General features: G+C 66.8%; 115 protein-coding genes and 2 tRNA genes (2 of these 117 only partly in view). 60 read left to right on the top strand and 57 right to left on the bottom strand.

The genetic code is table 11. From position 1 onward, the window contains the following. The 3 genes in view from ACZ1A1_RS18775 to ACZ1A1_RS18765 are tightly spaced (at most 1 nt apart) and all read left to right on the top strand, a layout consistent with a single transcriptional unit that may run on beyond the window. Positions 1 to 199, top strand: partial view of an amino acid--[acyl-carrier-protein] ligase gene (locus tag ACZ1A1_RS18775; protein WP_313195641.1) — the final stretch only. The gene continues 716 nt to the left of window position 1, outside the view; the window shows 199 of its 915 coding nt (coding positions 717–915); its start codon lies beyond the left edge, outside the window; it ends in the stop codon at positions 197 to 199. A 1-nt stretch (position 200) separates the two neighbouring features. Further along, a complete protein-coding gene (locus tag ACZ1A1_RS18770; protein ID WP_463621102.1) occupies positions 201 to 1169 on the top strand; it encodes a DUF1839 family protein in 969 nt (322 codons plus the stop codon). Then, on the top strand, positions 1169 to 3628 hold the full coding sequence (locus tag ACZ1A1_RS18765) for a glycoside hydrolase family 2 protein (protein ID WP_463621101.1): 2460 nt from the start codon (positions 1169 to 1171) through the stop codon (positions 3626 to 3628). The genes ACZ1A1_RS18770 and ACZ1A1_RS18765 overlap by 1 nt, the downstream gene beginning before the upstream one ends. A gap of 53 nt (positions 3629 to 3681) precedes the next feature. Here ACZ1A1_RS18765 and ACZ1A1_RS18760 read toward each other — a convergent pair whose 3' ends face one another. Beyond that, a complete protein-coding gene (locus ACZ1A1_RS18760; protein ID WP_415214051.1) occupies positions 3682 to 3870 on the bottom strand; it encodes a hypothetical protein in 189 nt (62 codons plus the stop codon). 161 nt (positions 3871 to 4031) lie between these two features. On the opposite strand from ACZ1A1_RS18760, the gene ACZ1A1_RS18755 reads away from it, so the two are divergent. Then, on the top strand, positions 4032 to 4613 hold the full coding sequence (locus ACZ1A1_RS18755; RefSeq protein WP_463621100.1) for an IMPACT family protein: 582 nt from the start codon (positions 4032 to 4034) through the stop codon (positions 4611 to 4613). 264 nt (positions 4614 to 4877) lie between these two features. Further along, complete coding sequence (locus ACZ1A1_RS18750) at positions 4878 to 5537, top strand: peroxiredoxin (RefSeq protein ID WP_313195646.1); 660 nt, start codon at positions 4878 to 4880, stop codon at positions 5535 to 5537. Positions 5538 to 5592: 55 nt separating this feature from the next. On the opposite strand, the gene ACZ1A1_RS18745 is transcribed toward ACZ1A1_RS18750, so the two are convergent. After that, a complete protein-coding gene (locus tag ACZ1A1_RS18745; protein WP_463621099.1) occupies positions 5593 to 5829 on the bottom strand; it encodes a hypothetical protein in 237 nt (78 codons plus the stop codon). A gap of 98 nt (positions 5830 to 5927) precedes the next feature. Between ACZ1A1_RS18745 and ACZ1A1_RS18740 the strand changes: the two genes are divergently transcribed. Next, positions 5928 to 6539, top strand: coding sequence for a TetR/AcrR family transcriptional regulator (locus tag ACZ1A1_RS18740; RefSeq protein WP_415214047.1), 612 nt, complete (start codon positions 5928 to 5930; stop codon positions 6537 to 6539). 4 nt (positions 6540 to 6543) lie between these two features. Here the strand turns inward: ACZ1A1_RS18740 and ACZ1A1_RS18735 are convergent, their stop codons facing one another. Continuing rightward, positions 6544 to 7215, bottom strand: coding sequence for an HAD-IA family hydrolase (locus ACZ1A1_RS18735; protein WP_454630284.1), 672 nt, complete (start codon positions 7213 to 7215; stop codon positions 6544 to 6546). 197 nt (positions 7216 to 7412) lie between these two features. On the opposite strand from ACZ1A1_RS18735, the gene recF reads away from it, so the two are divergent. After that, complete coding sequence (gene recF, locus ACZ1A1_RS18730; protein ID WP_463621098.1) at positions 7413 to 8537, top strand: DNA replication/repair protein RecF; 1125 nt, start codon at positions 7413 to 7415, stop codon at positions 8535 to 8537. Beyond that, entirely contained in the window at positions 8534 to 9292 is a 759-nt protein-coding gene (gene moeB / locus ACZ1A1_RS18725; protein ID WP_463621097.1) for a molybdopterin-synthase adenylyltransferase MoeB, read from the top strand. Before recF ends, moeB begins: the two co-directional genes overlap by 4 nt. Positions 9293 to 9417: 125 nt before the next feature. Here the strand turns inward: moeB and ACZ1A1_RS18720 are convergent, their stop codons facing one another. Continuing rightward, entirely contained in the window at positions 9418 to 10422 is a 1005-nt protein-coding gene (locus ACZ1A1_RS18720) for a 2-hydroxyacid dehydrogenase (RefSeq protein ID WP_119257229.1), read from the bottom strand. A gap of 181 nt (positions 10423 to 10603) precedes the next feature. Here ACZ1A1_RS18720 and ACZ1A1_RS18715 point away from each other — a divergent pair, with 181 nt between their 5' ends. Next, positions 10604 to 11140: an SH3 domain-containing protein gene (locus ACZ1A1_RS18715; protein WP_313195652.1), complete on the top strand. Its 537-nt coding sequence runs from the start codon at positions 10604 to 10606 to the stop codon at positions 11138 to 11140. On the opposite strand, the gene ACZ1A1_RS18710 is transcribed toward ACZ1A1_RS18715, so the two are convergent. Continuing rightward, positions 11133 to 12125: an adenosine kinase gene (locus ACZ1A1_RS18710; protein WP_463621096.1), complete on the bottom strand. Its 993-nt coding sequence runs from the start codon at positions 12123 to 12125 to the stop codon at positions 11133 to 11135. The genes ACZ1A1_RS18715 and ACZ1A1_RS18710 overlap by 8 nt on opposite strands. Positions 12126 to 12305: 180 nt before the next feature. Then, entirely contained in the window at positions 12306 to 12875 is a 570-nt protein-coding gene (gene efp, locus ACZ1A1_RS18705) for an elongation factor P (RefSeq protein WP_313195654.1), read from the bottom strand. 152 nt (positions 12876 to 13027) lie between these two features. Between efp and epmA the strand changes: the two genes are divergently transcribed. Together epmA and ACZ1A1_RS18695 are read left to right on the top strand one after the other, a co-directional pair. Next, the gene (gene epmA / locus ACZ1A1_RS18700) at positions 13028 to 14092 is read left to right on the top strand and encodes an EF-P lysine aminoacylase EpmA (RefSeq protein WP_463621095.1); all 1065 of its coding nucleotides are present in this window, start codon (positions 13028 to 13030) and stop codon (positions 14090 to 14092) included. Further along, positions 14089 to 15150: a lysine-2,3-aminomutase-like protein gene (locus tag ACZ1A1_RS18695; RefSeq protein WP_463621094.1), complete on the top strand. Its 1062-nt coding sequence runs from the start codon at positions 14089 to 14091 to the stop codon at positions 15148 to 15150. Before epmA ends, ACZ1A1_RS18695 begins: the two co-directional genes overlap by 4 nt. Positions 15151 to 15391: 241 nt before the next feature. Here the strand turns inward: ACZ1A1_RS18695 and ACZ1A1_RS18690 are convergent, their stop codons facing one another. Beyond that, complete coding sequence (locus ACZ1A1_RS18690) at positions 15392 to 16954, bottom strand: methyl-accepting chemotaxis protein (RefSeq protein ID WP_463621093.1); 1563 nt, start codon at positions 16952 to 16954, stop codon at positions 15392 to 15394. 149 nt (positions 16955 to 17103) lie between these two features. On the opposite strand from ACZ1A1_RS18690, the gene ACZ1A1_RS18685 reads away from it, so the two are divergent. After that, a complete protein-coding gene (locus ACZ1A1_RS18685) occupies positions 17104 to 17829 on the top strand; it encodes a sulfate transporter family protein (RefSeq protein ID WP_463621092.1) in 726 nt (241 codons plus the stop codon). Positions 17830 to 17832: 3 nt separating this feature from the next. Here the strand turns inward: ACZ1A1_RS18685 and nth are convergent, their stop codons facing one another. Beyond that, positions 17833 to 18597, bottom strand: a complete 765-nt coding sequence (gene nth / locus ACZ1A1_RS18680) for an endonuclease III (RefSeq protein WP_119257239.1) — start codon at positions 18595 to 18597, stop codon at positions 17833 to 17835. Positions 18598 to 18665: 68 nt separating this feature from the next. Here nth and ACZ1A1_RS18675 point away from each other — a divergent pair, with 68 nt between their 5' ends. From ACZ1A1_RS18675 to tnpA, 3 genes are all read left to right on the top strand, one after another. Then, complete coding sequence (locus tag ACZ1A1_RS18675) at positions 18666 to 19166, top strand: DUF2244 domain-containing protein (protein ID WP_318910468.1); 501 nt, start codon at positions 18666 to 18668, stop codon at positions 19164 to 19166. A 71-nt stretch (positions 19167 to 19237) separates the two neighbouring features. Then, the gene (locus ACZ1A1_RS18670) at positions 19238 to 20110 is read left to right on the top strand and encodes a methylated-DNA--[protein]-cysteine S-methyltransferase (protein WP_463621091.1); all 873 of its coding nucleotides are present in this window, start codon (positions 19238 to 19240) and stop codon (positions 20108 to 20110) included. A gap of 148 nt (positions 20111 to 20258) precedes the next feature. After that, positions 20259 to 20693 carry an IS200/IS605 family transposase gene (tnpA, locus tag ACZ1A1_RS18665; RefSeq protein WP_463621089.1) on the top strand — a complete coding sequence of 145 codons (435 nt, stop codon included), beginning with the start codon at positions 20259 to 20261 and terminating at the stop codon, positions 20691 to 20693. A 90-nt stretch (positions 20694 to 20783) separates the two neighbouring features. Here the strand turns inward: tnpA and ACZ1A1_RS18660 are convergent, their stop codons facing one another. The 6 genes from ACZ1A1_RS18660 to mepA form a co-directional block, all read right to left on the bottom strand. Next, positions 20784 to 21419, bottom strand: a complete 636-nt coding sequence (locus ACZ1A1_RS18660; protein ID WP_463621088.1) for a 2,3-bisphosphoglycerate-dependent phosphoglycerate mutase — start codon at positions 21417 to 21419, stop codon at positions 20784 to 20786. Between the two features lie 24 nt (positions 21420 to 21443). After that, on the bottom strand, positions 21444 to 22262 hold the full coding sequence (gene dapB / locus ACZ1A1_RS18655) for a 4-hydroxy-tetrahydrodipicolinate reductase (protein WP_463621087.1): 819 nt from the start codon (positions 22260 to 22262) through the stop codon (positions 21444 to 21446). 18 nt (positions 22263 to 22280) lie between these two features. After that, positions 22281 to 24074: an ABC transporter ATP-binding protein gene (locus ACZ1A1_RS18650; protein WP_463621086.1), complete on the bottom strand. Its 1794-nt coding sequence runs from the start codon at positions 24072 to 24074 to the stop codon at positions 22281 to 22283. 117 nt (positions 24075 to 24191) lie between these two features. Continuing rightward, on the bottom strand, positions 24192 to 25217 hold the full coding sequence (locus tag ACZ1A1_RS18645) for a glucokinase (RefSeq protein WP_463621085.1): 1026 nt from the start codon (positions 25215 to 25217) through the stop codon (positions 24192 to 24194). A gap of 61 nt (positions 25218 to 25278) precedes the next feature. Beyond that, positions 25279 to 25659 carry a methylglyoxal synthase gene (locus tag ACZ1A1_RS18640; protein WP_463621084.1) on the bottom strand — a complete coding sequence of 127 codons (381 nt, stop codon included), beginning with the start codon at positions 25657 to 25659 and terminating at the stop codon, positions 25279 to 25281. Positions 25660 to 25872: 213 nt separating this feature from the next. Then, the gene (mepA, locus tag ACZ1A1_RS18635) at positions 25873 to 26955 is read right to left on the bottom strand and encodes a penicillin-insensitive murein endopeptidase (protein ID WP_463621083.1); all 1083 of its coding nucleotides are present in this window, start codon (positions 26953 to 26955) and stop codon (positions 25873 to 25875) included. Positions 26956 to 27187: 232 nt separating this feature from the next. On the opposite strand from mepA, the gene ACZ1A1_RS18630 reads away from it, so the two are divergent. From ACZ1A1_RS18630 to ACZ1A1_RS18610, 5 genes are all read left to right on the top strand, one after another. Continuing rightward, complete coding sequence (locus ACZ1A1_RS18630; RefSeq protein WP_463621132.1) at positions 27188 to 28987, top strand: extracellular solute-binding protein; 1800 nt, start codon at positions 27188 to 27190, stop codon at positions 28985 to 28987. A 151-nt stretch (positions 28988 to 29138) separates the two neighbouring features. Beyond that, positions 29139 to 30218, top strand: coding sequence for a microcin C ABC transporter permease YejB (locus ACZ1A1_RS18625; RefSeq protein WP_463621082.1), 1080 nt, complete (start codon positions 29139 to 29141; stop codon positions 30216 to 30218). Beyond that, positions 30218 to 31357 carry an ABC transporter permease gene (locus ACZ1A1_RS18620; RefSeq protein ID WP_463621080.1) on the top strand — a complete coding sequence of 380 codons (1140 nt, stop codon included), beginning with the start codon at positions 30218 to 30220 and terminating at the stop codon, positions 31355 to 31357. The genes ACZ1A1_RS18625 and ACZ1A1_RS18620 overlap by 1 nt, the downstream gene beginning before the upstream one ends. Continuing rightward, positions 31354 to 32988 carry an ABC transporter ATP-binding protein gene (locus ACZ1A1_RS18615; protein WP_463621079.1) on the top strand — a complete coding sequence of 545 codons (1635 nt, stop codon included), beginning with the start codon at positions 31354 to 31356 and terminating at the stop codon, positions 32986 to 32988. The genes ACZ1A1_RS18620 and ACZ1A1_RS18615 overlap by 4 nt, the downstream gene beginning before the upstream one ends. Before the next feature lie 14 nt (positions 32989 to 33002). Beyond that, positions 33003 to 33962 carry a 2-hydroxyacid dehydrogenase gene (locus ACZ1A1_RS18610; protein WP_463621078.1) on the top strand — a complete coding sequence of 320 codons (960 nt, stop codon included), beginning with the start codon at positions 33003 to 33005 and terminating at the stop codon, positions 33960 to 33962. Between the two features lie 228 nt (positions 33963 to 34190). On the opposite strand, the gene ACZ1A1_RS18605 is transcribed toward ACZ1A1_RS18610, so the two are convergent. Next, positions 34191 to 34367 (bottom strand): hypothetical protein, encoded by a 177-nt coding sequence (locus ACZ1A1_RS18605; RefSeq protein ID WP_463621077.1) that lies wholly within the window; start codon positions 34365 to 34367, stop codon positions 34191 to 34193. A 189-nt stretch (positions 34368 to 34556) separates the two neighbouring features. Here ACZ1A1_RS18605 and ybaK point away from each other — a divergent pair, with 189 nt between their 5' ends. Further along, a complete protein-coding gene (gene ybaK, locus ACZ1A1_RS18600) occupies positions 34557 to 35030 on the top strand; it encodes a Cys-tRNA(Pro) deacylase (protein WP_463621075.1) in 474 nt (157 codons plus the stop codon). Between the two features lie 61 nt (positions 35031 to 35091). Continuing rightward, positions 35092 to 36330, top strand: a complete 1239-nt coding sequence (locus ACZ1A1_RS18595) for an aminopeptidase (RefSeq protein ID WP_463621074.1) — start codon at positions 35092 to 35094, stop codon at positions 36328 to 36330. Between the two features lie 105 nt (positions 36331 to 36435). Here ACZ1A1_RS18595 and ACZ1A1_RS18590 read toward each other — a convergent pair whose 3' ends face one another. Then, positions 36436 to 37335 carry an EamA family transporter gene (locus tag ACZ1A1_RS18590; RefSeq protein ID WP_463621073.1) on the bottom strand — a complete coding sequence of 300 codons (900 nt, stop codon included), beginning with the start codon at positions 37333 to 37335 and terminating at the stop codon, positions 36436 to 36438. Positions 37336 to 37418: 83 nt separating this feature from the next. Here ACZ1A1_RS18590 and ACZ1A1_RS18585 point away from each other — a divergent pair, with 83 nt between their 5' ends. Continuing rightward, on the top strand, positions 37419 to 37901 hold the full coding sequence (locus tag ACZ1A1_RS18585; RefSeq protein ID WP_463621071.1) for a MarR family winged helix-turn-helix transcriptional regulator: 483 nt from the start codon (positions 37419 to 37421) through the stop codon (positions 37899 to 37901). Positions 37902 to 37941: 40 nt separating this feature from the next. Here ACZ1A1_RS18585 and ACZ1A1_RS18580 read toward each other — a convergent pair whose 3' ends face one another. The 3 genes from ACZ1A1_RS18580 to ACZ1A1_RS18570 all read right to left on the bottom strand — a co-directional run bounded on the left by ACZ1A1_RS18580 (position 37942) and on the right by ACZ1A1_RS18570 (position 42003). Beyond that, entirely contained in the window at positions 37942 to 38532 is a 591-nt protein-coding gene (locus ACZ1A1_RS18580; protein ID WP_463621070.1) for an NAD(P)H-dependent oxidoreductase, read from the bottom strand. Positions 38533 to 38539: 7 nt separating this feature from the next. Beyond that, positions 38540 to 40120 (bottom strand): exodeoxyribonuclease VII large subunit, encoded by a 1581-nt coding sequence (xseA, locus tag ACZ1A1_RS18575; RefSeq protein ID WP_463621069.1) that lies wholly within the window; start codon positions 40118 to 40120, stop codon positions 38540 to 38542. Positions 40121 to 40182: 62 nt separating this feature from the next. Further along, positions 40183 to 42003 carry a hypothetical protein gene (locus ACZ1A1_RS18570; RefSeq protein ID WP_463621068.1) on the bottom strand — a complete coding sequence of 607 codons (1821 nt, stop codon included), beginning with the start codon at positions 42001 to 42003 and terminating at the stop codon, positions 40183 to 40185. 126 nt (positions 42004 to 42129) lie between these two features. Here ACZ1A1_RS18570 and ACZ1A1_RS18565 point away from each other — a divergent pair, with 126 nt between their 5' ends. Both ACZ1A1_RS18565 and ACZ1A1_RS18560 read left to right on the top strand, forming a co-directional pair. Continuing rightward, entirely contained in the window at positions 42130 to 43128 is a 999-nt protein-coding gene (locus tag ACZ1A1_RS18565) for a glycosyltransferase (RefSeq protein ID WP_463621066.1), read from the top strand. Continuing rightward, positions 43125 to 43514, top strand: coding sequence for a GtrA family protein (locus ACZ1A1_RS18560; protein WP_415214205.1), 390 nt, complete (start codon positions 43125 to 43127; stop codon positions 43512 to 43514). Before ACZ1A1_RS18565 ends, ACZ1A1_RS18560 begins: the two co-directional genes overlap by 4 nt. Here the strand turns inward: ACZ1A1_RS18560 and ACZ1A1_RS18555 are convergent. Continuing rightward, a complete protein-coding gene (locus tag ACZ1A1_RS18555) occupies positions 43472 to 44272 on the bottom strand; it encodes a helix-turn-helix domain-containing protein (protein ID WP_463621065.1) in 801 nt (266 codons plus the stop codon). The genes ACZ1A1_RS18560 and ACZ1A1_RS18555 overlap by 43 nt on opposite strands. Before the next feature lie 125 nt (positions 44273 to 44397). Between ACZ1A1_RS18555 and ACZ1A1_RS18550 the strand changes: the two genes are divergently transcribed. From ACZ1A1_RS18550 to ACZ1A1_RS18535, 4 genes are all read left to right on the top strand, one after another. Then, positions 44398 to 44808: a hypothetical protein gene (locus tag ACZ1A1_RS18550; protein ID WP_463621064.1), complete on the top strand. Its 411-nt coding sequence runs from the start codon at positions 44398 to 44400 to the stop codon at positions 44806 to 44808. A 129-nt stretch (positions 44809 to 44937) separates the two neighbouring features. Then, complete coding sequence (locus ACZ1A1_RS18545) at positions 44938 to 45963, top strand: histone deacetylase family protein (protein WP_463621063.1); 1026 nt, start codon at positions 44938 to 44940, stop codon at positions 45961 to 45963. 122 nt (positions 45964 to 46085) lie between these two features. Continuing rightward, entirely contained in the window at positions 46086 to 46961 is an 876-nt protein-coding gene (locus tag ACZ1A1_RS18540; RefSeq protein ID WP_463621062.1) for an EamA family transporter, read from the top strand. A gap of 88 nt (positions 46962 to 47049) precedes the next feature. After that, the gene (locus ACZ1A1_RS18535; RefSeq protein WP_119257264.1) at positions 47050 to 47715 is read left to right on the top strand and encodes a YiaD family glycine zipper/OmpA-like lipoprotein; all 666 of its coding nucleotides are present in this window, start codon (positions 47050 to 47052) and stop codon (positions 47713 to 47715) included. Positions 47716 to 47753: 38 nt separating this feature from the next. On the opposite strand, the gene ACZ1A1_RS18530 is transcribed toward ACZ1A1_RS18535, so the two are convergent. Beyond that, positions 47754 to 48578 carry a C40 family peptidase gene (locus ACZ1A1_RS18530; RefSeq protein ID WP_313195682.1) on the bottom strand — a complete coding sequence of 275 codons (825 nt, stop codon included), beginning with the start codon at positions 48576 to 48578 and terminating at the stop codon, positions 47754 to 47756. 119 nt (positions 48579 to 48697) lie between these two features. On the opposite strand from ACZ1A1_RS18530, the gene mbfA reads away from it, so the two are divergent. Then, positions 48698 to 49681 carry an iron exporter MbfA gene (gene mbfA / locus ACZ1A1_RS18525; RefSeq protein WP_463621061.1) on the top strand — a complete coding sequence of 328 codons (984 nt, stop codon included), beginning with the start codon at positions 48698 to 48700 and terminating at the stop codon, positions 49679 to 49681. A gap of 338 nt (positions 49682 to 50019) precedes the next feature. Here mbfA and pheT read toward each other — a convergent pair whose 3' ends face one another. The 6 genes from pheT to infC form a co-directional block, all read right to left on the bottom strand. Further along, on the bottom strand, positions 50020 to 52446 hold the full coding sequence (pheT, locus tag ACZ1A1_RS18520) for a phenylalanine--tRNA ligase subunit beta (protein WP_463621060.1): 2427 nt from the start codon (positions 52444 to 52446) through the stop codon (positions 50020 to 50022). Between the two features lie 24 nt (positions 52447 to 52470). Next, positions 52471 to 53556: a phenylalanine--tRNA ligase subunit alpha gene (pheS, locus tag ACZ1A1_RS18515; protein ID WP_463621058.1), complete on the bottom strand. Its 1086-nt coding sequence runs from the start codon at positions 53554 to 53556 to the stop codon at positions 52471 to 52473. Beyond that, positions 53549 to 54412 carry a serine/threonine protein phosphatase gene (locus ACZ1A1_RS18510; RefSeq protein ID WP_463621057.1) on the bottom strand — a complete coding sequence of 288 codons (864 nt, stop codon included), beginning with the start codon at positions 54410 to 54412 and terminating at the stop codon, positions 53549 to 53551. The genes pheS and ACZ1A1_RS18510 overlap by 8 nt, the downstream gene beginning before the upstream one ends. Positions 54413 to 54497: 85 nt before the next feature. Further along, the gene (rplT, locus tag ACZ1A1_RS18505) at positions 54498 to 54902 is read right to left on the bottom strand and encodes a 50S ribosomal protein L20 (RefSeq protein WP_117367527.1); all 405 of its coding nucleotides are present in this window, start codon (positions 54900 to 54902) and stop codon (positions 54498 to 54500) included. 38 nt (positions 54903 to 54940) lie between these two features. Continuing rightward, positions 54941 to 55144 carry a 50S ribosomal protein L35 gene (gene rpmI, locus ACZ1A1_RS18500; protein WP_415214214.1) on the bottom strand — a complete coding sequence of 68 codons (204 nt, stop codon included), beginning with the start codon at positions 55142 to 55144 and terminating at the stop codon, positions 54941 to 54943. Between the two features lie 227 nt (positions 55145 to 55371). Next, complete coding sequence (infC, locus tag ACZ1A1_RS18495) at positions 55372 to 55848, bottom strand: translation initiation factor IF-3 (protein WP_409530069.1); 477 nt, start codon at positions 55846 to 55848, stop codon at positions 55372 to 55374. Here infC and ACZ1A1_RS18490 point away from each other — a divergent pair. The 3 genes from ACZ1A1_RS18490 (at position 55801) to ACZ1A1_RS18480 (ending at position 57675) form a co-directional block, all read left to right on the top strand. After that, the gene (locus ACZ1A1_RS18490; protein ID WP_409530070.1) at positions 55801 to 56001 is read left to right on the top strand and encodes a hypothetical protein; all 201 of its coding nucleotides are present in this window, start codon (positions 55801 to 55803) and stop codon (positions 55999 to 56001) included. The two genes, infC and ACZ1A1_RS18490, sit on opposite strands and share 48 nt — an antisense overlap. A 134-nt stretch (positions 56002 to 56135) precedes the next feature. Next, entirely contained in the window at positions 56136 to 56948 is an 813-nt protein-coding gene (locus ACZ1A1_RS18485) for an alpha/beta hydrolase (protein ID WP_463621131.1), read from the top strand. 112 nt (positions 56949 to 57060) lie between these two features. Continuing rightward, entirely contained in the window at positions 57061 to 57675 is a 615-nt protein-coding gene (locus tag ACZ1A1_RS18480; protein WP_313195687.1) for a transglutaminase-like cysteine peptidase, read from the top strand. A gap of 246 nt (positions 57676 to 57921) precedes the next feature. On the opposite strand, the gene lepA is transcribed toward ACZ1A1_RS18480, so the two are convergent. Further along, positions 57922 to 59754 carry a translation elongation factor 4 gene (lepA, locus tag ACZ1A1_RS18475; protein ID WP_463621055.1) on the bottom strand — a complete coding sequence of 611 codons (1833 nt, stop codon included), beginning with the start codon at positions 59752 to 59754 and terminating at the stop codon, positions 57922 to 57924. A gap of 61 nt (positions 59755 to 59815) precedes the next feature. Further along, positions 59816 to 61063 carry an MFS transporter gene (locus tag ACZ1A1_RS18470; protein WP_463621054.1) on the bottom strand — a complete coding sequence of 416 codons (1248 nt, stop codon included), beginning with the start codon at positions 61061 to 61063 and terminating at the stop codon, positions 59816 to 59818. Positions 61064 to 61206: 143 nt separating this feature from the next. Between ACZ1A1_RS18470 and ACZ1A1_RS18465 the strand changes: the two genes are divergently transcribed. Together ACZ1A1_RS18465 and ACZ1A1_RS18460 are read left to right on the top strand one after the other, a co-directional pair. Continuing rightward, complete coding sequence (locus ACZ1A1_RS18465) at positions 61207 to 61785, top strand: helix-turn-helix domain-containing protein (RefSeq protein WP_463621130.1); 579 nt, start codon at positions 61207 to 61209, stop codon at positions 61783 to 61785. 8 nt (positions 61786 to 61793) lie between these two features. Continuing rightward, positions 61794 to 62321 (top strand): GNAT family N-acetyltransferase, encoded by a 528-nt coding sequence (locus ACZ1A1_RS18460; RefSeq protein ID WP_463621053.1) that lies wholly within the window; start codon positions 61794 to 61796, stop codon positions 62319 to 62321. On the opposite strand, the gene ACZ1A1_RS18455 is transcribed toward ACZ1A1_RS18460, so the two are convergent. Beyond that, positions 62322 to 63308, bottom strand: a complete 987-nt coding sequence (locus ACZ1A1_RS18455; RefSeq protein ID WP_463621052.1) for a Gfo/Idh/MocA family protein — start codon at positions 63306 to 63308, stop codon at positions 62322 to 62324. Positions 63309 to 63482: 174 nt separating this feature from the next. On the opposite strand from ACZ1A1_RS18455, the gene ACZ1A1_RS18450 reads away from it, so the two are divergent. Both ACZ1A1_RS18450 and ACZ1A1_RS18445 read left to right on the top strand, forming a co-directional pair. After that, positions 63483 to 64433 (top strand): aldo/keto reductase, encoded by a 951-nt coding sequence (locus tag ACZ1A1_RS18450; RefSeq protein ID WP_463621051.1) that lies wholly within the window; start codon positions 63483 to 63485, stop codon positions 64431 to 64433. 2 nt (positions 64434 to 64435) lie between these two features. Continuing rightward, positions 64436 to 64879 (top strand): GNAT family N-acetyltransferase, encoded by a 444-nt coding sequence (locus ACZ1A1_RS18445; RefSeq protein ID WP_313195693.1) that lies wholly within the window; start codon positions 64436 to 64438, stop codon positions 64877 to 64879. Here ACZ1A1_RS18445 and ACZ1A1_RS18440 read toward each other — a convergent pair. Continuing rightward, a complete protein-coding gene (locus ACZ1A1_RS18440) occupies positions 64870 to 65766 on the bottom strand; it encodes a LysR family transcriptional regulator (RefSeq protein ID WP_463621049.1) in 897 nt (298 codons plus the stop codon). The genes ACZ1A1_RS18445 and ACZ1A1_RS18440 overlap by 10 nt on opposite strands. A gap of 148 nt (positions 65767 to 65914) precedes the next feature. Here ACZ1A1_RS18440 and ACZ1A1_RS18435 point away from each other — a divergent pair, with 148 nt between their 5' ends. Further along, a complete protein-coding gene (locus tag ACZ1A1_RS18435) occupies positions 65915 to 66913 on the top strand; it encodes an aldo/keto reductase (RefSeq protein WP_313195695.1) in 999 nt (332 codons plus the stop codon). Positions 66914 to 66917: 4 nt separating this feature from the next. Here ACZ1A1_RS18435 and ACZ1A1_RS18430 read toward each other — a convergent pair whose 3' ends face one another. The 3 genes from ACZ1A1_RS18430 to ACZ1A1_RS18420 all read right to left on the bottom strand — a co-directional run bounded on the left by ACZ1A1_RS18430 (position 66918) and on the right by ACZ1A1_RS18420 (position 68828). Next, a complete protein-coding gene (locus tag ACZ1A1_RS18430) occupies positions 66918 to 67145 on the bottom strand; it encodes a hypothetical protein (protein WP_463621048.1) in 228 nt (75 codons plus the stop codon). Positions 67146 to 67247: 102 nt separating this feature from the next. Continuing rightward, positions 67248 to 67994, bottom strand: coding sequence for a F0F1 ATP synthase subunit A (locus ACZ1A1_RS18425; protein WP_463621046.1), 747 nt, complete (start codon positions 67992 to 67994; stop codon positions 67248 to 67250). Between the two features lie 111 nt (positions 67995 to 68105). Continuing rightward, entirely contained in the window at positions 68106 to 68828 is a 723-nt protein-coding gene (locus tag ACZ1A1_RS18420) for a pyridoxamine 5'-phosphate oxidase family protein (RefSeq protein WP_463621044.1), read from the bottom strand. A gap of 41 nt (positions 68829 to 68869) precedes the next feature. Here ACZ1A1_RS18420 and pdxR point away from each other — a divergent pair, with 41 nt between their 5' ends. Next, positions 68870 to 70315, top strand: a complete 1446-nt coding sequence (pdxR, locus tag ACZ1A1_RS18415) for a MocR-like pyridoxine biosynthesis transcription factor PdxR (RefSeq protein ID WP_463621043.1) — start codon at positions 68870 to 68872, stop codon at positions 70313 to 70315. Here the strand turns inward: pdxR and ACZ1A1_RS18410 are convergent. The 3 genes from ACZ1A1_RS18410 to ACZ1A1_RS18400 all read right to left on the bottom strand — a co-directional run bounded on the left by ACZ1A1_RS18410 (position 70284) and on the right by ACZ1A1_RS18400 (position 72740). Further along, a complete protein-coding gene (locus tag ACZ1A1_RS18410; protein WP_463621041.1) occupies positions 70284 to 71009 on the bottom strand; it encodes a type 1 glutamine amidotransferase in 726 nt (241 codons plus the stop codon). The genes pdxR and ACZ1A1_RS18410 overlap by 32 nt on opposite strands. A gap of 73 nt (positions 71010 to 71082) precedes the next feature. After that, positions 71083 to 71511 (bottom strand): RbsD/FucU family protein, encoded by a 429-nt coding sequence (locus ACZ1A1_RS18405; protein ID WP_463621040.1) that lies wholly within the window; start codon positions 71509 to 71511, stop codon positions 71083 to 71085. Beyond that, positions 71511 to 72740: an ROK family transcriptional regulator gene (locus ACZ1A1_RS18400; RefSeq protein WP_415214872.1), complete on the bottom strand. Its 1230-nt coding sequence runs from the start codon at positions 72738 to 72740 to the stop codon at positions 71511 to 71513. Before ACZ1A1_RS18400 ends, ACZ1A1_RS18405 begins: the two co-directional genes overlap by 1 nt. Before the next feature lie 286 nt (positions 72741 to 73026). On the opposite strand from ACZ1A1_RS18400, the gene ACZ1A1_RS18395 reads away from it, so the two are divergent. The 5 genes from ACZ1A1_RS18395 (at position 73027) to pyrC (ending at position 77928) form a co-directional block, all read left to right on the top strand. Next, positions 73027 to 74052 (top strand): sugar ABC transporter substrate-binding protein, encoded by a 1026-nt coding sequence (locus ACZ1A1_RS18395; protein WP_119257288.1) that lies wholly within the window; start codon positions 73027 to 73029, stop codon positions 74050 to 74052. Between the two features lie 260 nt (positions 74053 to 74312). Next, the gene (locus tag ACZ1A1_RS18390) at positions 74313 to 75431 is read left to right on the top strand and encodes an ABC transporter permease (protein ID WP_463621039.1); all 1119 of its coding nucleotides are present in this window, start codon (positions 74313 to 74315) and stop codon (positions 75429 to 75431) included. Then, positions 75431 to 76207, top strand: coding sequence for an ATP-binding cassette domain-containing protein (locus tag ACZ1A1_RS18385; protein WP_234186909.1), 777 nt, complete (start codon positions 75431 to 75433; stop codon positions 76205 to 76207). Before ACZ1A1_RS18390 ends, ACZ1A1_RS18385 begins: the two co-directional genes overlap by 1 nt. Beyond that, the gene (locus tag ACZ1A1_RS18380; protein ID WP_463621038.1) at positions 76204 to 76827 is read left to right on the top strand and encodes a nucleoside triphosphate hydrolase; all 624 of its coding nucleotides are present in this window, start codon (positions 76204 to 76206) and stop codon (positions 76825 to 76827) included. Before ACZ1A1_RS18385 ends, ACZ1A1_RS18380 begins: the two co-directional genes overlap by 4 nt. A gap of 60 nt (positions 76828 to 76887) precedes the next feature. After that, positions 76888 to 77928: a dihydroorotase gene (gene pyrC, locus ACZ1A1_RS18375; protein ID WP_463621037.1), complete on the top strand. Its 1041-nt coding sequence runs from the start codon at positions 76888 to 76890 to the stop codon at positions 77926 to 77928. 3 nt (positions 77929 to 77931) lie between these two features. Here pyrC and ACZ1A1_RS18370 read toward each other — a convergent pair whose 3' ends face one another. Continuing rightward, a complete protein-coding gene (locus ACZ1A1_RS18370) occupies positions 77932 to 78693 on the bottom strand; it encodes a Crp/Fnr family transcriptional regulator (protein WP_460929265.1) in 762 nt (253 codons plus the stop codon). 168 nt (positions 78694 to 78861) lie between these two features. Between ACZ1A1_RS18370 and ACZ1A1_RS18365 the strand changes: the two genes are divergently transcribed. Further along, positions 78862 to 79233 carry a response regulator gene (locus ACZ1A1_RS18365; protein ID WP_415214867.1) on the top strand — a complete coding sequence of 124 codons (372 nt, stop codon included), beginning with the start codon at positions 78862 to 78864 and terminating at the stop codon, positions 79231 to 79233. Between the two features lie 17 nt (positions 79234 to 79250). Here the strand turns inward: ACZ1A1_RS18365 and ACZ1A1_RS18360 are convergent, their stop codons facing one another. Continuing rightward, positions 79251 to 79700 carry a DoxX family protein gene (locus tag ACZ1A1_RS18360; protein ID WP_313195709.1) on the bottom strand — a complete coding sequence of 150 codons (450 nt, stop codon included), beginning with the start codon at positions 79698 to 79700 and terminating at the stop codon, positions 79251 to 79253. Positions 79701 to 79879: 179 nt separating this feature from the next. Between ACZ1A1_RS18360 and ACZ1A1_RS18355 the strand changes: the two genes are divergently transcribed. After that, positions 79880 to 80179, top strand: a complete 300-nt coding sequence (locus ACZ1A1_RS18355; RefSeq protein WP_119257296.1) for an Rdx family protein — start codon at positions 79880 to 79882, stop codon at positions 80177 to 80179. Between the two features lie 55 nt (positions 80180 to 80234). Here the strand turns inward: ACZ1A1_RS18355 and ACZ1A1_RS18350 are convergent, their stop codons facing one another. Continuing rightward, positions 80235 to 80621, bottom strand: a complete 387-nt coding sequence (locus tag ACZ1A1_RS18350; RefSeq protein WP_313195711.1) for a BA14K family protein — start codon at positions 80619 to 80621, stop codon at positions 80235 to 80237. A 147-nt stretch (positions 80622 to 80768) separates the two neighbouring features. Between ACZ1A1_RS18350 and ACZ1A1_RS18345 the strand changes: the two genes are divergently transcribed. The 4 genes from ACZ1A1_RS18345 (at position 80769) to gdhA (ending at position 85155) form a co-directional block, all read left to right on the top strand. Beyond that, positions 80769 to 82199: a phosphohexomutase domain-containing protein gene (locus ACZ1A1_RS18345; RefSeq protein WP_463621036.1), complete on the top strand. Its 1431-nt coding sequence runs from the start codon at positions 80769 to 80771 to the stop codon at positions 82197 to 82199. A 91-nt stretch (positions 82200 to 82290) separates the two neighbouring features. Further along, positions 82291 to 82377 (top strand) — tRNA-Leu (locus ACZ1A1_RS18340). A 192-nt stretch (positions 82378 to 82569) separates the two neighbouring features. Continuing rightward, a complete protein-coding gene (locus tag ACZ1A1_RS18335) occupies positions 82570 to 83712 on the top strand; it encodes an HPP family protein (RefSeq protein ID WP_463621035.1) in 1143 nt (380 codons plus the stop codon). 90 nt (positions 83713 to 83802) lie between these two features. After that, positions 83803 to 85155, top strand: coding sequence for an NADP-specific glutamate dehydrogenase (gene gdhA, locus ACZ1A1_RS18330; protein WP_463621034.1), 1353 nt, complete (start codon positions 83803 to 83805; stop codon positions 85153 to 85155). A 73-nt stretch (positions 85156 to 85228) separates the two neighbouring features. On the opposite strand, the gene ACZ1A1_RS18325 is transcribed toward gdhA, so the two are convergent. Beyond that, on the bottom strand, positions 85229 to 85747 hold the full coding sequence (locus ACZ1A1_RS18325) for a hypothetical protein (RefSeq protein WP_463621033.1): 519 nt from the start codon (positions 85745 to 85747) through the stop codon (positions 85229 to 85231). 161 nt (positions 85748 to 85908) lie between these two features. Continuing rightward, entirely contained in the window at positions 85909 to 86334 is a 426-nt protein-coding gene (gene rnk, locus ACZ1A1_RS18320; protein ID WP_313195716.1) for a nucleoside diphosphate kinase regulator, read from the bottom strand. 335 nt (positions 86335 to 86669) lie between these two features. Between rnk and ACZ1A1_RS18315 the strand changes: the two genes are divergently transcribed. The 4 genes from ACZ1A1_RS18315 to ACZ1A1_RS18300 all read left to right on the top strand — a co-directional run bounded on the left by ACZ1A1_RS18315 (position 86670) and on the right by ACZ1A1_RS18300 (position 89612). Further along, positions 86670 to 87272 carry a carbonic anhydrase gene (locus ACZ1A1_RS18315; protein ID WP_463621032.1) on the top strand — a complete coding sequence of 201 codons (603 nt, stop codon included), beginning with the start codon at positions 86670 to 86672 and terminating at the stop codon, positions 87270 to 87272. Positions 87273 to 87274: 2 nt separating this feature from the next. After that, positions 87275 to 87622: a DUF488 domain-containing protein gene (locus tag ACZ1A1_RS18310; RefSeq protein WP_463621031.1), complete on the top strand. Its 348-nt coding sequence runs from the start codon at positions 87275 to 87277 to the stop codon at positions 87620 to 87622. A gap of 107 nt (positions 87623 to 87729) precedes the next feature. Then, positions 87730 to 88896: a cystathionine gamma-synthase gene (gene metB, locus ACZ1A1_RS18305; RefSeq protein ID WP_463621030.1), complete on the top strand. Its 1167-nt coding sequence runs from the start codon at positions 87730 to 87732 to the stop codon at positions 88894 to 88896. A gap of 11 nt (positions 88897 to 88907) precedes the next feature. Continuing rightward, entirely contained in the window at positions 88908 to 89612 is a 705-nt protein-coding gene (locus ACZ1A1_RS18300) for a 5-formyltetrahydrofolate cyclo-ligase (RefSeq protein WP_463621029.1), read from the top strand. Here the strand turns inward: ACZ1A1_RS18300 and ACZ1A1_RS18295 are convergent. From ACZ1A1_RS18295 to ACZ1A1_RS18285, 3 genes are all read right to left on the bottom strand, one after another. Beyond that, the gene (locus ACZ1A1_RS18295) at positions 89576 to 90853 is read right to left on the bottom strand and encodes a CynX/NimT family MFS transporter (protein WP_463621028.1); all 1278 of its coding nucleotides are present in this window, start codon (positions 90851 to 90853) and stop codon (positions 89576 to 89578) included. The genes ACZ1A1_RS18300 and ACZ1A1_RS18295 overlap by 37 nt on opposite strands. Then, positions 90850 to 91527, bottom strand: coding sequence for a FadR/GntR family transcriptional regulator (locus ACZ1A1_RS18290; RefSeq protein ID WP_463621027.1), 678 nt, complete (start codon positions 91525 to 91527; stop codon positions 90850 to 90852). Before ACZ1A1_RS18290 ends, ACZ1A1_RS18295 begins: the two co-directional genes overlap by 4 nt. 393 nt (positions 91528 to 91920) lie before the next feature. Further along, positions 91921 to 92952 (bottom strand): trans-3-hydroxy-L-proline dehydratase, encoded by a 1032-nt coding sequence (locus ACZ1A1_RS18285; protein ID WP_463621026.1) that lies wholly within the window; start codon positions 92950 to 92952, stop codon positions 91921 to 91923. Positions 92953 to 93138: 186 nt separating this feature from the next. On the opposite strand from ACZ1A1_RS18285, the gene ACZ1A1_RS18280 reads away from it, so the two are divergent. Both ACZ1A1_RS18280 and ACZ1A1_RS18275 read left to right on the top strand, forming a co-directional pair. Next, entirely contained in the window at positions 93139 to 93804 is a 666-nt protein-coding gene (locus tag ACZ1A1_RS18280) for a GntR family transcriptional regulator (RefSeq protein ID WP_463621025.1), read from the top strand. A gap of 121 nt (positions 93805 to 93925) precedes the next feature. Further along, positions 93926 to 94459 (top strand): TIGR02281 family clan AA aspartic protease, encoded by a 534-nt coding sequence (locus tag ACZ1A1_RS18275; protein WP_313195725.1) that lies wholly within the window; start codon positions 93926 to 93928, stop codon positions 94457 to 94459. Here ACZ1A1_RS18275 and deoA read toward each other — a convergent pair. The 7 genes from deoA to ACZ1A1_RS18240 are packed head-to-tail and all read right to left on the bottom strand — an operon-like array spanning position 94449 to position 101363. Next, positions 94449 to 95762 carry a thymidine phosphorylase gene (gene deoA / locus ACZ1A1_RS18270; protein ID WP_463621024.1) on the bottom strand — a complete coding sequence of 438 codons (1314 nt, stop codon included), beginning with the start codon at positions 95760 to 95762 and terminating at the stop codon, positions 94449 to 94451. The genes ACZ1A1_RS18275 and deoA overlap by 11 nt on opposite strands. Position 95763: 1 nt before the next feature. After that, positions 95764 to 96525: a deoxyribose-phosphate aldolase gene (deoC, locus tag ACZ1A1_RS18265; RefSeq protein ID WP_463621023.1), complete on the bottom strand. Its 762-nt coding sequence runs from the start codon at positions 96523 to 96525 to the stop codon at positions 95764 to 95766. Continuing rightward, on the bottom strand, positions 96518 to 97330 hold the full coding sequence (locus ACZ1A1_RS18260) for a purine-nucleoside phosphorylase (protein WP_463621022.1): 813 nt from the start codon (positions 97328 to 97330) through the stop codon (positions 96518 to 96520). The genes deoC and ACZ1A1_RS18260 overlap by 8 nt, the downstream gene beginning before the upstream one ends. Then, positions 97327 to 97719, bottom strand: a complete 393-nt coding sequence (locus tag ACZ1A1_RS18255; RefSeq protein ID WP_463621021.1) for a cytidine deaminase — start codon at positions 97717 to 97719, stop codon at positions 97327 to 97329. Before ACZ1A1_RS18255 ends, ACZ1A1_RS18260 begins: the two co-directional genes overlap by 4 nt. Before the next feature lies 1 nt (position 97720). Continuing rightward, the gene (locus ACZ1A1_RS18250) at positions 97721 to 98692 is read right to left on the bottom strand and encodes an ABC transporter permease (RefSeq protein WP_463621020.1); all 972 of its coding nucleotides are present in this window, start codon (positions 98690 to 98692) and stop codon (positions 97721 to 97723) included. Positions 98693 to 98697: 5 nt separating this feature from the next. Beyond that, the gene (locus tag ACZ1A1_RS18245) at positions 98698 to 99831 is read right to left on the bottom strand and encodes an ABC transporter permease (protein WP_463621019.1); all 1134 of its coding nucleotides are present in this window, start codon (positions 99829 to 99831) and stop codon (positions 98698 to 98700) included. Beyond that, the gene (locus tag ACZ1A1_RS18240) at positions 99828 to 101363 is read right to left on the bottom strand and encodes an ABC transporter ATP-binding protein (RefSeq protein ID WP_463621018.1); all 1536 of its coding nucleotides are present in this window, start codon (positions 101361 to 101363) and stop codon (positions 99828 to 99830) included. The genes ACZ1A1_RS18245 and ACZ1A1_RS18240 overlap by 4 nt, the downstream gene beginning before the upstream one ends. Positions 101364 to 101521: 158 nt before the next feature. On the opposite strand from ACZ1A1_RS18240, the gene ACZ1A1_RS18235 reads away from it, so the two are divergent. Then, positions 101522 to 101746 carry a SlyX family protein gene (locus ACZ1A1_RS18235; protein WP_463621017.1) on the top strand — a complete coding sequence of 75 codons (225 nt, stop codon included), beginning with the start codon at positions 101522 to 101524 and terminating at the stop codon, positions 101744 to 101746. Positions 101747 to 101803: 57 nt separating this feature from the next. On the opposite strand, the gene ACZ1A1_RS18230 is transcribed toward ACZ1A1_RS18235, so the two are convergent. From ACZ1A1_RS18230 to ACZ1A1_RS18220, 3 genes are all read right to left on the bottom strand, one after another. Further along, positions 101804 to 102796, bottom strand: a complete 993-nt coding sequence (locus ACZ1A1_RS18230) for a BMP family lipoprotein (RefSeq protein WP_313195732.1) — start codon at positions 102794 to 102796, stop codon at positions 101804 to 101806. Between the two features lie 231 nt (positions 102797 to 103027). After that, positions 103028 to 103678 carry a peptide-methionine (S)-S-oxide reductase MsrA gene (msrA, locus tag ACZ1A1_RS18225; protein WP_463621016.1) on the bottom strand — a complete coding sequence of 217 codons (651 nt, stop codon included), beginning with the start codon at positions 103676 to 103678 and terminating at the stop codon, positions 103028 to 103030. A 25-nt stretch (positions 103679 to 103703) separates the two neighbouring features. After that, positions 103704 to 104018 (bottom strand): hypothetical protein, encoded by a 315-nt coding sequence (locus ACZ1A1_RS18220; protein ID WP_313195748.1) that lies wholly within the window; start codon positions 104016 to 104018, stop codon positions 103704 to 103706. 233 nt (positions 104019 to 104251) lie between these two features. Between ACZ1A1_RS18220 and ACZ1A1_RS18215 the strand changes: the two genes are divergently transcribed. The 3 genes from ACZ1A1_RS18215 to ACZ1A1_RS18205 all read left to right on the top strand — a co-directional run bounded on the left by ACZ1A1_RS18215 (position 104252) and on the right by ACZ1A1_RS18205 (position 106098). After that, positions 104252 to 104341 (top strand) — tRNA-Ser (locus tag ACZ1A1_RS18215). 125 nt (positions 104342 to 104466) lie between these two features. Further along, positions 104467 to 104778 (top strand): hypothetical protein, encoded by a 312-nt coding sequence (locus ACZ1A1_RS18210; protein ID WP_463621015.1) that lies wholly within the window; start codon positions 104467 to 104469, stop codon positions 104776 to 104778. 150 nt (positions 104779 to 104928) lie between these two features. Further along, positions 104929 to 106098: a nucleotide sugar dehydrogenase gene (locus tag ACZ1A1_RS18205; protein WP_463621014.1), complete on the top strand. Its 1170-nt coding sequence runs from the start codon at positions 104929 to 104931 to the stop codon at positions 106096 to 106098. On the opposite strand, the gene lhpI is transcribed toward ACZ1A1_RS18205, so the two are convergent. Together lhpI and ACZ1A1_RS18195 are read right to left on the bottom strand one after the other, a co-directional pair. After that, entirely contained in the window at positions 106099 to 107781 is a 1683-nt protein-coding gene (gene lhpI, locus ACZ1A1_RS18200; RefSeq protein ID WP_463621012.1) for a cis-3-hydroxy-L-proline dehydratase, read from the bottom strand. 16 nt (positions 107782 to 107797) lie between these two features. Continuing rightward, positions 107798 to 108448 carry the 3' portion of an NAD(P)/FAD-dependent oxidoreductase gene (locus tag ACZ1A1_RS18195; RefSeq protein ID WP_463621011.1) on the bottom strand. It continues 600 nt past the right edge of the window, so 651 of the gene's 1251 nt are visible here — the last part of the coding sequence; its start codon lies beyond the right edge, outside the window; its stop codon occupies positions 107798 to 107800.

Raw genomic sequence — 108448 nt, 5'->3', positions numbered from 1 at the left:
GGCCTGCATGAGCTTCAACTACCACCAGGACGCCTTCGGCACGAAATGGGGCCTTGAGCTGGAAGACGGCAGTACGGCGCATACCGCCTGCGTCGGCTTCGGCCTGGAGCGCATCGCGCTCGCGCTCTTCGCCCGCCACGGCCTCGACATCGCCGTCTGGCCGGCCGATGTGCGCAAGGTGCTGGGATACCAAGACTGACATGGCCGCCGTCTTCGCCGGGCTCGACCCCGAAACCTACCGGCCGCACGCGCTGCACGATGCGGAGCGCATGTGGCCGGAGACGAATTGCTATGTCGATCTGTGGATCGAGGTGCTGAACGCGCTCGGCACTTCCCCCGAGGCGATGCTCGGCTTCACGCTGGCGCAGGATTTCGAGGGCGACCAGTTCACCTTCTTCAAGGTGCCGCTGGAAGACCTCGAAGCCCTCTACGGCATCCGCAGCACCGAGCTTGCCATCTTCGACCGGGTGGAGGACCACGTCGCGACGCAGATCGCCCGCGGCCGGCTCTGCCTCGTCGAGATGGACAGTTTCCACATGCCGGACACGCGCGGCGTCGCCTACCGGCAGGAGCACGGCAAGACGACGGTCGCGATCAACCGGCTCGACCTCGTGGCAAGGCGCCTCGACTATTTCCACAATGCCGGCTTCTTCCGGCTGGAGGGCGAGGATTTCGACGGCCTGTTCCATCTCGATGACGGCCCGGACGACCTGCCCTTCCTGCCCTATACGGAATTCGCGAAATTCCCGGAAAGCCTGCCCGGCGAGGCCCATCTTCGCCGCGAGGCGCAGCGCCTGCTCGCCGTCCACTTCGCCCGGCGCCCGGCGGAAAACCCGCTTTCTGCCTTCGCCAAGGTGTTTCCGGCGCAGGTCGAGGCCGTGGCGGACCGTCCCTTCGGCTTCTTCCACAAATATGCCTTCAACACGCTGCGCCAGGTCGGCGCCAATTTCGAGCTTGCCGGCAGCCATCTCGACTGGCTCGCGCCCGATGGTGGCCTGAAGGACGCCGCCGATGCCGCGCGCAAGGTCTCGGAGACGGCGAAGACGGTGCAGTTCCAGCTTGCCCGCGCCGTGACGCGCCGCCGGTTCGAACCGCTCGCGACCGCGCTCGACCCGGCCGCCGAAGCCTGGGATGGCCTGATGGCGGCGCTCGCCGCGCGGATCGGCTGATGGAGGACGGCGTGCCCGCGACCGGCAGGATGCTCTCGGACGGCTGGCGCATGATCCTCACGCCGGCCGGCGCGATCGCCGATCCGGCAGGGCTCGACGGCCTCTCCGGCTTCATCGACGCCCCCGTGCCCGGCACCGTCGCCGGGGCGCTGGAGCGTGCCGGCCGGTTCGACCGGACGGCGCCCGAGCCGCTCGACCATCTCGACGCCTGGTATGTCCTCGATCTTGCCGGCGAGGCGCCGGGCGAGGCACATCTGCATTTCGACGGGCTCGCCACCGTAACGGAGGTCTGGTGGAACGGCGCGCCGGCGCTCTCCTCCGACAGCATGTTCGTGCGCCACGAACTTCCCGTCACGCTGACGGGCCGCGACCGTCTCGTCCTCTGTTTCCGCGCCCTGAAACCGCATCTCGAAAAGCGCGGCCCCCGTGCCCGCTGGCGCCCGCAGATGATCACGCCGCAGGGCCTCCGGCTCGTGCGCACCACGTTGCTCGGCCGCATGCCAGGCTGGTGCCCGGAGGTCCATGCCGCCGGCCCCTGGCGGCCGGTCCGCCTCTGGCGGCCCGCGCCCGCGCTGCCGGCCGATGTGCGCATCGCCGCCCGTCTGGAGGAGGACGGTACCGGCCGGCTCGATATCCGCTTCCGCCTCGATGGCGCCACATCGCCGCGCATCGAATGCGCCGGCATGGCCGTTGTCGCCACGCGGGACGGGGAGGGCCGGTTTGCCGCAAACCTTTCCATCCCCGAGGTCGCGGCATGGTGGCCGCGCACGCATGGCGCGCCGGTCCTGCACGATGTCCATCTCGTCGTGGACGGTGCACGCCACAGGCTCGGCCGCACCGGCTTCCGCCGCATCCATATCGACCGCGGCGCCGACGGCCGGGATTTCGCGCTGCATGTCAACGGCACGAGAATCTTCTGCCGCGGCGCGGTCTGGACCAATGCCGATATCGTCGACCTGCCGGGCAGCCGCGAACACTATGCGCCGCTCCTGAAACTGGCGGCGGATGCGAACATGAACATGCTGCGCATCGGCGGCACCATGACCTATGAGACGCCGGATTTCTTCGCGCTCTGCGACGAGCTGGGGCTGATGGTCTGGCAGGACTTCCAGTTCGCCAATTTCGATTATCCGGCTAATGATCTCGCATTCATCGGGAATGTCCGCAAGGAAATCGCGCAGTTCCTAGAGGCCAATGCCGCCTCGCCGTCGCTCGCCGTCCTGTGCGGCGGCAGCGAGATCGACCAGCAGGCGGCGATGCTCGGCCTGCCGGAAAGCGCCTGGGCCGGGCCGCTCACCCGCGAGATCCTGCCCCAACTCGCCGCCGCGCACCGGCCGGACGTGCCCTATGTCGAGAATTCGCCGGCCGGCGGCGCCATGCCCTTTTCGCCCAATGCCGGCGTGACGCACTATTACGGCGTCGGCGCCTATTGCCGGCCGCTGGAGGATGCGCGCCGCGCCGAGGTGCGCTTTACCGCCGAAAGCCTCGCCTTCGCCAATGTGCCGGAGCGCGAGACGCTCGACGCGCACCTGCCGGTGCCGGCCGTGCACGATCCGCGCTGGAAGGCGCGCGTGCCGCGCGACCGCGGCGCCTCCTGGGATTTCGAGGACGTGCGCGACCATTATCTCGGCCTGCTCTACGGCGAGGACCCGGCGTGCCTGCGCCGCGAGGATCCCGGCCGCTATCTCGACCTTTCCCGTGCCGTCACCGGCGAGGTAATGGAGGCGACCTTCGCCGAATGGCGCCGGCCGCAATCCACCTGCAACGGTGCGCTGGCCTGGACCTTCCAGGACCTGCTGCCCGGCGCGGGCTGGGGTGTCGTCGATGCGACGGGCCTGCCGAAATCCGCCTGGCATGCCCTGCGCCGCGCCTTCCGGCCGGTTCAGCTCGTACTTTCCGACGAGGGCACCAACGGGCTCGATGTCCATGTCATCAACGACGGCGCGGAAGAACAGACCTTGACGCTGGAGCTTTCCTGCCTGCGCCACGGCCGCCAGCCGGTCGTCGGCGGGCGGCGGGAGGTCCGGCTCGCCTCGCATTCGGCCGAGACGCTGCCGGCGACCGATCTCTTCGGCGCGTTCTTCGACACGACCTATGCCTTCCGCTTTGGCCCGCCATCGCACGATGTCACGGTCGGCCGGCTGGTCGACGGCAACGGAACGGTGATCGCGGAAGCGTTCCACTTCCCGCGCGGTCGGGCGAAGGCGCTCTTTTCGGCAATGTTGTCGGCCGAGCTTCGGCAGGACGATGGAGAATGGCTGCTGGAACTTTCCACGGACCGCTTCGTCCAGTCCGTCGCCGTCGAGGCCGAAGGCTTCCTGCCCTCGGACAACTGGTTCCACCTCGCGCCGGTCGGCGTGAAGGTGTTGCGCCTTGCGCCCCGCGCCGGCATGGACCCGGCGACGCGCCCGGCCGGTGAAATCCGCGGCATCGGCGCCGATTCCGTCGTCTCCTTCTAGGAGATCGCGGGCGGACAACAGGAAATCACCGATGATTTCCTGTGAGGGTCATCTCAGAAGAAGACGTGCAGCGGCCACTGCACCGGACGGCGGGAGGAGGAAAGCCGGCTGCCTTCCAGCGGAAGCCTGTCTTCCGTCGCCGCACCGCGCGCATCGTCGCGATCCTCGTCTTCGGTCTTCGGCTGGAAGCCGACCGGATAGAGGTTGAAGTAGCCGAGCGTCACGCCACCGAGATACATCATGCCATCGCCTCCGCATTGTTACGTTCCGGTAAACATCATGGCGAAAACGTGGCATGTGTCAATAGTCTATAGAATTGGTAGTCTATTCGGCGCTTGAAACCTCGGGCGGGGAGGGGCTACGAGACGGGTTCGACCGAACCGAAACCGCCGAGGGGCTGGCCGTGTATACGCTGGACCGCACCGAACATTTCGAGCAGGAGATCCGCAAGAGCCGGTTCCTGGCGATCGCCTGCCCGGTGGAAAGCGAGGTAGAGGCGAAGGCGCGGCTCGCCGAGGTCTCCGATCCCGCGGCCAACCACAATTGCTGGGCTTACCGCATCGGCCAGGTCTATCGCTTCAGCGACGACGGCGAGCCGAGCGGCACGGCGGGAAAGCCGATCCTTCAGGCCATCGACGGCCAGGCGCTCGACCGCACGCTGGTCGTCGTCACGCGCTGGTTCGGCGGCATCCTGCTCGGCAGCGGCGGGCTCATCCGTGCCTATGGCGGCACGGCGGCGATGTGCCTGCGCGCGGCGCAGAAGACCGAATATGTCGAGCGCGTCGCGCTCACCGTCTCGCTCGGCTTTTCCGATCTCGCGCTGGTCAAGGCGCGGCTTGGCGCCTTCGCCGGGCTGGTGATGGACGAGGAGGCCTATCACGATACCGGCGCGCGCCTTTCCTTCCGCGTCCCCGCCGAAAAGGCGGGCGAGATCGGCCGGCTGATCGTCGACCTGACGAGCGGGCGGGCCGAAATCGGCGCCTGAAGCCGGAATTTTCCCTCGGGGCGAAATAAAATCGTCTTTCCTCCGCGCGGCCTGCCGGGAGAACGGTTTGGCGCATTCGCAAGGACTTGCCGAACGCTGTCTTGCAAGCCGGCGGATCGGCGCAAACTTGCCCTTCCGCCCGGTTTTCCCGAGGGGCGCGCGGCTATAGGCAAGGCCGGCTTTTCGGTCTATCTACCCGGCCTGACATATCTTCGCGGGCGCTTGCCCGCGCTCCCGCACGATCGAATAGAGAGGACGAGACCCATGAGCCTGCGCATCAACGACATCGCTCCGGACTTCACGGCTGAAACCACCGTTGGCCCGATCAGCTTCCACGAATGGATCGGCGACGGCTGGGCCGTGCTCTTCTCGCACCCGAAGAACTTCACCCCGGTCTGCACGACCGAGCTCGGCGCCATGGCCGGCATCGAGGGCGAGTTCCGCAAGCGCGGCGTCAAGATCATCGGCATCTCCGTCGATCCGGTCGACAGCCACACCAAGTGGAAGGCCGACATCCGCACGGCGACCGGCTTCGACGTCGAATATCCGCTGATCGGCGACAAGGACCTCCAGGTCGCCAAGCTCTATGACATGCTGCCCGCCGCCGCCGGCGACAGCTCGGAAGGCCGCACGCCCGCCGACAACGCCACCGTGCGCTCGGTCTTCGTCATCGGCCCGGACAAGAAGATCAAGCTGATCCTCACCTATCCGATGACGACGGGCCGCAACTTCGCGGAAATCCTGCGCGCCATCGATTCGATCCAGCTCACCAGCAAGCATCAGGTGGCAACGCCGGCCAACTGGCAGCAGGGCGACGACGTGATCATCACCGCCGCCGTTTCCAACGAGGATGCCATCACGCGCTTCGGTGCCTTCGACACGGTCCTGCCCTACCTGCGCAAGACCCGCCAGCCGGCCGCCTGAGCGCCGCGGCATCTTCGGAAAGCAAGGAAGCCGGGGTCGAAAGACCCCGGCTTTTTCATGCCCCGCGCAGGATGAAGCCGGCGAACCGCTTCTGCACGAAGGGCGAGACGACGAAGACGATGGCGAACACCATGATCGGCGCGATGACCGCCGTGCGCTGCCAGGTCGTCCAGCCCTCGGTGAGCGGCAGGACGAGGTAGAGAAGCGCGGTGATCAGCGGATAGACGGGCAGCAGCATGGCGAGCGCGAAGTGGAACTTCGAGAGCTTGCGGGGGGATGCGGTGTGGGTCATGGGAGTAACCTTTATGGAACGGAACGTTTCGTTTATATAGAAACGAAACGTTCCGTTCAAGTGCCAGCCGTGCTACAAGCGGAAAAAAGGAAAAGGCCATGGCAGAAACAGAGACGACGCCCGCCCGCCGCTCCATCGGCGCGACGCGCAATCCGGCAAGCGAGGCGGCGATCCTTGCGGCGGCGGAAGCGGTGCTGGTGGAAAACGGGATCGGCGGCTTCTCCATCGAGGCGGTGGCGCGGCGCGCGCGCGCCGGCAAGCCGACGATCTATCGCTGGTGGCCCTCGCAGGCCGCCCTCCTGCTCGACGTCTATCACAGCCGCAAGCGCGTGAGCTTCGTCTTCCCGGACAAGGGCAATGTGCGCGACGACCTGCGCACCTATCTTTCCAGCCTGCTGGTGACCTGGCGGGAGGGAACGAGCGGCGCGGTCTTCCGCTCCGTGCTGGCGAAGGCGCAGGGTGAGCCGGATGCTCTGGCCGCGCTCTGCGCCTACATGGCCGAGCGCCGCCGCGAGAGCGGCGGCATCGTCGCCAAGGCGCAGGCGCGCGGCGAGGTGCGCGCGGATGTCCGGCCGGAGCTGATCACCGAGCTGCTGTCGAGCTTCGCCTGGGGGCGGCTCCTGACCGAGCGGCTCGACGTTTCCGACGAGGAAGTGGACGCCGTGGTCGACACGGTGCTGGCCGGCATCCTCGCGAAACCGGCCGGCTGACCGCTCAGTCCGCCGTGCGCACCAGCCGCAGCCTGCCGTCGGCGTCAACCTCGGTGGCGACGCCTTCGTAGCTCGTCAGCAGCGGATGGCTGGTCTCGATCGGGTGATGGTGCGTCGCCGTCATCACGACGACCTGCGCGCCCGCGCCCTCGCCGGCGAGGATGCCGGCTGGCACGTCCTCGAAGACGAGGCAATCGGACGAGGCGAAGCCGAGCCGCTCGGCCCCGAGGCGGTAGCCGTCCGGCGCCGGCTTGCCCTTGGTGACGTCTTCTGCCGTCACGATGACCTTCGGCAGCGGAATGCCGGCGGCGGCAAGGCGGCGATGGGCGAGCGCGACGGGCGCGGAGGTCACGATGCCCCACCGGTCGGCGGGCAGGGCGGACAGGAACGCGATGGCGCCGGGAATGGGCAGGATGCCGTCGATATCCTCCAGCTCCGCCTGTTCCACCTCCTTCGCCTCCGCGACCGGGTCGACGCCCGGCAGGCCGAGCCGCGTGATCGTGTCGATGCCGCGCACGCCATGCATGGTCGGCAGGAAGGTTGCGACGTCGAGCCCGTGCTTCAGCGCCCATTGCGTCCAGACGCGCTCGGTCGCCGGAATGGAATTGATGATCGTGCCGTCCATGTCGAACAGGAAGGCGGAGAAGCTGCGATCGAAGATGGGGCGTGCGGACAAGGAGAGGACCTGCTGGCTGGGAGGGGAGGATGCGAAGCGCGGCGGGAGTTCTGGATTACCCGCTGCGGGCCGCGCAGGCAACCGTGCTTGACGCGCTTGCGTCGCCGGCCCTGCCGCCCCATCTTTCTGTTGCTCACCCACGAATGTGCCGCGAAGTGATTCCACTCGGGCGAAAAAAATGCTCTAGCTCTCACGCCATGCCGCACAAGGTCTTTCTTTCCCGCCTCAAGCTCACGGATTTCCGCAATTATGCGGCCCTGTCGCTGCCGCTCGACGGCCGGCATGTCGTGCTGACGGGGCAGAACGGCGCCGGCAAGACCAATCTCATGGAGGCCGTCTCGTTCCTGTCGCCCGGCCGGGGCCTGCGCCGCGCCGCCTATGGCGACGTGCCGCGCGCCGGCAGCGAGGGCGGCTTCTCCGTCTTCGCGACGCTGGAGGGCATGCAGGGCGAGGTGGATATCGGCACCGGCACGGAGGGCGGCGAGGACGGCCAGTCGCGAAAGCTCCGGCTCAACGGCACGCCGGCCCGCACCGTCGACGAATTGCTGGACCACCTGCGCGTCGTCTGGCTGACGCCCTCCATGGACGGGCTCTTCACCGGCCCTTCCGCCGATCGCCGCCGCTTCCTCGACCGGCTGGTCCTGTCGCTCGATCCCGAGCACGGCCGCCGCGCGGCGGATTTCGAGAAGGCGATGCGCGGCCGCAATCGCCTCCTCTCCGAGCACCGGCCCGATCCCGTCTGGCTGACGGCGCTGGAAAGGCAGATGGCCGGGCTCGGCATCGCCATGGCCCATGCCCGCCACGAGCTTGTCGGCCTGCTCTCCGGTCTCGTCGAGGCGGCGCGCGACGACGGACCATTCCCCTCCGCCACGATGCGGCTTTCCGGCTTCCTCGACGGGGAATGGCAGCGCCCGGCCTACGAGATCGAGGAGATCTATCTCGGCATGCTGCAGGAGGGCCGCTACCGCGACGCGGCCGCCGGCCGCACGCTGGACGGCCCGCACCGCGCCGATCTCCTCATCCGCCACCGCGAGAAGGACATGGAGGCCGAGCGCTGCTCGACGGGCGAGCAGAAGGCGCTGCTCGTCGGCCTCATCCTCGCCCATGCCGGGCTCGTCGCCGGCATGACCGGCCATGCGCCGGTGCTGCTGCTCGACGAGATCGCCGCCCATCTCGACGAGGGCCGCCGCGCCGCGCTGTTCGACCGGGTCGATGCGCTCGGCGGGCAGGCCTTCATGACCGGCACGGACCGGGCGATGTTCGATGCGCTCGGCGAGCGCGCCCAGTTCCTCACCGTCTCGAACGGAGGCATCCTGCCATGACCGATCCGCTGAGCCCCGAAGAGATCGACCGCTACCGCCGCCACATCGTGCTCGCCGAGATCGGCGGCGCCGGCCAGCAGAAGCTGAAGGGGGCCAATGTGCTGGTCGTCGGGGCGGGCGGCCTCGGCGCGCCGGTCATCCAGTATCTCGCCGCCGCCGGCATCGGCCATGTCGGCGTCCTCGACGACGACACGGTCTCGCTCTCCAACCTCCAGCGCCAGGTGATCCACGACACCGCCGGTATCGGCACGGCGAAGGTCGCCAGCGCCGAGGCTGCCGTCGCCCGCCTCAACCCGCATGTCGCCTTCACCGGCATCGCCGAACGGCTGACGCCGGAGAGTGCCGCGCGCCTGCTTTCCGGCTACGACCTGCTGGTTGACGGCTCGGACAATTTCGACACACGCTATGCCTCGGCCGATGCGGCGGAAGCCGCGCGCATCCCGCTCGTCACGGGCGCGGTCGGCCGCTTCGACGGTTCCGTGACGGTGCTGAAGCCCTATGAGGCGGGACCGGACGGCACGCCCCATCCCGGCTACCGCGACCTCTTCCCCGCCGCCCCGCCGCCGGGCGTCGTGCCCGCCTGCGCGGAGGCCGGCATTGTCGGCGCGCTGACGGGGGTCATCGGCACGCTGATGGCGATGGAGGTGATCAAGCTGGTGACGGGGGCGGGGGAGCCGCTGGTCGGGCGGCTCTTGCTCTATGATGGACTGGCGGCGCGGTTCGAGACGCTGAAATATCGGCGGCGGAAGGTCTGAAACCCCCTCTGCCTGCCGCCATCTCCTCACAAGGGGGGAGAAAGCTGGAGGCTTGCTCATCATTCAAAATTTGAATGCCAACGGACCGGCACATTAACTCCCTCCCCCTTGTGGGGAGGGGTCTTCTACACCCTGCTCGGCAACACCCGATCCGGCGGCCGGTGCCCGTCGAAGAAGGTGCGGATGTTGATCACCACCTTCTCGCCCATGTCCACGCGCCCCTCGATGGTGGCCGAGCTCATATGCGGCAGCAGCACCACCTTGCCTTCTGACGCCAGCTTCAACAGCTTCGGATTGACCGACGGCTCGTTCTCGAAGACGTCGAGGCCGGCGCCGGCGATCCTGCCTTCCCTGAGGCACTTGATGAGCGCCGTTTCGTCGATGATGCCGCCGCGCGCCGTGTTGACGATATAGCTCGTCGGCTGCATCAGCTCGAGCCGGCGGGCCGAAAGCAGGTGGTAGGTGGCGGGCGTGGACGGGCAGTTGACGGAGACGATGTCGACGCGCGCCAGCATCTGGTCGAGGCTGTCCCAGTAGGTCGCTTCCAGCGCGTCTTCCGTGTCCGGGCGCACGCGGTTGCGGTTGTGGTAGTGGATGGAGAGGCCGAAGGCCTTGGCGCGCTTGGCGACGGCGGTGCCGATGCGGCCCATGCCGACGATGCCGAGGCGCTTGCCCCAGATGCGCCGGCCGATCATCCAGGTCGGCGACCAGCCGGACCATTCGCCCTTGCGGTCGGTCAGGATGCGCGCACCCTCGGCAAGCCGGCGCGGCACGGCGAGGATGAGCGCCATCGTCATGTCGGCCGTATCCTCGGTCAGCACGTTCGGCGTGTTGGTGACGGTTATGCCCTTTCGCGCGGCCGCTTCCACGTCGACATTGTCGACGCCGTTGGAAAAGCACGCGATCAACTTGAGCTGCGGCCCCGCCTGCTCGATCAGCGCGGCGTCGATCCGGTCCGTCAGCGTCGGCACCAAGACGTCGGCGCTCTTCACGGCGGCGACGAGTTCGGGCTGGGTGCGCGGGCTGTCGTCGATGTTGAGCTCGGCGTCGAACAGTTCGCGCATCCGGGTCTCCACCACCTCGGGCAGGCGGCGGGTGATGTAGACCTTCGGTTTTTTCTTCTGCGTCATGGGATGTTCCGGCGTGCTGTTGACGGGTCCTTAACCAAGTTGGGCAAGGATTGCTTCATCAGGGGCATTTTCTACCAGACCCGGTCGCGAAGACAATCCGCTCATGGGGCGGTCCGCGCGATTTGCCACTCCGCTCCGGTTCGGCAGTCCGATGCCTTCCTCAGTTTGTGCGGATCTTGCCATGCGTCACCTCGTGCGTCTCAGCCTCGCCGCCCTTGCGGGCATCCTCGTTTCCGTCGCCGGCGTCGAATTCGCCCATGCGCAGGCGGCCAAGGGGCCGAGCGGCCTGCCGCTTCCCCGCTTCGTCAGCCTCAAGGCGAAAAGCGTGAACCTGCGCGTCGGCCCGAGCGTCGATTATGCCGTTTCCTGGCGCTACATGAAATCGGGCGTACCGGTGGAGATCATCCAGGAATACGACAACTGGCGCCGCATCCGCGATGCCGACGGCACGGAGGGCTGGGTCAACCAGGCGCTGCTGTCCGGCGAGCGAACCGCCGTGACCGCGCCGTGGATGCGCGGCAAGGGCGACGAGATCTTCGTCAACATGCGCCGCGAGGCGCTGGCGAACGCCACGGTGGTCGCCAAGATCCAGCCCGGCGTCGTGGTCAAGGTCGGCGAATGCAACGGCGACTGGTGCCGTGCCGAAGTGGACGGCACGGCCGGCTGGGTCTCGCAGAACGAGATCTGGGGCGCCTATCCCGGCGAAGCCTTCAAATAAGGCCGGCCTTTCGGCCTTCCTCCGCCAGCGACAGCAGCGGGCGGGGGCCGACCTGCTGGATGACGAGCCCGGCGGCAAGGCTGCCGAGCCGGCCGCAATCGGCAAGCGACCGCCCGGCCGTATAGCCATAGAGGAAGCCGGCGGCATAGAGGTCGCCCGCGCCGGTGGTGTCGACCACGCGCGGAATGCTGATCGCGTCGACTTTCGTCCGCTCGCCCTTGGTCAGGATGACGGAGCCTTCCTCGCTCATCGTGACCGCCGCAAGCCGGCAATCCCCGGCGATGCGCCGCAGCGCCTCCTCGAAGTCCTCCGTCTCGTAGAGCGCCAGGGCCTCGGCCTTGTTGGCGAAGACGATGTCGACGGTGCCGGAGCGCATCAGGTCAAGGAATTCGCCGCGGTAGCGGTGCACGCAGAAACTGTCGGAAAGCGTCATCGAGACTTCGCGGCCGTTCGCATGGGCGATGCGCGCGCATTCGCGGATCGCGTCCTTGGCGCGCGGCGGATCCCACAGATAGCCCTCGAAATAGGTGACCCTGGCATCTGCGACGACCTGTTCCTCCACGTCCTCGGGGCCGAGCTCGACGCAGGCGCCGAGATAGGTGTTCATCGAGCGTTCGCCGTCCGGCGTCACGAAGATCATCGAGCGGGCGGTCGGCGGCGTGCCGGCGAGCGGCTTCGTCTCGAAGTGGACGCCCTGGGCGCGGATGTCGTGGATGAAGATGTCGCCGAGCTGGTCGCCCGCGACCTTGCCGAAATAGGCGGCCCTGCCGCCGAAGCTGGCGACGCCCGAGGCGGTGTTGCCGGCGCTGCCGCCGGAGGCTTCGAGCGCGGGGCCCATGCGCGAATAAAGCAGTTCCGCCCGTTCCGCGTCGATGAGGTTCATCGCGCCCTTGATGATGCCGTTGTCGGTGATGAAGTTCTCGTCGCAGCGCGCGATGATGTCGACGATGGCGTTGCCGACCGTCAGCACGTCGTATTTTGTCATGCGGGAAAATCCCTTCCTGAAGGGTGGGGAGACCGGAGCAGCCCCTCATCCCGCTGCCGCGACCTTCTCCCCGCGGGCGGGGAGAAGGGACTTGTGGCGAAGCGTGCATCCTTCCCTTCTCCCCGCTTGCGGGGAGAAGGTGCCGGCAGGCGGATGAGGGGCCGCCCGATCCGGTCCTTGTCAGTCCTTGGCGCGTTCCACGTAGGAACCGTCTTCCGTCGCGATGACGACGCGGGTGCCGGCGGTGATGTGCGGCGGAACCAGCGTGCGGACACCGTTCGACAGCATCGCCGGCTTGTAGGAGGAGGAGGCCGTCTGGCCCTTGACGACCGGCTCGGTCTCGGTGATTTCGAGCGTGACGTGGCGCGGCAGGTCGATGGCGATCGCGACGCCCTCGTGCACGGAAAGAACGACCGTCATGCCTTCCTGCAGGTAGGCCTTGAGATCACCGATGTCTTCCTGCGACATGGTGAGCTGGTCGTAGGTTTCCGGGTTCATGAAGTGGTAGCCGTCGCCGTCTTCATAGAGGTAGTTGTGCTCGCGGTCCTCGACGAAGGCGCGCTCGACCTGCTCGGTCGTGCGGTAGCGTTCGGAAACCTTGGTGCCGTCGGAGATGCGGCGCATGTCGATCTGCGTGACCGGCGTGCCCTTGCCGGGGTGGAAGTTCTGCGCCGTCAGCACGACATAGAGCTTGCCTTCGACCTCGAGGACATTGCCCTTGCGGACGGAAGAGGCGATGATCTTTACCATAAGTCTTCCTTGTAACTGGATGGATCGCGTCGTAGAGGACCGCCACGAGACGCGTTCCCCGAACGCCGAAAAAGCGTTTTCGGGGCCGCAACTACCCTATATTCCGGCAAAAGACCAGTCTTGCCGCCGGCATGGCCGAAGAAACCTGTCACATGAGCGCCACAAGCCCCAAGCCCTCGCCCTGGTGGACGCCCGATGTCCACGCCGATCGCCGGCCGTTCCTGATGGCGCGAAACCGCATCCAGGCGGCGCTGCGCGGCTGGTTCGCCGCGCGCGGCTTCATCGAGGTGGACACCGCGACGCTGCAGGTCTCGCCCGGCAACGAGGCGCATCTCCATGCCTTTACGACCGCCGCCATCGGCCATGCGGGCACGAAAACGCCGCTCTATCTGCATACCTCGCCGGAATTCGCCTGCAAGAAGCTGCTGGCGGCGGGCGAGCAGCGCATCGCCTGCTTCGCCCATGTCTACCGCAACCGCGAGCGCGGCCCGCTGCACCATCCCGAATTCACCATGCTGGAATGGTACCGCGCCGGTGAGACCTATGACGTGCTGATGGCCGATTGCGGCGACATGCTCGCGCTCGCCGCCGAAACGGCCGGCGTCTCCCTTCTCTCTTATCGCGGCGCGACCTGCGATCCCGCGCTGCCGCCGGAGCGGCTGACGGTGGCCGATGCCTTCACGCGCCATGCCGGCATCGACCTCCTCGCGACGATCCGCGCCGATGGCGCGACCGACCGCGAGGCCCTCGCCGCCGCCATGCGGGCAGCAAGCCTCCGCGTTGCGGATGACGACACCTGGGCCGATCTCTTCAGCCGCGTGCTGGTGGAGAAGATCGAGCCGGCACTCGGCTTCGGCCGCGCCACCATCCTCTGCGAATACCCGACGGCGGAAGCCGCGCTGGCGCGACCCGCGCCGCACGATCCGCGCGTCGCCGAGCGCTTCGAGCTCTATGCCTGCGGCGTGGAGCTCGCCAATGCCTTCGGGGAGCTGACGGACGCCGCCGAGCAGCGCCGCCGCTTCGAGCTGGAAATGGCGGAAAAGGCCCGCGTCTATGGCGAGACCTATCCGCTCGACGAGGACTTTCTCGCCGCCCTCGCCCTCATGCCGGAAGCGAGCGGCATCGCGCTCGGCTTCGACCGCCTCGTCATGCTGGCGACCGGCGCGCCGCGCATCGACCAGGTGCTCTGGGCCCCCGTCGCGGAGACCGCGCCGTGACGGCCGCGCGCAGCCTGACCACGGTTGCCGAACTTGCCGCCGCCGGCCTCCTGCCGGAGGAGAAGCGGCGCGCCGCAACCGCCGTTGCCGAGCGCTACGCTGTCGCCGTCACGCCCGCGCTCGCCGCGCTGATCGACGCGGACAATCCGCTCGATCCCATCGCCCGCCAGTTCATCCCCGATGCCGCCGAGCTCGTCACCCTGCCGGAAGAGCGCGCCGACCCCATCGGCGACCTCGCGCACAGCCCCGTCGAGGGCATCGTGCACCGCTATCCCGACCGCGTGCTGCTCAAGGCCGTGCATGTCTGCCCGGTCTATTGCCGCTTCTGCTTCCGCCGCGAGATGGTTGGCCCGGAAGGGCTCGGCACCCTGTCGCCCGGGGCGCTCGATACGGCCATCGCCTATATCGCGGAGCGGCCGGAGATATGGGAGGTCATCCTGACGGGCGGCGATCCGCTCGTCCTCTCCCCGCGCCGCCTCCGCGCGATCATGGAACGGCTTGCGGCGATCGATCACGTGAAGATCGTCCGCTTCCACAGCCGCGTTCCCGTCGTCGATCCCGAGCGGATCGACGCCGCGCTGATCGAAGCCCTGAAGGCCTCCGGCAAGACGACCTATGTGGCGCTCCACGCCAACCATCCGCGCGAATTCACGGCCGAAGCCCGTGCCGCCATCGCCCGCATCGTCGATGCCGGCATGGTGATGATCAGCCAGACGGTGCTGCTCAAGGGCGTCAACGACGATGCCGGCGTGCTGGCGAGCCTGATGCGCACCTTCGTCGAGAACCGCGTGAAACCCTATTACCTGCACCACCCCGACCTCGCCCCCGGCACGGCCCATTTCCGCCTGACGCTCGCCGAAGGCCGGGCGCTGGTCGAGAGCCTGCGCGGCCACGTCTCCGGCCTCTGCCAGCCGGCCTACATCCTCGACATCCCCGGCGGCCACGGCAAGGTGCGGGCGGATTCGCCGGCAGTGGAGGAAGCGGACGACGGCAGCTTTCGCCTGCGCGATTTCCGCGGGGAGACGCATGTCTATCCGCCGGAGGAAGGGCTGGCCTAGCACCGGCCTTTCGTTCCGCGAGCGGGTGCCTCCCTGGGAGGGAGGGCTGTTGCATATGGGAGGAAGATGCCTCCCCATCCCCCTTCTCCCCGCTGGGGAGAAGGGAAGAGCAGCAATGCCGAATTCCGTAGGCGATAGCCCTGCCCTGAGGGGGAGTGGACTGGGTCAAATCAAGCAAGGAGAGCAAGGGCTTCGAGGGAAAGGCGCGCCTCACGCTCTCGCCTGAACTACGCTCCTCGTCTCAAAACTCTTCCCAATCCCCCTCGTTGCCCTTCTCCTGCCGCACGCCGAGCGCGCCGGCGAGCTTTTCGCTGAGCGCGAGGGCGGGAGAAGTGACGGGGCGGGATTTCTCCGTCGCGGCCTTGATGTTCCATTGGCCCGGAGACTTGCGGGCGACCTTCTGCTCCGGCGCGGGTGCGGCGGGCGGTGCCGGCGGCGTGGCGGGGACGACGTGGAGATGCGGCGCGTGCATGGTGCGGCCGGCAGCAGCCGAACCGCCGACGTTGAACTGGCCGATGAGCGCGTTCAGCGCCTGCACTTCCAAGGCGAGGCCCTGGGCGGCGGCGGTCGTCTCCTCCACCATGGCGGCGTTCTTCTGCGTGCCCTGGTCCATGGCGTTGACGGCCATGTTGATTTCCTGAAGCCCGATCGACTGCTCCCGCGCGGCCTCGACGATCGCCTGGACGTGGCCGTTGATCTCCTGCACCTCGGCGACGATGGTCTGGAGCGAGCGCCCCGTATCGCCGACGAGCGAGACGCCGGTGCGCACCTGCGCCTCCGACGTGTTGATCAGCGTCTTGATCTCCTTGGCGGCCTTGGCCGAACGCTGGGCAAGTTCCCGCACCTCCTGCGCGACGACCGCAAAGCCCTTGCCGGCCTCGCCGGCGCGTGCCGCCTCGACGCCCGCGTTCAAGGCGAGCAGATTGGTCTGGAAAGCGATCTCGTCGATCACGCCGATGATGCTGGTGATCTCGCTGGAGGATTTTTCGATTTCCTGCATGGCGGCGACGGCGCGGCGCACGATCTCGCCGGATTTTTCCGCTCCCGTGCGGGTGCGGGCGACGAGCGAGCCCGCCTCTTCCGCCCGCCGGGTGGAATCCCTGACGGTCGTGGTAATCTCCTCCAGCGCGGCGGCGGTTTCCTCCACGGAGGCGGCCTGCTGCTCGGTGCGGCGCGACAGGTCTTCCGCCGCAGTGCGGATCTGGCCGGCGCCGGCATCGATGGCGCGCGCATTCTCGCGCGCCTCGCGCATCGCCTCGCCGAGGCGGGCGGCGGTGGCGTTGAAGTCGGCGCGCAGGCGCTCGAGGTCGCCGTCGAAGGGTTTTTTGATGCGGCAGGTCATGTCGCCGCCCGCAAGCCTGCCGAGCGCATCGGCAAGGCTGGTGACGGCTTCCTGCACGCGGCCGCTGTCGCGCGTGCGCTCGGCCTCGCGCGCCTGCCGCTCGCCTTCGGCGCGGCGGCGGTCGTCCTCGTTCCGGCGGTCGAGGCGCTGGCGCTCGGCGGCAGTGTCGCGGATGGCCGCAAGGCCGGCCGCCAGCGTGCCGATCTCGTCGCTCCGGTCGGCATGCGAAATGGCAGCATCCGTATCGCCCGCGGCAAGGCGCTTAGAGGCATCGGCAAGCTCGGCGAGCGGCCTTGCGACACGGCGGCTGACGAGGACCATGCCGGCAAGGGCAAGGCCCGCGCTGGCGGCAAGCAGGGCCCAGCGGGAGGCGTCGTCGTCGACGATGCCCTGCAATCCGCCCAGGACGACCATGAGGACGAAGAGCGCAGGCACGAGCCTGCCGATCCGGACATTACGCATGACGGTTCCCTGATTTGTCGCACGGCTGCGTGCGGGTGCGCGGGAGTCTAGGAGCGGTCCTTTAACGGGGTCTTAATGGGCACGCTGCACGCGTGCCTTGCCGGGGGCTTTTCCACACCCTACATGCGGAAGCCGAACAGGAGTTTTCGATGATCTTCGACGCCGTCCGGCTTTCGCTCGCCAATCTCTTCGCGCCCGAGACGCGCAGCGTCTTCTGGAAGGTCCTCGGGCTCACCGTCCTGGCGCTCGTCGTGATCTGGTTCGGGCTGCGGGAAACCTTCATCGCCTTCGCCTGGCCCTGGCTCGAAGGCGCGATGATGCCGAACCTGCCGGATTGGGCGGGCTGGCTCGCCTTCGTCTTCGGCATCGTCGCCAGCCTTGGCCTTGCGCTCGGCCTCGCCCTGCTGCTCGCGCCGGTGACGGCGATCATCGCCGGCTTCTTCCTCGACGATGTCGCCGAGGTCATCGAGACGCGCGACTATCCCGGCGAGGCACGGGGCACGGCGCTGCCGCTCGGCCAGGCCATCGCGGGATCGGTGAAATTCCTCGGCGTGGTCATCCTCGGCAACCTCGTCGCGCTGTTCCTCCTGTTCATTCCGGGCGTGAACCTCGTCGCCTTCTTCCTCGTCAACGGCTACCTGCTCGGCCGGGAATTCTTCGAATTCGCCGCCATGCGCTACCGCACGCCCGCCGAGGCGCGGCTGTTCCGCGCCAAGCATGCTTCCACCGTGCTTCTGGCCGGCTTCGTCATCGCGGCCTTCCTGGCGGTCCCCATCGTCAACCTGATGACGCCGCTCTTCGCCGCCGGCCTGATGGTGCATCTCCACAAGGCGCTGAGCCGCAAGGATCCGGGCTTCTCACTGCGGCAGGGCTGACGCTCAGGGCGTCGGGCCGAACAGCTGCGGGGGAAGCTCGACCAGCGGGGCGGGGACGTCCGAGGTCTTTTCCGGCGACTTGCAGAGATCGGCGATGACGCAGTGCTCGCATTCGGGCCTGCGCGCCTTGCAACAGTACCGCCCGTGCAGGATCAGCCAATGGTGGGCGTGGTAGAGATATTCGTCCGGGATGATGCGCATCAGCTTATCCTCCACCTCGTCCGGCGTCTTGCCGGGGGCGAGGCGGATCCGGTTGGCGATGCGGAAGATATGCGTGTCGACCGCCATCGTCGCCTGGCCGAAGGCCATGGAGAGCACGACATTGGCCGTCTTGCGGCCGACGCCGGGCAGCATCACCAGCTCCTCGCGGGTGCGCGGCACCTCGCTGTTGAAGCGGTCGACGAGCATGCGGCTGAGCGCGATGACGTTCTTGGCCTTGTTGCGGTAGAGCCCGATGGTCTTGATGTATTCCCGCACCTTCTCCTCGCCGAGCGCCAGCATCTTCTCCGGCGTGTCGGCGACCTTGAAGAGGGCGCGCGTCGCCTTGTTGACGCCGGCATCCGTCGCCTGCGCGGAAAGCGCGACGGCGACGACGAGCGTGAACGGGTTCACATGCTCCAGCTCGCCCTTCGGCTCCGGCCGCTGGATGGAGAAGCGGCGGAAGATCTCCTTCAGCTCGTCCTGCGAATAGAGGCTCTTCACCGGCGCGGACGCCTTGCGGCGCGGCGGCGCCGAGGGCGCTTTCTTCCGGGTCTTCACGCTGTCCATGATGCCTCCGATGCGAGCCCCGCAAAACCGCTACACAGTCCCGCGCGGCTTGCTTATAATCAAGCGTCATGACCCAAGGCAACGCCGACATCACGATGAACGACCTGCCGGTCTTCTCCGCCGAGCTGCATCCCTATCGCTCGCTGGGGCGGAACGGGCATCGTATCTTCTTCCTCATCGCGGGCGCGCTCAGCGTCGCCCACATGGCCGTCTTCATGATCTCCGGCGCCTGGCCGGTGGTCATGTTCTTCGGGGCGGATTTCCTCATCCTCTTCGGCGCCTTCTGGCTGAACAACCGGGCGGCCAGGGCAAAAGAGATCGTCTCGCTCTCGCGCACCAGCATCTCGATCCGCAAGATCACGCCGTCCGGCAAGGAAACGGAATATGCCTTCAATCCGTTCTGGGCGCGCTTCCTCGTCTCGCGCAAGGCGAAGATCGGCATCACCGCCATGCATGTGCGCGGCAACGGCCGGGAGACCGACGTCGGCACCTTCCTGCCGCTCGACGACCGCGAGCGCTTCGCCTCCGCCTTTTCCGGCGCGCTGGCGCGTGTGAAGCGCGGTTACTAAGCTAAGTCCCGCAGGAAACGGGTGGCCGGCACGCCGGGGGCGTGCTTTTCTGGCGGCACAGGAGAAAAGCGATGAACATTGCCGCGACTTTGCAAACCGACATCACGCCCGAGGGCGGCGACTACACGACCGTCCGCCGTGTCATCGAGATGATCACCGAGGATTACCGGGAGCAGCCCGGGCTGGAGGACATTGCCGGCCGCCTCGGCCAGTCGCCGACGCAGTTGCAGAAGACCTTCACCCGCTGGGCCGGCCTCTCGCCGAAGGCCTTCCTGCAGGCCGTGACGCTCGATCACGCCAAGCGCCTGCTGCGGCAGGAGGAACTGCCGCTGCTCGAAACCAGCTTCGAGGTCGGCCTTTCCGGTCCCGGCCGGCTGCACGACCTCTTCGTCACGCACGAGGCCATGTCGCCCGGCGAGTGGAAGGCGCGCGGGGCAGGGCTCACCATCCGCTATGGCCTCCATCCCTCGCCCTTCGGCGGGGCGCTGGTCATGATCACTGACCGGGGCCTTGCCGGCCTTGCCTTCACCGACGAGGCCGGCGGCATGGATGCCTTCGAGGACATGTCCTCGCGCTGGCCGAACGCGCATTATGTCGAGGACCGGGAAGCGACGGCCGCCTATGCCGAGCGCATCTTCGACCCGAAGCGCTGGGATCCCAAGGCACCGCTGCGCGTGGTGCTGATCGGCTCGGATTTCCAGGTCCGCGTCTGGCAGGCGCTGCTGCGCATCCCCATGGGCTGCGCCGTCACCTATTCCTCCATCGCCGAGGGGCTGGGCCAGCCGACCGCCTCGCGCGCCGTCGGCGCCGCCGTCGGCCGCAACCCCATCTCCTTCGTGGTGCCCTGCCACCGCGCGCTCGGCAAGAGCGGCGCGCTGACCGGCTACCACTGGGGCCTGACGCGCAAGCGCGCCATGCTGGGCTGGGAATCGGGCAAGGCCTGAAATGCAAAAGGCCGGCGAATGCCGGCCTTTTTCTTATGGAGTAAATAAACCTCCACCTTTGGTGGAGGACTGGACGAGTTCTACATTGTAGTTGAGAGACCTCCGCGCTTGGACCGCTAGATTGGCCGAGACATAGACCGGAGGTTTTATGGACGAACGCTTGCAATCACACGCGACGTGGGACTGCAAATATCATGTGGCCTTCGCGAGTAAGTACAGAACGAAGCGCCTTTACGGGGACGTAAGGCGTGAGTTGGGTGATCTGCTACATAATCTTGCTCGACAAAAGGGATGCGAGATCAGGGAAGGGCACTTGATGCCCGACCATGTGCACATGCTGATATCGATCCCGCCGAAATACTCGGTGTCCTCGATTGTCGGCTTTTTGAAAGGCAAGACGGCCCTTTATGTGGCCAACAAATATGCCCGCAAGCGGCGTCACAAAGGCTATCACTTTTGGGCGCGTGGGTACTTCGTCTCTACGGCTGGCTATGATGAGCAGGTCGTCAGACGTTATATCCGTAATCAGGAAAAGGCCGACAAAGCTTCCGACTTTGCCGACCTGTTTAACCGTAGCGACTAACCTATAGCAAAACCGCTTCTAGCGGTTCAAGCGCAGCGTTTCAAACCTCCACCTCTGGTGGAGGTCATGATTTATGGGAAGGGCTAGCGCTCAATGCGCGCCCGACATGTCCCCGAGCACGTCCTTCGACTTCACCGTCGAATCGGCGTTGAGCGTGTAGACCATCGGCACGCCGGTCGCCAGGTTGAGCTTCAGGATTTCTTCCTTCGTCAGCTTGTCGAGCACCATGACCAGCGAGCGCAGCGAGTTGCCGTGGGCGGCGACCAGCACCTTTTCGCCGCGCAGCACGCGGGGCAGGATCTCCGTGAGATAATACGGCCAGACGCGCGCGCCGGTGTCGCGCAGGCTTTCGCCGCCCGGCGGCGGCACGTCGTAGGAGCGGCGCCAGATATGGACCTGTTCCTCGCCCCACTTGGCGCGGGCATCGTCCTTGTTGAGGCCGGAAAGGTCGCCGTAGTCGCGCTCGTTGAGCGCCTGGTCGCGGATCGTCTCGAGACCCTGCTGGCCGATCTCGTCGAGGATGATCTTCAGCGTCTTCTGGGCGCGGGAAAGGTCTGAGGTGAAGGCGATGTCGAACTTGATGCCCGTGTCGGCGAGCGCCTTGCCGCCGGTCCTGGCCTCCTCGACGCCGAGTTCGGTGAGGTCGGGGTCGCGCCAGCCGGTGAAGAGGTTTTTCAGGTTCCATTCGCTCTGGCCGTGGCGAACGAGGACGAGGGTTCCGCTCATATGGTCTGTCTCCTGAGGCTGACTTTAATTGAGCCCGAGCACGTCGAGCATGGAATAGAGGCCGGGCTTCCTGTCGCGCGCCCAGAGCGCCGCCTTGACGGCGCCGCGGGCGAAGATCGAGCGGTCCGTCGCGCTGTGCGACAGCGTCACCGTCTCGCCTTCGCCGGCCAGCAGCACGGAATGTTCGCCGATGACCGAGCCGCCGCGCAGCGTGGCAAAGCCGATCGTGCCGACGGGCCGCGGGCCGGTATGGCCGTCGCGCACGCGCACGGAATTCTCCGCCAGCGAAATGCCGCGGCCCTTCGCGGCGGCGTTGCCGAGCAGCAGCGCGGTGCCGGAGGGAGCGTCGACCTTGTGCTTGTGGTGCATTTCCAGCACCTCGATGTCCCAGTCGTCGGGGCCGAGCGCGCGGGCGGCCGTCTCGGTCAGAACGCCGAGCAGGTTGACGCCGAGGCTCATATTGCCGGACTTCACGACGCGGGCATGGCGGGCGGCGGCCTTGATCTTCTCGTCGTCGGCGGCCGAGCAGCCGGTGGTGCCGACGACATGCACGATGCGCGCCTGCGCGGCGAGGCCCGCGAATTCGACGGTGGCGGCGGGGGCGGTGAAGTCGAGCACGCCCTCGGCCGCCACGAAGGCCTCCAGCGGCTTGTCGGTGACGGGAACGCCGATCGGGCCAAGGCCGGCAAGCTCCCCCGCATCACGGCCGACGAAGGGCGAGCCCTCGCGCTCGACGGCGGCGAAGACCTCCGCGCCCTTAATGGCGTGGATGGTGCGGATCAGCGTCTGGCCCATGCGGCCCGCGGCGCCGACGACGACCAGCTTCATTGGGTTGCCGCTCATGTCTTTCGTCCTTGCTGTCTATTTGCCCGTGAGGCCGGCGGGCGCCTGGAGATTGTTGAGGCGAGCGTAGAGACCGTTCTCGCGCGCCGCAAGGTCCTCGTGCGTGCCTTCCTCGATGACCATGCCGTCCTGCATGGCGATGATCTTGTCGGCGCGCACCACCGTCGAGAGACGATGCGCGATGACGACCACGGTGCGCCCGCTCATCGCCTCGTCCAGCGCCTTCTGCACGGCCTGTTCCGACTCGGTGTCGAGCGCGGAGGTCGCCTCGTCGAGTAGGAGGATCGGCGCGTTGCGCACCAGCGCGCGGGCGATGGAAAGCCGCTGGCGCTGGCCGCCGGACAGCGTCACGCCGTTCTCGCCGACGGGCGTGTCGTAGCCGAGCGGCTGGGCGAGGATGAAGTCATGCGCATAGGCATGCCGCGCGGCTTCCTCGATCTCGGCATCCGTCGCGTCCGGGCGGCCGTAGCGGATGTTGTCGCGAATCGTGCCTTCGAAGAGATAGGGCTGCTGGGAGACATAGGCGATGGCATTGCGCAGCGACTGCTTGGTCACATGCGCGATGTCCTGCCCGTCGATCAGGATCTCGCCGTCCGCCGGATCGTAGAAGCGCGGAATGAGGCTGATGATGGTGGACTTGCCCGCCCCGGAGGGGCCGACGAGCGCCGTCGTCCTGCCGCCCTCGGCGGTGAAGCTGACGCCCTTGAGGATCGTCTCGCTCTCGGAATAGCCGAAACGCACGTCGCGGAAGGTGATGGCCGCATCGGTGATCGCGAGCGGCCGGGCATCGGCGCGGTCGGCCTGGCGCGGCTTCAGGTCGAGGATCTCGTAGATCATGCGGGCATTGACCGCCGCGCGCTCCAGCGAGACCTGCAGGCGGGCGAGGCGCTTGGCGGGGTCGTAGGCCATCAGCAGCGCCGTCACGAAGGAGAAGAACGCGCCCGGCATGATGCCGCCGTAGATCGAGCGGAAGGCGGCATAGGCAAGGACGCCCGCGATGGTGAAGCCGGCGAAGGACTCGGACATCGGCGCGGTGCGCTCGGTAAGCCGCGCGATGCGGTTCGACCGGTTCTCCGCCCGCTCGATGATGCTGTCGACCTTCTCCTTGAGCTGGTTTTCCATCGTGAAGGCCTTCACGATGGTGATGCCCTGCACCGTCTCCTGCATCGCGCCGAGCACATGGCTGTTCAGCTCGACCGATTCGCGCGTGGCGGCGCGCAGCCGCTTCGAGACATAGCGCAGACCGAGAAGAAGCGGCGGAGCGACGGCGAAGACGATGAGCGTCAGCAGCCAGTCCTTCGAGAGCATGACGCCGATGAGGGCAAGCAGCGTGAGGAGGTCGCGCGCGAGCGACGTCACCGTCATGTTGAGGACGTCGCGGATGCCGGAGATGTTCTGGTTGATCTTGGCGGCGAGATAGGCCGAGCGCGACTCGTTGAAATAGCTGACGCTGAGCGCCATCAGGTGGGAGAACAGCCGGCGCTGGTAGCGGGCAACGATGTTGTTGCCGATCTTCGACAGGATGACGGCCTGGAAATAGGTCGCGAAGCCGCGCAGCACGAAGGCGGCGAAGATCGAGCCGCAGATGATGAGGACGAGGTCGGCGCGCTTGTTGGCGAAGGCCTCGTTGACGACCGATTCCATGATCCAGGCGGCGTAGGCGGTGGTGCCGGCGATGATGGCGAGGCACAGGATCGCCAGAAGATAGCCGCGAATATATTCGCGGCCGTTTTCGGCGATGACGCGCTTGAGCACGCTGGCGATGGTATCGGAGCTGACGGATGGGTGCTCGGTTCGACTCTTATCGGCCAATAAACTGACTTTCCTGCACGGTCTCGACGGCGGCCGGTAAACCGGCCCGTGGCCGCTCTATAGGGCGTCGGTCCGCTTTTGGCGAGTCCGCGGCGCGGCGCGGGCCCGCCGGAGCGCTCAGCTTTTCCAGCGGCGTCCCTCCGTTGCAACACCGAAGCGGTCCGGCATGCGGGCGAAGGCGGCAAGGCCGGCAAGGGCGGCGACCGGGTGGGTGACCACATAGGTGGGGATCGAGCCGAGAAGCGCGCTATGCGGCGCCTTGTCCTCGAAGGCGGCGCGGAATTCCGGCCCGCGCAGCGCCGGCAGGATCTTCTGCGAGATGCCGCCGGCCAGGAAAACGCCGCCCTTGGCCATGAAGATCATCGCCATGTCGCCGGCGACGCGCCCGAGATAGGTGGAGAACAGCGAGACGGTCTCGATCGCCGCGCGGTCCTCCAGGGCGAGCGCCTTCGCCGTGACGTCGGCGGGGGTGGCGAGCGGTGCATCGACGCCGTCGGCGGCCGAAATCGCCTGGTAGATGTTCATGATGCCGCGCCCGCACAGGAGCTGCTCGGCGGAGATGCGGCCCTCGATGGGTTCGAGGAAAGGCCAGATCCGGTAGTCGCGCTCGCTGCGCGGGCCGACATCGACATGGCCGCCTTCGCCCGGAACCGGAATCCAGCTATGGCGGGCATGGACGAGGCCGGCGACGCCGAGCCCGGTGCCGGGGCCGAGCACGGCGCGCGAGGCCGAATGCCGCTCCACGCCGGGGCCGATCTTCTCGCGGTCCTCGTCGCCGAGCGAGGCGACGGCGAGCGCCTGCGCCTCGAAATCGTTGACCAGCAGCACGTCCTCGAAGCCGAGATTGGCGATCATGTCGCGCGGGCGCACCACCCAGGGGCAATTGGTCAGCGGCACCTCGTCGCCCTCGATGGGCCCGGCGAGCGCCAGGATCGCCGAGCGCGGCTGCACCGAGGTCGTGTCGAGGATGCAGCGCTGCAGCGCGTCGTCGATATTGGCGAAGTCGGCGGTCTGGACGATGGGGAACGGCTTCGGCTCGGCGAAGGCGTCGACCAGCAGCGCGAAGCGCGCATTGGTGCCGCCGATATCGCCGATCAGGATGGGGAAGGGGAAGTTCGCGTCGTTGTCGCCCGGCCGTGCCATCAAGCTGTCCCGTTCGTTGTGGTGGATGGTCCGCTTTCGCTATCTGCGGCGAAGGTTGCCGTCAACCGGCGGCAAAGTCGAGAAGCTGCTCGGCGGTCGCCCGGTTCAGCGCCATCGGAATGTCGTAGACGATCGCAAGCCGCATCAGCGCCTTCACGTCGACATCGTGCGGCATGGGCGTCAGCGGATCGACGAAGAAGATCAGCACGTCCACTTCGCCGGTGGCGATCAGCGCGCCGATCTGCTGGTCGCCGCCGAGCGGGCCGCTTTTCAGCCGGGTCACGTCGAGGCCGGGACAGGCGTCCAGCACCCGGCCGCCGGTCGTGCCGGTCGCGAAGATCCGTGCCTGCGCAAGAACCTTCTCGTTCTTCAGCGCGAAGGCCGCCATGTTGTCCTTCTTCTCGTCATGCGCGATGAGCGCGATGCATTTCCGGCGCGACATGGGCGTTCCCCAGCGACTTTAAATCGATTTGAACGCCTTATACAAAAGCGGCGGGGTGTTGAAAAGCCCCGAAGACCCCTCTGCCTGCCGGCATCTCCCCCACAAGGGGGGAGAAAGCAGGAGGCTTGCTCACCGTTCGATAATGAATGCCAACGGAGCGGCACGTTAAGCCCCTCCCCCTTGTGGGGAGGGGGTTGGGGAGGGGCCTTTGACCTACTGGAACGGTCGCGGAATGGGGATAGGCACGATCGCCGGCAGCGCCGTATCGGAGGCGATCACCGATTCGATGGTCGCGCCAGCATCGCCCCCGGCGCTTGCGGAGAAGGCGAGCGCGGTCGAGGCGCTGCCATTGCCGTGATAGGTCACGTCCTGCTCGGAGGACGGCGAGGCGCTCGCGAGCACCGTGCCGCAGGCTTTCGGCAGGTCCGACATCTTCACGTACCAAGGCTTGACCGGCTTGGCGTCCTTTTTCGGCTTGGGCTTTTCCCAAGGCTCCTTGGTGAACCACCAGGCGAGCGATTGATCGCAGCCGTCGCCGGCCGGAACGCGCGCCTGCGGCTTGCAGCCGGGCGCGCCCTCCGGGCACTTGATGCGGATGTGGAAGTGCTCGTCGTGGCCGTAGATCGGCCGCACCTTGCCGAGCAGCGAGCGGTCGCCCTGCCAGGTCTCGCAGAGCTTCTTCTTGATCGCCGGGTTGACGAAGACGCGCTCGACCTGGGGATAGCTCGCCGCCTTCATGACGAGGCGGGCATGGGTGGAGGTCCAGCGGCGCGAATCGACCGTCAGGAACTTGCTCTTGTCGAGCATGGAGGTGAAGGGCAGCTTCTCGCGTTCCTCGGCGGACAGGCGATGGTCCGGCATGGGCGTAAACCAGATATCGGCATCGAGGCCGACCTGATGCGAGGCATGGCCCGACAGCATCGGCCCGCCACGCGGCTGCGAGATGTCGCCGAGCAGCAGCCCCGGCCAGCCGAGCTGCCTTGCATCCTGCGAGAACTGCTCCAGCAGCGCGATCATGTTCGGATGGCCCCAACGCCGGTTGCGCGACAGGCGCATCGCCTGCCAGGCCGGGCCGTCCGTCGGGATCGCCACTGCGCCGGCAATGCAGCCCTTCGCATAGGACCCGTAGGGGCTCGTCGCCATCATCGCCGGCAGGCGCTTGGCGCCGAACAGCTCCTTGGCCGGCCGCTCCTCGGCCGCAAGCGGCGAGGCGAGCGCGGTCAGCGCAAGGCCGGAGGCGATGAGGCCAGAAAGCAGGCGAGTGGTCAGGCGGGAAAGCAGGAAATGGGCTGGCATCGTCCGGTCTCGAAAGTCGCAATGGTTGCGAAAGGTTAAACGGGCATCCTTTCACAGAAGTGAATCGTCGCGACCAATAGGCTCGGCAAAAACCGCCGCTTTGATGGCGGGCCTGTCATTTGCCCGGATTTTGCCTATTCTCTCCCGCATGCTTCGGCAAAGGATACGAAAGGGAATTGGCATGCATGCAGCCTTCGGGAGAAACGTGTTCATGGTCGTCCTGGCCCTGTCGATGGGGACTGCGACCGGCGCCGGAGCACAGGAGACCAGGGAGCCGGTCTGGCACAGCGGCCTTTCCACCATCGGCGAACTGAAGCACCCGAACGGCTTTGCCCATTTCGACTATGTCGATCCCGACGCGCCGAAGGGCGGCGAGCTGAAGCTCTCCGAAACCGGCACCTACGACACGTTCAACCCCATCCTCTCCAAGGGCGAGGCGGCGTCGGGCGTTTCCTCCCTCGTCTTCGACACGCTGCTGAAATCCGCCGAGGACGAGATCACCACCGCCTATGGCCTGCTGGCCGAGGGCGTGTCCTTCCCGGACGATATCTCCTCCGCCACCTTCCGCCTTAGGACCGAAGCCAAATGGGCGGACGGCCAGCCGGTGACGCCGGAGGACGTGATCTTCTCCTTCGAGAAGTCGAAGGAGCACAATCCGCTGCTCGCCAATTACTACAAGCATGTCGTCTCGGCGGAGAAGACCGGCGAGCGCGACGTCACCTTCCGCTTCGACGAGAAGAACAACCGCGAGCTTCCCAACATCCTCGGCCAGTTCCAGATCGTGCCGAAGCACTGGTGGGAGGGCACGGACGCCAAGGGCAACAAGCGCGACATAAGCCGCACGACGCTGGAGCCGGTCATGGGCTCCGGCCCCTACAGGATCGCCTCGTTCCAGGCAGGCGGATCCATCCGCTTCGAGCGGCGCGACGACTATTGGGGCAAGGACCTCAACGTGAATGTCGGCCAGAACAATTTCGGCGCGATCACCTATACGTTCTTCGGCGACAAGAACGTGGAATTCGAGGCCTTCCGCGCCGCCAATGTCGATTTCTACCGCGACAACTCGTCCAGCCACTGGGTGACGGCCTATGACTTCCCGGCCGCCAAGGACGGCCGTATCGTGCGCGAGGAGATCGAGAACCCGCTGCGTGCCACCGGCATCATGCAGGCCTTCGTGCCGAACATGCGCCGGGAGAAGTTCAGGGACCAGCGGGTGCGCGAGGCGCTGAACTACGCCTACGACTTCGAAAGCCTCAATCGCAACCTCTCCTTTGGCCGGCTCAACCGTATCGACAGCTATTTCTGGGGCACCGAGCTTGCCTCCTCCGGCCTGCCGGAGGGCCGCGAGAAGGAAATCCTGGAGGAGCTGAAGGACAAGGTTCCGCCCGAAGTCTTCACCACGCCCTACACCAATCCCGTCGCGGGCGACCCGAAGAAGGCACGCGAGAACCTGCGCACGGCGCTGACGCTCTTCAAGGACGCGGGCTACGAGCTGAAGAACCGCAAGCTGGTGAACGTGAAGACCGGCGAGCCCTTCGGCATCGAGATCCTGCTCTCCAATCCCTCGCAGGAGCGCACGGTCCTGCCCTATGTGAAGAGCCTCACCGACATCGGCGTCGACGCGCGCATCCGCACGGTCGACAGCTCGCAATACACCAACCGCGTCCGCAGCTTCGACTACGACATGCTCTACGGCATCTGGGCGCAGACGTTGGTGCCGGGCAACGAGCAGGTCGACTACTGGGGCTCCTCCTCGGTCGACCAGCAGGGCTCGCGCAACTATGCCGGCATCGCAGATCCCGCCATCGACGAACTGATCCGCCGGATCATCTTCGCGCCGGACCGCGCCGAGCTCGTCGCCACCGTCAAGGCGATGGACCGCGTGCTGCTCGCCCATCACTATCTCGTGCCGATGTTCTATTCCAGGTCGGTGCAGGTCGCCTACTGGAACCATCTCGCCCGGCCGAAGGATCTGCCCTATTACGGCCTCGGCTTCCCGGACGTCTGGTGGTCGAAGAACGCAGCCAAGTGAGACGGGGCAAATAAGCCGGGGCTTGCACACGCGGTCCGGCTGGGCTCCATATAGCGATGACGAATCACCGGCCGCGCGGCGGCGGAAGAACGGAAGGATCGGGCTTGGACGGCTGGACATCGACGCGGCGCAATCGGGCGGGTGATCGCTGATGGGCGCCTATATCCTGCGCCGCATCCTGCTGATGATCCCGACGATCTTCGGCATCATGGCGATCTCGTTCGCGATCGTGCAGTTCGCGCCCGGCGGTCCGGTCGAGCAGGTCATCGCGGACCTGACGAGCCAGAGCGGCGGCGATCGCCTCTCCGGCGGGGGCGGCGACATGTTGCAGCAGGTCGGGCAGGACAGCGCCTATCGCGGCGCGCGCGGCCTCGATCCGGAATTCATCGCCAAGCTGGAAAAGCAGTTCGGCTTCGACAAGCCGCCGCTCGAGCGCTTCTTCACGATGATGTGGGACTACATGCGCTTCGACTTCGGCGAGAGCTTCTTCCGCAACGTCTCCGTCGTCGACCTCATCGCGCAGAAGATGCCGGTCTCCATCTCGCTCGGCGTGTGGATCCTCATCTTCTCCTACGCCATCTCCATCCCGCTCGGCATCCACAAGGCGGTGAAGGACGGCTCAGCCTTCGACGTCTGGACCTCCGGCATCATCATCATCGGCTATGCGGTGCCGAGCTTCCTCTTCGGCATTCTGCTCATCGTCGTCTTTGCCGGCGGCTCGTTCCTCGACTGGTTCCCGCTGCGCGGCATCGTCTCGGACAATTTCGACAGCCTCGCCTGGTGGCAGAAGCCGCTCGACTACATGTGGCACATGACGCTGCCGCTGATCACGCTGCTGCTTTCCGCCTTCGCCACGACGACGCTCCTGACGAAGAACTCCTTCATCGACGAGATCAAGAAGCAATATGTCACGACGGCACGCGCCAAGGGCCTGACCGAGGGCCAGGTGCTCTACGGCCACGTCTTCCGCAATGCCATGCTGATCATCATCGCCGGCTTTCCCGGCGCCTTTATCTCGGCCTTCTTCACGGGCTCGCTGCTGATCGAATACATCTTCTCGCTCGATGGCCTCGGCCGCCTCGGCTACGATTCCATCGTCCGGCGCGACTATCCCATCGTCTTCGCCACGCTCTTCATCTTCTCGCTGATGGGCCTCGTCGTCTCCCTCGTCTCCGACCTCATCTATACCTGGGTCGATCCGCGCATCGATTTCGAGCGGAGGGACGTCTGATGACCGCCATTACCGATACGACCCCCATCGCCCCGCCGAGGAAGGGCCTGCTCTCGCCGACCAACAAGAGGCGCTGGGAGAACTTCAAGGCGAACCGGCGCGGCTACTGGTCGCTCTGGATCTTCCTCGTCATCTTCGTGCTCAGCCTTTTTGCCGAATGCATCGTCAACGACCGGCCGATCCTCGCCTCCTACAAGGGCGAGCTGCTCTTCCCCGTCGTGATCGACTATCCGGAGGAAAAGTTCGGCGGCTTCCTCGCCGAGACCGACTACCGCTCCGATTTCATCACCGAGGAGATCGAGGCGAACGGCTGGATGGTCTGGCCGCCGATCCGCTATTCCTACAGCTCGACCAATTCCAACATCCCGCATTCCGCGCCGACCAAGCCCTTCTGGCTGATGTCGAAGGAGGAGCGCTGCTCCGGCTATCCGGACGGCGCGGCGGACGTGAACTGCAACTGGCACAATCTCAACTGGCTCGGCACGGACGACCAGGCGCGCGACGTGCTCGCCCGCGTCATCTACGGCTTCCGCATCTCGGTGCTCTTCGGCCTCGCGCTGACGATCTGCTCGGCCGTGGTCGGCGTGACGGCGGGCGCGATCCAGGGCTATTTCGGCGGCTGGACCGACCTCCTGATGCAGCGCTTCATCGAGATCTGGTCCTCGATGCCGGTGCTCTACATCCTGCTCATCATCGCCGCCATCCTGCCGCCCGGCTTCTGGATCCTGCTCGGCATCATGCTGCTCTTCTCCTGGGTCGGCTTCGTCGGCGTGGTGCGCGCCGAGTTCCTGCGCGCCCGCAACTTCGAATATGTCCGGGCGGCCCGGGCGCTCGGCGTCGGCAATGCGACGATCATGGCGCGGCACCTCCTGCCGAACGCGATGGTCGCGACGCTCACCTTCCTGCCCTTCATCCTCTCCGGCTCGATCACCACGCTCACCTCGCTCGACTTCCTGGGCTTCGGCATGCCGCCGGGCTCGCCCTCGCTCGGCGAACTGATCGCGCAGGGCAAGGAGAACCTTCAGGCGCCGTGGCTCGGCCTCACCGCCTTCGTCGTCATGTCCGTCATGCTGTCGCTGCTGATCTTCGTCGGCGAAGCGACGCGCGACGCCTTCGATCCGAGGAAGACCTTCCGGTGAGCGCTCCCGAAACCATCCTTTCCGTCCGCGACCTGTCGGTGGCCTTCCACCAGGGCGGCAATACCTCACTCGCCGTCGACCGCGTCTCCTTCGAGATCCACCGCGGCGAGGTCGTCGCCCTCGTCGGCGAATCGGGCTCCGGCAAGTCGGTGACGGCGAACTCGGTCCTGAGGCTGCTGCCCTATCCCGCCGCGAGCCATCCGTCGGGTGAGATCGTCTTCAAGGGCAAGGACCTCCTGAAAGCGTCGGACGCGGCGTTGCGCGCGGTGCGCGGCAACGACATCACCATGATCTTCCAGGAGCCGATGACCTCGCTCAATCCGCTGCATTCCATCGAGCGGCAGATCGGCGAGATCCTGAAGCTGCACCAGGATATCGAAGGCCCCGCCGCGCGCGCGAAAATCCTCGAACTCCTCAACCAGGTCGGCATCCGCGAGCCGGAAAAGCGCCTCGCCGCCTATCCGCACGAGCTTTCCGGCGGCCAGCGCCAGCGCGTGATGATCGCCATGGCACTCGCCAACCGCCCCGAGCTGTTGATCGCCGACGAGCCGACCACCGCGCTCGACGTCACCGTGCAGGCGCAGATCCTCGAGCTCCTGAAGAACCTCAAGGAAGAGCACGGTATGTCCATGCTCTTCATCACCCACGACCTCGGCATCGTGCGCAAATTCGCCGACCGGGTCTGCGTGATGACCAAGGGCAGGATCGTCGAGACCGGTCCGGTCGAGGAGATCTTCTCCAACCCGCAGCACGCCTATACCCGCCACCTCCTCGCCTCCGAGCCTCGCGGCGAGCCGCGCCCGGCCGACGACAGCCAGCCCATTGTGGTGGAGGCGGAGGACGTAAAAGTCTGGTTCCCGATCAAGGCCGGCTTCATGCGCCGCGTCGTCGATCATGTGAAGGCCGTCGATGGCATCGACCTTAAGCTGCGCGCCGGCCACACGCTCGGCGTCGTCGGCGAATCCGGCTCCGGCAAGACGACGCTCGGCCTCGCGCTGACGCGGCTCATCTCGTCCAAGGGCCGCATCGCCTTCGTCGGGCAGGACATTGCCGGCCACTCCTTCGCCGAGATGCGGCCGCTGCGCCGGCGCATGCAGATCGTCTTCCAGGACCCCTATGGCTCGCTCTCGCCGCGCATGTCGGTCGCCGACATCGTCGCGGAGGGCCTGAAGATCCACGAACCCTCGCTTTCCGAGGCCGATCGCGACCGTCGCGTCGCCGCCGCGCTGGAAGAAACCGGCCTCGATCCTTCGACGCGCTGGCGCTACCCGCACGAATTTTCCGGCGGCCAGCGCCAGCGCATCGCGATCGCCCGCGCCATGGTGCTGAAACCCGAATTCGTCATGCTGGACGAGCCGACCTCCGCGCTCGACATGAGCGTGCAGGCACAGGTGGTCGAGCTCCTGCGCGATCTTCAGGCGAAGCACAATCTCGCCTATCTCTTCATCAGCCACGACCTCAAGGTCGTGCGCGCGCTCGCCAACGACATCATCGTCATGCGCAGCGGGCGCGTGGTGGAGAAGGGCAGGGCGAAGGACATCATCGAGCGGCCGGGCGAGGCCTATACCAGGGCCCTCATGGCCGCGGCCTTCAACCTCGAAGCCGTCCGCAGCGAGACGATAAGCCAGTAGCAGCAGGAAGCAGCATGTCGACGAAAAGCCCGGTCATCATCGATCTGAAATTCGACCAGGAAGAGGTCGCCGCCGCGCTCAAGGGCGCGTTTCCCGGGCGCGAGGTCATCAACCTGCTGCATCCGGCAAACCGCAACCGCGACCTTTCCGGCATCGACTACGCCGTGGTCTGGCGGCCAAGCGCCGATCTCTTCTCCCGTGCCAAGGACCTCAAGGTCGTCTTCTCCGGCGGCGCCGGCGTCGATCACGTCCTGACGCTGCCCGGCCTGCCGGACGTGCCGCTCGTCCGCTTCGTCGACGACACGCTGACGACCCGCATGAGCGAATGGATCGTCATGCAATGCCTCATGCACCTGCGCCAGCACCAGGCCTACGAGGCGCTGCGGCAAAAGCGCATCTGGCGCGAGCTTCCCCAGCCCGAGGCGAAGGACATCACCGTCGGCATCATGGGCTTCGGCGTGCTCGGGCAGGATTCGGCACAAAAGCTGAGGGCGCTCGGCTTCAACGTCATCGGCTGGTCGAAGAGCGGCCGCAAGGCCGAGGGCTTCGAGACCTATGACGAAAAGGGCCTCGACGCCTTCCTCGGCAGGACCGATTTCCTCGTCGGCCTGCTGCCGCTGACGCCGGATACGCGCGATATCTACAATACCGGCCTCTTCACCCGCCTCAGCCGCAAGGGCCCGTTCGGCGCCCCGGTCTTCATCAATGGCGGCCGCGGCGGCAGCCAGGTCGAGGCCGACATCGTCGCCTCCGTCAACGACGGCACACTGCACGGTGCCTCGCTCGACGTCTTCCAGCAGGAGCCGCTGCCGCTCGAAAGCCCCTTCTGGTCGATGGACAAGGTCTTCATGACCCCCCACGCCGCCGCCGCCTCCGACGTCGCCGCCCTCTTCCGCCACGTCGCCCACCAGATCGGCCGGCTGGAAAGCGGCAAGCCGCTGGAACATCTGGTGGATCGCAGCGCCGGCTATTGAGCGTGCCGTGCCGCTCCCCGGGTCGAGCCCCGGGGATGACGGAGGGGAGGGCATGTTTCCGCTTCCCTTGAACGCTGCGGCATGCGGGCCGGCTGGTAGGTGCGCCAACTTCCCTTCTGTCGTCATCCTCGGGCTCGACCCGAGGGTCCACGCATCCGCACCGCCGGACAACGAAAGACCCGGATGCAGGGAACATCCGGGCCTTCGGGGAGGTCAGTGAGGGGCCGTTTAGCGGCAGACCCTGATCTTCTTGACGATCACATTGCCGTAGTAGTCGTAGGTCTTCACCTTCTTGACGAAGCAATAGGGCTCGTAGCCGTAGCTGTAGTAGCCGGCCTGCGAGGGAGCGGCGAAGGAGATGGCGGCGACGAGGGCGATGGTGGCGGAAACGATGATCTTGCGCATGGGTCTCTCTCCTGATCGGTGGGGATGAGCCTCTCTCATCCGGTGATCAGAAGGTCTCACATCCCTCCGCCGCCCGCTGTTCCCGCGGGAACAGGCGCGCTGTCGCTCACCGGCGCCCCGACCGCATTGACATGCCGGCCCCTCTCCTGCACCCATGCGGACCGATCGATTTCTCATTGATGGCCCGCCATGTCCAAGACCACCCGCGCCACCCAGGCCCTCGCCAAGGCCGGCGTTTCCTTCACCGTCCACACCTACGACTACGACCCGACCGCCGACCGTGTCGGCATCCAGGCCGCCGAGGCGCTGGGGGAGGATCCGGCGCGTGTCCTCAAGACGCTGATGGCGGAGGTGGACGGCAAGCCGGTCTGCGTCATCGTGCCGTCGGACCGCGAGGTCAGCATGAAGAAGCTGGCGAGCGCCTTCAAGGGCAAGTCCGCCAACATGATGAAGCCGGCCGATGCCGAGCGGCTGACCGGCTTCGTCGTCGGCGGCATCAGCCCCTTCGGCCAGAAGAAGCAGGTGCCGACCGCCATCGAGGCGGAGGCGCTGGCGCATGAGGCGGTCTACATGAACGGCGGCCAGCGCGGCCTCCAGGTACGCCTTGACCCGCGCGACGTGGTGGCGGCGCTGAAGGCGATTGCCGCGCCCGTCATCGCCTGACCTTCTCTTTGCCGCTTGGGCGCACTACGTTTCCCGCATCGATTCCAGAAAGCAGGCTGCCATGACCAATCCCTCCGTCGATCCGCAAAAGCTCGAAAAACTCGCCGAAGTCGCCGTGCGCGTCGGCCTCCAGCTCCAGAAGGGGCAGGACCTCGTGATGACCGCGCCCATCGCCGCGCTGCCGCTCGTCCGCCTCATCACCAAGCATGCCTATATCGCCGGTGCGGGCCTCGTCAGCACCTTCTATGCCGACGAGGAGGCGACGCTCGCCCGCTACCGCCATGCGCCGGACGAGAGCTTCGACCGCGCGACGGACTGGCTCTACGAGGGCATGGCCAAGGCCTATGCCAACGGCGCGGCGCGCCTCGCCATTGCCGGCGACAACCCGATGCTGCTTTCCGGCGAGGACCCGGCCAAGGTCGCCCGCGCCAACAAGGCCAATTCCACCGCCTACAAGCCGGCGCTGGAGAAGATCGCCAATTTCGACATCAACTGGAACATCGTCTCCTATCCGAACCCCTCCTGGGCCAGGCAGGTCTTCCCGAACGACCCGGAGAACGTGGCGGTCGAAAAGCTCGCCAACGCCATCTTCGCCGCCTCCCGCGTCGATGTCGCCGATCCGGTCGCCGCCTGGGCTGAGCACAATGCCAACCTCGCCAAGCGCTCGGCCTGGCTGAACGGCGAGCGTTTCTCGGCCCTGCACTTCCAGGGACCGGGTACGGACCTGACGGTCGGCCTTGCCGACGGCCACGAATGGCACGGCGGCGCCTCCACGGCGAAGAACGGCATCACCTGCAATCCCAACATCCCGACGGAAGAGGTCTTCACCACGCCCCATGCGCTGCGCGTCGAGGGCCATGTCTCCTCCACCAAGCCGCTCTCCCACCAGGGCACGCTGATCGACGATATCCGGGTGCGCTTCGAGGGCGGCCGCATTGTCGAGGCGAAGGCCTCGAAGGGCGAGGCGGTGCTGAACAAGGTGCTGGATACGGACGAGGGCGCGCGCCGGCTCGGCGAGGTGGCGCTGGTGCCGCATTCCTCGCCGATCTCGGCGAGCGGCATCCTCTTCTACAACACGCTGTTCGACGAGAACGCCTCCTGCCACATCGCGCTCGGCCAGTGCTATTCCAAATGCTTCCTCGATGGCGCAAGCCTGTCGCCCGATGAGATCTGCGCGCAGGGCGGCAATGAGAGTCTCATCCATATCGACTGGATGATCGGCTCCGACAAGGTGGACATCGACGGCATCCGTGCCGACGGTAGCCGCGTGTCCGTCATGCGCGCCGGCGAGTGGGCATAACGTCTCGCCTTTCTCTTCCGCCCTGCTCGGGCTCGCCCCGAGCATTCACCGTTGTCATCCTCGGCTCAAGGCCGGGGATGACAACGGCGGGTGGGGCAAAGGCCGTCAGCGAGCGGATACTTCACGCGATGGCACCGCTTGGGCGCGGCGGGCAGGGTCCGCCGCCTGCGCCCGCTGGCTGAGCCAGACGCTGCCTAGCACCACGACCATGCCGGCGATCTGCCAATGGCCGAGATCCTGCCCGAGCAGCGCCCAGCCCAGCACGACGGCGACGAGCGGGCTGAGGAAGCCGAGCGGCGAGACGGTCGCCGGATCGAGCCGCGAAAGGCCGCGGAACCAGACGATATAGGTGAGCGCCCCGCCGATGACGCCGAGATAGAGGAAGCCGATGAGGTTTTCCGCCGTCGGCATCGGCAGCGCCGGTTCGAGGAGCAGCGCGGCGGGCACCAGCAGCAGGCCGCCGGCGGTGAGTTGCCAGGCGGTGAAGGTCAGCGGCGGCACGGGCGGCTGCCAGTGGCGCGACAGCACGGTGCCGAGGGCCATGGAGACCGCGCCGGCAAGCCCGGCGGCGATGCCGACCGGGTCGAGCGCGGCGGCCGGCGTCAGCACCAGCAGCGCGACGCCGCCGATGCCGGCAAGGCCGGCGAGCACCGAGAGCGGCCGCACCGCCGTTCCCATGATGGCGCGGGACAGGCCGAGCACGATCAGCGGCTGGATGGCCCCGACCGTCGCGGCCACGCCGCCCGGCAGCCGATAGGCCGAGACGAAGAGCATCGCCCAGAAGACGGAAAAGTTCAGCGCGCCGAGCAGCACGGTGCGCGGCCACCAGATGCCCCTGGGCAATTGGCGCACGAGCAGCAGCAGGAGAAGCCCGGCCGGCAGGGCGCGCAGCATGGCGACGGTCAGCGGATAGCCGGCCGGCAGAAGCTCGGTCGTGACGATGTAGGTGCTGCCCCATACGGCGGGCGCGATGGCGGTGAGGAGGATATCGGAGGCGCGGGACATGGAATGTCTCCATTCAAAGAATCTTGAAGTCAAGATATATTGGTTTATCTTGACGTCAAGATAATCTCTGCTTTAGTCGAGCCATGGATCACGTCGACAGAATTCTCGAGCAATGGAAGCGCGAACGGCCGGACCTCGACGTCGCGCCGATGGGCCTCTTCGGCCGGCTGGCGCGGCTGCGCATCCATGTCGCCCGCGAGATCGAGAAGACGCTCCTGGCGCACGGGCTCAATTCAGCGAGCTTCGACGTGCTGGCGACGCTGCGCCGCTCCGGCCCGCCCTACAGGCTTTCGCCCGGCGATCTCATCGCGACCACCATGGTCAGCTCCGGCACCATGACCAACCGGCTCGACCAGCTTGAAAAGGCGGGCCTGATCGAACGCTCGCACAATCCGGACGACCGGCGCGGCGTCATCATCGCGCTGACGCCGAAGGGCTTTGCGCTGGTGGACGAGGCGGTGACGGCCCATGTCGGGAATGAGCACCGGTTGCTCGAGGGGCTGAGTCCTGAAGAGCGCGCGGCGCTGGATGAGTTGTTGCGGAAGTTCCTGAGGGAGTTCGAGTAATGAGCTGGGGAGCGCCTGATGCCGCAGCATGCGTTCGAGCTCATATCCGCTCGATGAGCCTTTCGACCCGCGCGAGATGCGCCTTGCGCTTTTCCTCGCCGATGCGGTCCATGTCGTGCAGGCTGACCAGCCTGAAATCGAGCCCCTTGGCGCAGAAGGCGGCGATGCCGCGTTTCAACAGGCGCTTCACGGGATTGCCCATGTAGAGATGCACCACCCACCAGGGCGAACCCGTCGTGGTGAAGGCCCAGAAGAGGCGGATATTGCCGAGCTTCGGCTGGATGCGCCCGCCGTCCGGATCGTTCTCGAAGGCGACGCCCGGCGCGAAGGCGCGGTCGAAGAAGCCCTTCAGGATGGCCGGGAAATTGAACCACCATTGCGGGAAGACGAGCACCAACCCCTCCGCCTGCTTCAGCCGGGAGATATAGGGCTCGGCCTCGGACGGATCGTAGTCCGGCTCGAAATAGCGCGAACGCTCGCTTTGACTTAGCCGCGGATCGAAGCCCTCGCGGTAGAGGTCGATGAGATCGACCGTATGGCCGTTCGCTTCGAGCTTCCTGCGCACCGTCCCGGCGACGCTTGCGGCGAAGCTTTCCTCCAGCGGATGGGCGAGCACGAGAAGAATGCGCATGGCGGCCTCAGAACAGCGAGCCCTGGCGCGGCGCGGGCTTTTCCGCCTCCGCCCTGGTCGGCTTCCGGCGCGGCGCGCCGCCGCCCGATCCGGTAACGGCGTCCACCGTGCCGTCGACGAACTCGATGGCGATGGCGCGGCCGGGGCCAAGCTCCGCCGCGCCCTTCACGGGTGCCCCCTCTTCGTCGCGCACCAGCGCGTAGCCGCGCTTCAGCACATTGCGGTAGGAGAGCGATTGCAGCATGCGGTCCTGCGCCGAAAGTAGGGCGCGACGCCGGGAAAGATCGCCGGAAAGCGCGCTTTCGGCCCTGAGCGCAAGGCCGTTCAGCCGGTCGCGGGCGCGTTCGGTCTGGGTCTTGATGCGGGCGGGCGTCGCGCGCAGCGATACGTCGAAGGCGGAGAGCCGGGCGCGCAGCTGGTCGAGCCGGCGCTCCACGATGCGCTCCGCCCTTTGCAGCCGCTCGGAAACGCGCTGGCGGCGCTCGGTGATGCGGGTGAGGAGCATGTCGGGCCGCAGATGGGCGGCGGTGCGCTCGAAGGCCCGGCGCTTGTTTACCGTGTTCATCTGGAGGCCCCGCCCGAGGCCGGCGGCCGCCTCGTCGAAGCGGCGGCGCGGCAGGGCGAGAAGCTGGTCGAGCGAGGGCAGCGCTCGGGCGAGCGCGCGGACGCCCTGCCGGCGGTTGTCCATCTGGCGGGCCGAGGCCGAGCGCAGCCGCGCGGCAAGCGAGGCGACCTGCGCATCGAGGTCGGCCTTCACCGGCACGGCCATTTCGGCCGCGCCCGTCGGCGTCGGCGCGCGCCGGTCGGCCGCATGGTCGATCAGCGTCCAGTCCGTCTCGTGGCCGACGGCGGAAATCAGCGGGATATTGGAGGCCGCCGCGGCGCGCACGACGATCTCGTCGTTGAAGCTCCAGAGGTCTTCGAGGCTGCCGCCGCCGCGCGCGACGATCAGCACGTCCGGCCGACGGATCGGGCCGAACGGGTCCAGCGTGTTGAAGCCCTCGATGGCCGCCGCCACCTCCTGCCCCGAGCCTTCGCCCTGCACCTTGACGGGCCAGATGACGACATGGACCGGGAACCGGTCGGCGATGCGGTGGAGGATGTCGCGGATGACCGCGCCGGTGGGCGAGGTGACGACGCCGATGACCCTCGGCAGGAAGGGCAGGGGCTTCTTGCGCTCGGCGTCGAAGAGCCCTTCGGCGGCAAGCTTGCGGCGGCGCTCTTCCAGCAGCGCCATCAGCGCGCCGGCGCCGGCCGGCTCCAGCGTCTCGATGACGATCTGGTATTTCGAGGAGCCGGGGAAGGTGGTGATCTTGCCGGTGGCGATCACCTCCATGCCCTCTTCCGGCTTGAAGCGCAGGCGCGAGAAACTGCCCTTCCAGATCACCGCGTCGATGCGCGCCCGGTCGTCCTTCAGCGAGAAATAGGCATGGCCCGAGGAATGCGGGCCGCGATAGCCGGAAATCTCGCCGCGCACCCGCACCTGGTCGAAGGCTTGCTCGACGGTGCGCTTGATGGAGCCGGAAAGCTCCGACACCGAATATTCGGCAAGGTTGCTGGGCGAATCGTTTTCGGAAAAGAAGCTCATGGCGGCAAGTGTAGTGCGTTTTCCCGCCGATGGCACGGCAGGGCGCGCCGGCATCCCCAGCCCTATTCCGGCCGGACCCGATAGAGCTGCAAGGCGGCGTTTTGCGTGCCCGCGACCGGCTCCAGATAGGCCGGCACCCTGCCCTTGAGGAGATCGGCGTAAAGGCCGCCGGGCTCCGCTTCGGCGATGTCGCGGGTCTGCGTATCGTCGCCGCAGAAGGCGAGCAGCGTGACATGCGCGCCGCGCAGGAAGGCTTCCGCCTGGTGCGAGTTGGAAAGACCGATATGCAGTTCCGTCAGCATGCCGCCCTGGTTGCGGTGATAGGGCGCGGAAAGAACGCGGTGGCCGGTGTAGCGCAGGATCGGCGAACCGAGATTGGAGGCGCCGGCCACAACGCCGACGGGCTCGGCGGCGAGCGGGGCGATCGATGCCTCGGCGGTGCAGGAGGGGCGCTCGGCGGCGGTGCTCGATAGCCCGGCGCGCAGCGTATCCTGCGAGCGGCCGGGCAGCAGCGCGCCGGCCAGTGCCCAGCTTGCGGGCACGGAGGCGAGCGTCATGGCGATGAAGGCGAGCCCGAGCTTGAGGTTCTTCGGGGCGGCGTTGGAGGCTTTCCTGAGATCGGCGATGGCAAGGCCGAGCGGCAGGGCCGAGAGCATGTTGGAGAAGATCGCGCCGCGGATCTGGATCAGTGAGACGGCGAAGGCGACCGCCAGCAGGCCGAGGACGACGAGATGCCCCTCGGCGGCTTCCTTCCGCCGGATGCGCCAGAGGCAGACCAGCATGGCGAGAAGGCCGGGCGCATAGAAGCTGCCGACCGATCCCGGATCGAGCCTGAACTGCGCGACGGCCGATTGCGCCTCGATGACGCCGGAGAGCCAGAAGGTCTTCAACAGCGGATCGAGCGTGTCGAGCGGGTTGGCAAGGCAGCCGGGCGCGATGATCAGCACCGAGGCCGCAAGGATCGCGCCGGCACCCGCAAGCGCCGCAAGCCGCCCGCCGAACGACCGGCCGCTGGCGAGCGAGGCCACCAGGAACAGCACGCCGCCGCCGAGCGTCGCCAGCGCATAGAAGCCGTAGGAGAGGCTGTCGCAGGTCACCTGTGTGTATCGCGCGGGCGCAACCGTCGCGAAGAAGGCGAAGGTGATGGTCAGCGCCAGCGACAGGCCGAAGGCGGCCGCCGCCTCGCGGAAGGCCTGCCCGAACCACACCCAGCGCAGCGCGACGACAAGGCAGACGGCGCCGATCAGCGGTGTCGTCTCCGCGCCGATGGCGATGGCAAGGCCCGCAAGCAGGCCGGCCACCGCATGGTCGCGCGCCCGTCTGCCGGGGTCGAGCAGCATGGCCGCGATAGAGGCGATAAGCGCGAGCTGGACATTGTGATGGTCGATGGCGCCCGGCTGGAAGCGGTTGAGCGCGACGACGAAGACGGTGGTCAGCACCAGCGTCGCATGCATGGCGGCCTTGCCGCCGAGCCGGTAGCCCGCAAGCCCCATGCCGAACAGCACCGGCACGACGAGGAATGTCGGCCAGACGGCGAGCGCGATGGCCTCGGCCTGCCGCGCATCGGTGAACAGCGAGAAGAAGCTGATGAGATTGGCGATCGGCAGGTCGATGAAGCGCGACCAGTGCATCAGCGTGCCGCCCGCAAGGCCGAGGCGGTATTGCGTCGTGTCGAACCAGCTCTGGCCGGCCAGCAGGTCGCGCACCACGACGAGCCGCATCGTGTCGTCGTTGTCGGAGCCGACATAGTCCGTGGCGAAGGGGAGCGAAACGAGAAGCAGGAGGGCAATCGCCACGAGCGCATAGAGGGCGAGCACCTGCAGCGTCATGCCCTGACGCGGCGCGGATGTGCCCGCTGGTGCGAGCGGGAGAGCCGCAGGCATGGTTTTCGACACGGGAAGCCCTTTCCGACGCCATGGGAAGCCTGCCGAAACCTAGCCTTAACCTTCTCAAGAAATAGTAAAACCTGAGGTCGCATGAGCCGGCCTGCCTTGGGAGATCGCGCCGCCATGACGCATGCCTTGCTGGAAGACCTCGATATCGCCGTGCTGCTGCCCTGCTACAACGAGGCGCAGACGATAGGCGAGGTCGTGACCGGGTTCCGCGCCGCGCTGCCGACGGCCCGCATCTATGTCTACGACAACAATTCCACCGATTCGACGGCGCTGCGCGCCGCGCTGGCCGGCGCGACGGTGGTGCGCGAGCGCCGCCAGGGCAAGGGCAATGTGGTGCGCCGCATGTTCTCCGACATCGATGCGGATATCTATGTCATGGCCGACGGCGACGGCACCTATGCCGCCCCGGATGCGCCGGAGCTCATCCGCACGCTGATCACCGAGGGCGCCGACATGGTCGTCGGCACGCGCCGCGGCGTGCATGCCGATGCCGGCCGCCAGGGCCACGCCTTCGGCAACCGCATCTTCAACACGCTCTACCGCTCGCTCTTCGGCAACGATTTCTCCGATATCTTCTCGGGCTACCGCGTCTTCTCGCGCCGCTTCGCCAAGAGCTTCCCAGCCGTTTCCGGCGGCTTCGAGATCGAGACGGAAATGTCGGTGCATGCCTCGCGCCTGCGCCTGCCGGTCGCCGAGCTGGAGCTCGACTACGGCCGCCGCCCGGACGGCTCGCATTCCAAGCTCTCCACCTTCCGCGACGGCGCTAAGATCCTCTGGATGTTCGCCATGCTGATGAAGGAGACGCGCCCCTTCACCTTCTTCGGCGCGATCAGCGGCGGCTTCATGGGCCTCAGCCTCGTCTTCATGGCGCCCGTCCTCGCCGCCTATTTCCGCACCGGCCTCGTCGACCGCATGCCGACCTGGGTCTTCTCGCTGGTGCTCATGATGATCTCCTTCCTCGTCTTCTCCGCCGGCATGATCCTCGATTCGCTCGCCCGCGCCCGGGCCGAGCAGTTGCGCATCCACTACATGAACCTGCCCGCCGGCCATACCGGCCATCGCCGCCGCGCCCGCCCGGCCGAAGAGACGCCGGCGCATTCGCGCGCGGCATGAGGCGCGTCCTCGCCTTCGCCGTCGTCGGCGGGGTCGGCTTTCTGGTCGATGCCGGCGTTCTGGCGCTGCTTCTGAGGGCAACGCCGCTCGGGCCGTTCGGCGCGCGCATCCTCGCCATCGCGGCGGCCATGCTCGTCACCTTCTGGCTGAACCGCAGCTTCACCTTCGGCCGCAGCGACCGGGGGCTGGCAGTGGAAGGCACGCGCTATGGCGGGGTTGGCATCAGCGCCGCCCTCCTCAACTATGCGGTCTATTCGGCGATCCTTCTGGCCTTCCCGGCGCTCTGGCCGGTGCTTGCCGTCGCCATCGCGTCCATCGTGGCAATGGTCTGGTCCTTCCTCGGCTATTCCCGCTTCGTCTTCGGCGCCTCCGCCGCCTCGAAGTGAGCCCGCGTCTCGGCATCGGCCGGAAAGAAGCTCTCGATCAGCACGCCCTGCACCAGCGCATCCTGCGCCGAGCCGAAGGAGGTGAGCGTGGTGATCCAGTTGAAGCGCTTTACGCCGATCTTCATCTCGATGGGCAGGACCGGCAGCCGCTCGCTTTCCGGAAAGGCTTCCAGCGCCGCGCGGATTTCTTCCGCCGCCGCCAGCCGCTCGATGCGTTTTGAAAGCGGGCTGCGCGGCCCCTGCAGCCAGGCCTCGGCGCGGATGCGGTGGACGAGATCGGCGACCGACTGCGCCCAGTTGACGATTATGGAGCGCAGCGGCGTCGCGCCGAGATAGGCGTCGAGGAAATTGTCGCCCGGCGAAACCGTAATCCCTGCCATGCCGGCAAGGCCGAGAAAGGCCTGGTTCGCCGTCAGCACATTGTATTCATGGTCGAAGACGACGCCCGGATAGGGATCGTGGCGGGCGAGGATGAGGCCGATGGCCTCGGCCACTGCCGGTGGAAAGGCCGAAAGGCTGGCCGCCGGCGCGGTGGTAAAGCGCGGCCGGAAGCCGGCCGCGGAGAAGAGCAGGCCCTGGTCGCGCGCCGGAATGTCGAGCACGGCGGAAAGCCGCAGGATCATGCCCTCCGAGGGGCGCGAGCGGCCGGTCTCCAGGAAGGAGAGGTGGCGGGCCGAAATGCCCGCCTCGCTCGCCAGCTCCAATTGGCTGAGGCGCCGGTGGCTGCGCCATTCCCTGAGATGTTCGCCGAATTCCATGTCCGCCTCCATGCCTGTTTGCAATAGACAGGAGGGGCAGCGGAATTTCCATTACCTCCAAGGTAATTGGTTTGCCTCCCTCGCCGCGACAGGATGGGTCCCATCGACAACGAAAGGAGCCCATCATGTTCGCAGCCCTCAACCGCAATCTCCTGAAATCCGTCATGCTCGCCGACGGCGTCTTCTCTCTCGCCGCGGGCATCGCCCTCTTCCTCTTCGCCGGCCCGATCGGCGGCCTCGTCGGCCCGCATGCGACGTTCGCCGTCCTCACCGGCCTTGCCGCCTTCTTCGTCCTCTGGGGCGCCTTCCACCTCGCGGTCGGCCGGCAGGACCGGCCGTCACCCGCCGCCGTGCGCGTTGCCGTCACGGGGGATGCCCTCTGGGTCCTCGGCAGCATCGCCGTTCTCCTGCTTGCCCGCGGCGGCCTGACGCTGGCGGGCATGGGTGTCATCGCGGTTGCCGCCGTCGCGGTCGCCGATATCCTGCTCCTCAAGGAGATCGGCCTTGCCCGTCAGCAGCGCGCCGCCGTCGCCTGATCCCGACCGGGCCGCACCCTTCGCTCCGCCGCCCGCGGGGCGAAGGGTCCCTTCCTACCCCGCGGGAGAGATTTCCCTTCCGGAAAAAATGCACTACCGTCGCGCCGAATGAAAACCGGGGAGCCCTTCATGCGCGTCATCTTTTCCGAGGACCACAAGCTCAGGAACGCTCGCAGCGAGCTTTACGGCGGCGAACTGGTGCCGCCCTTCGAGGCGCCGTTCCGGGCCGAATGGATCCTCGCCGCGGTCAAGGATGCCGGCTTCACCGACATCGCCGCGCCCGACCAATACGGTCTGGAAACCGCGCTGAAGGTGCATGACGCCGGCTATCTTTCCTTCCTCGAAACCGCCTGGGACCAGTGGAAGGCCGCCGGCTACAGGGGCGAGGCCATCGCCACGTCCTTCCCCGTGCGCCGCACCTCGCCGCGCATTCCGACCCAGATCGACGGCCTGCTCGGCTATTATTGCAACGCCTCCGAGACGGCGATCTCGCCCGGCACCTGGGAAGCGGCGCTTTCCTCCATGCGCACGGCATTGACGGCGGCCGATATCGTCGCAGATGGCGCGAAGGCGGCTTTCGCGCTCTGCCGCCCGCCAGGCCACCATGCCGGCATCGACAGCTTCGGCGGCTACTGCTTCATCAACAACGCCGCGGTCGCCGCCCAGCGCCTCCTCGACAAGGGCGCGAGGAAGGTCGCGATCCTCGACGTCGACTTCCACCACGGCAACGGCACGCAGGATATCTTCTACGAGCGCGGCGACGTCTATTTCGCCTCGCTGCACGGCGATCCGGCCGAGGCCTTCCCGCATTTCCTCGGCTATGCGGAGGAGACCGGCAAGGGCGCGGGCGCGGGCACGACGCAGAACTATCCCATGGCGCCCGGAACGTCCTATTCCGTCTGGGAGGCGGCGCTTCTCGATGCCCTGAAGCGCATCGCCGCCTTCGGCGCTGAGGCCATCGTCCTCTCGCTCGGCGTCGATACGTTCGAAAAGGACCCGATCTCCTTCTTCAAGCTCACCTCGCCGGACTATGTGATGATGGGCCGGGCGGTCGCGGCGAGCGGCGTGCCGGTGCTCGTCGTCATGGAGGGCGGCTACGGCGTGCCGGAGATCGGCCTCAACGTCGCCAATACGCTGAAGGGCGTGGCGGGCTGAGCCCCATCAATTTTTCTGAAGCAAGCCGTCACGAATATCGATTTGCCGGATGGCAGGCCCTCCGATAGAGCAACGTCTGCAAACATGCCCCGTGCGGAAAGCGCGGGGCCGGGAGGGTCTTTATGGCGGATCAGCAGGTAGTGCCGCGCGCCGGCAATGCGGGGCTTCTTTCGGGCGTCCTGCTCTGTCTTGCCTCCATGTCGAGCATCCAGTTCGGTTCGGCTTTTTCCGCGGCGGCGATTTCCGCCTACGGGCCGTCCACCACCACCTTCTTCCGCCTCGTCATGGCGGCGCTCGTGCTGGCGCTGATCGTGCGCCCGCCGGTGCGCTCCTACAGCCGCGGGCAATGGCTGAGCGCGCTATCGCTCGGCGCCACCATGGCGGCGATGACGCTCTGCTTCTTCGCCGCCATCGACCGCATCCCGCTTGGCCTTACCGTGGCGATCGAGTTCCTCGGCCCGCTCGCCGTCGCCACCTGGTCGCTCGGCGGAGGCTGGCGGCTGCTCTGGCCGCTCGCGGCCTTTGCCGGCGTCGTGCTCCTGTCCCATGACGGCGCGGGCTGGATCGGCGATCCCGCCGGCGTGCTCCTCGCCTGCGGCGCGGGCATCGGCTGGGGCACCTATATCGTCCTCATGAAGAAGACGGGCAGGATGTTCCGGGGGCTGGAAGGCCTTTCGATGTCGCTGCTGGTCGCCGCCGTCGTCGCCGCTCCCTTCGGCCTGCCGCGGGCCGCCGAGGCGTTCAACCCCGAAGGGCTCGGCATGATGCTCGGCCTTGCCATCCTCGTGCCGCTGCTTCCCTATGCGCTGGAGATGATCGCGCTGCGCCGCATGCCGACATCGGCCTTCGGCATCCTGATGAGCCTCGAGCCGGCGCTCGGGGCGCTTGCCGGCTTCCTCGTCCTCGGCCAGCCGATGACGCCCTTCCAGATGCTCGGAACGGCCCTCGTCGTTGCGGCAAGCGCCGGGGTGACGTCGGGTGAAGAGAGCGAAAACTAGGGGAAAGGCCGGGCGGAAGGGTCTCTTTCATGTTCCTGCCGCAATCGCTAGGTTGAAGCAGAATCATCGAAACCTCCGGGGACCTTCAATGTACAAGAAATGCGCGATTGTCGCGGTTGCCGCGGCCTTTCTTTCTGCCTGCACGACGACCGATCCCTATACGGGCGAACAGAAGGTCTCCAACACGGCCGGCGGCGCGGCCATCGGTGCGGGCATGGGCGCGGTCGCCGGCCTCCTCATCGGCAACAATCCCGTCCAGCGCCGCAACGCGGCCCTGATCGGCGCCGGCGTCGGCGCGCTCGCCGGCGGTGCCATCGGCAATTATATGGACAATCAGGAAGCCGAGCTGCGCGCGCAGCTCCAGGGCACCGGCGTCTCGGTCACGCGTAACGGCGACCGCATCATCCTCAACATGCCCTCGAACATCACCTTTGCGACCGACCAGGACCGGGTGATCCCGCCCTTCTACGAGACGCTCGATTCCGTCGCCATCGTGCTGCGCAAGTTCGACAAGACGCTGATCGACGTGGACGGCCACACCGACTCGGTCGGCAATGCCGGCTACAACCAGGATCTTTCGGAGCGCCGCGCCAACTCGGTCGCCAATTACCTTGCCTCGCGCGGCATCGACCCGCGGCGCATGTCGGCGATGGGCTACGGCCTGGAACGCCCGATCGCCTCCAATGCTTCGGAAGCCGGCCGCGCGCAGAACCGCCGCGTCGAGATTTCCATCTCGCCGCTGCGTCAGGGATAAGCCCCCGCCACATTACTGCAAATCTTCGAAGGGCCGTTCTACGGCCCTTCTCTGTCAGGGCCCCATTCCAGCCGCTTGTAGTCGAAGCCGTATTTGAGCGTCGGCTTGACGATCTCGAAATAGGGCGAGAGGTCGAAGTCGCGCGGCGTGTAGAGCGAATGGTGGCGGATGTGCAGGATCTCCTGCCGCGAATAGGTCGAGGTCGCCGCCGCGTGGCCGGGCGCGCGCGTCACGTCCGGCAGGATCGGGTAGCGGATCGCCTCGAAGGCTTCCGCGATCAGCGTCGAGCAGATCGCCCGCGTCGGATCGCCCGAGCCGAAGGCGATCATGCGCCGCCGCCAGCGCACCGGAATGGGCGGCGTCGGCAGGAAATAGCGCAGCATGTCCGTGATGTTCTTCATGTCGTATTTCAGGCCGAGCCGCGAGATCATGAAGGCGATCAGCGTATCCCGGTCCTCCGGCGTCAGGCCGATGGGGCGGCAGATGCGCGTGTTGTAGGTGCGGTACTTGGTGAGCGGCACGGCGACGCACCCCTCGCCGAGATTGACCTCGACGAGCTGCGGCCGCTCGGTGGCCGGCAGGGCCGCCTGGTCCAGCGTCAGCGGCACCGCGTCGCCCACGAAGAGCGCGGCATGGGACCAGGTCGACTGCGTGAGATACTTGATCGCCGCCGAGACCTTCTGGTTGCCCTCCACCAACAGGATATCGCCGGGCCGCAGCGTGCGCGCCAGCGTCTCGGGATCGGAGGGCGTATAGGGCTCGTAGCCGGATGTCTGGCTTTGCAGCCGGTCGGCGATCAGGCGGCCGAGACGGTCGAGCAGCGTGTCGCGGCTTGTGGAAAGCGGCTTCAATGCACCGGTCACGTCTCGTCCCTTACTGTCTCTGCGAAGGCCAATCTAGCCGCATGCATCGCACCCTGTCGAGGTTGACCGGGCCACTCTTTCTCCTATATTTAGAATAATTCTAAACTGGATGATCGCAGATGTTCTCCCGCCTCCTCCGCTCCGGCAAGCGCAGCCTCGAATCGCTCGGCGAGCAGGAAATCCTCGCCCTCGCCATCTCCTCCGAGGAGGATGACGGCCGCATCTATCTCGCCTATGCGGATGCGCTGCGGGATGCCTATCCCAATTCCGCCCGCATCTTCGAGGAGATGGCGGAGGAGGAGAGCCATCACCGCCAGATGCTGATCGACCGCCATATCGAGCGCTTCGGCGATCGCATTCCGCTGGTCCGGCGCGAACATGTCCGCGATTTCCCGGAGCGGAAGCCCGACTGGCTGATCCGCAACATGCCGCTCGACAGGATCCGCGAGCAGGCCGAGGCCATGGAGGAGGCGGCGCACCGCTTCTATCTGACCGCCGCCGCGCGCACGCAGGACGCGCCGACGCGCAAGCTGCTCGGCGATCTGGCGCTGGCGGAGAAGTCGCACGAATCGCTCGCCCACCGGCTCGGCGAGGAGCATACGCCCGTCGATGTGAAGGCGGAGGAGGACCAGACGGCGCGGCGGCAATTCGTGCTGACCTATGTGCAGCCCGGCCTTGCCGGCCTGATGGACGGCTCGGTCTCGACGCTCGCGCCGATCTTCGCCGCCGCCTTCGCCACGCAGAATACCTGGCAGACCTTCCTCGTCGGCCTCTCGGCGTCGGTGGGCGCGGGTATCTCCATGGGCTTCACGGAAGCCGCCCATGACGACGGCAAGCTCTCCGGCCGCGGCTCGCCGGTGAAACGCGGCCTCGCCTCGGGCATCATGACGGCGCTCGGCGGCCTCGGCCACGCGCTGCCCTATCTCATCCCGAATTTCATGCTGGCGACGACCATCGCCGTCGTCGTCGTCTTCATCGAGCTCTGGGCCATCGCCTTCATCCAGAACCGCTACATGGAAACGCCGTTCTTCCGCGCTGTGCTGCAGGTCGTGCTCGGCGGCGGCCTCGTGCTGGCGGCTGGGGTGCTGATCGGCAACGCGTGAGGGGAGGGTGTTCTAGCGCCGCGTCGGGCGGTTCATGTCCCGCACCACCCAGCGGAAGAAGACATAGACGCCGACACCCATGAAGGCGACCGGCAGGAGATTAGCAGCAGTATCCATTTCGACCTCGATATCCTCCCAAGGAGGGAATTAAGGTCGCATTAACCAATCTGCAATGCGGGAAACGGTGACAAACCGTTCACAAAACGGGGAGAGTGGGGCCCGCTCCGGCATAGGCACGACCTCACCCCACCCGCCAACGTCATCGTCGGGCTTGACGGAGGAGAGGTCGTGGCTCGATAGCAGTGAGGCGGGGCGTCACCGCCCCGTTCTCGTTTTCATCATGCCCGCAGCGTGCCGCCGGTGGTCTTCACCACATTGCCGACGATCTTGGCCGTCACGGCCTCGAAGTCCTCGTCGGTCAGCGTCTTGTCGGTCGGCTGGAAGACGACCTCGATGGCGACGGACTTCTTGCCCTCGCCGACCGATGCTCCCTCGAACACGTCGAAGACGTTGACGGCCGCAATCAGCTTGCGGTCGGCGCCGGTGGCCGCGCGCATGATGGCGCCGGCTTCCACCGTCCTGTCGACCACGAAGGCGAAGTCGCGCTTCACCGCCTGGAAGGGCGAGAGGTCGAGCGCCGGCTTGGTGCGGGTCGCCTTCTTCTTCGGCTCCGGCATGGCATCGACGAAAATTTCGAAGCCGCAAAGCGCGCCGGAAACGTCGAGTGCGCCGAGTGCCTTCGGGTGGAACTCGCCGAAAGTGCCGAGAACGGTCTTCGGGCCCATCTTGATCGTGCCGGAACGGCCCGGATGGTACCAGGAGGGCGCGCCCGGCTCGATCTGCACATTGCCCATCGGCAGGCCGCAGGCCTCGATCACGGCGAGCGCATCGGCCTTGGCGTCATAGACGTCGACCGGCTTGCCGCCGCCCTTGGCCGCGTTCGACCAGAGACGGCCGGAGCCCGAAAGCGAGGCCGTGCCGCGGCGAACGCCGCCGGCAACGCGGCGCTGGCCTTCCGGCCTGTCGTTCTCATAGGTGCCGGAGACCTCGAAGAGCGCGACGTCGCCATAGCCCTTGTCGGCATTGCGCTGGGCGGCCGCCAGCAGGCCGGGCAGCAGCGAGGGGCGCATGTCGGACATGTCGGCCGCGATCGGGTTCGACAGCGCCAGCGCGGCCGCGCCGCCGCCGAAGAGCTCGGCATGCGCCTTAGGGATGAAGGACCAGGTGACGGCCTCCATCATGCCGCGCGCGGCGAGCGCGCGCTTGGCAAGGCGCGTGCGGATCTGCAGCGTGGTGAGGATGCGGCCGTTGACGGTGCCGTGGCTTTCCAGCGGCGACGGCTTGATGTTGTCGACGCCGTGGATGCGCATGATCTCCTCGACGAGGTCCGCCTTGCCGTCCACGTCCGGCCGCCAGGAGGGAACCGCGACGGAGACGCGCTCGCCCGAGCCCGTGACCGTGAAGCCGAGGCGGGTCAGGATATTGGCGCTTTCGGCTTCCGAGACGTCGAGGCCCGTCAGGCGCTTGACCTCGGAGAACGGGAAATCGACCACCTTGGCTGTATAGCCCTTGTAGCCGACGACGTCGGTCTTCGCGGGCACGCCCCCGCAAAGTTCCAGCACCAGTTCCGTCGCGCGTTCGAGGCCTGGCACCATGTATTCCGGGTCCACGCCGCGTTCGAAGCGGTAGCGCGCATCGGTGATGATGCCGTGCGAGCGGCCGGTCTTGGCGATGTTCATCGGGTCCCACAGCGCCGATTCGATCAGCACGTCGACCGTGTTCTCGTCGCAGCCCGAATGCTCGCCGCCCATGATGCCGCCGATGGATTCCACGCCGTTATCGTCGGCGATGACGACGTTGGACGGGTTCAGCGTGTATTCCCGCGTATCGAGCGCCAGCACCGTCTCGCCCTCGGCCGCGCGGCGCACGACGAGGTCGCCCTTCACCTTGGCTGCGTCGAAGACGTGCAACGGACGGCCCTGGTCGAAGGTCATATAGTTGGTGATGTCGACGAGCGCGTTGATCGGACGAAGGCCGATGGCGAGAAGCCGCTGCTGCATCCAGCGGGGGCTGGGGCCGTTCCTGACGCCGCGCACGAGGCGGAGCGCGAAGCCCGGGCAGAGATGATCGTCGCCGCCAAGCTCCAGCTTCACCTTGACCGGCGTTTCGCCTTCCACCTTGAAGGACGGCGCCTTCGGGGTCTTCAGCGTGCCGAGGCCGGAGGCAGCGAGATCGCGGGCGATGCCGTAGATGCTCGTGCAGTCGGGGCGGTTCGGCGTCAGGTTGATCTCTATGACCGGATCGTCGAGGCCGGCATAGGCGGCATAGCTCGTGCCCACGGGCGCATCGGCCGGCAGGTCGATGATGCCGTCGTGGTTGTCGGAGATTTCCAGTTCCTTCTCCGAGCACATCATGCCGCGGCTCTCGATGCCGCGGATGGTGCCGACGGCGAGCGTCACGTCGATGCCGGGCACATAGGTGCCGGGTGCGGCAAACGCGCCGACGAGGCCGGCGCGCGCATTCGGCGCGCCGCAGACGACCTGGACCGGGTCGCCCTTGCCGGTATCGACCATCAGCACGCGCAGCTTGTCGGCGTTCGGATGCTGTTCGGCGGAAACCACCCTGGCGATGACGAAGGGCCTGAAGGCCGCCTTGTCGTCGACGTCTTCCACTTCGAGGCCGATCGCCGTCAGCTTCGCGCAGATTTCCTCCAGCGAGGCGTCGGTGTCGAGGTGATCCTTCAGCCAGGAGAGCGTGAATTTCATGACAAATTTCTCCTTGGATGCCGGTTACGCGCTGAGGCCGCCGAACAGGGTCGGCATGTCGAGCGGGCGGAAGCCGTAGTGGCTGAGCCAGCGGACGTCGGCGTTGAAGAAGTCGCGCAGGTCCGGCATGCCGTATTTCAGCATGGCGATGCGGTCGAGGCCCATGCCCCAGGCAAAGCCCTGGTATTCGTCCGGGTCGAGACCGCCGGCGCGCAGCACGTTCGGATGGACCATGCCGCAGCCGAGGATTTCCATCCAGTCCGTGCCCTCGCCGAACTTGACGATCGGGCCGGACGAGCGGTCGCACTGGATGTCGACCTCGAAGGACGGCTCGGTGAAGGGGAAGAAGGACGGGCGGAAGCGCATGGTGACGCTGTCGACCTCGAAGAAGGCCTTGCAGAACTCTTCCAGCACCCAGCGCATGTTGGCGACATTCGCGGTCTTGTCGACCACGAGGCCTTCCACCTGATGGAACATCGGCGAATGGGTCGCGTCACTGTCCTGCCGGTAGGTTTTTCCCGGGATGATGATGCGGATCGGCGGCTTCTGCGCTTCCATGGTGCGCACCTGCACGGGTGAGGTGTGCGTGCGCAGCACCTTGCGCTCGCCGTTCTCGTCGGCGGGGAAGAAGAACGTGTCGTGCATCTCGCGGGCCGGGTGGCCCTCCGGGAAGTTCAGCGCCGTGAAGTTGTAGTAGTCCGTCTCGACGTCGGGGCCTTCGGCAATCGAGAAGCCCATGTCACCGAAGATCGCGGTGATCTCGTCGACGATCTGGCTGATCGGATGAATGCGGCCGCGCTCGGCCGGCGAGGAGCGCACCGGCAGGCTGACATCGACGGTCTCGGCCGCAAGGCGGGCCTCGATGGCGGCGTCGCGCAGCGCGCTCTTGCGCTCGGTGATGGCGTCGGTGACGCGCGTCTTCAGCGCGTTGATCGCCGCGCCGCGCGTCTGGCGCTCTTCCGGCGACATGGTGCCGAGCGTCTTCAGGAGTTCCGAGACGGAGCCTTTCTTGCCGAGCGCACCGACGCGCACGGCTTCGATCGCCGCCTCGTCGGAGGCCGCTGCAACGTCGGAAAGGAGCTGCTGTTCCAAAGTATCGAGTTCAGTCATCTTTACCTGCTTTGCTTGCGTCGGCCGGGCGGGGAGAGAGAAGAACCCCCTGCAGATAGCGGGTTGCGGCGAGGAAGCGTCGCAGATCACTACCCATGTGCACGCGCCCGATCAATCGGGTGAGCCACAAAAACTTGCCGAGGAACCGGAGCATCTCCTTCAGCTCCGTCTCGGCGCCGGGGGGTGCGGCGGCGCGCCAGGCCGCATAGGCCCTTCCGGCGGTTTCCGCGCCGAAGGCCGCGCGGTCGACAAGCTGGAGGAAGAGCAGCCAGAGGTCGCGCGCCTGGGCCGTTGCCAGCGGCATGGCGGCCTCCGGCTCCTCCTCGAAATCCATGAAGCCGATGCGGTTCCCGGCAAGGAAGAAGTCGCGCGGATGCGGCCTTCCGTGGCAGAGGCCCCTGCCGTGCAGCGCGCCGAGTTCGGCCGCGCAGGCGACGAGCAGGTCGTCATGGGCGGCGGGATCGGCCTTGCGCAGCGCGGCAAGGCGCGCGACCACCGTCGGTGCGACATCGGAAAGCACGAGCGCGCTGCCGGAGGCATAGAGCACCCGCGGCACGGGCACGCCCTTCCCGGCGAAGGTCTCGATGCGGCGGACCTCGCGGTCGATCATGCCCTTGCTGTCGAGATAGGGCGCGGGGCGCAGGAAGGGCTGGCGAAGAAGCGCGGCGAGCGCACCCTGCGCCTTGGTCCAGACCGGCGGGCGCTCCGTGCCGTAGCGCTTGATCCAGACGGCGCCGAAGGACATCTCCACGCGCTCGACGCGGCGCGCGCCGCGGGCAAGGGTCACGAGAAGCGTCTCGATATCCTTGGCGGTCGCATCCGGGATCGTGTCGAGCTGGGTCGGCCTGCCGTCCATGGTTCCTTCCGAAATCAAACAAAAACCCGCACCGGTTCCCCGGCGCGGGTTTCACAACGAAGCGAAGATTTGTTGTGAGCGCCGGTTAGTTGACGGCGGTCTCAAACTCGTTCTTCGTGCCGGCGTCCTTGAGGTATTCCAGAGCCTTCTTGGCGGCTGCGACGAGCGCGCCGAAAGCTTCGGTCTCATGGATCGCCATGTCCGAAAGCACCTTGCGGTCGACTTCGATGCCAGCCTTGTTGAGGCCGTCGATGAAACGGCCGTAGGTCAGGCCGTGCTCGCGGACGGCAGCGTTGATGCGCTGGATCCAGAGAGCGCGGAAGTTGCGCTTGTTGACCTTGCGGTCGCGGTAGGCGAACTGCTTGGAACGATCAACCGCTGCCTTGGCGGCGCGGATGGTGTTCTTGCGGCGGCCGTAGAAACCCTTGGCTGCCTTCAGCGTCTTCTTGTGCTTGGCGTGGGAAGTTACGCCGCGTTTTACACGTGCCATGTCATGATCTCCTTAACGTATCAATTGCGCGAGAAGTCTCAGAGACCGTTCGGCAGGTAGTTCTTGATGACCTTCTTGCCATCGGGCTCGGCCAGCACCATGGTGCCGCGCGCGTCGCGAATGAACTTGTTGGTACGCTTGATCATGCCGTGGCGCTTGCCGGCAGCGGCAGCGACGACCTTGCCGGATGCGGTGATCTTGAACCGCTTCTTGGCAGACGACTTCGTCTTCATCTTGGGCATTTTGCTACTCCATTCTTCTTGAATTCGAGAGGTGCTGACGAAGGCGCCTCTCCAGCGTAAAGAACGGCCACGGCATGCCCTGCCGGACCGTTCGGACGGCGGCTTGTAACCGATGTCCCCGAAAAGCGCAACCGGATTCCGCGGAAAGCGGCGATTCCGGCCGGAAATGGAAAAGCCGCCCCGAAAGGCGGCTTGATCCGTTTGGCGCAAAGCGCCTGGAGAGGCGCTCACCTCGGAGCGAGCACCATCATCATCTGGCGGCCCTCGAGCTTCGGCTCGGCTTCGACCTTGGCGATGGTCAGGGTATCTTCCTTGACCTGCAGAAGAAGCTTCATGCCGAGTTCCTGGTGGGCCATTTCGCGGCCGCGGAACTTCAGCGTTACCTTCACCTTGTCGCCTTCTTCGAAGAAGCGGTTCATGGCCTTCATCTTCACCTCATAGTCATGGGTGTCGATGTTCGGGCGCATCTTGATTTCCTTGATCTCGACGATCTTCTGCTTCTTGCGCGCTTCGGCCGCCTTCTTCTGGTTGGCGTATTTCAGCTTGCCGAGGTCAAGGATCTTGCAGACGGGCGGCTCGGAGTTCGGTGCGATCTCCACGAGGTCGAGGCCCGCTTCTTCGGCCATGCGAAGTGCCTGATCGGTGGGGACGATACCGTGGTTCTGGCCTTCGGCATCGATGAGCTGGACGCGGGGAATCCGGATTTCCCTGTTGGAACGCGGGCCGTCTTTGACGGGGGCTTCCGCTTTGAATGGTCTGCGAATGGTCGTGTTCTCCTCGAACTGTTTCGACTGGATATGATCTGCGCGTCGACCGGCCGGCTGCCCGCCTCGCGGCGTCTGTCGGCAATGTGTTGATCGCGCTTGCGAAGTCAATAGCATGCCGCGCGGAAAAAATCACCACCTGTCCTTGCGCGTGCGAATCTGGTCTAGCTCCTGGCAAGAGACTGGCGGGCGGGCGGCAACGCTCTGGGCAGGAGATAGGTATGACGATGACGGACGACAACCAGACTGCGGCGGATTTCATCGAGGTCGGAACGGGGAGCGAGGGGCGGCGGATCGCGATCGCGCTCCAGCCGCAGGCGCCCGGCAACGCGCTCGCCCATTTCGTCTGGCTCGGCGGCTACCGCTCCGACATGAGCGGCACCAAGGCGGTGGAGCTCGCCGGCCTTGCCGCCCGCCTCGGCACGGCCTGCGTGCGGTTCGACTATTCCGGCCACGGCGCCTCGGGCGGCGCCTTCACCGACGGCACCATTTCGCGCTGGCTGGAGGAGGCGCTCGCCGTCATCGACCATGCGGTAAAGACGCTCGGCTCGCGCCGCCTCGTGCTCGTCGGCTCCTCCATGGGCGGCTGGATCGCGCTACGCGCCGTCGCCGAACTTGCTGCGCGCCAGGATATCGAGGTCGCCGGCCTCGTCCTCATCGCCCCGGCGCCGGACTTCACCTCGGAGCTCATCGAGCCGAACCTGACGGAAGCCGAGCGCACGGCCCTTGCCGAGCGCGGCCAGTTCGAGGAGCCGACGCCCTACGGCCCCGACCCGAACATCTATACGCTGAAGCTCATCGAGGACGGGCGAAAGAACCGCGTGCTCGACGGCGTCATCGAGACCGGCTGCCCCGTGCACATCCTGCAGGGCATGGCCGATCCGGACGTGCCCCATGCCCATGCCGTGCGCCTGATGGAGCACCTTTCCGGCGACGACGTGGTGCTGACGATGATCCGCGACGGCGACCACCGCCTGTCGCGCCCGCAGGACATCGCCAAGATCCTGGACGCCGCGGACGTCCTCGCCCGCGGCGACTGAGCACGGGCCCGGCCGATGCGTATTTTAACCATAATGCAGCATCGCCAATTCTGATGATTGACGAGACGGCCTTCTCACCGTTAACTCTTTGTTAACGATTAGGGGACGTTTCATGGCACGAATGATTGGTGCGAAGGCTGGGGCTGCAGCGGTTCTCGCTCTCCTCGTTTCTTCTTCCTCGGCTTTCACGGCACCGGCATCGGCGCTCTCCATGAAGACGGGCGGCGTGACCTCGCAGCCCATCGGTCACTACGAATTCTGCCAGACCCACAAGTCCGAATGCCGCCCCGGCGCGCGCACCGCGCCCGCCAAGGTGACGGAATTCGGCTGGTCGGTGGTCCGCGAGATCAATGCCCGCGTCAACCGCGACATCACCCCGATGACGGACAAGGAACTCTACGGCAAGGACGAGCTGTGGGCCTATCCGGACAATGCCGGCGACTGCGAGGACTTCGTGCTCCTCAAGCGCAGGATGCTGATGCAGAAGGGCTTTGCCGCCGGCGATCTCCTGATCACCGTCGTGCGTAAGCCGGATGGCGAGGGCCATGCCGTGCTGACCCTGCGCACCGCCCAGGGCGACTACATCCTCGACAACCTCAACAACGAGGTGAAGCTCTGGACGAAGACGCCCTACCGCTACCTCAAGCGCCAGGCCTCATTCCACGCCGGCCGCTGGGTCTCGATCGAAAACGGCGACGCCGTCATGGTGTCCTCGGTCGGCCAGTAAGCGGGTCGCATCACGGATATGAAAAGGCCGCGGAGCGATCCGCGGCCTTTGTGTTTTGATGACCCTGCGCGCCCGCTGCCGTCATCCTCGGCCTTGTGCCGAGGATTTGCCAATGCGCCGAAAAATTGAACCGTTGCAGATGCTCGGGACAGGCCCGAGCATGACGGCGGAGAGGTATTCGACCCTTAAAGCAAAAAGGCCGCGGATCGCTCCACGGCCTTCGTCAACTGCAACAGGGAAGTATCTCTATTCATCGCCCATCTTGAGCGCCGCGATGAAGGCCTCCTGCGGGATCTCCACCTTGCCGAACTGGCGCATGCGCTTCTTGCCGGCCTTCTGCTTGTCGAGCAGCTTGCGCTTGCGGGTGGCGTCGCCCCCGTAGCACTTGGCCGTCACGTCCTTGCGCAGCGCCGAGATGGTCTCGCGGGCGATCACGTTGCCGCCGATGGCGGCCTGGATCGGGATCTTGAACATGTGCTTGGGGATCAGCTCCTTGAGCTTCTCGCACATGTCGCGGCCGCGCTTTTCGGCGGCCATGCGGTGCACCATCATGGAAAGCGCGTCGACCGGCTCGCCGTTCACCAGGATCGACATCTTTACGAGATGTCCTTCCTTGTGGTCGGTGATCTGGTAGTCGAAGGAGGCGTAGCCCTTGGAGATCGACTTCAGGCGGTCGTAGAAGTCGAAGACGACTTCGTTGAGCGGCAGGTCGTAGGTCAGCATGGCGCGTGTGCCGACATAGGTGAGTTCCACCTGGATGCCGCGGCGGTCCTGGCAGAGCTTCAGGATGCCGCCGAGATAATCGTCCGGCGTCAGGATCGTCGCGCGGATCCAGGGCTCGTGGATTTCCGAGATCTTCACGACGTCGGGCATGTCGGCCGGGTTGTGCAGCTCGCGCATCGAACCGTCGGTCATGTAGAGCTGATAGACGACCGACGGCGCGGTCGCGATCAGGTCGAGGTCGAATTCGCGCTCCAGGCGCTCCTGGATGATCTCGAGATGCAGGAGGCCGAGGAAGCCGCAGCGGAAGCCGAAGCCGAGGGCCGCCGAGCTTTCCATTTCGAACGAGAAGGAGGCGTCGTTGAGGCGCAGCTTGCCCATCGCCGAGCGCAGGTCCTCGAAATCGGCCGCATCGACCGGGAAGAGGCCGCAGAAGACGACCGGCTGGGCCGGCTTGAAGCCGGGCAGGGCCTTGGCGGTCGGGCGCTTGTCCTCGGTGATGGTGTCGCCGACGCGGGTATCGGCCACTTCCTTGATCGAGGCGGTGATGAAGCCGATCTCGCCCGGACCGAGCGAATCCATCGCGACCATCTTCGGTGTCAGCACGCCGACGCGCTCGACGGTGTATTTCGCATCCGTGCCCATCATGCGCACGGTCTGGCCCTTGGAGAGCCGGCCCTCGATGACGCGCACGAGAACCATCACGCCGAGATAGGTATCGTACCAGCTGTCGACCAGCAGCGCCTTCAGCGGGGCCTTCTCGCCGCCCTCGCTCTTCGGCGCGGGCAGGCGCTTGACGATGGCTTCCAGCACGTCGGGAATGCCGAGGCCCGTCTTGGCCGAGATGAGCACGGCGTCGGAGGCGTCGATGCCGATCACTTCCTCGATCTGTTCCTTGATGCGGTCCGGTTCGGCCGCCGGCAGGTCGATCTTGTTGAGGACGGTGACCAGTTCGTGGTTGTTGTCGATCGCCTGGTAGACGTTGGCGAGCGTCTGGGCTTCCACGCCCTGGGAAGCGTCGACGACCAGCAGCGAACCCTCGCAGGCCGACAGCGAGCGCGAGACCTCGTAGGCGAAGTCGACATGGCCGGGCGTGTCGATGAGGTTCAGCACATAGGTCTCGCCGTCGTTCGCCTTGTAGTGCAGACGCACCGTCTGGGCCTTGATGGTGATGCCGCGCTCGCGCTCGATCTCCATGTTGTCGAGGACCTGTTCCGACATCTCGCGGTCGGCAAGGCCGCCGGTCGACTGGATCAGCCGGTCGGCCAGCGTCGACTTGCCGTGGTCGATATGGGCCACGATCGAGAAATTGCGGATATGGTCGAGGGGCGTCGAATTATTGGTGCTCATGCGCGCCATATAGCAGCGAGCAGGATTCCCGCAAAGCGGTAAATGAAGGGTTTCGGCTCGGCAAGCGCCGCTATTCCGGGGCTTTCTCGCCTTCCACCAGCGCACCGGCATTCGGCACCTGCGCGCTCAGCAGCTCGAAATTTTCCCGCGCCTCGAGCGGCACCGTCTCGCGCAGCCTCAGCCGCTGGGCGACGAAGGCGGCATAGGCGAGCGCGACGCCCATCGCGGCATAGATGAAGGTCTGCGGGCCGAAGACCGGCGTCAGCGCCGTCACCCCGAGCGGAACAAGGGTCGCCGAGGTCGACCAGGCGACGAGCAGTGTCGAGGCGAGCGGCACGAAATCCTCCGGATCCGTGCGGTCGTTGGCATGGGCATTGGCGATGGAATAGACGCTCTCGACCGCGCCGGCCCAGAGCGCGAAGACGATCATCAGCAGGACGAAGGCGCTGAACGAGACGAAGAGCGCGGCGATGGCAGCGCCTGTTATCAGCAGGCAGGTGGCGATCAGCACGACGCGCCGGTCGATCCGGTCGGAAAGCGTGCCGAGCGGATATTGCACGAAGATCAGGCCGAACTGCATGACGAACATCAGCAGCGCCACGTCGGCCTGCCCGACATTGTTGGTGGCGGCATAGATCGGCGTGAAGCCCTGCACGACCATGGAAAGCCCGCCGGAGGCGAGCACGCCGATGAGCGCGACCGGCGAATTGCGCCAGGCCATGGAGAAATCGAGGCTGACGCGGGCGGGCGCCGGCGGTGTCGGCAGCCGGGTGAGGCCGATCGGCAGCAGCGCGACGGTGGTCACGAAGATGGTGACGAGCGGGGCGAGGTTGCCGTCGGCCGGCATGCGGCCGAAGATCCAGGCGCCGACGCCGAGCCCCAGCACATAGGTCATGTAGAAGAAGGACATGGCCTTGCCGCGCCAGCGGTTGTCCGCCGCATGGTTCAGCCAGCTCTGGGCGATGATGAAGTTGCAGTTGCCGGCGATGCCGTAGATGCCGCGCGCCAGCACCCAGACGAGCGGATGCATGCCGAGCGCGACGAGGAAGGCGGCGATGATGACGAGCGCCAGCGAGCAGGAGAAGGCGCGCGCATGGCCGACGCGGCGGATGACCGGCCCCGCGATGACGCAGCCGATCAGCCCGCCGAAGGCGATGGCGGTGACGGCCGCGCCGGGCGTCCACGACGGCGCGCCGGCATGCGACAGCACATAGGGCACATAGGCGAGCATGATGCCGTTGCCGATGGCGACGAAGGTCATGGAAACGACGATGGCGGTGATGGAGAAGAGCGACGATGCCCGCTGTGTCCCGCCCATGATCCGTCCCCCTTCGCCTTGCGCGGCGCCACCATAGCGAAACCGCCGATGTCGCATTGTCGCCGGAGCGGCATGGCGGGGAATTATTTTGCGATGGGATGATGCGTGTTGACTCCATTATAAAGGAGAAATATTCCATGATAATGGAAAACGGTATCGATCCCCTCGAAAGCGCCATCGGCGACCGGCTGCGGCTGCTCAGAACGGCGCGCAACCAGACCCTCGACGACCTTGCGGCCGCCTCGGGCGTCAGCCGCGCCATGATCTCGCGCATCGAGCGCGGCGAGGCGAGCCCGACGGCGCAGCTCCTCTCGCGGCTCTGCGCCGCGCTGGACCTCACGCTCTCCGCCTTCTTCGCCTTTTCCGGGACCGAGGGCGATCCGCTGTCGCGGCGCGAGGCGCAGACCGTCTGGCGCGATCCGGAAACCGGCTACCAGCGCCGCGCCGTCTCTCCGCCCGACACCGCCGCGCGCGTCGATGTCGTGGAGGTCGAGTTCCCTGCCGGCGCGCGCATCGCCTATCCGCCGGAAACCGGCCGGGCCGGCATGACGCAGCATGTCTGGCTGTTTTCCGGCACGCTGCGCATGACGGTCGGCGGAACCGTGCACGACCTTCGCCCCGGCGACTGCCTCTATATGAGCATCACCGAGGGCCATGTCTTCGAAAATCCCGGCGACACGCCGGCCCGTTATGCCGTGGTGCTGGACCGCGGCCGTTCCTGAGAGGACAGATGAGCGATATCAGGCTGCTCGACGAGAGCGAGACCCGCGCCCGCATGGGCGAACTGGCCGATGTGCTGGCCGATTGCGTTGCCGGCGGAGCCTCCCTCGGCTTCATGGCACCCTATGGGCCGGCCGATGCGCTGCCCTTCTGGGACGGCGTCTCGGCTTCGGTCGGGGAGGGGGCGACGCTGCTCTTCGCCGCGGAGCGGGTGGGCCGCATCGTCGGCACGGTGCAGGTCGGCATCCGCCAGATGCCGAACCAGCAGCACCGGGCGGACGTGAAGAAGCTGCTCGTCATGGAAAGCGAGCGCGGCAGGGGCCTTGCCCGCGCGCTGATGGCGGCCGCCGAAGCGGAGGCGGCCCGGCATGGCAAGACGCTGCTGGTGCTCGACACTGCCACCGGCAGCCCCGCCGAGACGGTCTACGAACGCCTCGGCTGGCAGCGCGCCGGGGTCATCCCCGACTATGCGCTCTATCCGGACGGGCGCTTTTGCGCGACGACGCTCTTCTACAAGCGGATCGGGACGGGGCGGTGATCACACCGCCTCCCAGCCGTCCTTCTCGCTGGCGCGATAGATGGCGTCGATGACCTTCTGGTTGTTCACCGAGCTTTCCAGCGTCACGACCTCCTCCTTCTCGCCGCGCGCGGCCCGGCTGAAGGCCTCGACCTCGCGCCGGTACTGGCGGGCGTCCTGGAAGCGGAAAATCTGGCTCTCGCCATGGTTCTGGTTGGTGAGCTCGATCTCCTCCACGCCGTAGCGGTCGGCATTGAAGGGCGACTTCACCTCGATGAAGCCCTTGTCGCCGTGGAAGACCATGATCTGGCGCTGGGCGAGCTGGGTGGAGATGTAGAAGGACAGTTCGAAATCGCCGAAATCGGCGCGCACGCTCGAATAGATATCGGTGCCGAAATCCGGGTCGCGGTCGGTACTCGCCTGCACGCGGACCGGCTCCTTGCCCGTGGCAAAGCGGGTGGTGATCGTCGGGTAGACGCCGATATCCGGCAGGCCGCCGCCGCCGAGTTCCGGCACGTTGCGCATGTTGCCCGGATCGCGGTTGAAATAGGTGAAGGCGCCCTGCACATGGCGCAGCCGGCCGATGGCGCCCTCGGCGATGAGCGCGCGCACCTTGCGCCAGACGGGGCTGTAGGTGACCATGTAGGCTTCCGAGATCAGCACCTTGTTGCGGTCGCGCGCCGCGATCAGCGCATCGATCTCGCCGGCATTGAGCGCGATCGGCTTTTCGCAGAGCACATGCTTGCCGGCATCCGCCGCCTTGATCGACCATTCCACATGCTGGGAGGTCGGCAGCGGGATATAGACCGCGTCGATCGTATCGGAGGCGAGCATCTCCTCGTAGGAGCCGAAGGCATGCGGCACGGAGAAGCGGTCGGCCATGGCGCGCGCCTTGGCCTTGTCGCGGCTCGCGACGGCGGTGACGACGCAGTTCTCCGCATCCTGGATGGCCGGCACGACGAGTTCGCGGCCGATCTTGGCCGTGGACAGGATTCCGAAACGCAGCATGATGATCTCTCCTCGATTGTGCGGGCCCTGATTGCGCCCGGAAGACTAGTCACGAGGTACGTTCCTCGCAAGCGCAGGACGCCGCAAAAATCGACGGCGGGCCACGTGCAAAGCGCCGGGCCGCGCCCTATGTTGGCGAAAAGCCTTTTCAGCACGAACCCCTTGGAGGACCCCATGCAGTTTCGCTCCCTCGGCAGGACCGGCCTTTCCATCGCGCCGCTCGTCTTCGGCGGCAATGTCTTCGGCTGGACGGCCGATGAGAAGACCTCCTTCGATCTCCTCGATGCCTTCACCGGCGCGGGCTTCAACGCCATCGACACGGCGGATGTCTATTCTCGCTGGGTGCCGGGCAATGAGGGCGGTGAGTCCGAGGCGATCATCGGCAAGTGGCTGAAGCGCTCGGGCATCGCCCGCGACAGGGTGGTGATCGTCACCAAGGTCGGCTCCGACATGGGCCAGGGACGGCGGGACCTGCGCAAGTCGTGGATCGTCGAGGCGGTCGAAAACTCGCTGAAGCGGCTGCAGACCGACCATATCGACCTCTATCTCTCCCACTGGCCGGATGCCGAAACCCCTTACGAGGAGACGCTGGAAGCCCATGTGAGCCTCGTGAAGGCCGGCAAGGTGCGCGCCTTCGGTGCGTCGAACCTCGATGCCGGCCAGTTGCAGGCCTCGTTCGAGGCCGCCGACAAGGCGGGCCTGCCGCGCTATGCGGCACTCCAGCCGGAATACAACCTCTATGACCGCGGCAGCTTCGAGGGGCCGCTCGCCGACCTCTGCCGCAAGGAGGATATCGGCGTCATCACCTATTACAGCCTCGCCTCCGGCTTCCTCACCGGCAAGTACCGCTCGAAGGCCGATACCGAGGGCAAGGCGCGCGGCGAGGGCGTCGCGCATTATCTCGACGACAAGGGCCAGCGCATCCTTGCGGCGCTCGACAAGGTCGCGGCCGAGACCGGCGCGAAGCCGGCGGAAATCGCGCTCGCCTGGCTGATGGCCAAGCCCGCCGTCACCGCGCCGATCGCCAGCGCCACGAGTCTTGCCCAGCTCGACAGCCTGACGAAGGCCGCCGATCTTTCGCTGTCGCCCGAACAGATGGCGGCGCTCGACAAGGCGGGGGCCTGACCATGGCGCTCATCCTCCGCGATGCGGCCGAAGGCGACGAGGCGGCCTGGAGAAGGCTCTGGGCCGGCTATCTCGCCTTCTACAGGACCGAGGTGCGGGAGGAGGTGACGGCCTTCACCTGGGCGCGCGTGCTCGATCCCGGCTCGCGCGTCTCGATGCGCGTCGCGGAGGAGGACGGCAAGGTCGTGGGCTTCGCCATCCACCACTACCATGATTCCACTTGGGACATCGCGCCGGAGGGCTATCTCGAAGACCTCTTCGTCGACGACACGGTCCGCGGCAGGGGCGTCGGCCGCGCGCTGATCGACGACCTGATCGCCATTTCCAAGCGGCATGGCTGGCGCGGCATCTACTGGCACACCAGCCACGACAACGACCGGGCGAGGAAGCTCTACGACAGCTATGTCGAGACCGACGGGCACATCCGCTACCGTCTTCAGACCTGACCACGATAGCGGAAGAAATCGACGAAGGCGCGCAGCGCCGGGCGCATCTGCCGGCGTGTCGGATAGTAGATAGAGAAGCCGTCGAAGGCGGGGCACCAGTCTTCCAGCACCGCGAAGAGGCGCCCCGTCGCGATGTCCTCGGCAACGCGCTGGTCGAAGACATAGGCAAGGCCCGCGCCGTCCATCGCCGCCGCCCGCATCAGCCGCTGGTCCGAGACGATGAGGGGGCCGGTGACGTCGACCGTCACCTGCCTGCCGTCCTTCTCCAGCTCCCAGCGATAGATGCGCCCGCTCGAAAAGCGCCGGCGGATGCAGCGATGCTGCATGAGGTCGCGCGGCTGGAGCGGCTTCGGATGTTTCTCGAAATAGGCCGGCGCGCCGACCACGAGGCCGCGCCACGGCCCGCTCGCCCGCACGGCGACCATGTCCGCCTCCAGATGCTCGCCGAGCCGGAGGCCGGCATCGAAGCCCTTCTCGACGATATCCTCGAAGCGGTCGTCGGTCCGAAGCTCCAGCTCGATATCGGGATAGGCGAGAAGGAAGGCCCCGAGCCGGGGCATGACGATGTCCTCCGCGGCGATGAGGGGCATGGTGACGCGGAGCGGCCCGGCGGGCCGGCCCTGCCGGTCGGCGAGTGCCTCCATGACATTGCCGATGTCGGACAGGGCCGGCGCCAGCGTATCGAGCAGCATGCGGCCCTCCTCCGTCGGCGAGACGGAGCGGGTGGTGCGGGCGAGGAGCCGCACGCCAAGGCTCGCCTCCAGCGCCGAGACGGCATGGCTGACGGCCGAGGGCGCGATGCCGAGCTCGGCGGCGGCCTTGCGGAAGGAGCGCGTCTCGGCGACGATGGCGAGCACGGCGAGTTGCGAGAGCTGGGTGCGGTTCATTGTTCGAACAGATAGAACAAGCCGTTGGCTTTTGCAGCAATTTTCAGATGAAGCGCCGCGCCCTAGATTGCGTCTTGCCGGACGAGGGCGGATCATCCGCCGCCCGGCGCACCGACCGCCTCCCGGTCGCAAGCAAAAGGATCCTGTCATGAAGCACAGACAACTCGGCACCCTCGACGTCTCTGCCCTCGGCCTCGGCTGCATGGGCATGAGCCACGCCTACGGCCCTTCGAGCGACGAGACGGCGGCGATCGGGACGCTGCATCGCGCCGTCGATCTCGGCGTCACCCTCTTCGACACGGCCGAGGTCTACGGGCCCTACCGGAACGAGATCCTCGTCGGCAAGGCGCTGAAGCCGGTGCGCGACAAGGTGGTGATCGCCACGAAATTCGGCTTCCGCATCGACGATACGAAGCCTTCCGCCGAGATGATCACGGGCACCGACAGCCGGCCGGAAAATGTCCGGGCCGTCGCCGAGGCGTCGCTGAAGCGGCTCGGCGTCGAGGTGATCGACCTCTACTACCAGCATCGCGTCGACCCGGCCGTGCCGATCGAGGAGACGGTGGGCGCGATGGCGGAGCTGGTGCGCGCGGGCAAGGTGAAGGCGCTCGGCCTGTCGGAAGCCGGTGCCGAGACGATCCGCCGGGCGCATGGCGTGCACCCGATCGCCGCCGTGCAGAGCGAATATTCGCTTTGGACCCGCGACCCGGAGGAGAACGGCGTTCTCGAAACCTGCCGGGAACTCGGCATTGGCTTCGTGCCCTTCAGCCCGCTCGGCCGGGGCGTGCTCACCGGCGCGCTGAAGAAGCTCGATGGCCTTTCCGCCGACGATTTCCGCCGTTCGCTGCCGCGCTTCGAGGCGGAGAACTTCGATGCCAACCTGGCGCTGGTGGCGCTTCTGGAGGAGATGGCGAAGGAGAAGGGCGTGGCCCCCGCGCAGCTTGCGCTTGCCTGGGTGCTGGCGCAGGGCGATTTCATCGTGCCGATCCCCGGCGCCAGCAAGGTGCCGCATCTCGAGCAGAACGTTGCCGCCGCCGATGTCGCGCTGACGAAGGAAGAGGCCGCGCGGCTCGGCGAGCTGCTGTCGCCGGCGCGGGTCGCCGGCGGGCGCTATCCGCAGCGCATGGCCTCGATGGCGAACCGGTAGAGGATCAGTCGCGCTTGATCGTGGCGAGGACCTGCCAGAGGTCCGCGCCCGTCTCGAAGACGGCGGCATTCGCACGAAAGCCGATCCCGGCGGAGATCATGTCCAGCATGCTCTCTGCCGGGTCCGCGGTCCCGGCCGGTGCCTCCGCGATCGTCTGCGCCGCCCTGTCGAGGCGCGTCGTCTCGCCCGCCATGCCCCGGAGGGCGGTGTTCATGATGCCGGCTATCTGCATGGGATGGCCCCGTTGTGATCCATCCTCCTTTACCGCACGCCCCTTTCGATTGCGTGAACGGCGATGGCGCGGCCCTGTGCATTTTCGGCACAGGGCGGGTTGTCAGTGGCTCGGATGCAGCGCGTCGTTGAGATACATGCAGGTCAGCATGGCGAAGACATAGGCCTGGATGACGGCCATCAGGATTTCCAGCGCCGTCAGCGCCACCGTCATGGCGAAGGGCAGGATGGCGCCCAGCATGCCGAGCGTTCCCAGCCCCGTCATCGAGGCGACGAAGCCGGCAAAGACCTTCAGCGTGATATGGCCGGCGAGCATGACGGCGAAGAGACGGACGGAGTGGCTGACGGGCCGCGAGAAATAGGACATCACCTCGATCGGCACGATGATCGGCGTCAGGATCAGCGGAACGCCGGAGGGCACGAAAAGGCGCAGAAAGCCCGCACCATGCCGGAAGAGGCCGTAGAGCGTGACGGTTGAGAACACCGTTATGGCGAGCGCGAAGGTGACGATGAGCTGGCTCGTCACGGTAAAGGCATAGGGAAACATGCCGATGAGGTTCGCGACGAGGATGAACATGAAGAGCGAGAAGACCAGCGGGAAGAAGCGCATGCCCTGCTCGCCCGCATTGGAGCGCAGTGTCCCGGCGATGAAATCGTAGACGAGCTCGGCGCTCATCTGCCAGCGGCCGGGAACGAGGCTGCCCCGCCGGGTCGCCAGCAGCAGGAAGCCCGTCGCCGTCGCCACCGTCAGCACCATATAGGCGGAGGCATTGGTGAAGCTGAGGTCCAGCCCGCCGATTTCGAGGGGAACGAGCGGCTTGATCTCGAATTGCTGAATGGGTCCGGCCATCGTCCGTCCTCGCAAAGACGGCAGTGTACACGCGGATCCGCCGGGCCGCGACCCGCAAAGGCCGATGGACCCCGGCAGGGGCCGAAGGTCCATCATGGACGGAGAATGGCGTCAGCCGCCTTCGTAAAGGCGCTGGCCGGCCAGAAGGGAATCATCCAGCCGGCCGCCCTCGGGGAAGAGGGAAAGCGTTTCCGGCCTGTCGACGCCCGGCACCAGCCGGTGGCAGGGCTCGACGGTGCCGAGCACGGTGGTGACGGGAATGACGCCGGCCCAGATCGGAAGGGCGAAATCCTCCTCGTCGTCGCCCACCCCCTTCGCGCGCACCTTGGCGACCGCCTCGTCTATCGGCATGGCGATGATCGTCGTCGCCTTCGCCTCCTGCGGCGTGAGGGGCCGCAGGAGCGCGCTGCGCTCCGGATAGAACCGATCGACGACGTCGCGCATCGCCTCGTTCTTCTCCTCCGGGTCCTCCACCAGCCGCGCGGTGCCGAAGCACATGGCGGAGCGGTAGTTGGCCGAATGGTTGAAGCCCGAGCGGGCGAGGACCAGCCCGTCGAGATGCGCGACGGTGAGGCAGGCGGGCGTGCCCGCCTTCAGGTGCCGCAGCATGCGGCTTGCCGAAGAGCCGTGCCAGTAGAGCGTGTCGCCCTTGCGCCAGAAGAGCGTCGGCGTGGCATAGGGCTGGCCGTCGATGACATAGGCGACATGACAGAGCATGGCCGCGTCGAGAACGGCGTGCACGGCCTCGTGGTCGTAGCTGGCGCGCTCGTGCATGCGCTTGACGCGGTTGCGCGGGGTGACGGGATAGGTGGCGGTTTCGGTCTCGACGCTCATGCGGCTCTTGCCTTTCGGGGAATGGAAGGCCAGGGTGCGCCATGGCATTGGATCGAAAAAGTACCAATTCAAGACAAAGAATTCAGACCAATCTCCCGGACTGGTCGTCGCTCGTTCCCGTCCTGCCGGCGGCGGGGCGGCGCACGCCCGCGCTCTACCGCGAGCTGCGCCGGCTGATCGAGGCGGGCGACATTCCGCCCGGCAGCAAGTTGCCGCCGTCGCGCGATCTCGCGCAGCGCCTGAAGACGTCGCGCGGCAGCGTCGTCGCGGCCTTCGAGATGCTGATCGCGGAGGGCTATGCCGTCGCCCGCACCGGGGCCGGCACCTTCGTCGCCGACCGCGTGCCCAGCATGAAGCCCGCCGCTTTCCCGGAGGCCGAGGTCGTCGAACCGAAGATGCCGCTTCCCGGCACGCTGGGCGTCGCCATGGCCGATGCGCGCACGCTGAACATCTTCCGCACCCTGCTTTCGCGCCATCTGGCGCGACCGGGGCCGGAACATTTCCAGTATGGCGATCCGCGCGGCGGGCTTGCGCTGCGTGAGGCGATCGCCGCCTATCTCCGGCAGGCGCGCGGCGTCCGCTGCGAGGCCCGCTCGATCATCGTCACGACGGGCACGCAGCAGGGCCTCGACCTCGTCATCCGGGGCGCGCTTTCCCCGGGCGACCGCGTGATGATCGAGGATCCCTGCTATCCGAGCGCCCGCGCCGCCTTCGCCGGCAACGGCCTGCATCTTTCGGGCCTTGCCGTCGATGCGGAAGGAGCCGATATCGCCGGCGCGGTGGCCGGCGCCCGTGCGGTCTACGTGACGCCTTCGCACCAGTTTCCGCTCGGCGTGACCATGAGCATGCGCCGCCGCCTCGCCCTTATCGACTGGGCGCGGGCGACGGGCGGCTGGATCGTCGAGGACGATTATGACAGCGAGTTCCGCTTCGCCGGCCCGCCGCTCGCCGCCATGCAGGGCATGGATGACAGCGGCCGGGTGATCTATCTCGGCACCTTCTCGAAGGTGCTCTTCCCGGGGCTCCGCCTCGGCTATGCCGTTATTCCCGATCCGCTGCTGGAGACTGTAATGGTCCTGCGCAGCCGCAGCGACCGCAGCCCGCCGACGCTCGCCGAGGCGGCGCTGACCGATCTCATCCGCGAAGGCCATTTCGCCGCGCATCTGCGCCGCGCCCGGCGCCGGGCGCAGGCGGCGCGTGATGCGCTGGTCGCGGGATTGCTTTCGGTGGGAAACCTTTCGGTGGACGTGCCCGATCAGGGCCTCCATCTCGTCGCCGGCCTGCCGGAAGCGCTCGGGGACCTTGCGGCGGTCGAGATCGCCCGGCGTGCCGGGCTCGGCGCCCGCGCCCTTTCCGCCATGGCCGTCACCCGCCCGCCGCGGCAGGGCCTCGTGATCGGCTTTTCGGGCTTTGCGCCGGATGTGCTGGGCGCGGCGGCGCGGCGCTTCGCGGACGCTATGCCACGCGGCGGGCCTCGGCGGCCTTGATCGTGGCGACCCAGGCGCGGGCGAGCGCAAGGCCGGTGGCCTCGGCAACCGGGCCGCTTTCGGCGGCGAGCGCGGCGCGCCGCTCCAGCCAGCCGGGCGCAAGGCCGGCAATATGGTCCGGGAAGATCCGCACCCATTCCTCGACCACCTCGCGGTTCGCCTCGAAATGGAACTGCGTGCCGTAGATGGCGCGGCCGAGCCGGAAGGCCTGGTTCTGCGCGGCATCGTTGGTGGCGAGCCGCACCGCGCCCTCCGGCAGGGAGAAGGTGTCGCTGTGCCACTGGAAGATCGGGAAGGCGCCGGCGGCGGCGGAAAGCACGGGATCGCCCGCGCCGTCCCCGGTGAGCGCGATGGTGCACCAGCCGAATTCCGGCGCGGTGCCGATATGGTTCGCCGCGCCATAGGCCCGCGCCAGCAGCTGGCTGCCGAGGCAGACGCCGAGCACCGATTTGTCCGCCTCGCCGAAGCGGCGCATCAGGGCGGCAAGCGCCGGGAGATAGGCGTGGCTTTCGTCGTCCAGCGCGTTCTGCGGTCCGCCCATCACGACGATGGCGTCATGGCCGCTCTCGTCCGCCGGCAACGGATCGCCGGCATGGGGCCGGCAGATGTCGAGCTCCGCGCCCGCCTCGTCGAGCGCCGCGCCGATCTGCCCGAGCAGCGTCACCCTGTCGTTCTCCACCACCAGAACCCGCATGCCGAACTCCCTTTCGATGTCGCGCGAGACAATCACGTCGCACCGCTTCGTTCAAGGGGAGAGCAAGACGGTATCATGGATAGATCACGCCCTTGCGCAGGATGACATTGGCATAGAGCCGCGGCTCGCTCGTCTGGACGATGGTGTGGGCGGCGCGCACGCGGTTGTAGAAGTCGGCGCCGACCAGCGGCACCACGGCGCGGTCCGGCTCGTGCCGCGCGCAGCAGTCGATGATCTCGCGGTGCACGGGCTCCAGCCGGTCGCGCTCCTGCCGGTAGGTGGAGCGGAAGATCGCCTCCTCGACGAAATCGTCGACGGGCAGGACCGAAAGCACGGCATCGAGCGCGGGGATCAGCGCCACGCCATCAAGGCGCACCAGCCGGCGCGCATGCTCGACGCCCGGATAGTTGCCGTCAACGATGGCGATCTCGTCGCCGTGGCCCATGGCGCGCAGCGTCGAGAGCAGATCGGGGCTCAGGATGGGGTCGAGGCCTTTCAGCATCAGGCAAGCTCCTTGAAGAGGACGTTCTGGTCGGGAAGATAGCGGGAAAAGAGCGGAAGGCTGGCCCCGCCGATCGAGCGGGCGCGGCTGCCGACAGCGCCTTCGACGATATCCGGCAGGGTGACGCCCTGAAGGTCGAGCCGGGCGACGGCGGCCTTCGTCTCGGCGACGACGCGCTCGCGCACCCATTCGGGAAAGCCGCCGTCGATGATCACCGCCGAGAAGTCGATGACCGAGGCCGACGCGACGACCGCCTGGGCGAGCGCCGCCGCCATGTCGTCGATCCAGATGTCGAGCGGCGCGCCGAAGTCGATCCAGCCGTCCGGCGAGTACCAGAGCGGCTTGGGGTCGATGCCGTGCTGGCGCAACAGGTTTTCGAGGCGGTAGATCGAGGCGATCTTGAGGAGCTGCACCGTCTCGCCGTCGCGGCCCTGCACGGGAAGCGGACCGATGGCACCCGCCGTGCCGGTGCGGCCGGTGAAGAGCGCGGAGTTCAGCACCACGCCGCCGCCGATGAAGGAGCCGATGAAGAGGTAGAGGAAATCCGGATATTGCGGGCCGCGGCCGAAGACGAGCTCGGCCGCGCAGGCGCTCGTCGCGTCGTTCTGCAGCATGACCGGATAGGGCACGCGCCGGGCGATCTCCGCCCCGAGGTCGACGCCGCGCCACTGGTCCATGTCGGCCTGCGGCGCGCCGACCTCGCTGGCCCAGCTCCACAGCTCGAAGGGCGCGGCGACGCCGAGGCCGGCGATGCGGGCGCGCTCGTCCGGCGTGATCATGGCCTCCAGCTCGGCAAGCCCCTCCTCGACGAAGGAGAGCAGCGGGCCGGGCATGGGATAGGGGAAGGTGCGGCGCACCTGCCGGCGGATGCCGCCGACGAAATCCATCATCACGAGGTCGGCGCTGCGGCGGCCGATCTTCAGCCCGAAGGAATAGACGGCATCGGGGTTGAGCAGCATGGGCACCGAGGGCTGGCCCACCTTGCCGCGCATCGGCGCGCCGCGCACCAGCAGCCCCTCGGCCTCCAGCGCGCGCATGATGACGGTGACAGTCTGGGCGGAAAGGCCGCTGCGCCGGGCGATCTCGGCCTTGGAGAGGCTGCCGTGCCGACGCACCAGCGACATGACGAGCCGCTCGTTATAGGCGCGCACGCGCACCTGGTTGGCGCCGCCGCTCGGATCGAGGATCTCGGCCGGCGCGGCGGGCGCCGCCGCAGCGTGCTTTCTCATCGTCTCCTCCCGTGCCGGTTGGCGCCATGCGCCGATCCCGGTCCTCTTACCGGCTGACGCTCCGCTCTTCCACCGGAAACGATGCAGCCAGGGCTTCCACCCCTTCTTTGCCCGCAGCATGCCACATCGAATTAATAATTCAATTCGATTTATTTATTGACAGGCATTTCTTTTGGTGGTCTCATCACCATCGGAAGCACGGTTGGCCGGTGGAGGAACCGCCGGCTCCTGCGACCGGATGCCCCCAGGAGAGGGGCGCATCCCGTTTCGTCCTTGGGAGGATTACATGAAGAAGACCATCGTTTCCGCCGCTCTCGGCGCGCTTGCGCTCGGCGTGGCCTTTTCTTCGCCGGCTTCCGCCGCCGATGTCAGCGCCTGCCTGATCACCAAGACCGACACCAATCCCTTCTTCGTCAAGATGAAGGAAGGCGCCGAAGCCAAGGCCAAGGAACTCGGCGTCACGCTGAAGGCCTATGCCGGCAAGATCGACGGCGACAGCGAAAGCCAGGTCGCGGCGATCGAGACCTGCATCGCCGACGGCGCGAAGGGCATCCTGATCACCGCATCCGACACCAAGGGCATCGTTCCCTCCGTGCAGAAGGCGCGTGACGCCGGCATGCTGGTCATCGCCCTCGACACCCCGCTCGAGCCGCTCGACGCCGCCGACATGACCTTCGCCACCGACAACCTGCTGGCCGGCGAGCTGATCGGCAAGTGGGCCGCCGCCACGCTCGGCGACGCCGCCAAGGACGCCAAGGTCGCCTTCCTCGACCTGACGCCCTCCCAGCCGTCGGTCGACGTGCTGCGCGACCAGGGCTTCATGAAGGGCTTCGGCATCGACGTGAAGGACATCAACAAGATCGGCGACGAGGACGATCCGCGCATCGTCGGCCACGACGTGACCAACGGCAACGAGGAAGGCGGCCGCACCGCCATGGAAAACCTCCTGCAGAAGGATCCGACGATCAACGTCGTGCACACGATCAACGAGCCGGCCGCCGCCGGTGCCTATGAGGCGCTGAAGGCCGTCGGCCGCGAGAAGGACGTGCTGATCGTCTCCGTCGACGGCGGTTGCCCGGGCGTGCAGAACGTCGCGGACGGCGTCATCGGCGCGACCTCGCAGCAATATCCGCTGATGATGGCCGCCCTCGGCATCGAGGCGATCAAGAAGTTCGCCGACACCGGCGAGAAGCCGAAGGCCACGGAAGGCAAGGACTTCTTCGACACGGGCGTCGCGCTCGTCACCGACAAGCCGGCAGAGGGCGTCGATTCCATCGATACCAAGGCCGGCAAGGACAAGTGCTGGGGCTAAGCCCTGGCGCCGGCCCGGCATGACCGGGCCGGCCATCCGCCACGGACGGATCGGGTGGTGATTTCCGGGTGAACGGCCCCGAGCGCACCCTTCTTTTGACAATCGCGAAAAGACGTGGGCACCCTTCCAGGGCGAATGGCGGCAATGCCGCATTCGCAGGGGAGGACCGCTTCCAGGCGGCAGGTGCGCGCGATGCGTCCGTGCATCATTTCATCCGGCAATGCCGCGACGGCCGGCACACGGAAGGGAGGAACAGGATCATGAGTGAAACGACGGCGGCCTCAGGGCCATCGCAGGGTTCGCAACCCTCGCAGGGCTCGCAGCCCTCGCAGGAATTCGAGAAGGTGCTCACCGGCAGTTCGACGCAGGTGGCCTCCTTCGACACGAGCGACAAGACGGCCATCCAGAAGTTCCAGCATTTCCTGCACGGCAGCCCATCGGCGGTGCCGCTGATCGTGCTGGTGCTATCGGTGGCGGTGTTCGGCGCCGTTCTCGGCGGCAAGTTCTTCTCCGCCTTCACGCTGACGCTCATCCTCCAGCAGGTGGCGATCGTCGGCATCGTCGGCGCGGCGCAGACGCTGGTGATCCTGACCGCGGGCATCGACCTTTCGGTCGGCGCGATCATGGTGCTCTCCTCCGTGGTCATGGGCCAGTTCACCTTTCGCTACGGCTTGCCGCCGGTGGTGGCGGTCGCCTGCGGCCTGGCCTGCGGCGCGCTCTGCGGCTATATCAACGGCCTGCTCGTCGCCCGCATGAAGCTGCCGCCCTTCATCGTCACGCTCGGCATGTGGCAGATCATCCTCGCCTCCAACTTCCTCTATTCGGCCAACGAGACGATCCGCTCGCAGGACATCGCCACGCAGGCCCCGCTTCTCCAGTTCTTCGGCAACAACCTGAAGCTCGGCAGCGCGGTCTTCACCTATGGCGTCATCGCCATGGTGCTGCTCGTCGCCGTCCTCTGGTACGTGCTGAACCACACCGCCTGGGGCCGCCATGTCTATGCGGTCGGCGACGATCCCGACGCGGCGGAGCTGGCCGGCGTCAACGTCAAGCGCATGCTGGTCTCGGTCTATACGCTGTCCGGCCTCATCTGCGCGCTCGCCGGCTGGGCGCTCATCGGCCGCATCGGCTCGGTCTCGCCGACCGCCGGCCAGTTCGCCAACATCGAATCCATCACGGCGGTGGTGATCGGCGGCCTCTCGCTCTTCGGTGGGCGCGGCTCGATCCTCGGCATGATCTTCGGCGCGCTCATCGTCGGCGTCTTCTCGCTCGGCCTTCGCCTCATCGGCACGGACCCGCAATGGACCTATCTCCTGATCGGCGTCCTCATCATCTCGGCAGTGGCAATCGACCAGTGGATCAGAAAGGTAGCAGGCTGATGGCTCTTGAACCCATTCTCACCGCACGCGGTCTGGTCAAGCGATACGGCCGCGTCACCGCCCTCGACAATGCCGACTTCGACCTCTATCCCGGCGAGATCCTCGCCGTGATCGGCGACAACGGCGCGGGCAAGTCCTCGATGATCAAGGCCATTTCCGGCGCCATCACGCCGGACGAGGGCGAGATTCGCCTCGAAGGCCAGCCGGTCAGCTTCCGCTCGCCCATCGACGCGCAGAAAGCCGGCATCGAGACCGTTTACCAGAACCTCGCGCTCTCGCCGGCGCTGTCCATCGCCGACAACATGTTCCTCGGCCGCGAGATCAGGAAGCCCGGCGTCATGGGCAGCGTCTTCCGCAAGCTCGACCGGAGCGCGATGGAGAAATTCGCCCGCGACAAGCTTTCCGAACTCGGCCTGATGACGATCCAGAACATCAACCAGGCGGTGGAGACGCTTTCGGGCGGCCAGCGCCAGGGCGTGGCCGTGGCCCGCGCGGCGGCCTTCGGCTCCAAGGTCATCATCCTCGACGAGCCGACGGCGGCGCTCGGCGTCAAGGAGAGCCGGCGCGTGCTGGAGCTCATCCTCGACGTGCGCCGGCGCGGCATCCCCATCGTGCTCATCTCGCACAACATGCCGCATGTCTTCGAGGTGGCGGACCGCATCCATATCCACCGCCTCGGCCGGCGATTGACCGTCATCGACCCGAAGGACTACACCATGTCGGATGCCGTCGCCTTCATGACGGGGGCCAAGGTGCCGGAGGCCATTGCCGCATGATCTCGCCTGCCACGATCGTGGATGCACTCTTGCGGCGCGCGGGGGACGCGCGCCGCTTCCTCGTCGGCCTCGCCGGCCCGCCGGCCGCCGGCAAGTCGACGCTGGCCGAAGCCCTTCGCGACGGCCTGCTCGCCCGGGGCGAGAGCGCCGAGATCCTGCCGATGGACGGCTTCCACATGGATAACGGCATCCTTGCCGCCCGGGGCCTGCTGCCGCGCAAGGGCGTGCCGGAGAGCTTCGATGCCCGCGGCTTCGCCGATATCGTCCACGCGCTGAAGCGGGCCGAGGGCGAAGTGCTCGTGCCGGTCTTCGACCGCTCGCGCGAGATCGCCATCAACGCCGCCCGCGCCATCCCGAAGGAAACGCGCTTCATCCTCGCCGAAGGCAACTACCTGCTCTTCAAGGATGCGCCGTGGGACAGGCTCGACGGCATCTTCGACTTCACCATCTTCGTCGGTCCGCCCTATCCTGTGCTGGAGGAGCGGCTGCGCCGGCGCTGGCAGGGCTATGCGCTGCCCGAGGACCAGATCGGCTGGAAGCTCTACGGCAACGACCTGCCGAACGGAAAGCGCATCCTGGAGAACTCCCGCCCCGCCGATCTCCATATCGACGTGTTTTGAGGCGATTGTCCTTGCGGCGCGCGGATGCTATCGCAGCCGCAAAGACGCGGAGAGACGCCGATGACCCATGAACTCACCATCCGCCGGCCCGACGACTGGCACCTGCACCTGCGCGACGGGGCCATGCTCGAAGGCGTGATCGGCGACACCAGCCGCCATTTCGCCCGCGCCATCATCATGCCGAACCTCGTGCCGCCGGTCGTGACCACCGCCGACGCCACGGCCTACCGCGACCGCATCCTCGCCGCCGTGCCGAAGGGCGACAGGTTCGAGCCGCTGATGACGCTCTACCTCACCGAGCACACCGATCCCGACGACGTCGAAGCCGGCTACAAAAGCGGCCTGATCCGTGCGGTGAAACTCTATCCGGCCGGCGCGACCACCAATTCCCATGGCGGCGTGCGCGATATCGAAAAGGCAATGCCGGTGCTGGAGCGCATGGCGAAGATCGGCCTGACGCTCTGCGTGCACGGCGAGGTCACGACGCCGGAGATCGACATCTTCGACCGCGAGGCCGTGTTCATTGACACGGTGCTGGACCCGCTGCGCAAACGCCTGCCCGAGCTGCGCGTCACCATGGAGCATGTGACGACGAAGAACGGCGTCGACTACATCAGGGCGGCGAAGGACAACCTCGCCGGCTCGATCACCACCCACCACCTGATCATCAACCGCAACGCCATCCTCGTCGGCGGCATCAAGCCGCATTACTACTGCCTGCCCGTCGCCAAGCGCGAGGAGCACCGGCTGGCGCTGCGCGTCGCCGCGACCTCCGGCGACAGGCGCTTCTTCCTCGGCACGGACAGCGCGCCGCATGTCGATCCGCTGAAGGAATGCGCCTGCGGCTGCGCCGGCGTCTATACCTCGATCAACACGATGAGCTGCCTTGCTCATGTCTTCGAACAGGACGGCGCGCTCGACAGGCTCGAAGCCTTCGCCTCGCTGAACGGCCCGGCCTGGTACGGCCTGCCGGCGAACGAGGAGACGATCCGCCTCGTCCGGCGCGAGGAAGCGGTGTCCTTCCCCGCGAAGATCGAGACGGGGGCGGGGCCGGTGACGGTGTTCGACCCGATGTTCCCGCTGCACTGGGATGTCGTGTAGCGACTAGATGAAGGGCCGCGGCCCGCGCTGCAGCCCTTCCCATCCCGCCAGCACCAGCAGTCCCTCGGGGTCGAGGATCTCGCAGCCGCGGTCCTGCCAGCGCATCAGCTTGCGGTCCGCCAGCTTGCGCAGCGTCTTGTTCGTGTGGACGAGCGAGAGGCCGAGCGTGTCGGCGACATGCTGCTGGGTGATCGGGATGACCCGCTTTCCGCCGTTCATGCCGGATAGATGGGCGCGCTGGTGCAGGAAGGAAATGAGATAGGCGGTGCGCTCCAGCGCCGTGCGCCGCCCCACGCTGAGCAGGTGCTCGTCGAGGATGCGCTCCTCCTGCGCCGCGATCCAGGTGAGATCGTAGGCGAGCGAGGCATGGCGCTCGAAAAGCCGGTCCAGCTTGGAGCGCTCGAAGAGACAGAGCGTCACGGATGTCAGCGCCTCGACGGAATGGTCCAACTCGCCCATCAGGCTGCCCTGAAGGCCGATCAGGTCGCCGGGCAGCACATAGTTCATGATCTGACGCCGCCCGTCCGGCAGCAGCTTGTAGCGGAACGCCCAGCCGGAGAGCACGGTGAAAAGATGGGCGCTGTGCATGCCCTCGACGAGGATCGTCGCGCCGCGCTCGGCAGACAGCTCCCCGCTCTTGAACTGCGAGACGAAATCCAGCTCCTTCGCTGAAAAATCGCGGAAATCCGGAAGACTGCGCAGGGGACACTGCTGGCAAGGCGTGCGCCATCGGGTTTTTTGGTTGGCCGCCGTTCCGCTCGCCATCGTGCCTCCGCTCTCGGGACTGGCCATGCAAACGCGGCACGCGCGCGCTTGTTCCATCGCGCAGGCACTATGTCTTATTTAAATGACACCCCCCGGCCCCCGGCCCACAGTCCGCCCTCCCGAACCGCTCCCTTCGCGGTTCCACACATGGATAGGAGTGCGGGCGCCATGAAGCCTTCTCTGCCGCACATCTTGATCGCCGAACGCGAGTTCCTGATCGCGCTCGATGCGGAATATCTGATCAAGTCGGCACTCGATTGCCGTATCACGCTACTCCGGCCGGAGCAGATCGACCAATGGGACGCGGCGGCGCTGGCGGATGTCGATCTCTGCCTGTTCGATGTGCCGCTCGACGCATCGCCGGTGATCAGGCGCATCGAACGGCTGGTGGAGGCGCGCGTGCCGCTGCTGTTCACCAGCCTCGGCGATCTTCATACCGGGGGCGTGGAGGGTTTCGAGGTCATTCCCGTCGCCCGCAAGCCCTATGACGGCGAGACACTGCTCGCGCTCGTCCGGGAACGGCTGCGGCAGAGGCCGTAGCCGTTCCGGTTGGCCGATCAGAACTGGCGGCCGAGCTTCGCGTCGACGGAATGGCCGTTGGCGCCGCGGATCACGAAGAAGAACAGGATGAGCGTCCAGAGGATCGACTTCTCGGCGCCCATCAGGCCTTCGCCCTGCACCACGCCATGGAAATAGACGGTGACGGCCAGCACGATCGTCGCGGCGAAGGCGGCCGGGCGCGTGAAGAGGCCGATCGCGATCAGGATGCCGCCGAAGAACTCGGTCGCCGAAAGCAGCGGCGACCAGAAGGCGCCCGGATAGAAGCCGAGGCTCTCCACCATGCCGCTCGCGCCGAAGGGATTGAGGATCTTGCCATAGCCGTGGGTGGCGAGAAGCAGGCCGGCGGCCACGCGCAGGATCGTTTCGGCGCCGTCATGCAGAGCGGCATAGAGGCCGCCGAGCGCGGGAACGATGAGGCGGGGACGGTTGGTGGCAAGCTCGGTCATGGAGGCTCCTGTCGGAATGTTGCATTGCAATACCTCTCCGCGATGGAATCGGCCGCGGCAAGATGTCCCGTGACAAAACTTGATAAAATGAGGTGACATTTACGTGAGCGGCCGCGATGCGCGGCGTGCCAAGCGCGGCCTGCTGCTATATGCTGCGCGGATCGATGAAGGAGATCGGCATGTCCGGGCAGAAGCCGCGTGTTTCCATATTGTATTGCACCCAGTGCAACTGGCTGCTCCGCGCGGGCTGGATGGCCCAGGAGCTGCTGTCGACCTTCTCCGATTCGCTCGGCGAAGTGGCGCTCGTTCCCGGCACCGGCGGCAATTTCGAGATCCGCGTCGGCGAGGCGCTCGTCTGGGAGCGCAAGCGCGACGGCGGTTTTCCCGGCCCGAAGGAGCTGAAGCAGCGCGTGCGCGACATCATCGAGCCGGAGCGCGATCTCGGGCATACCGACCGCGCCGGCAGCGACCATCCGTGAAACGAAAACGGCGGGCCGGAACCCGCCGTTCATGAATATCGGTCCGGCTTTGCGCTTACCGGTAGGGCGAATAGCACACCCGGTAGATGCCGCCGCCCGCATGGTAGCGATTGCTGCCCGGATCGTAGGTGCGGTAACGGTTGAGGCACCAGCGCACATGCGCGCTCCGTCCGCCGCCATAATAGCGGGGCCGCTCGTAGCGCGGGCGATAGTAGCGCCGCTCGTAGCCGTAATAGGGCCGGTAGTGGTGGCGCCGGTAATAGGGGCGGCGCTCCCAGCCGCAGCCATAGCCGACGCAGAACTGGGCCTCGGTGACGTTGTTTTGCGCCTGTGCCTTCATGTCCGGCACGGCGAGCGGGACGGCCTCGGCCGCCCCCATGGGCGCGATTGCGGAGGCGATGCCCATTGCGCAACCGAAAACGAGATTTCGAATCTTCGACATGTGATCCTCACTGTTTCTGGCGGGATATTTCCCGGTCACGTCCCTGCTTTGTATTACGTTCACGCATTTTGTTTTATTCATGATCGCGACCCTGCATGAAGGGGATGTATCGCCGGATTTTCGATCCGCAAGAGGCGTGAGGACAGCATGAGCCTGAAATTCGGAACCAGTGGCCTGCGCGGCCTGTCGGTGGATCTGGAAGGCCCGGCAAGCGCGCTCTACGCCACGGCCTTCGCGCGCCATCTCCTGGCGGCCGGCCTTGCCCGGCCGGGCGACGAGATCCTGATCGGCCGCGACTTCCGCGCCTCCAGCCCCGCCATTTCCGCCATCGCCATCGCCGCGCTGCGCAAGGCGGGCCTTGCCCCGCGCGATTGCGGCGCGCTGCCGACGCCGGCGCTCGCCCTGCTTGGCCTCCAAAGCCGCGCCGCCTGCCTGATGGTGACCGGCTCGCACATTCCCGCCGACCGAAACGGCATCAAGTTCTACCGGCCGGACGGCGAGATCGACAAGGCGGACGAGGTGGCGATCACCGCCGCCGCCGCGGCGATCCGCGCCGAAGGCACGGTCTTCGACGCCGCTGAGGAAAGCGCCGAGGATCGTCACGACGCCGCCATGGCGCTCTATGGCGAGCGCAACCGCAGGCTCCTGCCGGAAGGCAGCCTCTCCGGCCTTCGCGTCGGCGTCTACCAGCATTCCACGGTGGCGCGCGATCTCTTCGTCTCGGTGCTCGCTTGTTACGGCGCGGATGTCGTCACGCTCGGCCGGTCGGAGAGCTTCGTTCCGGTGGATACCGAGGCGGTCTCCGGCGAGACCGTCGCGCTGCTGCAGCAATGGGCGCTGGAGCACGGCCTGCATGCGATCGTCTCCGCCGATGGCGACGGCGACCGGCCGCTCGTCGCCGACGAGACCGGCACGCCGATCCGCGGCGACCTCGTCGGCCTCATCGCCAGCCGTTTCCTCGGCGCGAGCGTCGTCGCGACCCCCGTCACCTCCAATTCCGGCATAGAGGCCGCGATCGGCGGCAGGGTGCTGCGCACGAAAGTCGGCTCGCCCTATGTGATCGCTGCGATGAACGAGGCGGTCGCCGCGGGCGAGACCGCCGTTGCCGGCTTCGAGGCCAATGGCGGAACGCTGACCGCGACGCCCTTCACGGTGAACGGCGAAACGCTCGCGCCGCTGCCGACCCGCGACAGCCTGATGCCGATCCTCGCCGTGCTGGCGCTGGGGGCCGCCGAGGAGCGCCCGCTCTCGTGGATCGCCGCCGGCTTTGCGCTGCCGGCCGCCGCGAGCGACCGGCTGGAGAATGTCCCGGTCGAAACGAGCGCCGCGCTGATGGCGGAGCTGCGGTCGGGCGCCGGCCCGCTCGCCGCCTTCCTCGCGCCCATCGGCGTGCCGCAGAAGGTAAGCGATATCGACGGGCTGCGCGTGACGCTGGAGGATGCGAGCGTCATCCATTTCCGCCCCTCCGGCAACGCGCCGGAAATGCGCTGCTACGTGGAGGCCGCCGACGAGGCCGCCGCCGCCCGCCTGCTGGCGGCCGGCCTTGCCCGCATCCGCGAATGGGCGATGAGCCGCTGAGCGGGTTTCCGAAGCTTTTCGCCAAGCTGTTGCGAAAACTTCAAAAAGCCTGTTGACACCGGAGGGCGGGCCTTCTACATGGCTCTCCGTCGCCCAGATGGCGGAATTGGTAGACGCGCCAGCTTCAGGTGCTGGTACTCGAAAGGGTGTGGAGGTTCGAGTCCTCTTCTGGGCACCAAATTCCCGTTCCGGATTTCCGGAATGTGCTAAAAAAGCCCGGCTTTGCCGGGCTTTTTTGTTGCCCTGCGATAGGCTCGCACCGCTTCTTTTCCGGCAAAGCAGAATCTTCCCCTCGCGCCCTTGCGTGACGGGCGCGATCGGCACATAAGCCTAGAAAATAATCATCTGCCTTTCTGACATCAGGATCATCGTGGGCCAATCTCAACACGATGCCCGAAAAGCGGGCATTCTGTCTAAATTCCGGCTGTTCAGTCCCATTCTCGCCGGCGCCACGCTCAAGGAACGCCTCATCGGCTGCCTCGGGGCCCTGATCGGCATTTGCCTCACCGGCCTCGTCTGTGGCTATTTCATGGGCAACGACATCCACCTGCCGCTGATCGTCGCGCCCATCGGTGCCTCGGCCGTGCTGCTCTTCGCGGTGCCGGCAAGTCCGCTGGCCCAGCCCTGGTCCATCGTCGGCGGCAACACGATTTCCGCTTTCGTCGGCGTGACGGTGCTGGCGCTCGTCAAGGACCCGGCCATCGCCATCGGCCTTGCCGTGGCGCTCGCGATCCTTGCCATGTCGCTCACCCGCTCGCTGCATCCGCCGGGCGGCGCCGCGGCGCTCACCGCGGTCATCGGCGGGGCGGCGGTCACCCGGGCCGGCTTCTGGTTTCCGCTGGTGCCGGTCGCCCTCAATTCGATGATGCTGGTCGCCCTCGGTATCGTGTTCCATCGCCTTTCCGGACGGCAGTATCCGCACCGCCAGACGGTCGCCCCCGTCAACACGCACAAGACGGCCGATCCGCCGGCCGCCTTCCGCGTCGGCTTCAACACCGAGGATATCGACGCCGCCGTCGCCAATCTCAACGAGACGCTCGACATCAGCCGCGCCGACCTCGACACCCTGTTGCGGCAGGTCGAGCTGCAGGCGCTGCTGCGCCAGCGCGGCGAGCTCACCTGCGCCGACATCATGTCCCGCGACGTGGTGACGGTCGAGGCGGGAGCCACCGCCGACGAGGCGCGCACGCTCCTCCTCGAACACGACATCCGCACGCTGCCGGTGCTCGACGGCGGCCGGCTGGTCGGCACGGTGGGGCTGCGCGAGCTCGCCGCCATGGCGCCCTCCGCCCACCTGCCGGTTTCCGAGGCCGCGACGGCTAGCCCTACGGACCGGGCGATCGGTCTCATCCCGCGCCTCACCGACGGCATGATCCACGCGGTCGTGGTGATCGACGAGGCGCGCCGCGTCGTCGGCATCATCTCCCAGACCGATCTTCTGGCCACGCTCGCGAAGAGCCTTTCCCAGACCGGCTCGCCCGGCCTGATGTCCGGCCACGGGCAGGGGATCTGAAAATGCCCGCACGATGTCATCCCGCCGCCCGGCAGAGCGGCGGCCCCATTCAGAAAATGTGAGACCGAGAGAGACGAAAGGAGTATCGCCATGGCGACTGTCGACGAGAAGCTTGAACCCATCCTTGCCCAGGTGCTGCAGCGCAACCCGGCGGAACCGGAATTCCACCAGGCGGTGCGCGAAGTGCTGGAAAGCCTGGGCCAGGTCGTCTCCAAGCATCCCGGCTATCTGACGGACGCGCTGATCGAGCGCATCTGCGAGCCGGAGCGCCAGATCATCTTCCGCGTGCCGTGGATCGACGACAGGGGCCAGGTGCAGATCAACCGCGGTTTTCGCGTGCAGTTCAACTCGGCGCTGGGTCCCTATAAGGGCGGCCTCCGCTTCCACCCCTCCGTCAATCTCGGCATCATCAAGTTCCTCGGCTTCGAGCAGATCTTCAAGAACGCGCTGACGGGCCTGCCGATCGGCGGCGGTAAGGGCGGCTCGGACTTCGACCCCAAGGGCAAGTCCGACCTCGAGATCATGCGCTTCTGCCAGTCCTTCATGACAGAGCTGCACCGCCATCTCGGCGAGCATACGGACGTGCCGGCTGGCGATATCGGCGTCAGCGGCCGCGAGATCGGCTGGATGTTCGGCCAGTACAAGCGCCTCACCAACCGGTTCGAAGCCGGCGTCTTCACCGGCAAGGGCCTCAGCTATGGCGGCTCGCTGGTGCGCAAGGAAGCGACTGGCTACGGCGCGGTCTACTTCACCCAGGCCATGCTCTCCACCAAGGGCACCGACTTCTCCGGCAAGCGGGTCACCGTCTCCGGCTCGGGCAATGTCGCGATCTACGCCATGGAACAGGCCATTGCCTATGGCGCCAAGGTCGTCGCCTGCTCGGACAGCAGCGGCTACATCGTCGACGAGGAAGGCATCGACCTCGATCTCGTCAAGGACATCAAGGAAGTGCGCCGCGAGCGCATGGTGGAATATGGCCGCGTCAAGAAGGGCTCGCATTTCATTCCGACCGGCAAGGGCTCGATCTGGGACGTACCCTGCGAGGTCGCGCTGCCCTGCGCCACGCAGAACGAGCTGTCCGGCAAGGATGCCCGCGCGCTGATCAAGAACGGCGTCATCGCCGTCGCCGAAGGCGCCAACATGCCCTCGACCCCGGAAGCCGTGCGCGCCTTCCAGGAATCGGGCGTGCTCTTCGGCCCCGGCAAGGCGGCCAATGCCGGCGGCGTCGCCACCTCGGCGCTGGAAATGCAGCAGAACGCCAGCCGCGACAGCTGGAGCTTCGAGACCGCGCGCGCGCGTCTCGGCCAGATTATGGAAGGCATCCATAACCGCTGCGCGGCGACAGCCGAGGAATATGGCGCCAAGGGCAACTACGTGCTCGGCGCCAACATCGCAGGCTTTACCCGCGTGGCCGAAGCGATGCGCGCCCAGGGTGTCATCTGATCGCCCTGAGCGTTTTCGCGTTTCTCCGAATCGCGAAAACGCTTCGGCTCTTTGTACCGCCGCATTCCCGGCCTCATGCAGCCGACGGCCCCGGACCCGGTCCGGGGCCGTTTTCGTTGGCGGCGACGAAGGCGCGTCCCTCAAGCCCGCCTGCAATCAGCCGGAATGCCGGCCGGGCGCCGCGCGCCAGATCGGGTATCTCCGCGGCGGCCGGCTGGTAGTGTACCTTTTCCAGCATCAGCCAGTCGTGCCGTCCCTCCGGCCGGTCGAAATGGATCGTCTCGCCCTCGCGCAGCCCGAGGAGGGCAAGGCCGTAGAAGGTGGTGACGGGCAGGAAGGCGCTGCCCGGCGCATAGATGCGCGGCAGGCAGAGCGTGCGGCTGTCGGTCAGCCCGCTGGCGCAGCGGAAGGTGATGCGCGCGTCGACCGTCGCAAGCCCCGCCGGCAGCGGGATATCGCGGGGCAGGCGCCCCAGCGAAAGCTTGCGCTTCAGCAGCCTTTGCCATTCGTCCGTCAGCGGCGGCCGGTCGTGCAGCAGCTTTTCCAGCACATAGCCGTCCCGCGCCGTGAGCAATCCGGGTTCCCGTCCCATCGTCATTCTCCATCCTTCCCGCGTATCAAGCGGGGTGTCCTCTTTCATGGTGGAGACGCCCCCTGGCCGCGCATGCGGCGCAGGGGGTCACGATCCTGCGACGAGGCAACCTCCGATGCGCCCGGACTGGGAAAAGGACAGGAACTTCATGGCGAAGGGCCTCAGGAGGCGCGGGCCGTGTCCGGCGCGCCGGCATGGACGGCGATGACATTGAGGCGGCGCACGCGCCCGTCCCGGGCGGCCCATTCGATGGACTGGCCGGCGGAAAGGCCCAGAAGCGCGGCGCCGACCGGCGTCAGCACGGAGATGCGCTGGCGCGAAATGTCGGCATCCTTCGGGAAGACGAGCTCGGCGGTCTGCGGCGCCTCGTCGTCGATCTGGAATTCGGCGGTGGAGCCGATGCGCATCACGCCCGGCGCCATGCGGGCGTCGTCGACGATCTTCGCCCGGTCGAGCTCGACGGCAAGCTGCTCGGCGGCGTGCGGATCGCGCTCGGCCAGCATGTCGGCGAGGTTGGAAAGACGCGCGTGCTCGGAACGGGCGATGGTGATGGAGGGCCGGCGGCCCTTGGTCTTGGTGGCGGTCATGGTGGCCTCGCACGGGTCCATGCGGCCCGGAGGGCTCGCAGGAATGAAGAAAACTGAGAAATGATGTCGCGCAATTTTGGCGCGGTTCTCGAAAATCACGGAACCGCTATCGCCCCGCGGCCGGGGCGCGACGCGACCAAGCCGAGGGGCTAGTATCCTGCGAGAGGAAACAACCGTTTCAGGAATCGGGCAAGGTCGTGCGTCGTCATCATGCCCTTATGATGGGGTTAGGGCAGGGGCAAGTCAAGCGCCGCCCCTGCGACGCCCTGCCGGTTTGACAGAAGCCAGCTATGGGCGAAAGATCGCCGCCAATCCCCCCGAAAGAAAGGCAGAGCATGATCGAGGACCTTTTCGTCAGGAACAGAGCGTGGTCTGCCGAGCGCAAGGTGGAGCGGGCCGACTATTTCGACCGTCTCTCGAAGTTGCAGCAGCCGGAATATCTCTGGATCGGCTGTTCCGACAGCCGCGTGCCGGCCAATGTGATCGCCGGGCTGGAGCCGGGCGAGGTCTTCGTGCATCGCAATGTCGCCAACCTCATCCATCCCGCCGACCTCAACATGCTGTCGGTGGTCGAATATGCCGTGCACCAGCTCGGCGTGAAGCACATCATCATCTGCGGGCACTATGGCTGCGGCGGCATCCGCGCGGCGGTCAGCGGCGAGCGTTTCGGGCTGATCGACCATTGGCTCCAGCCGGTGCGCGACGTGGCGGACCGGCGCTTCGAATGCCGGGAATGCGGGGGCTGGAGCGATGCCGACCTCGACCGGCTCTGCGAGGTCTCGGTCGCCGCGCAGGTCGAGCGCCTCGCCCGCACGCCGACCCTCCAGGCGGCATGGCAGGCCGGGCGGGACGTGTCCATCCACGGCTGGGTCTACGGCCTGAAGGACGGGCTGCTTTCCGATCTTCAGTGTACGGTGCGCGGCGGAAAGGGCGGTTAGCCATGTTCCTGCACATCAAGCGCGTCTATGACGAGCCAGGCCCCGACGACGGCGAGCGCATCCTGGTCGACCGGCTCTGGCCGCGCGGCATTTCCAGGGAGAAAGCGGCGTTCGACGAGTGGATGAAGGACGTGGCGCCGACACCTGCCTTGCGCAAATGGTTCGACCACAGGCCGGAGCGCTGGGCCGAATTCCGGAAGCGCTACCGCGAGGAGCTTGCCGATAATCCGGCGGTGGCAGCCCTGCGCGAACATGTCGCAGCCGGCCCCGTCACGCTTCTCTACGGCTCGCGCAACCGCGAATTCAACCACGCGGCCGTGCTTGCCGACTTCCTGAGGGAAAATCCGTGACGCTCGCGTTTGACTGCAACGTTCTTGCAGTCAAACGGCAATAAAATTCATTTGTCAGGGATCGGCATCGCCGCCATTTTTCTCCTTCAACAGGAGGAGCAGCAGCGATGTCCGAGCGAACGGCAATCGAAGTTCAACCGGAAACCGTTGCCGCGGCGCATGGCGTGGCGAGCGATACCGCCTTCGGCGCGATCGCGCCGCCGCTCTATCTTTCCAGCACCTACCAGTTCGCCGATTTCGACACGCCGCGCGCCTATGACTACGGCCGCGTCGGCAACCCGACGCGCGACCTCCTGGCCGAGGCGATCGCGAAGCTGGAAGGCGGGGCAGGCGCAGTGCTGACGCCGAGCGGCATGGCCGCCGTCGACCTTCTCCTCGGCCGGCTTCCCGTCGGCAGCCTCGTCCTTGCGCCGCACGATTGCTATGGCGGCACGATGCGGCTCCTGAAGGCGCGCGCCGAGCTCGGCCAGATCCGGCTGCGGCTGGTCGACCAGTCGGACATGGAAGCCTTCAAGACGCGGCTCTGGGACCATCCGGCGCTGGTGCTGATCGAGACGCCGAGCAATCCTTTGATGCGCGTCGTGGATATCGCGGCCCTTTCCGCCTTCGCCAAGGCGGCGGGCGCGCGCGTCGCCGTCGACAACACCTTCCTGTCGTCGGCCCTACAGAAGCCGCTGTCGCTCGGCGCGGATTATGCGTTGCATTCGACGACGAAGTTCCTCAACGGCCATTCCGATGTCATCGCCGGCGCGGTGATCGCCGCGGATGCCGAGGAGGCGCGGGCGCTGCGCCATTGGGCCAATGTCACCGGAGCCATCGCCGCGCCCTTCGATTCCTGGCTGACCCTGCGCGGCCTTCGCACGCTTTTCGCCCGCATGGCGGGGCAGGAGAGGAACGCGATGGCGATCGCCGAACGGCTCGTCGCCCACCCCGCCGTCGCTCGCGTGCACTATCCCGGCCTTGCCGATCATCCCGATCACGACCTTGCCGCAAGACAGCAGCAGGGTTTCGGTGCCATGATGAGCTTCGAGCTTGCCGGCGGCGAGCCGGCGGTGCGGCGCTTCGTGCGGGCGGTCCGGGTCTTCACGCTCGCCGAATCGCTCGGTGGGGTCGAAAGCCTCGTGGCGCATCCGGCGACCATGACCCATGTCGACATGGGCGCCGACGCCCGCGCCCGGGCCGGTATAGGCGACGGGCTGCTCCGGCTTTCCGTCGGGCTCGAACATGTCGATGATCTTCTGGCCGGGCTCGAGGCGGGCCTTTCGGCCTGCTGAGGAGAGACGCGATGGCCGACGACGATACGCCCGGCAGCTTTGCATCCCCGGCCTGTTTCCTGCACGAGGTCGAGCCGGCCTATTCCGGCCTGCCGGGACCGCTCGACCTGCAGGCCTGGACGGACGTCGACCGCTGGCGCAAGGCCGAGCGGGAACGGCTGATCGCCGCGCGCCTCAAGGTGCCCGCCGAGACGCGGGCCGGCTGGGCAGATGCCATCGCCGCCGGGGTGCTTGCGGAAATCGGCGATGTCGAGGGACGCGTCGTCAGCGCCTACTGGCCGTTTCGCGGCGAGCCGGATCTTCGCCCCTTCCTGGAGGCGGTCGCCCGCCGCGGCGGGCGCACCGCCCTGCCTGTCGTGGTCGAAAAGGGCCGGCCTCTGGCGTTCCATCTCTGGCAGGCCGGCGAGGCTTTGGCACGCGGCGTCTGGAACATTCCGGTCCCGGCGGAGCAGCGGCCCTGCATGCCGGATGTCGTGATCGCCCCCGTGGTCGGCTACGATCCCGCCTGCTACCGGCTCGGCTATGGCGGCGGCTTCTTCGACCGCACGCTCGCTTCCCTTTCGGCCCGCCCGCGCGTCATCGGCGTCGGCTACGGCGCAGCGCGGGTCCCGACGATCTATCCGCAGATGCACGACATCCCGATGGACCTGATCGTCACCGAAGCGGGCACCGTCCGCCCTCAGCCGGACGTTTCCACCGTGCGGGCATTGACGTAGAGTGCCCGCCCGGCGAACCAGCCGTTGATCGCCGCGCCGATGCCGAGCAGCACGATGAGCACCGCGCTCCAGCCGAAACTGCCCGTCCAGCCGCGGATGAGGCCGACGATCAGCGGGCCGATGGCGGCAAGCAGGTAGCCGACGCATTGCGCCATGCCGGAAAGATGCGCCGCCATGTGCGGATCGCGCGTGCGCAGCACGATGACGGTCATCGCCACCGCGATCAGCCCGCCCTGGCCGATGCCCTGCAGCACGGCCCAGAACCAGACGGTGGAGAGCGGCGCGAAGAGCAGGCCGAGAAGCGCGACGACCGCGAAGCCGCAGAGCGTGACGTTGATCAGCCGCTGGTCCTTGCCGCGCACGGCAAGATGCGGCGCTACGAGGCAGGCGGCCGCCTGCACCATGACGGAGACGGAGACGATGGCCCCGGCGGTCACGCCGTCCAGCCCCCGTTCGCGCAGGATCGGCACCAGCCAGCCGAAGACGCAATAGGCGAGCGCCGATTGCAGGCCCATGAAGAGCGTGACGTGCCAGGCGAGCCGGTCGCGCCACAGGCCCTCCACGCGAAAGCCGGTGCGCTTGACCTGTCGGCGGCTGGCAAGGACCTGCGGCAGCCAGAGCAGCGCCACCAGCAGCGCCGGCAGCGCCCAGATCGCCAGCGCCCCGTCGAGCGAGCCGCCGAGCGCGTGTTCGACGGGCAGCGTCAGGCCGGCCGCGCTTGCCGCGCCCGCGCAGAGCGCCATCGTGTAGCAGCCGGTCATCAGCGCCGCCCGGTCCGGGAAGTCGCGCTTGACGAGGCCGGGCAGCAGCACGTTGCCGACGGCGATGCAGCCGCCGGCCAGCGCCGTGCCGAGAAAGAGCAGCGGAATGGAGGAAAGGCCGCGCAGCGCCGTGCCGAGCGCGAGAATGAGAACGACGCCGAGCAGGGTGCGCTCGGTGCCGTAGCGCTGGGCAAGGCGCGGGGCGAGCGGCGAGAACAGGCCGAGGCAGACGACGGGCAGCGTCGTCAGCAGACTGGCGCCGGTCGGCGAAAGGCCGAGCACGTCGCGGATCTCCGGCAGCAGCGCCGAGGCGCTGGAAAAGACCGGGCGCAGGTTGAAGGCGATCAGCACGAGGCTGGCGCCGAGCAGGACGCGCGCCGCCGTGCCCGGCGGGCGATGCGGTTCCGGTGCGGGCACGCTGTCGGCTTCGGCGTCGATCAGGTCGATGGAGCCGGGATCGTCGGGAAGGGGATGGGTCATGAAAGCAGCAACCGGTCGAGAGCGGAAAGGACGGGGGCCATGAAGCGGCGCACGGCGGCATCCGCCGCGTCGGGATCGCCGCTTTCGATGGCGTCGACGATGGCGGCATGCGCCGCCATGTCGGGTTCGGGCAGGTCTTCGCCAAGGCTCGCCTCGATGGTTTCGGCGAGCAGCGTGGAGAAGAAGTCGTACATGCCGATCAGCACCGCATTCTGCGAGGCGGCGATCACGGCCTGGTGGAAGGCGAGGTCGCGGGCGATGAAGGCTGCCCTGTCGCCGCCGTCGGAATTGCCGCGCGCGGCAAGGAGGGTGCGCAGGCGAGCGACGACGGCCGGCGTGCGGCGAAGGGCGGCAAGCCGCGCGGCCTCCGCATCGAGCGCCAGCCGCGCCTCGAACTGGTCGCGAAGTCCGGCATGGCGCGCCATGGCGAGCGGGCGCGTCGTGTCGGCGGCGGACAGCACATAGGTGCCGGAGCCCTGCCGCGTCTCCAGAATGCCTTGCGAAACGAGGACGCGCACCGCCTCGCGCACGGTGCTGCGGCTGACGGAGAGCATCGCCGAAAGCGTCGCCTCGTTCGGCAGCTTGTCGCCGACGGCCCAGCGGCTGCCGAGGATTTCGGCACGGATCGCCTCGGCCGCCGTGTCGGCGAGATTGGTCTTGCTGAGGGATTGCATGGATAATCACCAAGTCATCAGATGACTTGGTGATTATCGCCATTGTGCGGAAAGGTCAAAGCCATTCTTCCGTTTCCGAAGTTTCCTTCTCCCCGGCAGGGTGTGGCAATGGTTTCCTTTCCATGGACGCTGAGCTGCCGCCTATGGGATTCGGCGTTGCCGATTTCCCTTCTCCCCGCGGGGAGAAGGTGGCCCGAAGGGTCGGATGAGGGGGGCATCTCGAATGAAACCGTTGATTTTTTCCTGCCTTCGGCATCCCCCTCATCCGCCTGCCGGCACCTTCTCCCCGCGGGGGAGAAGGGAAGTGCAGCAACGTCGGACTCCATACGCGATAGCTCCGGACGTGCAGGAGAAGCGGCGCCGGATTTATTTTCCGGCCGGCCGCATCGGCCGTTACTGTTTGCGCGGCCAGGTGTCGGCGAGGCGGTAGCCGGCCGGCCACGGATCGTCGGGATCGAGCATCACCTGGCTGGTGCCGGTGATCCAGGCGCGGCCGGAGATTTCCGGCACGATGGCCGGCCGGCCGCCGACGGTGGTCTCGCCGACGATGCGGCAGTCGAAGCGCGAATCGATGATCGAGTAGCCGGAGAAGGGTTGTCCGACCTTGATCTGGCCGCGGGCGTGCAGCACGGCCATGCGGGCCGAGCAGCCGGTGCCGGTGGGCGAGCGGTCGAGCTTGGCCGGCTGGATGACCACCGTGTTGCGGCCGTGCAGCGCGCCGTCGCGCTCCTCCACCGGCAGCGTGAGCTGGCAGAAGGAGATGTGGTTCCATTCCGGGTTTTCCGGATGGGTGAAGCCGAGCTGCTCGTTGGCGGCCTTGGTGATGCGGATGCCGGTCTCGGCCAGTTCCCGCGCCTCGTCCGGCGTCACGGCGAAACCGAGCGCGCGCGCATCGGCGAAGACGAAGCTGTCGCCGCCATAGGCGGTATCGACGGTGAGCGTGCCGAGGCCTTCGACCTCCAGCTTCGCATCCAGCTTGTCGGCGAAGGAGGGCACGTTCGTGACGGTGATGCGCTCGGCCTTGCCGTTGCGGCAGGCGGCGACGACATTGACGAGCCCGCCCGGCGCTTCCAGTACCATATGGGTCTCCGGCTCGACCATCGGCACGATGCCGCTGTCGAGCAGCACGGTGGAAACGCAGATCGAGTTGGAACCGGACATCGGCGGCGTGTCCTCCGGCTCCATGATGATGAACCCCATCGTGGCGCGCGGGTCCTTCGGCGGCACGAGGAGGTTGATGTGGCGGAAGACGCCGCCGCGCGGCTCGTTCAGCACGAAGTTGCGCAGGGTCTTGTCCTCGGCGATGAACTTGCGCTGCTCCCACAGCGTCTTGCCGGGCGGCGGGGCGACTCCGCCGACGATGACGTCGCCCACCTCGCCCTCGGCGTGGCAGGAAACGATGTGGATGACCTTGCTGCTGCGCATGGCATTCTCTCCGGTTCGTGGCTGTTCGGCGCCGGGAAGGTGTCCTGCGGCGCGTTCGCTCTTTCATAGAAAAATTGGATCCAATATACAATGCGTTTCCTGCCGGCTGCGGAACAAGGCCGTTCGGTTGCTCCGTTTCCGGTTTCGACCTATGACCGTAACCTCAATTCACCGGGGTGGGACGTGATGAAATTTTCTGCCGTCGATGTCCGGCAGGCCGCTTCGGCCGCCGACATCGTCTACGAGGCCCTGCGCAGGGCGATCATCGAGGGGGAGATTGCCGAGGGCGAGAGCCTGCGCCAGGAAGAGATCGCGCAGATGTTCAACACCAGCCGCATTCCCGTGCGCGAGGCACTGTCCCGGCTGGAGCAGCACGGCCTCATCACCACCCAGCGCTACAAGGGCGCCGTCGTCGCCGGCCTTTCCATCGAGGAGATCGCCGAGATCTTCGAGTTCCGCGCGCTGATCGAGGCCGAGGTCATGCGCGTCGCCGTGCCCAATCTCAACCGGGAAACGCTGGAGAGGGCGCAGCGCTATTGCAGCGAGTTCGACCGGGAGACGGACCCACACCGCTGGGGCGAGATCAACCGGCTTTTCCACTATACGCTCTATGAGGCTTCGCACCGCCCCTATTATCTCCAGAACGTGCGTTCCTCGCTCGACCGCATCGACCGTTACCTGCGCGCCCAGCTCACCTTCACCAACGGCGTGCCGCGGGCCGGCCGCGAGCACGAGGCGATCCTCGCCGCCTGCCGGAAGGGCGACGCCGATCTCGCCTCGCGCCTGACGCGCGACCACATCCTCGATGCCGGAAGGTCGCTGATGACCTTCCTGCGCGAGCAGCGTGGCTGATTAACGTCTCGTTTACCAGGTTGGCGAAAGATCGTGGAGAGGGGCGCCCTTCGACGCCCCTTTTGCCGTCCGTTAGCCGGTGGCGTGCTATTTCGGGACAGATCCTTCCGGAGACCGTCCCATGTTCGTTCGCAGCCTCGTCCTTCTCGTCGGTTCGGCCATCGCCGCCGCTACCTTCGTGCCCGGTCTTGCGACCCGCTATCTGGACCAGAGCGCGACCGCTTCGCCGGCGCAGGTCGAAAAGGCATCCGTGCCGGCGGCCGACGCGGCGCGCTACACCGGCAACCGCAGCGCGGTGATCGGCGCCGATGCGAACGGCCATTTCACCGGCCTCTTCTCCATCAACGGCCGCAAGGAAGAGGGCATGATCGATACGGGCGCCAGCATGGTCGCCCTCAATGTCTCGACGGCCCAGCGCATCGGCATCGACAAGGCGAACCTCGATTTCCGCTATGCCGTGGAGACCGCGAACGGCAAGGCGCGCGCAGCCTATGTCCGGCTCGACCGGATCGAGATCGGCCCGGTGAGGATCGAGAATGTCGGCGCGATGGTGCTGGACGACAAGGCGCTCTCCGGCACGCTGATCGGCATGAGCTTCCTGAAGGGTCTCGCCTCCTACAAGGTCGAGGACGGCCGTCTGCATCTCACGCGCTGATGCGCGCGCGTATTTCGGACAATGCCGCCGGGGCGTCCGGCGTGATCCGGTAGAGGCCGGCGAGCCGTTCGGCGGCCCGGGCCGCATCGGCCTCGCTTGCCGCATGCACCCGGCCGATCTCCTCGCCCTTTTCCACCTTCGTTCCGAGCGGGCGCAGCCGGTCGAAGCCGACGCGGTGGTCGACCGCATCGTCCGGCCGGCTGCGCCCGCCGCCGAGTTCGATGACGGCAACGCCGAGGCCGCGCGTATCGCAGGCGGAAAGATAGCCGGCTTGCGCAGCGACGACCGGCCGGACGACCGGGGCCGATGCCAGATGGGCACCCGGCCTTTTCAGAATATCGGCCGGCCCGCCCAGCGCATGCACCATGCGGGCGAAGGTTTCCGCCGCCGCGCCGCTCGCGAGCGCTCCGGCCACCTTGCTCCCGGCGGCGGCAAGGTCCGTCTCCAGTCCCGAGAGCACCAGCATCTCCGCGGCGAAGGCGAGGACGACGCGCTCCAGCCGCGTACCGGCCTTCTCGCCCTTGAGGAAGGCGATGCAATTGGCGATCTCCACCGCATTGCCGGCGGCGTCCGCCAGCGGCTGGTTCATGTCGGTGATGAGCGCGGCGGTCCTGACGCCGGCGCCGTTCGCCACCTCGACCAGCGAGCGGGCCAGCGTCTCGGCCTCCGCCGCATCCGTCATGAAGGCGCCGTTGCCGACCTTGACGTCGAGAACCAGCGACTGCAGGCCTGCGGCGAGCTTCTTGGAGAGGATGGAGGCGGTGATGAGCGGCACGGAATCGACCGTCGCCGTCACGTCGCGGATGGCATAGATGCGCTTGTCGGCCGGCGCAAGCGCCGCCGTCTGGCCGATGATCGCGCAGCCGACATCCTTCACCGTGCGGCGGAAGAGGTCGGCGGCCGGCATGATCGCATAGCCGGGAATCGATTCCAGCTTGTCGAGCGTGCCGCCGGTATGGCCGAGACCACGGCCGGAGATCATCGGCACGGCAAGGCCGCAGGCCGCCGCGATGGGGGCCAGCATCAGCGAGACATTGTCGCCGACGCCGCCAGTGGAGTGTTTGTCGGCGATCGGCCGGTCGATGCCGGACCAGTCGAGCACGTCGCCCGAATCGCGCATGGCGAGCGTCAGTGCGACGGTCTCCTCGCGCGCCATGCCCTTGAACCAGACCGCCATGGCGAAGGCCGCCACCTGCCCCTCGGAGACGCTGCCGTCCGTGATGCCGGCGACGAAGCGGGCGATCTCCGCGCGGGAGAGCGGCTCGCCGTTGCGCTTGCGGCGGATCGTCTCCTGCGGCAGCATCTCAGTAGCCCGCGCGCGCCACGGACGCGGGCTTGCCGCCGAGTACGGCGAGAATATCGTCGAGGAGGCCGGATGCGCCGAAGCGGAAGGTCTTCGGCGTCGCCCAGCCTTCGCCAAGGATCGTGGCGGCGAGCGCGAGATAGTCGCCCGCATCCGCCACGGTGCGCACGCCGCCCGCCGGCTTGAAGCCGACAGGCTTGCCGCTCGACTTGATGGCATTCAGCATGATCGCGGCGGCCTGTAGCGTGGCATTGACGGCGGCCTTGCCGGTGGAGGTCTTGATGAAGTCGCTGCCGGCTTCAATGGCAAGGTCGGAGGCCTCGCGGATCAGGGCCGGGTCCTTGAGCTCGCCGGTCTCCAGGATGGTCTTGAGAAGAACGGGCGGCGGGCAGGCGGCTCGCACGGCCGTCACCATTTCCGTCACGGCCTCTTCGTCGCCGGTGATGAACGCGCGATAGGGAATGACGAGGTCGATCTCGTCGGCGCCATCGGCGATCGCCTGCCGCGTCTCGGCGACGACCGCGGCGACCGGCAGGTCGCCGGAGGGGAAGTTGACGACGGTCGCGATCTTCACCGCATGGCCGGCGCCGAGGATGCCGCGCGCCTTGGCCACGAAGCGCGGCCAGATGCAGATGGCGGCAACCGTGCCGAACGGCGTCTGCGCCTTGTCGCACAGCGTCTCGATGGCGGCTTCGTCGCAGGTGTCGCTCAGGTCGGTCAGGTCGAGCAGCGAAAGGGCTGCCTTCGCCGTATCCTCATGCATGGTCTTCGTCTCCGCCCGCGATCATCCCGGCGAGGATGGCGGCAAGCCGCTTTCCGCCGATCGGGGCCATGTCCTTCGTTTCGTGATGGCTGAGCTCGGCGCCCGTCATGCCGGCGCCGAAATTGGTGATGACCGAGGCGGCCGCGACCCTGAGGCCGATATGCCGAGCGATCAGCACTTCCGGCACGGTCGACATGCCGACGGCATCCGCGCCGAGGACGCGCGCCATCCGAATCTCCGCCGGCGTCTCGAAGCTCGGGCCCGAGAACCACATGTAGACACCGCTCGAAAGCGGGATGTCGAGCTTCGCCGCGGTCGCCTCCATGCGCGCGGCAAGGTCCGCGTCATAGGCGTTCGTCATGCCGACGAAGCGGTCGTCGCTCTCGATGCCGATCAGCGGGTTGGTGCCGGAGAAATTGATGTGGTCGGCAATGCGCATCACCGAGCCGGGCGGCATGTCCTCGCGCAGCGAGCCGGCCGAATTGGTGAGGATCAGCGATGTGACGCCGAGCCCCTTGAGTACTTCGATGGGCGTGCGCATGGCATTGGCATCGCCCCGCTCGTAATAGTGCACCCGGCCGGACAGCATGACGACCGGCACCGCGCCGAGAAAGCCGATGACCATTTCGCCGGCATGGCCCGAGACGCTGCTCTGCGGAAAGCTCGGCAGGTCGGAATAGGGGATGCGCAACGGGTCGCGCACGGCCTCCACCAGCGCGCCGAGGCCCGAGCCGAGCACGATGCCGTAGCGCGGCGCGACGCCGCCGAGGCGGGAGATCAGGAGGTCGGTGGTTGCCGCGCTCATCCGATCGTGTCCGTCGCAAAGCCGTGCGGCAGCAGGTCTTCCATGGTCATGGTCTTCTTCACGCCGGTCTCGTCGCAGAGATAGATCGGCGTCTTCGCCGCGGCGAATTCCGCGATCTTCTGCCGGCAGCCGCCGCAGGGCGGGCAGAGCGGCAGCTTTTCCGCGATGACGGCCATCTCGACGATCGTCTTCGCCCCGCCCATGATCATCTGGCTGATCGCGGTCGGCTCGGCGCACCAGCCCTGCGGGAAGGAGATGTTCTCGATATTGGCGCCGGCATAGATCTTGCCGTCCTCGGCGCGGATCGCCGCGCCGACCGGGAACTTGGAATAGGGCGCATAGGCGAGGCGCATGGCCGCGCGCGCCGCCTCGAAGAGGTCGTGGGACATTCTATCGCTCCTTGACGTAGGGCACGCCGCCGGCCTTGGGCGGAATGGCCTTGCCGATGAAGCCCGCAAGCAGGATCACCGTCAGGATATAGGGCAGCGCCTGCATCAATTGCACCGGCACCTTGCCGATCAGCGGGAAGGCGTAGCCCTGGTAGCGGATGGCGAAGGCGTCGAGGAAGCCGAAGAGCAGGCAGGCGAAGAGGATGTTCTTCGGCCGCCACTTGGCGAAGATGAGGGCGGCGAGCGCGATATAGCCCTTGCCCGCCGTCATGCCCTTGGTGAAGCCGGCATTGGCCGCCAGCGACAGGTAGGCGCCGGCAATGCCGCACAGGATGCCGCAGCAGATGACCGCGCGGTAGCGCAGCCAGAGCACCGAGATGCCGGCGGTATCGACCGCGCCCGGATTCTCGCCGACGGCGCGCAGGCGAAGGCCGAAGCGCGTGCGGTAGAGGATCCACCAGCTCACCGGCACCATCAGGAAGGCGAGCCAGGTGAGCGGCGAATGGCCGGAGAGCAGGCCCGAATAGATCGGGCCGAGGACCGGCACGTCGCGGACGGCATCCGCAAACGGCAGCCTGATCGTGCCGAAGCGGCCGCTGTCGGAAAGCGCCGGGGTGCGCCCGCCCTGGCCGAACCAGGCCTGGCCGAGGATGACGGTGGCGCCGGCGACGACGAAGTTGATGGCGACGCCCGAGACGATCTGGCTGCCGCGCTGGGTGATCGAGGCATAGCCGTGCACCAGCGAGAGCAGCACGGAGATGAGGATGGCGGCCGAAAGCCCCATTACCACCGATTGGGTGAGATAGGAGACGGTGCCCGCGGCGAAGGCCGCGCCCAGCATCTTGCCTTCGAGGCCGATGTCGAAGACGCCGGCCCGCTCGGTGAAGAGGCCGGCAAGCGCGGCGAGGATCAGCGGCGTCGAAAGGCGGACGGTCGATTGCGCCAGCTCGATGAAGACCTGAAAGAAATCCATGGCGATCAGGCTCCCTTGGTGGCGGCGACGTCGCGGGTCTTCGGCGAAAGGCCGAGGATGATCCGCGTGATGGCCGGGCGGAACATGTGCTCGAGCGCGCCGGCGAAGAGGATCACGAGGCCCTGGATGATGACGATCATGTCGCGCGAGATGGAGGGCATCTCGAAGGAGATCTCCGCCCCGCCCTGGTAGAGCATGCCGAAGAGGAGGGCGGCGGGAATGATGCCCGCCGGATGCGAGCGGCCCATCAGCGCCACGGCGATGCCGACGAAGCCGGCGCCCTGCACGAAATCGAGCTGCATGCGGAACTGCTCGCCCATGATCGGGTTCAGCGCCATCATGCCGGCAAGGCCGCCGGAGATCATCATGGTGATGATGATGATCCGCGATTCCTTGATGCCGGCATAGCGCGCGGCGGCGGGGCTGTGGCCCATGGTGCGCATCTCGTAGCCGAGCCTGGTGCGCCAGATCAGCACCCAGACGCCGAAGGCGGCGACAAGCGCCAGCAGGAAGGAGATGTTGAACGGCGCGGTGCCGACGGAAAGCCCGAAGATATTCATCAGCCAGTCGAGCTTGGGAAGCTGGCCGCCCGCATCGAAGGTGCGCGTTTCGAGCGACATGGAGCCGAGCGGCTTGAACACCTTGTTGAGCAGGTAGTTCATCAGGCTCGCGGCGATGAAGTTGAACATGATCGTCGTGATGACGATATGGCTGCCGCGCTTGGCCTGCAGCCAGCCGGGGATCAGCGCCCAGAGCGCGCCGAAGAAGGCGGCGCCGGCAATGGCGATGGGGAAGAGCAGATACCAGGGCAGCGTATGGTCGAAGGCAAGGCAGGCCAGCGTCACGCCGATGCCGCCGATATAGGCCTGCCCCTCGCCGCCGATGTTGAAGAGACCGCAATGGAAGGCGACCGCTACGGCAAGTCCGGTGAAGATGAAGGTTGTCGTATAATAGAGCGTGAAGCCGATATATTCGCCGCGGCCGAAAGCGCCGTTGACCATGTGATAGGCCGCCTCCAGCGGGCTTTCGCCGACGATGAGGACGACGAGGCCGGAGATCAGGAAGGCGACGGCGAGGTTGACCAGCGGGATCAGGCCATATTCCGCCCAGGCCGGCAGCTTCGCATAGGGAACACTCATTCGGCGGCCTCCTTCGAGCCTTCCACGCCGGCCATCAGAAGGCCGAGTTCTCCTTCAGAGGCATCGGGCGCGCGCTCGCCGACGACGCGGCCGGCGAACATCACCAGGATGCGGTCGGACAGCGCGCGAATCTCGTCGAGCTCGACGGAGACGAGCAGCACCGCCTTGCCCTGGTCGCGCATTTCGATGATGCGCCTGTGGATGAATTCGATGGCGCCGACATCGACGCCGCGCGTCGGCTGGCCGATGATCAGCACGTCCGGATTGCGTTCCATCTCGCGCGCCAGCACGATCTTCTGCTGGTTGCCGCCGGAGAAATTGGCGGTCTTCAGCCGTGGGTTCGGCGGGCGGATGTCGTAGGCGGCGATCTTCTCCTCCGCCTCGGCGCGGATGGCTTCGATGTCGAGCAGCAGGCCCTTGCGGTATTTCGGATCGTCGTGATAGCCGAGGATGGCGTTCTCGCTCTCGTCGAACTTCAGGACGAGGCCGACATGGTGGCGGTCTTCCGGCACATGGGCGAGGCCCCGCTTGCGCAGCGCCGCCGGGTCCGCATTGCCGGTCACGTCGACGGGGCTGCCATTGAGCAGCACGGTGCCGCCCGTGGCGCGGCGGATGCCGGAGATCGCCTCCAGCAGCTCCGACTGGCCGTTGCCGGCAACGCCCGCGATGCCGACGATCTCGCCGGCGCGGATATCGAAGGAGACGTCGTCGACCATGGTGACGCCGCGGCTGTCGCGCACGGTGAGGTTCTTCACCGAGAGCTTGACGTCGGCGGGCTTGGCCTCGCCCTTCTCGACGCGCAGGAGGACGCGGCGGCCGACCATCAGCTCGGCCAGCTCCTCGACGGAGGTTTCCTTCGTCGTGCGCGTCGCCACCATCTCGCCGCGGCGCATGACGGAGACCTCGTCGGTGATCGCCATGATCTCGCGCAGCTTGTGGGTGATGAGGAGGACGGTCTTTCCCTGCTCCTTCAATTGCTGGAGGATGCGGAAGAGATGGTCGGCCTCGGCCGGCGTGAGCACGCCCGTCGGCTCGTCGAGGATGAGGATGTCGGCCTTGCGGTAGAGGGCTTTCAAAATTTCCACGCGCTGCTGGATGCCGACCGGCAGTTCCTCGATCACGGCGTCGGGATCGACCTCCAGCGCATATTCCTTCTCCAGCCGCTTCAGCTCGGCGCGCGCCTTGGTGATGCCGGCATTGAGGATCTGGCTTTCCTCCGCGCCGAGCATGATGTTCTCCAGCACCGTGAAGTTCTCGACCAGCATGAAGTGCTGGTGCACCATGCCGATGCCGGCCGCGATGGCGGCATTGGGATCGCGGATATCGGCCTTCTGCCCGTCGATCACGATGTCGCCGTGGTCGGCCTGGTAGAAGCCGTAGAGGATCGACATGAGGGTGGATTTGCCGGCGCCGTTTTCGCCGATGATGCCGTGAATGGTGCCCTTGCGGACCTTCAGGTCGATGTTCCGGTTGGCGTGGACGAGGCCGAAGCTCTTGTCGATGCCCTTCAGTTCGATTGCCAGTTCGTTCATGACGATCCACTCTTACGGGGATTCCGGGCCGGCGGCCGTCCGGCCGATCGGTCTTAGTCTTGTTGCTTCCGCAGCGCTTGTCCAGTCCGATTGCGGGGGCCGTCCGGGGCCGCTATAGCTCGTTCGACCGGCCCCGACCGATGAGGAGAGCCCCGACCATGTCCCACCCTTCCCAAGACAGCCAGGCTGACCGCATCGCCCGCCTGGAGGAGCATGTCGCCCATCAGGCGCATACGATCGAGGAGCTTTCCGACCAGCTCGCCGAGCAATGGCGCGTCGTCGAGCAGCTGCGGTCGAAGCTCGACCGGCTCACGGAACGTTTCCTCGCATTGGAAGAGGGGTCTCTCGATGCCCCGGCCATCACCCGCCCGCCGCATTATTGAGCATGCAGGACGGAATCGGCCCGCTTGCGACGATGCAAGCGGGCCGTTCGATGGGCCTTAGTAGGGGCAGGTCTCGTCCGACATGTAGTCGTGCACCTGTACCGCGCCGGAGATGATGTCGGCGCGCGCCTTGTCGATGGCGGCCTTCATTTCCGGGGTGATGAGCGGGGCATTGTTCTCGTCCATGGCGACGTCGACGCCGTTCTCCTTGAGGCCGAGCACGTTGACGCCGGGCTGGAACTTGTCGTCCTTGGCCGACATGAAGGCATCGTAGACGGCGACGTCGACGCGCTTGACCATCGAGGTCAGCACCTTGCCCGGATGCAGGCCGTTCTGGTTGGAATCGACGCCGATGCCGAGCTTGCCTGCATCGGCCGCGGCCTGCAGGACGCCGACGCCTGTGCCGCCGGCAGCGTGGTAGACCACGTCCGAACCCTGGTCGAACTGCGACTTGGCGATCTCGCCGCCCTTGACCGGGTCGTTCCAGGCATCCGGCGTCGTGCCCGTATAGGCTTCGAGGACGTTGTAGTCGGAACCGAGCGACTTCACGCCGCCGATATAGCCGCAGGCGAACTTGTGGATCAGCGGGATGTCCATGCCGCCGACGAAGCTGACGGTCTTGGTCTTGGACGCCATGCCGGCGAGGATGCCGGCGAGCCAGCCGCCCTCTTCCTCCTTGAAGACGACCGAACGGACGTTCGGCTTGTCGAGGACCATGTCGATGATGGCGAACTTGGTGTCGGGATATTCCGCCGCGACCTTCTCGAGCTGCGCGGCCCAGGAGAAGCCGGCCATGACGATCGGGTTGTTGCCGTCGCTGGCGAAGCGGCGAAGGGCCTGCTCGCGCTGCGCGTCGTTGGCGATTTCGAAATCGCGGTATTCGATGCCCGTCTCGGCCTTGAACTTTTCCGCGCCGTTGAAGGCCGCTTCGTTGAACGACTTGTCGAACTTGCCGCCGAGGTCATAGATGATCGCCGGCTTGATGTCCGCGGCGAGCGCGCTGGCCGACATGGCGGCCGTGGCAAGAAGGGTGAGAAGGGTTTTTTTCATTGTGCAGCCCTGTTCGCTATTGATCTTATAGGGACCTTCCGCGCAGCGCATGACAGGCGCGCGACGGAGCCACCGACCCGTTGCCTTGGGTCAGGCTGGCGGCATCCTTGCACGCCTCACGAAAAAATTCACCAGAAATTTTTCAGTTGGTAAAAAATGCGGGACCACCGCGACCGGAGGTGGAAAACCTCGTTCGCGGTGGCCCGAACCTGTTGAAAACGCTGGCTATGCTCAGCCGATGGCGCAGGAGACGCCGGTGCCGCGCAAGCCGCAATAACCGCCCGGATTCTTGGCGAGATACTGCTGGTGCACATCCTCGGCGAAGTAGAACGGCCCGGCCGCGGCGATCTCCGTGGTGATGCGATCCGTCCGCCCCGCCGCCGTCAGCGCCGCCTGGTAGACGTCGCGCGCATGCCGTGCCGTCTGAAGGTCCGCCTCGTTCTCGAGATAGATCGCCGAGCGGTAGGTGGTGCCGATATCGTTTCCCTGGCGCATGCCCTGGGTCGGGTCGTGCGCCTCGAAGAAGGCCTTCAAAAGGGTTTCGAGAGAGACCTCGGCGGGGTCGTAGACGACGAGCACCACTTCCGTATGGCCCGTCAGGCCGGTGGTCGTCTCGTGATAGGTCGGGTTGGGCGTGAAGCCGCCGGAATAGCCGGCCGCCGTCACCCACACGCCGGGGATCTGCCAGAGCAGCCGCTCGGCGCCCCAGAAGCAGCCCATGCCGAGCAGCACGGTCTTGAAGCCCGCCGGATAAGGCCCCTTCAGCGCGCGCCCGTTGACGAAATGCGTGGCGGATGTCGGGATGGGCGCGTCGCGCCCGGGAAGGGCCGCCTCGGGCGCGGGCATGACGGTCTTCTTGTTGAACATGTCGATCAGGAACATCGGGGTCTCCTGCAGGGATCTGGTTTCAGGCCGTGAAGCGGCCCGCGACGGGCGGCCGCTTGTAGGCGACCGCCCAGAAGAACAGCGACAGCGCCAGGAGCACCGCGAAGGCGGGCTGCGAGAGCACCCACAACGCGGCCGGATCCCAGGCATAGGGGAACTTGCGCATGATGCCGTCGGCGACGAGGGCGATCGTGTCTGGGCTTGCCGTGCTCCAGGCGACGGCGAGCGGCGTCAGCACCGGTTCGGAAGCCGAGACGGACTGGATCGCGTCGATCGTGCCCGCCATGACGGCGATGACGAGGGCAACCAGACTGAGGGCTCTGAGCACGAACCGTATCATCGCACCCTCCCGGTGCCGCCTGCGAGCTGGAATCCGCTCCGCTTCATTCCTGCCTATAGATAGGAAGACGGCCCGGTTTGCGCAATCCTTCGCGGCGGAACGAATAACCTTCAAGAATCTGTCAGAAAGCGGTTGATCCTGCGTGAAACCTCGGTATATATCGCGCCGTCTCGCCGGAATGGAAACAGGAAAGCGACCCGCGCCGGACTGACCACCGGCAGCGAGCGGACGGACAGGTGGCCGAGTGGTTGAAGGCGCACGCCTGGAACGCGTGTATAGGGGAAACTCTATCGAGGGTTCGAATCCCTCTCTGTCCGCCATCTCTCCCTCTCTTTGGTACCCTTCACACTCTCCACGGAACCGCATGCGGATTTCTCCCGATTAAACGGCTCCGCTGGGACGTCGTGGCTACGGGCGTCCATACGAGGCGGCGCCTCCTCGGATCGTGTCCGATGTCGATCCGGGGCAGGAACCTGCGCCGCGCCAGCGGCTCAAGCCAAAGAGGAATGAAATGAAAAAAGCTCACCTTCTTGCATTCGTCGTCGCCATGGCGGCTACTCCTTCCTTCGCCTGCACGGCAGAGGAAGCAACGGCAAAGGCGACTGAGGTTTCTCAGAAGATGCAGGACCTTGCTGCGAAGGATCCTCAGAAGGCGACCGAAGTTGCACAGAAGATGTCCGCCGCACAGAGCCAGGCCGTCACGGACCTGGAAGGCGCATGCAAGCTCTATGACGACATGCTGGCAGAGCTGGACTGATCCGGTTTCCGGTGGCGCCGATCCTTCGGCGCCGCCACCCCACCCGCCATCTGGCTGTAATCATCCCCCGCTATATCCCGCGACATGGGTCCTGAAGCCTCGATTCGAAGCTCTGCACGGACATGATCAACGCGCGTCGACGGGGTCGCCATGGTCAATATCGCGGTTGCCGGCATCGGTTATGTCGGTCTGTCCAATGCGGTGCTTCTTGCGCAGCACAATGGCGTGGTCGCCTATGATATCACCGGGCAGCGCGTCGAGGCGCTGAATGCCGGCGTCTCGCCCATCGCCGATGCCGAGATCGAGGATTATCTCCGCACGCGGCGGCTGCATCTGAGGGCGACGACGGACAAGGCTGAGGCCTTTCGCGAAGCCGATTTCGTCATCGTGGCAACGCCGACCAATTACGATCCCGAATACAACTACTTCGACACGGGCAGCGTCGAGGCCGTGGTCGAGGATGTCCGGCAGGTCAACCCGAACGCCACCATCGTCATCAAGTCCACCATTCCCGTCGGCTACACCGCGTGGCTGCGCGAGGCGCGCAAGGATGAGCGGATCGTCTTCTCGCCGGAATTCCTGCGCGAGGGCAAGGCGCTCTATGACAACCTCTATCCCTCCCGCATCGTCATGGGCGCGGATACGCCGGAGGCGCGGCAGTTCGCGGGGCTCCTGCAGCAGGGCGCGGTGAAGGAAGACGTGCCGGTGCTCTTCACCGGCTCGGGCGAGGCGGAGGCGATCAAGCTCTTCGCCAATACCTATCTCGCCATGCGCGTCGCCTATTTCAACGAGCTCGACAGCTACGCCATGACGCATGGCATCGACACGCGCCAGGTCATCGAGGGCGTCGGGCTCGATCCGCGCATCGGCGGGCACTACAACAATCCCTCCTTCGGCTATGGCGGCTATTGCCTGCCGAAGGATACCAGGCAGCTCCTCTCCAATTTCAGCGACGTGCCGCAGAACCTCATCCGTGCCATCGTCGATGCCAACACGACGCGCAAGGATTTCCTCGCCGCCGACATCGTCGGGCGCGATCCCGAGGTCGTCGGCGTCTATCGGCTCGCCATGAAGAAGGATTCGGACAATTTCCGCGAATCCTCCATCCAGGGCATCATGAAGCGCATCAAGGCGAAGGGCATTCCCGTCATCATCTATGAGCCGGATTTCGAGGAGGAGACGTTCTTCCGCTCGGAGATCGTCCGCGACCTCGACGACTTCAAGCGCCGTGCCGATATCATCATCGCCAACCGGCACTCGGAAGAACTCCAAGACGTCGCGGACAAGGTCTATACGCGCGACGTCTTCGGGCGGGACTGATCAGGCGAGCCAGACCGGCAGGCGCGGCGGCACGCGGCCGGTCAGCGCCGCCTCGATGCAATCGGCAAGATTGCCGAAGCGCACGGTGCGGCCGGAAAGGCCCGGGCCGTAATGGGCGTATTTGCCGGAATTGGTGATGAGCGTGCGCGTCTTCAGCGGGAAGACCGGCTCGGAAATCGAGCACCAGCAGAGATCCGGCAGGACCTGCACGCCGCTTGCCCTGAGGCGCGTGAGCACGTCGCCCGCCTCCGCCATGACGTCGCGGCCCGCCGTGACGATCACGGAAACGCTCTCGTACCGCTTGCGCCCGCCGAGCGCGTCGGCCAGCGCCCGGCATTCCGAGGCCGAGGCATGCGGGCTGCCGATGGCGACGAGTTCCACCTCGGCCGGCCCCTCGTTGAACATCGTCCAGACCTCGATCATGTCGGTGCGGGTGATGGACACCTTGTCGGCGTCAGTGGCGGCAGCGCCATCCGCTTCGGGCGTGACGCCCTCGATATGCAGCATCGGCGCGGCGGAGGTCGTGCCGAAGGCGGCGCAGAGGGCCTTCAGGTCGTCGCGCGTCGGCCTGGCGGCGGCAAGGCCGCGCAGCAGCGGGATGCGGTCGGGCGCGGCGCGGCCGGCGAGATATCCGACGAGGGGCCAGAAGGCGTCATCCACATTCTCCGGCAGTTCGACATCGATGATCCGCTTCGCCTTGCGATGCTCTTCGAGATAGACGCCGGACAGCGGCGCGCGGCCGGTCAGCGCGATGCAGAGGTCGAGGAAATCCGGGTGCTTGGCCGTGCGCGCGCCGAGCACGGTATTGGCGAAGATCACGGCATTGGATTCCGCCCAGGCGATGGCCTCGCCGGTTTTCGGCGCGCTGTCGAGGAGGTAGGGGGAACAGGTGAAGGTCGGCCGGCAGCCCATGCGCACATAGGCGTCGGCAAGGCGGGCGGCCGGATCGCCGAAATCGTGCGGCACGCCCTGCTTTTCCCAGTTGGCGCGGTCGACGGAAATGGCGTTCATCGTGGTCGGCACGCGCACCTTCGCGCCCATGTCGGCCATCTTCTCCGCGAAGGTGAGGTTGGCGGGGCTGGCATAGATGCAGCCGTCGATATGGCCCTGCACCACGTCGACGAGCTTCGTCGCGCCCTGCTGCGCGGCCATGGCGGCAGTGATGCGAAGCGCAAGCTGCACGGCGATGCCGTCGCGGCCGTCCAGCATGGCGCGGTCGTCCCCGGTGAGGTCGAGCGCGGCGGTGGCCGGCGGTGCGACGGGAATGGTGAGGCCATCTGCTTCGATGGAGGTCTCGCCGATCCGCGCCGTCTTCGCGCGACAGAGCGCGTCGAAGGCGTCATGCGACAGGCGCAGGACCGGCAGCGACTTGCCGAACATTTCCGCGGCGATCAGCGCGCCGAGCGTCAGCACGTCCTCGGCCTCGCTGAAGACCAGCGCGGCGGGGGCGCGGCCGGTCAGCGCGAGGTCCAGCAGCACGCCGGAGCCCGTGCAGGAACCGCGGCTCGACGGCATCATCAGGATGCCGCCGGTGATCGTCACGCCATGCAGCGGATGGTGCACGTCGATGACGCGGCCCGTCGCCGGATCGACGCCGCCCCAGAAGCTCAGCGCCTCCCCGGCGGCGATGATCGGGCCGGAGGCCGTTCCGGCGAGGATGCTGCGGGCGGAGAGGTCGGCCATGGGACGGATCCTTCGGCTAGAAGCGTTGCGGCGAGAAGGCGGCGATGTTGATCGCCGTCCTGCCATCGGTGAGGAGTTCGGCGACGAGGCGGGCCGTGCCGGCCGATTGCGTGAGGCCGAGATGGCCGTGGCCGAAGGCATAGACCACGCGCGGCGTCGCGCGGGCGGGGCCGATGGCCGGCAGGCTGTCCGGCAGCGAGGGGCGGAAGCCCATCCACTGCACGCCGCCCTCGGACTTGAGGCCGGGCAGGAAGGCGCGGGCCTTTTCCAGCATGGCTTCCGACCGGCGGAAGTTCGGCGGTAGCTTCAGTCCGCCGAGCTCCACCGCGCCGCCAACGCGGATGCCGGTCGAAAGCCGGGTGACGACGAAGCCATGGCCGCCGAAGGTGACCTGCGTGCGCAGGTCGAAGGCGTCGGCCGGCAGCGTCGTGTTGTAGCCGCGCTCGGTTTCAAGCGGGATGTTCTCGCCGAGCGAACGGGCGACCCGATGCGAGAAGGCGCCGGCCGCGAGCACGACCTTCTGCGCCCGCAGCGTGCGACCGTCCGTCGTGCGGATTTCGACGCCACCCTCGATGGGATGCAGGCTGGAGACCTCGGCGCGCTCGATCCGGCCGCCCCTGGCGCGAAAATGATCGGCCAGCGCCAGCGTATAGAGCTTGGGATCGGC

It is taken from the genome of Shinella sp. R2-11 (genome assembly GCF_055330205.1).
This window is presented reverse-complemented; position numbering and strand designations above follow the sequence as displayed.

Bases quoted from the DNA above. Each gene is read 5' to 3' on its own strand.
- ACZ1A1_RS18770 (WP_463621102.1), top strand. From the start codon at position 201: ATGGCCGCCGTCTTCGCCGGGCTCGACCCCGAAACCTACCGGCCGCAC.
- ACZ1A1_RS18765 (WP_463621101.1), top strand. From the start codon at position 1,169: ATGGAGGACGGCGTGCCCGCGACCGGCAGGATGCTCTCGGACGGCTGG.
- ACZ1A1_RS18760 (WP_415214051.1), bottom strand. From the start codon at position 3,870: ATGATGTATCTCGGTGGCGTGACGCTCGGCTACTTCAACCTCTATCCG.
- ACZ1A1_RS18750 (WP_313195646.1), top strand. From the start codon at position 4,878: ATGAGCCTGCGCATCAACGACATCGCTCCGGACTTCACGGCTGAAACC.
- ACZ1A1_RS18745 (WP_463621099.1), bottom strand. From the start codon at position 5,829: ATGACCCACACCGCATCCCCCCGCAAGCTCTCGAAGTTCCACTTCGCG.
- ACZ1A1_RS18740 (WP_415214047.1), top strand. From the start codon at position 5,928: ATGGCAGAAACAGAGACGACGCCCGCCCGCCGCTCCATCGGCGCGACG.
- recF (WP_463621098.1), top strand. From the start codon at position 7,413: ATGCCGCACAAGGTCTTTCTTTCCCGCCTCAAGCTCACGGATTTCCGC.
- moeB (WP_463621097.1), top strand. From the start codon at position 8,534: ATGACCGATCCGCTGAGCCCCGAAGAGATCGACCGCTACCGCCGCCAC.
- ACZ1A1_RS18720 (WP_119257229.1), bottom strand. From the start codon at position 10,422: ATGACGCAGAAGAAAAAACCGAAGGTCTACATCACCCGCCGCCTGCCC.
- ACZ1A1_RS18715 (WP_313195652.1), top strand. From the start codon at position 10,604: ATGCGTCACCTCGTGCGTCTCAGCCTCGCCGCCCTTGCGGGCATCCTC.
- ACZ1A1_RS18710 (WP_463621096.1), bottom strand. From the start codon at position 12,125: ATGACAAAATACGACGTGCTGACGGTCGGCAACGCCATCGTCGACATC.
- efp (WP_313195654.1), bottom strand. From the start codon at position 12,875: ATGGTAAAGATCATCGCCTCTTCCGTCCGCAAGGGCAATGTCCTCGAG.
- epmA (WP_463621095.1), top strand. From the start codon at position 13,028: ATGAGCGCCACAAGCCCCAAGCCCTCGCCCTGGTGGACGCCCGATGTC.
- ACZ1A1_RS18690 (WP_463621093.1), bottom strand. From the start codon at position 16,954: ATGCGTAATGTCCGGATCGGCAGGCTCGTGCCTGCGCTCTTCGTCCTC.
- ACZ1A1_RS18685 (WP_463621092.1), top strand. From the start codon at position 17,104: ATGATCTTCGACGCCGTCCGGCTTTCGCTCGCCAATCTCTTCGCGCCC.
- nth (WP_119257239.1), bottom strand. From the start codon at position 18,597: ATGGACAGCGTGAAGACCCGGAAGAAAGCGCCCTCGGCGCCGCCGCGC.
- ACZ1A1_RS18675 (WP_318910468.1), top strand. From the start codon at position 18,666: ATGACCCAAGGCAACGCCGACATCACGATGAACGACCTGCCGGTCTTC.
- ACZ1A1_RS18670 (WP_463621091.1), top strand. From the start codon at position 19,238: ATGAACATTGCCGCGACTTTGCAAACCGACATCACGCCCGAGGGCGGC.
- tnpA (WP_463621089.1), top strand. From the start codon at position 20,259: ATGGACGAACGCTTGCAATCACACGCGACGTGGGACTGCAAATATCAT.
- ACZ1A1_RS18660 (WP_463621088.1), bottom strand. From the start codon at position 21,419: ATGAGCGGAACCCTCGTCCTCGTTCGCCACGGCCAGAGCGAATGGAAC.
- dapB (WP_463621087.1), bottom strand. From the start codon at position 22,262: ATGAGCGGCAACCCAATGAAGCTGGTCGTCGTCGGCGCCGCGGGCCGC.
- ACZ1A1_RS18645 (WP_463621085.1), bottom strand. From the start codon at position 25,217: ATGGCACGGCCGGGCGACAACGACGCGAACTTCCCCTTCCCCATCCTG.
- ACZ1A1_RS18640 (WP_463621084.1), bottom strand. From the start codon at position 25,659: ATGTCGCGCCGGAAATGCATCGCGCTCATCGCGCATGACGAGAAGAAG.
- mepA (WP_463621083.1), bottom strand. From the start codon at position 26,955: ATGCCAGCCCATTTCCTGCTTTCCCGCCTGACCACTCGCCTGCTTTCT.
- ACZ1A1_RS18630 (WP_463621132.1), top strand. From the start codon at position 27,188: ATGGGGACTGCGACCGGCGCCGGAGCACAGGAGACCAGGGAGCCGGTC.
- ACZ1A1_RS18625 (WP_463621082.1), top strand. From the start codon at position 29,139: ATGGGCGCCTATATCCTGCGCCGCATCCTGCTGATGATCCCGACGATC.
- ACZ1A1_RS18620 (WP_463621080.1), top strand. From the start codon at position 30,218: ATGACCGCCATTACCGATACGACCCCCATCGCCCCGCCGAGGAAGGGC.
- ACZ1A1_RS18610 (WP_463621078.1), top strand. From the start codon at position 33,003: ATGTCGACGAAAAGCCCGGTCATCATCGATCTGAAATTCGACCAGGAA.
- ACZ1A1_RS18605 (WP_463621077.1), bottom strand. From the start codon at position 34,367: ATGCGCAAGATCATCGTTTCCGCCACCATCGCCCTCGTCGCCGCCATC.
- ybaK (WP_463621075.1), top strand. From the start codon at position 34,557: ATGTCCAAGACCACCCGCGCCACCCAGGCCCTCGCCAAGGCCGGCGTT.
- ACZ1A1_RS18595 (WP_463621074.1), top strand. From the start codon at position 35,092: ATGACCAATCCCTCCGTCGATCCGCAAAAGCTCGAAAAACTCGCCGAA.
- ACZ1A1_RS18590 (WP_463621073.1), bottom strand. From the start codon at position 37,335: ATGTCCCGCGCCTCCGATATCCTCCTCACCGCCATCGCGCCCGCCGTA.
- ACZ1A1_RS18585 (WP_463621071.1), top strand. From the start codon at position 37,419: ATGGATCACGTCGACAGAATTCTCGAGCAATGGAAGCGCGAACGGCCG.
- ACZ1A1_RS18580 (WP_463621070.1), bottom strand. From the start codon at position 38,532: ATGCGCATTCTTCTCGTGCTCGCCCATCCGCTGGAGGAAAGCTTCGCC.
- xseA (WP_463621069.1), bottom strand. From the start codon at position 40,120: ATGAGCTTCTTTTCCGAAAACGATTCGCCCAGCAACCTTGCCGAATAT.
- ACZ1A1_RS18570 (WP_463621068.1), bottom strand. From the start codon at position 42,003: ATGCCTGCGGCTCTCCCGCTCGCACCAGCGGGCACATCCGCGCCGCGT.
- ACZ1A1_RS18565 (WP_463621066.1), top strand. From the start codon at position 42,130: ATGACGCATGCCTTGCTGGAAGACCTCGATATCGCCGTGCTGCTGCCC.
- ACZ1A1_RS18560 (WP_415214205.1), top strand. From the start codon at position 43,125: ATGAGGCGCGTCCTCGCCTTCGCCGTCGTCGGCGGGGTCGGCTTTCTG.
- ACZ1A1_RS18555 (WP_463621065.1), bottom strand. From the start codon at position 44,272: ATGGAATTCGGCGAACATCTCAGGGAATGGCGCAGCCACCGGCGCCTC.
- ACZ1A1_RS18550 (WP_463621064.1), top strand. From the start codon at position 44,398: ATGTTCGCAGCCCTCAACCGCAATCTCCTGAAATCCGTCATGCTCGCC.
- ACZ1A1_RS18545 (WP_463621063.1), top strand. From the start codon at position 44,938: ATGCGCGTCATCTTTTCCGAGGACCACAAGCTCAGGAACGCTCGCAGC.
- ACZ1A1_RS18540 (WP_463621062.1), top strand. From the start codon at position 46,086: ATGGCGGATCAGCAGGTAGTGCCGCGCGCCGGCAATGCGGGGCTTCTT.
- ACZ1A1_RS18535 (WP_119257264.1), top strand. From the start codon at position 47,050: ATGTACAAGAAATGCGCGATTGTCGCGGTTGCCGCGGCCTTTCTTTCT.
- mbfA (WP_463621061.1), top strand. From the start codon at position 48,698: ATGTTCTCCCGCCTCCTCCGCTCCGGCAAGCGCAGCCTCGAATCGCTC.
- pheT (WP_463621060.1), bottom strand. From the start codon at position 52,446: ATGAAATTCACGCTCTCCTGGCTGAAGGATCACCTCGACACCGACGCC.
- pheS (WP_463621058.1), bottom strand. From the start codon at position 53,556: ATGACTGAACTCGATACTTTGGAACAGCAGCTCCTTTCCGACGTTGCA.
- ACZ1A1_RS18510 (WP_463621057.1), bottom strand. From the start codon at position 54,412: ATGGACGGCAGGCCGACCCAGCTCGACACGATCCCGGATGCGACCGCC.
- rplT (WP_117367527.1), bottom strand. From the start codon at position 54,902: ATGGCACGTGTAAAACGCGGCGTAACTTCCCACGCCAAGCACAAGAAG.
- rpmI (WP_415214214.1), bottom strand. From the start codon at position 55,144: ATGCCCAAGATGAAGACGAAGTCGTCTGCCAAGAAGCGGTTCAAGATC.
- ACZ1A1_RS18485 (WP_463621131.1), top strand. From the start codon at position 56,136: ATGACGGACGACAACCAGACTGCGGCGGATTTCATCGAGGTCGGAACG.
- ACZ1A1_RS18480 (WP_313195687.1), top strand. From the start codon at position 57,061: ATGGCACGAATGATTGGTGCGAAGGCTGGGGCTGCAGCGGTTCTCGCT.
- lepA (WP_463621055.1), bottom strand. From the start codon at position 59,754: ATGGCGCGCATGAGCACCAATAATTCGACGCCCCTCGACCATATCCGC.
- ACZ1A1_RS18470 (WP_463621054.1), bottom strand. From the start codon at position 61,063: ATGGGCGGGACACAGCGGGCATCGTCGCTCTTCTCCATCACCGCCATC.
- ACZ1A1_RS18465 (WP_463621130.1), top strand. From the start codon at position 61,207: ATGGAAAACGGTATCGATCCCCTCGAAAGCGCCATCGGCGACCGGCTG.
- ACZ1A1_RS18460 (WP_463621053.1), top strand. From the start codon at position 61,794: ATGAGCGATATCAGGCTGCTCGACGAGAGCGAGACCCGCGCCCGCATG.
- ACZ1A1_RS18455 (WP_463621052.1), bottom strand. From the start codon at position 63,308: ATGCTGCGTTTCGGAATCCTGTCCACGGCCAAGATCGGCCGCGAACTC.
- ACZ1A1_RS18450 (WP_463621051.1), top strand. From the start codon at position 63,483: ATGCAGTTTCGCTCCCTCGGCAGGACCGGCCTTTCCATCGCGCCGCTC.
- ACZ1A1_RS18445 (WP_313195693.1), top strand. From the start codon at position 64,436: ATGGCGCTCATCCTCCGCGATGCGGCCGAAGGCGACGAGGCGGCCTGG.
- ACZ1A1_RS18440 (WP_463621049.1), bottom strand. From the start codon at position 65,766: ATGAACCGCACCCAGCTCTCGCAACTCGCCGTGCTCGCCATCGTCGCC.
- ACZ1A1_RS18435 (WP_313195695.1), top strand. From the start codon at position 65,915: ATGAAGCACAGACAACTCGGCACCCTCGACGTCTCTGCCCTCGGCCTC.
- ACZ1A1_RS18430 (WP_463621048.1), bottom strand. From the start codon at position 67,145: ATGCAGATAGCCGGCATCATGAACACCGCCCTCCGGGGCATGGCGGGC.
- ACZ1A1_RS18425 (WP_463621046.1), bottom strand. From the start codon at position 67,994: ATGGCCGGACCCATTCAGCAATTCGAGATCAAGCCGCTCGTTCCCCTC.
- ACZ1A1_RS18420 (WP_463621044.1), bottom strand. From the start codon at position 68,828: ATGAGCGTCGAGACCGAAACCGCCACCTATCCCGTCACCCCGCGCAAC.
- pdxR (WP_463621043.1), top strand. From the start codon at position 68,870: ATGGCATTGGATCGAAAAAGTACCAATTCAAGACAAAGAATTCAGACC.
- ACZ1A1_RS18410 (WP_463621041.1), bottom strand. From the start codon at position 71,009: ATGCGGGTTCTGGTGGTGGAGAACGACAGGGTGACGCTGCTCGGGCAG.
- ACZ1A1_RS18405 (WP_463621040.1), bottom strand. From the start codon at position 71,511: ATGCTGAAAGGCCTCGACCCCATCCTGAGCCCCGATCTGCTCTCGACG.
- ACZ1A1_RS18400 (WP_415214872.1), bottom strand. From the start codon at position 72,740: ATGAGAAAGCACGCTGCGGCGGCGCCCGCCGCGCCGGCCGAGATCCTC.
- ACZ1A1_RS18395 (WP_119257288.1), top strand. From the start codon at position 73,027: ATGAAGAAGACCATCGTTTCCGCCGCTCTCGGCGCGCTTGCGCTCGGC.
- ACZ1A1_RS18390 (WP_463621039.1), top strand. From the start codon at position 74,313: ATGAGTGAAACGACGGCGGCCTCAGGGCCATCGCAGGGTTCGCAACCC.
- ACZ1A1_RS18385 (WP_234186909.1), top strand. From the start codon at position 75,431: ATGGCTCTTGAACCCATTCTCACCGCACGCGGTCTGGTCAAGCGATAC.
- ACZ1A1_RS18380 (WP_463621038.1), top strand. From the start codon at position 76,204: ATGATCTCGCCTGCCACGATCGTGGATGCACTCTTGCGGCGCGCGGGG.
- pyrC (WP_463621037.1), top strand. From the start codon at position 76,888: ATGACCCATGAACTCACCATCCGCCGGCCCGACGACTGGCACCTGCAC.
- ACZ1A1_RS18370 (WP_460929265.1), bottom strand. From the start codon at position 78,693: ATGGCGAGCGGAACGGCGGCCAACCAAAAAACCCGATGGCGCACGCCT.
- ACZ1A1_RS18365 (WP_415214867.1), top strand. From the start codon at position 78,862: ATGAAGCCTTCTCTGCCGCACATCTTGATCGCCGAACGCGAGTTCCTG.
- ACZ1A1_RS18360 (WP_313195709.1), bottom strand. From the start codon at position 79,700: ATGACCGAGCTTGCCACCAACCGTCCCCGCCTCATCGTTCCCGCGCTC.
- ACZ1A1_RS18355 (WP_119257296.1), top strand. From the start codon at position 79,880: ATGTCCGGGCAGAAGCCGCGTGTTTCCATATTGTATTGCACCCAGTGC.
- ACZ1A1_RS18350 (WP_313195711.1), bottom strand. From the start codon at position 80,621: ATGTCGAAGATTCGAAATCTCGTTTTCGGTTGCGCAATGGGCATCGCC.
- ACZ1A1_RS18345 (WP_463621036.1), top strand. From the start codon at position 80,769: ATGAGCCTGAAATTCGGAACCAGTGGCCTGCGCGGCCTGTCGGTGGAT.
- gdhA (WP_463621034.1), top strand. From the start codon at position 83,803: ATGGCGACTGTCGACGAGAAGCTTGAACCCATCCTTGCCCAGGTGCTG.
- ACZ1A1_RS18325 (WP_463621033.1), bottom strand. From the start codon at position 85,747: ATGGGACGGGAACCCGGATTGCTCACGGCGCGGGACGGCTATGTGCTG.
- rnk (WP_313195716.1), bottom strand. From the start codon at position 86,334: ATGACCGCCACCAAGACCAAGGGCCGCCGGCCCTCCATCACCATCGCC.
- ACZ1A1_RS18315 (WP_463621032.1), top strand. From the start codon at position 86,670: ATGATCGAGGACCTTTTCGTCAGGAACAGAGCGTGGTCTGCCGAGCGC.
- ACZ1A1_RS18310 (WP_463621031.1), top strand. From the start codon at position 87,275: ATGTTCCTGCACATCAAGCGCGTCTATGACGAGCCAGGCCCCGACGAC.
- metB (WP_463621030.1), top strand. From the start codon at position 87,730: ATGTCCGAGCGAACGGCAATCGAAGTTCAACCGGAAACCGTTGCCGCG.
- ACZ1A1_RS18300 (WP_463621029.1), top strand. From the start codon at position 88,908: ATGGCCGACGACGATACGCCCGGCAGCTTTGCATCCCCGGCCTGTTTC.
- ACZ1A1_RS18295 (WP_463621028.1), bottom strand. From the start codon at position 90,853: ATGACCCATCCCCTTCCCGACGATCCCGGCTCCATCGACCTGATCGAC.
- ACZ1A1_RS18290 (WP_463621027.1), bottom strand. From the start codon at position 91,527: ATGCAATCCCTCAGCAAGACCAATCTCGCCGACACGGCGGCCGAGGCG.
- ACZ1A1_RS18285 (WP_463621026.1), bottom strand. From the start codon at position 92,952: ATGCGCAGCAGCAAGGTCATCCACATCGTTTCCTGCCACGCCGAGGGC.
- ACZ1A1_RS18280 (WP_463621025.1), top strand. From the start codon at position 93,139: ATGAAATTTTCTGCCGTCGATGTCCGGCAGGCCGCTTCGGCCGCCGAC.
- ACZ1A1_RS18275 (WP_313195725.1), top strand. From the start codon at position 93,926: ATGTTCGTTCGCAGCCTCGTCCTTCTCGTCGGTTCGGCCATCGCCGCC.
- deoA (WP_463621024.1), bottom strand. From the start codon at position 95,762: ATGCTGCCGCAGGAGACGATCCGCCGCAAGCGCAACGGCGAGCCGCTC.
- deoC (WP_463621023.1), bottom strand. From the start codon at position 96,525: ATGCATGAGGATACGGCGAAGGCAGCCCTTTCGCTGCTCGACCTGACC.
- ACZ1A1_RS18260 (WP_463621022.1), bottom strand. From the start codon at position 97,330: ATGAGCGCGGCAACCACCGACCTCCTGATCTCCCGCCTCGGCGGCGTC.
- ACZ1A1_RS18255 (WP_463621021.1), bottom strand. From the start codon at position 97,719: ATGTCCCACGACCTCTTCGAGGCGGCGCGCGCGGCCATGCGCCTCGCC.
- ACZ1A1_RS18250 (WP_463621020.1), bottom strand. From the start codon at position 98,692: ATGGATTTCTTTCAGGTCTTCATCGAGCTGGCGCAATCGACCGTCCGC.
- ACZ1A1_RS18245 (WP_463621019.1), bottom strand. From the start codon at position 99,831: ATGAGTGTTCCCTATGCGAAGCTGCCGGCCTGGGCGGAATATGGCCTG.
- ACZ1A1_RS18240 (WP_463621018.1), bottom strand. From the start codon at position 101,363: ATGAACGAACTGGCAATCGAACTGAAGGGCATCGACAAGAGCTTCGGC.
- ACZ1A1_RS18235 (WP_463621017.1), top strand. From the start codon at position 101,522: ATGTCCCACCCTTCCCAAGACAGCCAGGCTGACCGCATCGCCCGCCTG.
- ACZ1A1_RS18230 (WP_313195732.1), bottom strand. From the start codon at position 102,796: ATGAAAAAAACCCTTCTCACCCTTCTTGCCACGGCCGCCATGTCGGCC.
- msrA (WP_463621016.1), bottom strand. From the start codon at position 103,678: ATGTTCCTGATCGACATGTTCAACAAGAAGACCGTCATGCCCGCGCCC.
- ACZ1A1_RS18205 (WP_463621014.1), top strand. From the start codon at position 104,929: ATGGTCAATATCGCGGTTGCCGGCATCGGTTATGTCGGTCTGTCCAAT.
- lhpI (WP_463621012.1), bottom strand. From the start codon at position 107,781: ATGGCCGACCTCTCCGCCCGCAGCATCCTCGCCGGAACGGCCTCCGGC.